The following is a 115,343-nucleotide window of genomic DNA, read 5'->3' on the forward strand; positions in this document are numbered from 1 at the left end:
GACCGCCTGTTCAAAGAACTGCTGGAAACATTTGGCCGGCTTTTTCGAAACTTACCTGAAGCTGGACGGGCGGGAAGAAGAAGCGTTTTACCGGGAACTGGGCAGAATAGATAAAGAGGAGGCCGATGCAATCGTGCAGATTACCACGAGCTGGCATGAGAAAGGCCGGATGGAAGGCTGGAAGAAAGGCCGGGTGGAAGGTGAGGCCATCGGTGAAGTGAAGGCCAAGCAGGAGATCATTTGCAAGTTCCTGGCGGCCAGGTTCGGGCTGGATGCCGCTGCAGTCAAGGAAAAAGTACGGCACTTGACTGACGTGAAGCTGCTGGATAAGGTACTGGCGGAACTGTTCACCGCGAATTCTTTAGAAGAGGCGCAGAAAATAATGAAAGGGGCAGGCTTGAAATTGTGAGTTTTTTCATTTTCCTGGGATGCATCCAGTTCAGATTTGGGAGAGATAAGTAATGGGAAATTTAATTACACTGGATACTAATGCTGTCACCCGTCACGTATCAAATGTTTTGAAAAATTTTCCCGAGATTGCCGGTGCCTACCTTTTTGGCTCCGCCCTGGGAAAATGCAGGCCGGACAGTGACATTGACATCGGGCTGGTGCCTGAGAATATCCGGCTCACCGGCAAAAAAGCGGCATAACTGGAATGCGATAAAAACTTAAATCCGGCACCCTGGTTCAGAAATGAATTTTTAATGTATAATAAAGTTTGTAATCCTTTTGATTCCTTAAAGATCCCCTTGGGGTGGATTAAATGGACCACTTGAATATAGATATGCTGCAGCAAAAGGCAGCAGACATTGCCCGCGCCAGGAAAATGCTTGACAAATACGGGGCCATTCCCCGGCATGAATTCTTAAAAGATGAAACAATCATTTCAGCCGCCAAGTACCAGCTCATTGTGGCCGCCGAAGCTGCCCAGAGTATATGCAATCACCTGGCGGCCCGGGTGGCCAAAAGGGCCCCGGCAAGCTACAGCGACTGTTACCTGATTTTGCGTGACGAAGGCTTAATCAGCGAGCATTTAGCAACCAGGCTGGCGGAGATGGCAAAATTCCGCAATCTTTTGGTTCACAGATACGGGATAATTGATAATAATAAAGTTTATGACATCATTACTGCCGGTAATTTAAATGACTTGACAGACTTTCTTGCGGAAGTCGGAAAACTGGCAGGAGGAAAATTATAAATGAAAAGGCCGGACATCAGGCAGTTGAAGGATAAAGTTGCCCGGCATCTTCAAAAGCGCAGGGAAATTATTTTTGCTTACCTCCACGGGTCGGTGCTGGAACACAAAAATTACAATGATATTGATATAGCAGCTTATATAAGAGACGGTGTGATTACTTCGCATAAAGACGTAATGGATTACGAAATACCTGCTTCAATCCAACTGGAACGTGAACTGGGTAAGCCAGTTGATTTTCATCTTCTCAACTTTGTTTCCGCGGCCTTTGCTTACCACGCCACTGCCGGGATACTGCTTTTTTGCCGGGATGACCGGTGCAGGTACGATTTTCTGGAACGGACATGGCGGGAATATTTTGATTACCAGCCGTTTGTAAGAACTTTTATAAAAGATTTAACCGCACAGTTTTAGCGGAATTCCGGAACCTGTTAAAGCCACCTCAGGGAGATGAAGTGCATGTTCATCGGCAGTATTCAAAAATTTGCGCCGCATTTTTACGCCGGGCATTATTCGTATTGGCGGAACCTGCCGGCTTATTTTTCGGCAGCCGACTCCTTGCTGCCGGGAATTTTGTTAAACGGGCCCTGCGTAAAAATTGCCCCCGGCAGCAAAAAGGAAGTAGGCATGTTTTTGTACCGGCATAATTTGGAAGAAATAAAGTCCGGTTACGGCAGCAGCGGTGAAGTGAAGGGGAAATTAAAGCCGGTAAAAACGACCAAACTGCCGGTCGTACAGGAGTGCAAAACCTGCCGGGCCCGCAAGTACCGGGACGGCTCCGCGGACCCCGGGGTATCCTTTAAGGTGCCCGCCCACATACCGCCGGAGCAGTCCTTTGCTGCCATAACCGCCCATGAGCAGGAACACCTTTCCCGGGAAAAGGCAAAAGCCCGGCTCGAGGGCCGGGAGGTAGTAACCCAGTATATCAGTTACCAGTTCGCCAGGTGTCCCGAGTGCGGCAGGACTTATGTGGCGGGAGGCGAGGCGGTGACCGTAACCGCCCCTGCCCGAAGAACCGAACCCTGCACGGGATTGTTTTTTGACGTTACGGTGGGTGCTTTGTGGAAGGGTGCAGCCAACCTGGTGGATTTCTACGTTTAACGCTCTTTTTCAACTCCATCCACCGGTGCCGGACCCTTTCACGCCCTTATTTCCTGGCGCATGAAAACAATGTAGGCCACCGCAAAGCATATCATTGTAGCCGCAACCAATCCCACAATATGAGGCCAGACCAATAGAAGGCTTTGCCCCACAGAAAGCGGGCCCTCGATGGCACCGATGGCCTGCTGTAATAAGATGGGCCCCAGGGTACGTACGGAAGGGTTTAAAAGGGTTGCCGTGGCCTCATCATAAAGGATTGTGGGTGACAGCCGGCTCAGCCCCTGTTCCAGTTTCTCATGGGCCAATTGCTGCTGTGCCGTCGACTCACCTGTTACCGGGTAAACCGCGTCAGCAGCCATGCCGGCCAAGAGGGAGGCGAAAATTGCAAAAAACAGCCATACGGCAATACCTGCCAGGGCTGAAGTGGATGTCTGCCGGAACAGCAGCGAAAAAAGCATGGAAAGGGCCAGCCAAAAAGCTACATAGACCACGCTGATCAATAAATAACTTCCTATCCGCAATATTTCTCCCCAAGTGGGCGGCACGCCGGTCAATATCAAGCCCATGCCTGCCACTATCAGCCCCAGGCTGAAAATCATCATTGCCAGTACAATAATCCCGGCCAAAAATTTGCCGTTTATCAAGGCGTCGCGGTAAATGGGCTGGGATAACACTCTGCTGAGGGTGCGCCGGTTTTTTTCGCCGTTTATGGCGTCAAACCCCATAGCCAGCCCCACCAGCGGGCCTAAAAAGGACAGAAAAGAAGTAAAGGGGGGCATGGTGGAACCGGAAGCGGTAAACAGCCGCAAAAACACAAATTCAGTTTCACCTTCTCCCACCGCCGCCCTGATATTGCTGGCGGCAACATAAGTGGCGGCCAGCCCGGTAACGGCCACCAGCAAAAAAAGTATAAGAAAGCGATTGCCCCCCAGGTGGTCGGCCGCTTCCTTGCGCACCACCGCCGAAATTCCCCTGTTGGCCTGAATTACAGATTTAACCGGCGCCCCCCCTGCAGGCGGCAGGTATTTTTTCCAAAACGAGAGGTCAGGTACTTGAACCCGCATTTTCATAGTTCCCCTCCTGTTGGAAATAACGGCGGTAGATATCATCCAGGGAGAAACCTTTGAGCCGTAAGTGTTGTATTACGTATCCTTTAGCAAATAGACTTTTTGCCAGGTTATGGCGTATATCCCCGGTACAGTGAAGCAATAAAAGTTCTTCCTGCCTGCTGACTGACTTTACGCCCTCAAACTGCTGGCAAAACTGTACCAGAGCTTCATCAAAAGGAGTGGCGGCCAGTTCCACTACTACTGTATCGCCCGTCAACTGGGCTTCCAGGTCCTGGATTGTGCCGCAGGCAATTAAGCTGCCGTCAACCAAGATGCCCACCCGATCGCAAATCCGCTGCACCTGGTGCAGCAGGTGGGAAGAAAGTAAAATTGTGCGCCCGTCCTTTCGCGCCAGCTCCACTATCAAATTCAGCAAGCGATCCGTTCCATCGGGGTCAAGCCCGAGGGTGGGCTCATCAAGAATCAGCAGTTGCGGGTCCTTTACCAGCAAGTCGGCTATACCCAGCCTTCGGCGCATACCGTGGGAATATTCCCCTACTTTTCTGTTTCCTTTTTCCGCCAGGCCCACCCGCTCCAGGGCTGCTTCTATTCTTTTCCGCGCCTGCTCGCCCGTTATGCCGTTAAGCGCAGCTGTATAGCTTAAATTTTCCCAGCCCGTGAGCTCGTTATAGAAGCCCACATTGTCCGGCAAATAGCCGGTAATGGATTTTACGGCCAGCGGGTTTTTGGTAGCATCGCAGCCGTTAACAATTGCCCGGCCTTCCGTGGGTTCGCTCAGCCCCAGGAGCATCAAGATAATGGTCGTCTTGCCTGCCCCGTTGGGGCCCAACAGCCCGAATATGGTTCCCGGCATTACGTGCAAATTGAGCTTATTCACGGCAGTTATATTGCCGTAGCGCTTGGTGAGGTTTATGGTTTTAATAATTGGCTCTTCCCCCGCAGCCATGCTTATCTCCTCCCGTAAACACGAAAGGCCCTGTATACCCCGGCTATTACCAGCAAAACGATAAGCAGGCCCAGTACGCCCCACAAAGTGGAAGTCTTAACGGTAACCCTCAGGTCAGCCTCATCACGGGTTTCTCTGGTGTCGGCACTGAGAGAAACAACATAGTCCCCGGCAATGGCCTTGCCGCTGGCTTTAATGACGGCGGAAATCTGCCGTGTTTCTCCCGGCTTCAACACATCTACGGTTTCGGGGTCAAATTTTACCGACCAGTCCCGGGGTGCCTGCGCGGAAAAGCTGATGTCGTGCAGTTCCGTGCTGCCGGTATTGCGGACTTCCATGGTAATTTCCTTTTCTTTGCCCGCCACTATGTCTGCACTCAGCCTGCCTGAAGGAGTGGTAAATTCCAGTTCGTACGAGCCGGTGATAATTACATTCAGGTCGGTACTGATCTTTTCGCTGCCGCTTACTGCTTGTACAGGTATGGTGTATTTGCCGGCCTTCACCCGGGCCGGGGGAACTATCATAACATTGAGGCCTTCGGTCTGGCCTGCCTTAACGGTCAAGCTGGCAATTTGCTGGTCCTTATATGCCGGGGTGAATGATACCTGCCAACCTTCAGGCACCTTTGCGCTGAGGCTGTACGAGCGGTCTTTGGAACTGTTATTGGATAAATCCAGCCTGAAGTTGTATGTAGCATCACCGGGCCCCTTGAGCTCTGAATACTGGGTCACCAGTTCGTCTTGTCCTATATTTTCCTTAGTTATGGCAATATCGAGGCGCAAATTATCCCAGCCGTCCCTTACACCGGCAGCCTCGACTATAATGCCGTAGCTGCCGGGGGAGGCATTATCCGGCACTTTAACATGCAATGTCGCACCCGCCGCAGAGTTGCGGCCTACATAAACCTGGTGAATTATTTTACCGTTGCCCTTAAGGACTGTTTTCCATCCCTTCGGCTTTTGCTTCACGCTCAATTTAACGGCCTGTGAAGCCAGCCCGTTATTTTTAATTTGCAAGTCGAAGGTAAGATCTTCTCCCGGTGTAATCGTAATTCCGGGATAATCCGTCGACAGTTCCAAACCTGTGCGGGCCTGGGCAGAAAAGGGGTTCACCATTAGACCCAATATTACTAAAATTGTTAAGAAAAAGACTGCTGCTTTGCTGTTTTTTTTCTGCATCAATACCACCTCCACAGGTTTTTTATATGAAAGCCTTGCGCCACCTGCTGCTCCGCAGGCGGCATGGAGGTTATTGATGTATTCCACAAAATTATGTTATCTTTAAAAGTTAGACAAGTCAAGCAAGTACCCGGGCTGCCTGGCCCTTAAAAACCTTCTTAAAAAAGTTCCCCTTCAAGTACTAAATATTTAGATGTTTTGTGCCGAATAAGTTATTAGCAGACGGCGCTAGGGAGGGTTATTATGTTCTCCAATCTACGTATCGGCGGTTTGGCCTCCGGGATGGATATAGATTCCATTGTGGAAGAGTTAATGAAGGCGCACCGGGCACCGGTGCAGAAGCTGGAACAGGAAAAACAGATCCTGGAGTGGAAACAGGAAGATTACCGGGAGATAAATACCAGGTTGCGCAGCTTCCGGGATATTGTTTTTGATATGAAGCTGCAGTCCACTTATTTGGCCAAGAAAGCATCCTCTTCCGATGAAAGCGTGCTTACGGCCACGGCAAACCCCAGTGCCGCACCGGGAACTTATATCGTAAACATAAGCCAGCTGGCAGCAGGTGTTTTCAAGGGCAGCCAGTCTGGATTAGCCGACGAAAAGAATGAGGATGGCAGCACGAAAACCCTGGCAGAGCAGTTTGGCCTCAGCGGAACCATAAGCTTTGAACTGCAGGGAAGCAAAGGCAGTCAAGTCTTTGAGTTCGATACGGGCTCGGATACCATTTACACAGTAGTTTCCGAGATAAATAGTGCCGACCTCGGCATTAAAGCAAGTTACGACTCCACTTTAAACAGGTTTTTCCTCACCACCGAATCAACTGGAAAATACGAATTTATTAACGTAATCAGTGATAGTAGCGGATTTTTATCAGATGCTACCGGTTCAGACGGCAGTAACGTCTTAGGTTTATTACTTAAAACCAGCGGTTTTAAAATCGATGAACCCGAAACCGATCCTAATTATGCGAATCTTCCTGCCAATCAAAAGGGCCAGGACGCCAGCTTCACCTTCGGGGACACCGTCCTCACCAGTTCCACCAACAATGTGACTGTCAATGGCATATCGCTGGAATTAAAAGACGACACGGGTACCGACGTCAACATCACCATCACCAGCGACACCGACGCCGTCTTCAATTCCATTGTTAATTTCATAAACGAATACAATAATGTCATCGAGGCCATCAGCGATAAACTGCACGAGCCGCGCTACCGGGACTACATGCCCCTCACCGACGAGCAGAGGGAAAAGCTTACCGACGACCAGATTGACAGGTGGATTGAAAAGGCCCGCAGCGGCCTTTTGCGCAACGACCCCATTTTATACAGCATATTTTCTAAAATGCGCTTTACCATGTCGGCAGTGGTTCCAACCAGCAACCCTGACTACGACCGCCTGGCCGACATAGGCATCACCACCACGGCGGATTATACGTCCGGCAAGCTGGTGGTAGATGAAGAAAAGCTGCGCGACGCCATTGAAAAAGACCCCCAGGCTGTAATGGAACTGTTCACCCACGATTCTGAAGACTACAGCGAAATGGGCATTGCCAGGAGGCTTTATGAAGATGTAAACAATGCCATGCAAAGGATTTCCGAAAAGGCCGGCAGTGACAACAACTACAGCCTGGTGGACAACAGCTTCATCGGCAAGGAAATCGAACGCATACAAGAAGAGATAGAGCGCAGGGAAGAACGCCTGGAACAGCTGGAAGACCGCTATTGGCGGCAGTTTATCGCCATGGAAAAGGCCATTCAGCAGATGAACCAGCAGAGCCTGTGGCTGGCCCAGCAGCTGGGCCTGGGCATGGGCTAGAAAGGAGTATAAAATTAATGAACGCCAACCCTTACCAGCAATACCGGGAAAACGCCATCAAGAGCGCATCGCCGGGAGAATTGACCCTTGCCCTTTATAACGGAATCGTAAAGTTTATCAGGCAGGGAATGATGGCCATTGACGATAAAAACATTGAAGGGGCCAGTAATGCCATCATAAGGGCACAGGATATCATTTCTTACCTTATGGATACATTAAACCGCGACTATGAAATTGCCAATAATCTTATGAGCCTTTATGATTATATGAAACGCCGGCTGGTGGAAGCAAATATCAAAAAGGATAAAGTCATCCTGGAGGAAGTGCTGGGAATGGTAGAAGAATTGCGGGACGCCTGGGGACAGGCCGTAAAACAGACTGGTGGAAGAAAATAAGGGATAAATGCGATGGCGGACAGGGATAATATATTGCAAAATTTATTTGAGTTAATGGAAGAAAAAAAGGCGCTGGCCCTGCAAATTTTGGATTTAACCCGCAAGCAGGCTGAAGCGCTTAAAACAAGGGACACCACAGGCGAAAAATTTATACAATACCTGCAGGATTTGCTGGATGAGAGACAAAAATACATTGACATGATAGACCAAATCGACCGGAAAATACCTTTTTTAAAAGAAAAGCTCGACAAGACGGGCGGCAGGCGGGAACTCTATGCCGTCATGGAGGATATGATAAGCGATATCACGGAAATTTTGGAAGAAGCGCGTAAGATTAATGATGACAACCGGGCCAGGTTTAAAGAGTTCATGTCCCGGCTGCTCGACCGCATGAAATCTTTACAGGCCGGGAAACTTTCAGTCAAAACATATACAAAATCACCCCGGCAGGTACAGGGATTTTTTGTGGATAAGAAAAAATAAGTTGAGCATTTTAAAGAAGGTGAAAGAGTGAAAATCCAGGGCACAGCCCCCTCCGGTGTTACTCAATTTCGGAAATCTCCCGATAGTCCTCAATTAAGACAGAATTTCCGGAAAAAAATAGAAGCATTTAATAATCCGGAAACCAGTCAAAGGGAAAAACCTTCCGAGCAGCAGCTACAACAAGCAATAGAGCAGTTAAATAAAACCATGATGACCTATAATACGGAACTCCGGTTTAAGCTGCACAAAGAAAGCGGCGAAATGCAGATTTCGGTAATAAATTCAGAAACCAAAGAGGTAATCCGGAAAATCCCCCCGGACAAGATATTACAGATTGTGGCCCATATCAAGGAAATGCTGGGAATAATTGTGGATGAGCTGATTTAGCCTGAGAAACGCCCGCAATTAAAGCGGGTTTTTGTTTTTTTAGGTCAAATTGATAACATTTAATAAATTATCAATTGACTTTTCCTGGGCAGTAAACTATATAATATTCTATGGTATACAACGACATATTTAGGCAAAATTACCGAAAGGTAATGGCGCAAAGCTAGAGGGTCTAAGGGCTCTTGAGCCTATGACAGCCAGCTGCCCTGCAAAAGCAGGTTACACAAAATCCTCTGGCCTTTTCCGGAGGATTTTTTAATATAATAAATATCTTGCAGGATGTTCAAACATTTTGTTGAAGTAAAGAAAAATAATGCCTTTATCACCAGTAGTAAACCATTTAAGTTAAAAGTTATTTCCAAAGGTGATTGGTCATGTTTTTCAATAACAACAAAATTAACCTGGCTTTAATTAAACAACTGGATGCGGCAAATTTACGCCAAAAGGTAATTGCAGATAACATAGCCAACATAAATACCCCCAATTTTAAAAAATCAAAGGTAAGGTTTGAGGGAGAATTAAAAAAAGCCTTAAGCAAAAAACAGCCGCGACTCTTAACCAGCCACCCCCGGCACATTTCCAACATACCAACTCTGTCCCAACTGGAGCCTCAAGTGGTTAAAATGGAAAATACCACCATGAGGGCAAATGGTAATAACGTGGATCTGGACGAAGAAATGATTAACCTGGCCAGAAATACCCTTGTTTACCGTACCGCAGCGCAAATTTTCAATATGCGCAAGTCTATAATAAGTGAAGTAATCCGGGGAGGGAGGTAATAATTTTGCTCGATGCCTTTGACATCAGCGGTTCCGGAATGACGGCAAACCGGTTGTGGCTGGATACAATAGCCAACAATATTGCCAATATGAACAGCACCGGACGCCCCGAAGACAGGAAAAATCCCCCTTACAGGCGGCAAGTCCCGGTGTTTTCCCAGGTTTTAAAAAGGGAATTAAAGCACAGCCCGGCCGGTACCGGTTACCGGCCGGGAGGGGTTACAGTAATTAAAATTCTCGAAGATCAAAATGAGCCCAGGCTGGTGTATAACCCCTCTCACCCGCACGCCAACCAGGCGGGTTACGTGGCCTACCCCAATATTAATATAACCAATGAAATAGCCAATATGATGGCTGCCACCAGGGCATATGAAGCTAACGTCACCGCTTTGCAGGCAGCCAAAGACGTGGCGCTGGCGGCACTGGAGATAAGCCGGGGCTAAAATAACTTACCCTACCCGGGAAAGGAGAGTAAAGGTTGAATATAAATGCGATTCTTCCGCAACCTGTAACGCTAGCGGAAAAACAATCCGCTGCCTCTTCCAAGAAGAAAGAATCTTTTGCCCAGATGCTCAACCAGTCGCTGCAAAACCTGAACAAGTCCCAAAAAGAAGCGGAAGGGGCAATCAAACAATTCCTTACTGGAGATATTCAAGACCTGCACCGGGTTATTATTACCCTGGAAGAAGCAAAGCTGAGCATGCAACTTGCCGTTCAGGTGCGCAATAAATTGCTGGAAGCATACCAGGAAATGATGCGCATGCAGATATAATATACCCGCCAAACATCTAGGAGTGGTCCAATGAATCCCAATAACCTGCTTGCCAGGTTGCGGGAATGGTGGCAAGCTCAGGATACCAAGCGCAAAATTGCATTCGTTGTCGCCGGCGCGGCAATTCTTATTACATTGACCTTTCTCGGCCAAATTTTGCTGCGTCCCGCTTACGCACCTCTTTTTACCCAACTGGACCCGGCAGAAGCAGGCTCCATAGTGGAGGAACTGGAATCAATGAATGTTCCCTACCGCCTTACCAACGGCGGTAAAACCATAGAAGTTCCGGAAAACCAGGTCTATCAAACCCGTATCAAACTTGCCAGTTCCGGCGCCCTGCCGGGAGGGGACAAGGGATTTGAACTGTTTGACGAGCAAAAATTCGGCATAACCGAATTTGAACAACATGTAGGGTACCAGCGGGCATTACAGGAAGAACTCCGGCGCACCATTGTTCAGCTGGACGAGGTGGAACAGGCACGGGTACACCTGGTACTTCCCGAAAGAAGCCTTTTTGCGGAAGAAGAAACCAAACCTTCGGCATCCATAGTCCTCAGGCTGAAGAGCGCCGCCCGCCTGCAGCCGGAGCAGGTACAGGGGATAATAAACCTGGTTACGGGTGCGGTGGAAGGTTTGCAGCCGGAAAATGTACATATTATAGATACAAAAGGCAACATATTAAACGATAATTTAGCGCGTGAAAATGAGGGAATAACCACCCGGCAATCGGCCACCTGGCAGCAGTTAAAAAGGGATTTTGAAAAACAATTGGAAACCCGTATCCAGCAGATGTTGTCCCGCATCTTCGGGCCGGGGGCCGCGGTGGCCATGGTCACGGCGGAGCTGGATTTCGACCAAAAGAAATCCACCAGTACCATCTACGGGCCCGGGCAGGTAATAAGCCGGCAAACGGTAACGGAAGAGGGCACCAGCAGCGGCGCCCGCGGGTTCGGCGGTACCGACGGTGAATTTAGTACTTTTCCCGGAATAACAGAAGATAACCGGGAAAATTTAAACCGGGAAGAGCAAATTACCAATTACCAGACGGACGTTTACCAGGAAACTTTGATCAAAAGTCCGGGAGAGGTAAAGCGCCTTTCCGTGGCCGTGGTGGTGGATCAGAAGGTACTGGAGGACGCCGACGGAACCCCCCCCAGCACCGGCCAGCTTAACCAAATTCAGAGGCTTATCGCCTCCGCAGTTGGCTATGACCCCACCAGGGGAGATCAGATCACCGTTTCCAGTATGCCCTTTGATACCAGCTTGCAGGAAGTATTCCAGGAAAAAACACCGGCAGCACAAAAATGGGCTGTTCCCCGGCTTAACCCGTGGCTGGCCGGGGGTATCGCCGCGGGCACATTGTTGCTCCTGTTAATATTATTCCTGCTGGTGCGCAGGCTAAGGAAGCGCAAGATTCGCCCCCCTGAAGCAGCGGAAGAAGCCCCTCCTCCACCACCTCCGCCGGAACCCGAACCCATTATTCCTCCCAAGCCTGATCAGAGACAGAAAATAAGGGATCTGGCCAGGGAAAAGCCGGAGGAAGTGGCAGAAATACTTAAACTATGGCTCAAAGAGTAGGTGATTACTTGTGTGTGCCGCTCCCCAGCTCACCGGGCTGCAAAAAACAGCAATCCTGCTTATCGCCCTCGGTTCGGATATCTCTGCAAAAATTCTTAAACAGAACTTTCATGACGAGGATATTGAAAAGATCAGCCAGCAAATTTCCATGATGGACCGTGTTCCCAAAGAAGTGCAGAGAGCCGTTATTGATGAATTTGTCCAGCTTGTCCAGGCCCGGGAATACGTGGCCACCGGCGGGCTGAAATATGCCAGGGAGATGCTGGAAAAGGCCCTGGGAAAGGACAAGGCCACGCGAATTCTGGAAAAGGTTGCACTAACCATCAAAAAGAGGCCTTTCAGCAATTTACGTAAAACCGATCCCAAGCACTTGATCAATTTCATAAAGGATGAACACCCGCAGACCATCGCCCTTATTCTGACCTACCTGCACCCGGAGCAGGCGGCCATGGTACTTTCATCCCTCCCACCGGAAACTCAAGGCGACATAGCCAGGCGCATAGCCCTGCTGGACAGGGTATCGCCGGAAATAATCAAAAACGTAGAGGAAGTACTGGAACGAAAACTGTCGGTGGTTTCCTACCACGATGAGACCGCAGGGGGCTTGAAACCCCTGGTTGAAATATTGAACAGGGTGGACCGGTCAACGGAAAAAACTATACTGGAAGAATTGGAAGTTAAGGACCCCGACCTGGCTGAAAATGTCCGCAATAATCTTTTCGTATTCGAAGATATTGTAAAATTACCCGACACTTCCATCCAGAGGGTGCTCAGGGAAGTGGATTCCAAGGATCTGGCCAGGGCCTTAAAGGGCTCCAACGAGGAAGTGGCGGAGTTAATTTACAAAAATATGTCCAAGAGGGCCGCGGATATGTTGCGTGATGAGATTAAATACATGGGCCCGGTAAGGCTCCGGGACGTGGAAGAGTCCCAGCAGCGCATCGTCCAGATAATCCGTCAACTGGATGAAAGCGGGGAAATTATTATCGCCCGGGGTGGGGAAGATGCCATTCTCACCTAAAATTATAAGGAGCATCCCTCCAAACGGGGAAAGTAAACATCAAGTGACCCTGCAGCTGCGCCATGATTTCCCCGAGCCGCGGGAACCTCAAGAAAAAGTGGATCACTCCGAAATCGGCCGGCAAATTATTGCCGGGGCCAGAGCCGAAGCAGAGCAGATTCTGGCGCGGGCCCAAAGGGAAGCCGAAGAAAAGGCCAAGCAGCTGGCGGAAAAAGCCAGGGAAGAAGGCTACAAGCAAGGATACCAGGAAGGAATAGAACAAGCCCGGGCCGAAGCCGAAGAAATCCGCAGCCGGGCCCGGCAGGTTTTAAAACAAGCCGAAGAACAAAGGAACAAAACCCTCGGATCCCTGGAAAGGGAAATTATAGGCCTGAGCGTGGACATCGCCGAAAAAATTTTAGCCCGGCAGCTCTCCTTAGACCCCGAGACGGTACTGGCCATAGCCCGGGAAGCCCTGCAGCTGGTTAAAGACAGAGAATATATAACCATCTTTTTTAACCCCGCCGACCGGGAAACCTTTGAAAAAAACACTGAAGAATTAAAAAGGTTATTGCCTGCCCACGCTTCCCTGAACTTATTAAGTGATGATTCAATTACCCCGGGAGGCTGCATTGTAGAATCAGAACACGGAAAGGTAGAGGCCACCCTGGAGGCCCGCTGGGAAGCCATACTGGAAAGCCTGGGAGTGGAACGAAAAAACGAATGACAGGCAGCATAGACCTTACCCCCTGGCGGGAGAAGGTAAAAAACAGCCGGGTCCTCCGAACTGTAGGCAGGGTAACCCGGGTGATAGGCCTCACTGTTGAAGTGCGGGGCATAAGTGCCCGGGTGGGCGAAGTTTGCAATATAGTGGTTCCCGGACGCCGGCATCCTGTACAGGCAGAAGTTGTGGGCTTTAAGGAAAACAAAACCATTATGATGCCCCTGGACAACCTGCAAGGTATTTATCCCGACTGCCCGGTCATTCCCACAGGAAATTCCCTTAAAGTACAGGTGGGAGACCACCTTTTGGGACAAATCCTGGACGGGCTGGGAAGTCCCATTTCCGGGGCCGACAAGACGGAGGTTTTCCCCGGGACTCCTTTCCCGGTGGATAATTCACCGCCCAACCCCCTGGAACGGAAGCCCATTACCGGGATCTTCTCCACCGGCATCCGGGCCATTGATGCCCTCCTTACCTGCGGCAGGGGACAGAGGGTGGGCATTTTTGCCGGAAGCGGGGTGGGTAAAAGTACCTTGTTGGGCATGATTTCCCGCTACGGCGAGGCAGATGTTAACGTCATCGGCCTGATAGGGGAAAGGGGCCGGGAGGTCCTGGATTTCATTGAAAACGACCTGGGGGAGTCCGGCCTGGCCAAATCCGTCGTAGTGTCCGCCACCTCTGACCAGCCCGCGCTGGTACGCCTTAAGGGGGCCTTTGTGGCCACCGCCATAGCGGAATACTTCCGCGACCGGGGCAAAAATGTATTGCTGCTCATGGATTCCATCACCCGCTTTGCCATGGCCCAGCGGGAAGTGGGACTGGCCGTGGGAGAACCGCCTGCCACCAAGGGCTATACCCCTTCGGTATTTGCCCTGCTGCCGCGCCTGCTTGAACGCTCGGGCACTTCCTCCAGGGGAACCATCACCGCCTTTTACACCGTACTGGTGGACGGGGACGACATGAGCGAGCCAGTAGCCGACGCGGTCCGGGGAATACTGGACGGACACATAATACTTTCCCGGGAACTGGCGTCCCAGAATCATTACCCCGCCATAGATGTATTAAACAGTGTAAGCCGTCTTATGCCCGACATTACACCGGAAGAGCACCGTCTCCAGGCAGGTAAAATAAGGGAACTGCTGGCCAATTACAAACAAGCGGAAGACCTCATAAATATAGGTGCCTATGTATCCGGCTCAAACCCCAAGGTAGATGAAGCCATAAAATACCGCGATGCAATTATGGAATTTTTAAAGCAAGACCTCAACGAAAGTTCCGATTATGACGATACCTTGCAACGCTTGTTTAATCTCGTTCCGAAAGGAGACAGTAAATGACAGGGTTTAACTTCCGCCTGGAACCGGTTCTCAAACAGCGCGAGAAAAGGGAACAGGAAGCAGCGCAGGCCCGGGCGAGGGCACATAAGGAATATCTCAACCAGCTGGAAAAACTGGAAATAATCCGGCAAAACCTGGAGGAAGCAATGGAAACCAGTACTATCACGGACTCCTTTGACGCGGTAAATGCCTTTATATATCGTGAATATTTAAAAGCAAAAGCCGCGCAGCAGGAGCAAAAAGTCAGCAAAGCTTCCCAAAATCTTGAAAAGTACCGCCGAGAAGCCGTTGAGGCCCACAAGCAAAAACTTATTTTGGAGAAACTAAAACAAAATGAGTATGCCAAATACATGCAAAAACTAAATAAGATAGAACAAAAAATAAATGATGAACTGGCAACTCAGTTAAGTATACGCCACCGGGATAAAACATTATGGTAATCAAAGGAGGTGACTGGGAATAAACACTCCACCCGTAACCCAATTACCAAAAAGCGAACAGCCAGAACAAAAGCCTGGCGGTAAAACCGCCGGAGATAAAAATTTTGCCGTACTTCTGGAACTATTGGGACAAGCTAAAAGAAAAATTTTTCAGCAAAAGAGTAATAGCCCGGCAGGAGATGATGTAACAGTTATTTCTCTTATTAGCGGCATGTTAAGTTCCCGGGAATCTCCCGTAATAGAACAATTAGTTGATATCTTTACAAACCCAGAAGAAACAGATTTCAAGCAACTGGCCCAGAATCCCGGGCTGAAGCCAAAAAACGCATACCAGCTCTTATTAAATTATTCGAACCAAACCGAAAAAACTTGGGGGTTACCACAGGTAAATCTAGAAAACATTTTGCGGGCTGCAAACACCAAGGGAGAACAAACTTTCATACAAGCAAGCAATATCCCGCCCGGCCAAACCTGGACCGGCAAGCCTGCCCAAAATTCCAAAGCAATGCCTTCAACCCCCGGTAACCAACAATCAGCTTGGCAGCCAATCACAAAATTATTAGACCAGGGCCCCAGTTATAAACCGGTCTCACCTGGCCTTGAAATACAGGTCGCAAGTCTTAAAAATGAGCAAAATGCTACACAGCCAGCTGGCAATTTAATCAATTACAGCTACCCAGCCAGGCCTGAAAGTTTCAAGCATTTTCAACAACGACAAGTAACCGTTAATCTATTTACTCAAATGCAGGGGTATAAATTACCGGCTCAAAATAATGAAAAATCGTTGCAAACGCAAACCACAGCCAGGGAAATTAAAAGCGGGCAAGATAACCTTTTATATCAACAAAATCAACAACTACCAGCCAAAACTATTACCCCAACCATACAGCTCGAAGGAAATCCAAACACTAGCATGCCGCAACCGGCACAGTTAGCCGCCCGCATAGCCCCGGTCATTCAACAAGCTGTATCCAATAACCAGGGAACCACTTCCCTGCGGATAAAACTCAAGCCCGAACACCTGGGAGAGATTACCATACGCCTGGTATATAACCAGGGCAACCTGCAAGCCCACTTCATTGCCGCCAGTGCCCATACTAAGGAATTACTGGATCAATCTATGGGACAACTAAAGGAAAACCTGGCCCAGTTAAATATTAACCTCAATGATATATCAACTTCATCGGATAACGGCGGCAGCAACAGCTGGGCCCAAAATGGCCAATTTGGACAAGGCCAATTCCGGCAAGGTCAATTTAATGCCATAAATAATAAAGAACCATCGATCTCAATACCGGATGAACCGGTTATAGAAGAAACGCTGACGGGGCCAATAAGCATTGCAGGAACAATAAACATAAATCACCTGGTTTAACCAGGGGAGGTCAAAAATATGCAGGTAACTCCAAGTTCTGACCTTATCTATACTGAAAACCGGCAAGCAACACAGCCCAAGCAAGAACTGGATAAGGACGCTTTCTTAAAAATACTGGTCAACCAGCTGCACTATCAGAATCCTTTGAATCCCCAGGACTCCGACTCCTTCATTACCCAAATGGTGCAGCTTACTACAATGGAACAAATAACAAAACTCGCAACAAGCATGGAAAGGCTTTTAGAAGCCCAGGAATTTAACCGAGCAATCAGCCTCATCGGCCATGAAGTTGACGTGCTGGGTGAAAATGAGGAAGTAATGCAGGGAACTGTCGATAAAGTGATAATGGATGGCGGGGAACCTCTTTTGGTAGTAAACGGCACCAGCTATGAATTGAGCCGGCTGGTTAGTATAACCAAACCCGTTTCGGAAGAACCCGAACAAATACCCGGTGAAGAACCCGGGCAAGAACCTGAGGTTAAATAATTAATTTGTATTGGAGGGAAGAAAATGTTACGTTCCCTTTATTCAGGAGCATCGGGAATGCGCAGCCACCAGACCCGGCTGGATGTTATAGGAAACAACATCGCTAATGTTAATACCACTGGTTTTAAATCGGGAAGGACCGAATTTAAAGATGCATTGAGCCAGACATTACAAGGCGGAACAAGTACAACTGATCATAAACACGATACCAACCCTGTACAGGTTGGAACTGGCGTAAATTTGGCCACTATTTTTAATGATTTCAGGCAAGGTGCATTGCGTATGACGGATAGGATTCTTGACGTTGCAATTGAGGGAAACGGGTTTTTCGTCGTGCAAGATTCTTCCGGAAATATATACTATACCAGGGATGGCAACTTCTTTTTAACCTATGATGATAATAGTAAAACGAGTTATTTGGTTACCAGTGCTGGACACCAAGTGTTGGATACCCAAGGTAGTCCAATAACACTTAGCAATGCTCCGGTAAAATCTATTAGTATTGGAAAAGATGGAAGTATTTCTTATATAGATAAAGACGGAAACCCTCAATCTACTACTAACCCTATAGGGCTGGCTGTTTTCGGCAACCCCGAAAGCCTTAAAAAAGCCGGCGGAAACCTATATGTTGAAGGAGCTAATACCCAAAGGCTAAATAGTACAGGCAATTATACTCAGCCAGGACAGGGTACCGCCGGCACCCTCGTCTCCGGTTACCTGGAAATGTCTAACGTGGACCTAACCAAGGAATTTACCGACATGATTATCACCCAGAGAGGTTTTCAGGCCAACGCCCGGACAATTACTGTATCAGATACCATTTTGGAAGAACTCATTAACCTCAAAAGGTAATATCACTAACTAACCAACAGGTGAAGCAATATGCCCAGAAAAGATAAAAGTAGTGCCCAAAACGCCAGCCCCGAAAAACCCCAAAAACAGCCCGGCTTCCTCCAGCTGGTCCTGGCCGGCCTCCTGGTTTTCCTGCTGGGGGCCGGGCTGGTCATAGGCTATTTTAACGTGGTGGGATTCCCCGGGGCGGAACAGGCTCAAAAGTCCAAAAAAGAAGAAAAGAAAAAAGAGGAACCCACCGCCACCATGGACCTGGGGAGCATAATAGTTAACCTGGCCGACCCGGGGGGAGCCCGTTTCTTAAAAGTGGGCGTGGTCCTGGAGTACCCGGAAGATGAAAAATTCGCCGAGGAGCTGGCAAAAAAAGAACCCGAAATCACCGACCTGATTATAAAAATATTACGCAGCAAGACAGTGGACGAAATACGGCCGCTTGATAAAATTGGCCCGCTCAAAAACGAAATTATTAACGCCGTAAATAAAATACTGGTGGGAGGCAAGGTGAAACGGGTGTTTTTTACGGAGTTTATAATCAGCTGAGTTAGGGGGAGGCGGCAGCACGATGAACGAACAGGAAATCAAGGAATTTTTGGAGGGCACCGGCAAAAACAAACAGGTAATAAAAAAGGTTAACTTTCCCCAACTGAAACCGGCAGCAGGTTCCAGCCGGATGAAAGTAGGCATAAATTACCTGGACGACATCCCCATTATTGTCACCGCCGAGCTGGGCTCCACCTGGATTAAAGTAGGTGAGCTTTTGGGCCTGGAAGAAGGATCGGTGCTGGAACTGGACCGGCCGGCAGGGGAAATGGTGGATATATACCTGAACCAGCAGCGTTTCGGCCAGGGGGAAGTTATAATTATAGGAAACAACTTCGGCCTGCGCGTGCACACCCTTTACGAACCCGAGCCCGCGGCAGGAGAAAAGCTGGATGGATGATGAAATGCTCCGGGCCCTTGCCCGGCTTGCCGTATCCCTGCCCCTGGTTGCCGTTCTGGCCTATTTTGCCATAAAGTACGGGCTGGGACAGCGTACCGCTGGGATATGTAAGCGAAGGTACATGAGGGTGATTGAACAAGTGCCGCTGGGCCCCAGGGTTTTATTAAGCCTTGTCCAGGTGGGGGACAAGTATTACCTTCTGGCCCACCAGGACGGTTCTACGGTCTTGCTGGCGGTAATGGACGAAATGCCGGCGGAAATTATGTTCGAAGGCCACGGTACATCGCCCGGCAACATCCTGTCCTTAATTTCGGGAAAATGGCTGCAGCGGGAGAACAAGGGCCATGAAAAATAGCCGCATGCTACTGCTGACTCTTTTAGTTTTTGTCATAATTCTTGTTATTTCCCACCCGGCAGCGGCTCAACCCCTGCCGGGCATAGATTTGCAGGTGCGGCCCACGGACGACCCGGAGCAGGTGGTGGACAGCGTCAAACTGCTGGTACTGCTAACCCTGCTTTCCCTGGTGCCGGCTTTTCTTCTTACCATGACCAGCTTTACCCGCATTATAATAGTACTTTCCCTTTTACGTTCGGCGCTGGGAATAAACCAGACACCGCCCAACCAGGTACTGATCGGGCTGGCCCTTTTTCTAACCATATTTATTATGTCACCGGTATACAGCCAGATTAACCAGCAGGCCATACAGCCTTACCTGGCCAATGAACTCACCCAGGAGGAAGCCTGGGACCGGGCAGCCGCCCCGGTCCGGGATTTTATGCTCAAACAGACCAGGGAAAAGGATTTAAAGCTGTTTATCGACTTGTCGGACGCGCCGCGTCCCCAAAATAAAGAGGACGTCCCGCTGTCCGTACTCGTACCGGCCTTTGTCATCAGCGAGCTGAAAACGGCTTTTCAAATGGGCTTTTTGATTTACGTTCCCTTTTTGGTCATCGATATGGTCGTGGCCAGTACCTTGATGTCCATGGGCATGTTTATGCTTCCCCCGGTGATTATATCTCTTCCCTTTAAATTGCTGCTCTTCGTAATGGTGGACGGGTGGCACCTGGTTGTAAAATCGCTGGTGGAAAGCTTCGGCTAGTTAATTAACCCTTTCCTGAGAGGGGCGGGTACATGACCGATACTTTTATTATCGGAGTAGTACGGGAAGCGTTACTCACCGTTTGTATACTGGCACTCCCTCCCCTGGGCATGGCCCTGCTGGTGGGCATAATCGTAGGAATACTGCAGGCCACCACCCAGATTCAGGAACAGTCCCTGGCTTTTGTCCCTAAAATTATAGCCGTATTGGTTACCCTGGCCGTAACCGCCCCCTGGATTATCCGGGTAATGACGGGCTTTACAACCAGGATCTTCGGCAAACTCCCGGACGTGCTGGGCTGAGGTGTAAAAATGCTTCCCGGTTTCGACACGCTGGTACTATTTTTACTTGTCCTGGCCAGGATTTCGGCATTCCTGGTGGCTGCCCCCTTCTTTTCCCTGCAAAATTTTCCTGTCATGCTCAAGGCTGCGCTTGCCCTGGGTATGGCGGCCCTTCTGGTGCCAGCGGTACCGTCACCGGAGGGAAATTTTGCCGGGGCACTGGATTTCAGCCTGGCTTTGGCCAGGGAAGTGGGAGTGGGCCTGGCCCTGGGTTATATCTGCACACTGCTCTTCAGTGCCCTGTCCGTTGGCGGGCAATTAATTGATATTAAGATAGGCTTTTTCATGAGCCAGATATTCGACCCCATGGAGGGAGGACAGTCCACAATTATTTCCCGGTTTTTATTCCTGCTGGGGATGGCTTTTCTCCTGTCCGTAAACGCACATCACGACATAATAACCATACTGGCCAAAAGCTTTGAGGTCGTACCGCCGCTGGGGGCGGCGGTTTCGGGGAAATTTGCCCTGGTGTTGATAAGGGCCTTTGCAGATATGATGGTCCTGGCTGTTAAAATAACGGCCCCCATAATGGCCGTGGCGCTGGTAGTGGACGTTTCCCTGGGGCTGGTAGGACGGACTGCCCCCCAGCTAAACATTTTCATTCTCGGCTTTCCCATTAAAATAATGGCAGGCATTATCACACTGAGTCTTCTGGTTCCCGTACTGGGTTCAGTATTTAACCATATATTCCAATTAATGGAACGGGATATGTTACTTCTTTTGAGGGAATTTTCCCACTGAGACATTATCTTTAATTAAGTAGGACTTAACTTGGAAAATTTCCCCCAAAATTTGAAAGGGTTAACCTGATGGCGGACAGAAATCCAGCCCAGGAAAAAACCGAGCCACCAACGCCGCGTAAGCTGCAGGAAGCCCGGAAGAAAGGACAGGTGGCTAAAAGCCGGGACCTTACTGCAGCCCTGCTTCTCTTGGCCATGATTGTCCTGGCCTACGCCTGGATAGACCAATCCACACAGGCTTTCCAGGCCTATTTGGCCGAATATTTCAGAACAAGCCTGCACTACAGGCTGCCCGAAGAACATCTTATCCGCGTCCTCTGGGACTTCGGCCTGGAGCTGGCGTTAATAACGGCACCGGTATTTATCGTAGCCATCCTTGCCGCGCTGCTGGCCAACCTTATCCAGGTAGGCTTTCTCTTCGCCCCGGAGGTAATCAAGCCCAGGGCGGAACGGATTAACCCTATCCAGGGATTTAAGCGCATCTTTAGCTTGCGCAGCCTGGTGGAACTTTTAAAAAGTATTTTAAAAATCGTGATAACGGCAGCCGTGGTCTACCTGGTAATGCGGTCCAGAATACACGAATTGTTACTCATAGTTTTCAAGCATCCACCGCGGATTTTCGAAGTCATTGCGGACATCCTCCTGGCCGCGGCCACCGCAGGAGGTATCGCCTTTTTTGTTTTATCTGTATTCGATCTTATGTTCCAGAGATATGAGCATTTCAAGAACTTAAGAATGACCAGGCAAGAGGTTAAAGAAGAAATGAAACATACCGAGGGAGATCCCCACCTGAAGTCCTGGCTGCGGCGCCGGCAGAGGGAAATCGCCCTGAACCAGATCCGCCGAGAGGTCCCGGCGGCCACGGTGGTGGTGACCAACCCGGAGCATTACGCGGTGGCCCTGCGCTACGATGAAGAGGAAATGCAGGCTCCTACCGTTACCGCCAAAGGGGCCGGGTACCTGGCCCAAAAAATAATGGAAATTGCCGCTAAACATAACGTGCCCGTACTTCGCAGGCCGGAAGTGGCCCGGGCCCTTTACTTCCAGGTGGAACCGGGCCAGGAAATCCCGCCGGAACTTTACCAGGCTGTGGCCGAAATAATCGCCACCGTATACCGGCTGGATAAAAAGCTGCACACTAACTAACAGATGCGGAGGTCTTCAATTATGTCCCCGCCCCAGGGAAACAACGTGCTCAACCTGACCAAACAAAATATGGACCTGCTCATCGCGGGCCTGGTATTGGGCATCGTCCTTATGATAGTGGTTCCCCTGTCCCCCGGAATGCTGGACTTTCTGCTGACCATTAACATTACCGTCGCCCTGGTAATCATCCTCATCACCATGTTTACCACCCAGCCCCTGCAGTTTTCGGTATTCCCGTCCCTTTTGCTGGTTACCACCCTGTACCGGCTGGCCCTTAACATCTCTTCCACCCGCCTCATACTGGGTGACGCCCGGGCCGGAAAAATAATTGACGCCTTCGGGCACTTCGTGGTGGGCGGGAATTACATTGTGGGGCTGATAGTCTTTATCATCATTACAGTTATCCAGTTCGTGGTCATCGTCAGCGGTGCCGGAAGAGTGGCCGAGGTGGCGGCCAGGTTCACCCTGGACGCCATGCCCGGCAAACAAATGAGCATTGACGCCGAATTTAACGCCGGCCTGATCAGCGAGGTGGAAGCCCGGGAAAGGAGGCGCATCCTCCAGAGAGAAGCAGACTTCTTCGGGGCCATGGACGGCGCCAGCAAATTTGTAAAAGGAGACGCCATCGCTGGAATTGTAATTATTTTAATTAATATTGTGGGCGGCATAACCATAGGCACCCTCCAAATGGGCATGTCTGTTACGGAAGCCTTACATACATATACCCTGCTGACCATTGGGGACGGCCTGGTTTCCCAAATACCGGCGCTGCTAATATCCACGGCGGCAGGCATTCTGGTTACCCGGGCCACGTCGGATTCTAATTTCGGCCAGGAAGTTACCGCCCAGTTTACCAACTTTCCCAAAATACTGTTCCCGGTTTCCGGCGTAGTGTTTGTTATCGGACTGCTCCCCCAAATGCCTCACCTCATATTTATTACCCTGTCCGGGCTGCTGGTCTTTGCCGCCCGCAGCCTTACAAGGGAAAAAAAGAAACAGGAATTAAGGCAGCAGGAAATGGAAGCTCTAGAGCAGTCGCAAAGAAGGCGGGAACCGGAAGATATATCCTCTTACTTCCAGGTTGACCCCCTGCAGATAGAAATAGGTTACAATCTCATTCCCCTTACTGATGAAAGCCAGGGGGGAGACCTTTTGCAGCGCCTGGCCTCGGTGCGCAGGCAGTGTGCTGCGGAAATGGGCATATACGTGCGTCCCATTCGCATATGCGATAATCTCCAGTTAAATCCCAACAGTTATGTTTTTAAACTCCGGGGAGAGGAAATGGCCTCCGGGGAATTAATGCCGGGCCACTTCCTGGCCATGGATCCCACGGGACAGGAAACGGAGATTAAGGGCATTCCCACCACGGAACCAACATTCGGCCTCCCCGCCTGGTGGGTAACCGCCGCCGACCGGGATGAAATTGAAATGCGCGGCCTCACGGTGGTGGACTGTTCCACCGTACTGGTGACCCACCTTACCGAATTTATCAAGCAGCACGCCGATGAATTGCTGGGCCGGCAAGAAGTTAAAGAATTGGTGGACGTGGTTAAAGAAAATAACCCTGCCCTGGTGGATGAACTTCTTCCGGATACCCTTACGCTGGGGGATATTCAAAAAGTATTGCAAAACCTTCTTAAAGAACGGGTGCCAATCAGAGACCTGGTGGTTATTCTGGAAGCCATGGCCGACGGGGTGAGACTGAACCGGGATATTGACTTTCTCACCGACTACGTGCGCCAGGCCATGGCCCGAACAATTTGCCGGCAGTATATTACGGAAAATAACATCCTCCCGGCAATCACCCTGCACCCCCGGCTGGAAAACACTATTACTGAATCTATCCAGCAGACTCAAATGGGCAGCTACCCGGTTCTGGAACCGAAACTGGCCAGGCGGATTATGGAAAACCTGCAGCAAACAGTAGAAAAGTTATCTGCCCAGGGAACAAGCCCGGTAGTGATATGCTCGCCCCAGGTGCGGCTACCGTTCAAGCGCCTGACCCAGAGATACATTCCGCAGCTGGCGGTTCTATCCCTTAATGAAATTATTCCGGGAGTGGAAATTCAGGTCATGGGAACGGTGAGTACGGATGAAAATTAAAAGATATACCGTGTCCAGTATGCAAGAGGCAATGAACGTAATTAAAAAAGACATGGGGCCCAATGCTGTAATAATCGGTTCCGAAAAAGCACCAAGGAAAAGTATTTGGGATTTTCTGGGCCCCAGGCAGCTGATAGTTACGGCAGCGGTGGAAGAACAGCAGGAAGAAACAATACCCCAAAAACCGGAGGTGAAAGAAATAGATATCACCGGCAGTAACAAAAGACTTCCCGCTGCAGCCGCGGTTTTACGCACCCAGCCGCCGCTAAATTCTTCCGGCGGATTAGACATAAGCCGTCCCCGGCCCGGGAAGGAACCTGTAATTCCTAAGAATGTGTTGCCCGCCAAGCTGCCGGAACCCTTACTGGATTTCGGAGAAAAGGAAAAAGACGACTGGTTTAAAATGCTGGTACATAAAATGGCGGACCAAGGGGAGGTTGGAGAAATGGACAGTACGACCTCAAAGTGGCGACAAATACTCCGGGAAATGGAAATTCACGATAAAATTGCGGAGATCCTTCTGTCGGACTTGAAAGAAACTTCCGAGGTTGATTCTACTAATACAGAGGAATTTTTTAAAGTTTCGTTGAAGAATAAAATAGTAGCGCTGGTAGACCGTGCCTATAAAAACAGCGCCAGCAGCAGAATAATGACCTTTGTGGGCCCCACGGGGGTGGGCAAAACCACCACCCTGGTAAAGATAGCCACAAGATACCAGGTATTTCACCATAAAAGCATTGCCCTCATTGCCTTATACAACCACCGTTTCGGCGCCCTGGAAGAATTAAATTATTACGCCGAAATCATAGGGGCCCCCGTAGAAATTGTAATGACCCCGGGAGAACTGGATAAGGCGGTGCAAAAGCACCAGGACAAAGACTATATTTTTATTGATACGGAAGGACGCCCCTCCAAAAACACCGGCCAGATTCTGGAACTCAAAACCTTTTTAGACGCCATAGGCGATAAGCAGGACGTTTTGCTGGTTTTAAGCGCTACCACCAAAAACCGGGATATTATGCGGATAGCCAGGGATTTTAGCAGGGCAGGGTTTTCCAAAATGGTTTTTACTAAGCTGGACGAAACCGATACCCTTGGTTCCATGTTAAATGTAATTTGCGAAATGGGAACCCCCGTGAGCTACGTTACCAACGGGCAGAACATCCCCGATGATATTGAGGCGGTTAATCCCAAAAGGCTTGCCAATTTAATTCTTGAGGGGTTTGATCGCGGTGAAGCGATTCCGCTTTAAAAGGAACCCCCATATAATAAAGCAAAGCGAGAATATCTCCCAAAACCACGTATCTCCTGTTATAAAGCCCTGCATTATGGCCATAACCAGCGGGAAGGGAGGGGTTGGCAAGACCAGCCTGACGGTCAACTTGGCCATTTCCCTGTCCCAGGCAGGTAAAAGGGTGGTAATTTTTGATGCTGACCTGGGGCTGGCCAATGCAGAGGTTCTGATGGGAATAAACCCTCCCCTTAGTCTTTACGACTGCTTAAAGGGGCGGGCCCAGATCCGGGATATAATCATTCCGGGACCCGCCGGGGTAAAACTGATTTCGGGCGGCTCGGGGTTTATGGAACTGGCTAATTTAAGTGACGAACATTTACAAAATTTAATAAATTCCCTACAGGTTTTGGATAATGAAGCCGATTTTATAATAGTGGATACGGCGGCTGGCATTTCCAAAAACGTGCTGGCCTTTACAGCTGCCGTGGAAGAGCTGGTCCTGGTCATAACCCCCGAACCCACGTCAATGACCGATGCTTATAGCCTTACCAAAATTGTTTCCAAGTACCACCTGCACAGCAGGGTTCACATCGTTGTTAACAGGGTTTCGGGGCAAAGAGAAGCAGCGGAAGTTTTACATAAATTTAAAAATGTTTGCACGCGTTTTTTAAGCATATCAATTAATTACCTGGGATACATACTGGAAGACCGTTCTGTTCCCGAAGCCGTAAAAGCCCAGGAACCACTGTTTTTATACAAGGCCTCTACACCAGCCGCAAAATGTATTTTAAAAATCAGTGACAATATCAGGAGGAGTTTTAAAGAAGACGATGAACCCCGGTTGGGAATAAAGGAATTCGCCAATAAGCTTGTCCGGCTTTTTAGGAGGTAATGATTTTGCCGGAACGGTTAAACCTTACCATGAATCAAAAACTGTCCATATCCAAAGACGGCGTGGATTGGCATACAACATCGGTACAGGAATACGGGGAAGACAGGTTTTCCATCGCCATACCTTATCAAAAATCTCAGCCCCTAATTCTTCACCGGGGAGAAAACGTCACCGTCAGGTTTGTCGGGGAAAATGCCAGCTACCAGTTTAAAGCCCGGGTTATGGGCCGAACCGAAGATCGGATTCCCCTTTACGTTTTGGCCATGCCGGAAAAAGTTGACCGAATTCAACAGCGTAAGTTTGTCAGAATACCCATTTCCATACCGGTAAAATACGCCGTAGAGCCGGGTGGTAACGAAAAGCCGGAGTATAAAGAAGCCTTTACCGTTAACCTCAGCGCCGGCGGCATGAAGCTGGCCTTAAAAGAACCCCTCAGGGAGAGGATAACGCTACTCCTCCGCTTTCAGTTAAAAATCAAGGAACAATTACTTACTTTTGAACTTAAGGGGGAAATAGTGCGCCTGGAAGTTATAGAATTACAAGACAAACGCCGTGTTTATCACGCGGGCATTGAATTTTTAGATATCACTCGAAACACTCAGGATAAAATTATGAGATTCATATTCGCCAGGATGGGCAGGCAAAATCAACTGCGTTAATTTGGGTGTGGCGCGATGTCAAAGGCGGATTTGTGGCAAAAATACATCCGGTCGCGGGACGAAAACACCAGGCAAGAGCTGGTTTTGGCTTACCTTGACCTGGTCAAGCAACTTTCCGGCAGGCTGGGCGTAAGACTGCCCGGCTGTATGAACCGGGAAGACTTAGAAAGCTGCGGCATCCTGGGTCTGCTGGAAGCCATTGACAAATTTGACCCCGGCATGGGAATTAGTTTCGAAACCTTTGCCTACCAGCGCATACGGGGGGCAATGTATGACGAAATCAGAAAAGCCAACTGGATTCCCCGCACCACCTGGCAAAAACTCAACAACCTGTATCAGAAGCGGGAGAAAATGGAGAAAACACTGGGGCGGAGTGTATCCGATCAGGAATTGGCCGAAGAAATGGGCACCACCGTCCAGGAAATACATAAGCTGAACAGTCACTTATCCAGATTAACCTCCCTCTCTCTGGACGATACACCGGAAGAACAAGGAGACGACACCGTGCGTTTCGCAGACATGATTCCCGACCCTTCTTCTCCCGACCCGCTGCAGGTGGTTTGCGATAACAGCGATAAAGAAACCCTGACCAGGGCAATAAAACTTTTGGGCGAAAGGGACCGGCTGGTTCTAGCCCTTTATTACCAGGAGAAACTTACCCTCAAGGAAATTGGACAGGTTCTGGAAGTAAGCGAGTCGAGGGTATGCCAGCTGCACCGCAGGGCCATTGCCAGGCTTAGAAAAAAACTGGCCGAATTGTCTGGAGAATGAATTGGTACCGAAGGAGCGTGAAAGTTTTGAATCGAGGATTTTACACAGCAATAGCGGGACTGAATACCCAGCTGGCCAGGATGGAGGTAGTTTCCAATAATCTGGCCAATGCGGAAACTGCCGGGTTTAAGAGGGAAACCGCAATTATTTCCCCCTTCCAGGAAATGATGTTGGTTAACTCAAACTCAAAGGAAAACTACACCGGACCGCCCTTTTCACTGGAAATAGGGACTATCAACCAGGGTTCCCTGGTAAGGGAAGTGGTTACCGACTTCAGGCCGGGGGTATTGGTAAAAACAGGTAAAGCGGGGGATTTGGCCGTTACGGGGGAAGGCTTTTTCTGCCTGGAAGATGAAGGGGGAAACCGCTACTATACCAGAAACGGAAGATTCCACGTGGATGTCCAGGGGTATATCGTACACACCAGCGGGCTGCGCCTGCTGGGAGAAGGGGGGCCCCTTAAAGTTTCCGGGGGAGAATTCACTGTTTCCGGCGGCGGTAAAGTTTTCTCGGGAAACAGTGAAATTGGCCGGATCCTGATCTGCCGCTTCGATGACCCGTCTGTCCTGCAAAAAAGCGGCAACAACCTGTACAGCGCCCCGGCCGGTGAGAGGGTGATTGCCGTTGAAAGGCCCGAAGTTCGCCAGGGATACATTGAAACCTCCAACACTGACCCGGTAAAGGAAATGGTAACGGCCATGGAGGTTCTCCGGGCGTATCAAGCCGGGCAAAAATTAGCGCAGGCCCACGACCGGCTCCTCAATCTGGCTATCGGAGAAGTAGGAAAATTGAAATAACATCTATGTTGAGGTGACTCTATGCAGAGAATTTTATGGAACGGTGTTAGCGGGATTTCATCGCAAATGCTGCGCCTTGACACCGTGGCCAATAATTTGGCCAATATTAATACAAGCGCCTTTAAAGCCCAGTATACTGCCTTTTCCGACCTGGTATACCAGGAACTGTCTGCATCGGGAAAACCGGTTAATAATAGGGCAAATGGTATCTATTCCGGAAGCGGCTCCCGGGTGGCCGAAATTCCCAGGGATTTCTCCCCGGGGGTAATGGTGAAATCCGATAACCCCTATAGTATAGCTATTGCGGGCAAAGGATTTTTCCGCGTCCAAAACGAGGAGGGGGACGAATTTTATACCCGGGACGGTAATTTTCACAGAAATGCCGCGGGATACCTGGTTAATGCCTCGGGCAAATTTTTGCCCGGCATCAAAATTGACGAAGATGCCGTTAAGGTGTTAATTCATCCTGACGGAACTGTGGAGTCCCTGGATAGTTCCGGAAATGCCGCCCATGCGGGTCAGGTTAACTTATATCTTTTCAGTAATCCCCAGGGACTGAAAGCCGTCGGCGAAAATCTTTTTACAGCCACGCCGCAAAGCGGCACCCCTCAAAAGTATGTTCCCGGGGAAAACGGCACGGGACGACTGAAACAGGGTTTCGTAGAGATGTCCAACACTGATGTGACCATGGAAATGGTTAAGCTCATTAATACCCAAAGAATAATCCAATTAAATGCTCAATCAGTGAAAATTGCCGACCAGCTGTGGGACATGGCCAATAATATTCGAAGATAAATGAGGAGTCACAATGGAACAAACAGATGCAAAAGAAATACGAGTAGGTATTGCCGACTTAAGGGTAGTTAAAAAACCGGTCCGCTTGATTACGCTGGGTCTCGGTTCCTGCGTAGGCGTCGGTATTTACGATCCTTCTACCCATATAGCCGGGCTGCTTCACTTAATGCTTCCCGACAGTACAAAATTCAGCCGCGTTACCAGCGAGGCAAAATTTGCCGACCTGGGCATACCTTTACTGGTAAAACAAATGAAAAAAATGGGGGCCAGGCCCCAAAAAATGATTGCCAAACTGGTGGGCGGGGCCCAAATGTTCAGCGGTATGGATGAAAAGCTGACATTCAATATTGGAGAGCGAAATGTGGAAAAAGCGAGGGAAGTTTTAAAGCAAATCGGTATAAGGATTGTGGCCGAAGATGTGGGGGGCAATAAAGGAAGGACCATGATTTTGGACGCCAGTGACGGAAAAGTATATATAAGAACCCTGGGAAGGGAACAAAAGGTGATTTAACAAATGACCTTTGAAGAATTCAAACGCCGGGCCCGTACGACATTTCGAATCGACCTGGAAAGTTACAAGGAAAATCAGCTGCGCAGGAGAATCAACAGTTTTATGCAAAAATATAAGTCCCCCAATTATGACGATTTTTTTAACTTGCTTAAAGCCCGGCGCGTCGTTTATGAAGCCTTTCTGAACTATTTGACCATTAATGTATCCGAGTTCTTCCGTGACCCCAAAAAATTTGAAGAATTGGAGAGGGAACACCTGCCGGCTCTTCTAAGAAACAAAAAAACTTTAAAGATTTGGAGTGCCGCCTGCTCAAACGGCGCCGAACCTTATTCCGTGGCCATAATCCTGGACGAAAAGACCCCCGGGGTGAGACACCGTATTTTGGCTACCGACGTGGACAAGAATATTCTGGCCCGGGCGGCCTTGGGAAAGTATGGGGCCGATGCAGTTAAAAATGTCAGCCCGGATAGATTGGCCCGGTATTTCACCAAAGAGGACAACGGTTATAAAATATCAGATGTACTGAAAAAGAAAGTTACTTTTAAACACCACGATCTTCTGCAGGATAGATACGACACCGGCTTTGATCTCATCCTTTGCCGTAACGTAACCATTTATTTTACCCGCGAGGCCCAGGAGCGGGTAAACTCTCAATTTGCCAAGTCTCTCAATGAAGGAGGCATATTATTTATCGGGGGAAGCGAGATGATATTCAATTACCAGGAACTGGGGTTTGAAAAGATATCCCATTGTTTTTACCGAAAAAAGACAAATAAAACGAAGGGAGCTGGCCATGTCAAAGTTTAAGGAAATTTCACCGGTACATCTGGATGCCCTAAAGGAAATAAGCAATATTGGTATGGGTAACGCCTTAACCTCACTGTCCCAGCTGGTTAACCAGAAGATTAACATGACTGTTCCCCGGGCAGGGTTTTACTCTCTGGAAGAAGTAATTTCCCTGATAGGGGGAGAGGAAAAACTGGTCTCCTGCGTCAGCCTGCGCGTTTTTGGGGATGTGCAGGGAATCATGATGTTTATTTTTGACGAGCCGAGCACTTATTTATTGGTAGATTTTTTAATGGGCCTGCCGGAAGGTTCCACCAGGGAATTAGATGAAATGAGTGAATCGGCAGTTAAGGAAGTGGGCAATGTATTGACCGGTTCCTTCTCTAACGCCATAGGTATGATGTCCCAGCTTAAAATGGTAACTACGGTCCCCGTTTTCGCCTTTGACATGCTGGGAGCCATATTAACTTCTTTAATAATTGCCAGCAACAGAGTGGAAGATAAGGTGCTGGTAATAGAAACCGAGCTGACTCTGGCAAATCAAAAAGCCAAAGGGCACTTTTTCTTTTTAGCCGAGCCCGACGATATTGGCAAGCTCCTGAGTGCCCTGGGCCTGTCCCTATAATCAGCCGAGCTAAGGAGGAAAAAATCATGAGCGCCAAGATACTCATCGTGGATGATGCAGCTTTTATGCGTATGATGATAAAAAACATTATTACCAAAGCAGGTTACGAAGTAGTAGGGGAGGCTGAAAACGGCAAACAGGCGGTACAACTTTATTTTGAACTTAAGCCCGATTTGGTAACCATGGATATTACCATGCCGGAAATGGATGGAATAGAGGCCGTTAAAGCCATCATGAAAAAGGCGCCCAATGCAAAAATAATTATGTGCAGCGCCATGGGACAACAGTCAATGGTAATGGAGGCTATTCAAGCAGGGGCGAAGGATTTCATCGTTAAACCTTTTCAGCCGGACAGGATAATGCAAGCCATAGAAAGAGTATTAAACAGGTAACAGCAATATTTTGATCTGGGAGGCGTTATTTTGCAAGAAATCCTATCCCAGCAAGAAATAGACTCTTTACTGGAAGCATTGAATGCAGGTACTCTCAACCTGGAAGAAACAAAAAAGACAGAAGCGGAAACCAGCGTAAAGAGCTATGATTTTCGCCGTCCCAGTAAATTTTCCAAGGAACATTTACGCACGCTGGAAATGCTGCACCAGCATTTCGCCCGGCTGCTGTCAAGCTTTCTTTCCGGGTACCTCGGTGCCGATATCAATATTGAGGTAGCATCAGTGGGGCAGATAATTTACGATGAATTTATACGCTCCCTGCCCAGTCCCACTGTTCTTACTGTCTTTTCCGCCACCCCTTTACCCGGCTCGGCACTGATGGAGACAAATATTCAATTTGTCCTGCCGGTGATTGACCTGCTTTTCGGAGGTTCGGGGACTTCCCTGGAAAAAGAGCGTGAACTCACGGACATAGAACTGGCGGTAATACGGAAACTGAACACAAAAATATTGGAAAACTTGGCCTCCACCTGGAAGGAAATATATGAAATTACCCCAGAAATACAGCACATTGAAACTACCCCCCGCATGCAACAGCTTTATTCAGCCAATGAAGTGGTGGCTTTAATTACCTTTACTGCAACCATCAATAATGAAAACCGGGGCTTAATAAACATCTGCTTGCCCTTCATGGTGCTGGAGCCGGTAATGTCCCTGCTGTCCATGCGGCAGCAGTTACAGGTGCGGCAAGACCGGGGCCCCGCGGAAAAAGACCTGCAGTTAATTAAATACTGGCTGGGCAAATCGGAAGTAGAACTGGAAGTTGACCTGGGCGGCACCGACATAACCGTGGAAGAATTCTTGCAGCTTCAAGAAGGAGATATTCTTGTACTGGAGCGAAAGATAAATCAGGACCTGGTCCTTAAAATTGAAGGGGTGCCCAAATTCGGAGTCCAGGCCGGCGCGCTGGACAATCAAAGGGCTGTTCAAGTGGTTTCCTTAAAAGAAGGAGAGAATAAAAATGCCTGATGATAAAATGCTTAGCCAGGAGGAAATCGATGCACTCCTCGGGCAACAATTGAATAAAGAAGAACCCGAAAAAGAAGAACGAGATTCGGAAGCCCTCGCTGCAGGGAACAATGAAGAAGTTGAGCCCCCGGAAAACGGTACAGGCGAGGCCTCCCAGCCGGTTGCGGAATCCGAAGTGCAGGAGGTAGAATCCCGGTACCTTTCGGAAGAAGAAAAAGATGCTTTAGGGGAAATCGGCAATATATCCATGGGGTCTGCCTCCACCACTTTATCGGAACTACTGCGGCAGCGAGTCACCATCACCAGTCCCAAGGTCCGCATTCTGACCCAGGAGGAATTGTTTAAAACTTTCCAGGTTCCCTACCTGATCATTCAGGTGGAATTTAAACAAGGCCTGGCAGGATTTAACATACTAGTGATACAACTGCGGGACGCCATGGTGATGGCCGACCTCATGATGGGCGGTGACGGTACTGCACTGGCGGAAGAAATTTCTGAAATGGAAATCAGTGCCGCCTCGGAGGCCATGAACCAAATGATTGGCACCGCCTCCACCTCCCTGTCCACCTTATTTAACCGGACTATAAATATTTCACCTCCCAAAACAGAAATATTGGAGACCCCGGACCGCGAAAGATTCCGCCTGCCTGTTGAGGACCCCATTGTGGTAGTATCCTTCAGAATGACCATTGGTGAACTACTGGACACGGAAATAATGCAAATTTTAAGTACGGAAACTGCCAAAGAAGTAGCCTCACTGTTATGGCAGGGAATCTACGAAACGGGAGAAAAAAGTCCCGCCGTGGAACAGGCCCGGGCAATTCCGGATTCAGCAGAAGAAACACCCTCGGCCGAACAATCTCCCGACCAGGTATCGCCAGCCCAACAACCGGAACCTGAAATATCGTTTGCTGATTCCGCTGAGCAGTATCCTGAACTGGACATAGACCGGAAACGACTGGCCATGCTCATGGACATTCCCCTGCGGGTAACGGCAGTTCTGGGCCGGGCCAAAAAACCCATAAAAGAAGTACTGGGCTATACTCCCGGCGCCATCCTGGAGCTTTCCGCACAAGTTGATGACCCGGTGGAAATATTGGTAAACGGCGTGCTGGTGGCCCGGGGAGAAGTGGTGGTGGTAAACGAAAATTTCGGGGTTAGAATTACCGACATCATAACCCCCGCTGAAAGAATGGAAAAAATTATTGAATAATGTTAAAACCGCCCCCAATTAACGGAGCGGTTTTAATATCTTATAATTCCTTTATTACCAGGCCGGTAATCAACTTCGGATAAAAATAAGTGGATTTCTGGGGCATTTTTTCTCCCCTGCCGGCCACCTGGATTACCTCTTCTATCAGAGTGGGATTCGTGAAAATACCCAGCTGATAATTCCCGGCATCAACCTCGCGGAAGACTTCAGCCCCGTCCCTGGTATACTTCAAATAATTACCCGACGCCCTTTCCTCCGCGCCGATCCCCAAACACCTTTCCAGTATCAAGTTCTGGAGAACCGAAACATCCAGTCTGTTCCACCATCGGGAACGGGTTTCAGGCATTAAGGATTTTAAAATATTTTCATCCTTAAGGGTAAGCAAATATAAGCGCTTTTCTCCGCCATACAAGGCGAAAACATGGCCGTGCTCCCCGGGGTCTCTACTCCCCAGGCCGGCCCGGTCCCTGAGTAACTCTTCTACCCTACCGGGATTACCGTAATACCGGGCGGGAGCCATTTCCTCTACATGAAAGTCCCTCTTTACCCTGGACAGGAATTCACCAAAATTCATTACACACTTAACCAGCCTGTGAGTAGGCAGGATTACCAACCCGGGGTCGAAGAGGTTTACCAGGGCCATCATTGTATAGTCATAAGATACTTCCCCTTCCGGAGCCACCGGCTCCATTTCCCGCCTTTCATCCCGGTAGGTCATGGCCGTTTCGTAACGATGGTGCCCGTCAGCTATAAATATCCGGTGCCCGGCCATTTCTTCCTGTATCCGGGAAATAACATTCTGATCTGAAACAATCCACATGCGGTGGATTTGGGCATCCTGATCCCGGAACTCCACATCCGGCCTGCACCCCGCCACCGCCGATTCCAGAATACCGTCCACTTTTCTTTCCCTGTCTGCGTAAAGGCCAAATATGGGACTAAAGTTGGCCCGGCAGGCCCGCATCAACTCCAGGCGGTCGGCCTTATGCTTGGGCATGGTTTCTTCATGGGGAATTATTACCCCTTTTTCGTAGGGCTCAAGCTTTACCCCGCAAATAAATCCGGACCGTACCCTTTTAGCCCCGTTAACTTTAAATTCTTGCTGGTAAAGATACAGGGAAGGTTTTTCATCTTTAACCAATATTCCCTGTTCACGCCACCTGCGAAAGTATTCGGCCGCCCGGGTATAACAATTATCGGATTCATTATCGGTATCATATTTTTTCCCGTATTCCAGGCGAATTATATTATAAGGACTGCGTTGATAAAAAGCCTCCTGGCTTCTCTCGTCAATAACATCATAAGGAGGTGTCACCAGCTCAGCCAATCTGCCGGCCTTTTCCTGATCGAATCGTATCCCTCGGAATGGAACTATTTTAGCCACGCTACGTCTCCCCCACCTTATTTCTTCTTGGTCCAACGACCTGAACCCCTTTTCCTATATTTTTACATTACTCGCTGAAAGGCTTTTTACCTCACTCAAAACAAAAAGTAAAGCGCCTAAAACAAGTTAATTTTATCATATCTTTATCTTATAAAACAGATTTACCGCCTTAAAAAATGGCACGAGCATATTTACGCAATTTTTAAAGTATAAATTTATAACGGATTTTTATAAGGGGTGAAGGGGTTGGCAAAAACTCGCTGGGTAATATTCAACCGAAAAACTGCTCTGTTAATTGCCGGGGCTGTCATTATATTAGGCTTGTTATCCTTTAAGACCGTACAATACTGGCAGCAAACCAGAATAAATCCAGAAGAGTTATTATCCACCGCCCTCCACAATACCATGAACGCCAGAAGCTTTTGCTTCAAGGTCCATACGGAACTGGGCAGGGAAGACACAGCCTCAACGGTAACAGGAAGGCGGGTGGCCCCGGACCGCGTTCATATTAAAGGAAATTTACAGAATACCCAGTTTGAGCTGGTGCATATAGGTAATAAAACTTATTTTAAAGAATCCCTAACCGGCAGGTGGTTCACTTTGACGGGGAATAGAATGGTGGACTCCGAACTATTCGTGGAACTCAATCCCCTGGGGAATTTTAACTTTAAGGATATCCCGGAAATCAACTACCGGGGAATGGAAAAAGTAGGACAAGAAAAATTGGCTCTGGTGGAGATGCGCCCCAATGTCAATAACCAATTTCTTCAAATGCGCTATAATGACTTTTTTTACAGGGTATGGATTAATCCTGAAACCAAACTGATTCGCAAGGCCATAGTGGAAGCAACAGGCATTAACGGAAAAAATGATAAAATGAAAATAGGTATTGAGCTATGGGACTATAACAAGCAAATGAAAATATCTCCTCCTGAAGAAGAAGACTCGTCCCCCTCTAATTGACATGGTGGAGCCTCTCTGTTATAATAACCCGGATTTTATAAGACTTCACCGGAGGCGATTGTTTTGCGTTCCCATGCAGAGAGAATTTTGCTTACCGAGGAAGAGATAAAAACCAGGGTAGAGGAACTGGGACAGGCCATTTCCCGGGACTATGAAAATAAGGACTTGCTTATGGTCGGCATTTTAAAGGGGGCTTTCATTTTTATGGCCGACCTGGTACGTTCCGTTACCATTCCTGTTGAACTGGATTTCATGGCGGTTTCCAGCTACGGAAGTTCCACCAAGTCCTCAGGGGTAGTACGGATCCTAAAGGATCTGGATAAAAATATAGAAGGGCGCCACGTTTTACTGGTGGAAGACATAGTAGATACCGGGCTGACCTTTAAATACCTGCTGGAAAACCTGCAGACCCGCGGCCCGGCAAGTCTTAAAACTTGCGCCCTGCTGGACAAGCCCGACCGCCGCCAGGTTGAAATTACCGTAGATTACAACGGCTTTACCATTCCTGATGAATTTGTCGTAGGTTACGGCCTGGATTATAATGAAAAATATCGCAACTTAAAAGATATATTGGTACTTAGCCCTGATGTTTACAAAAAGTAACAGGAGGAAGAGCCATGACTGTTCCCGAGCAGGAACTGGTAATAGTGCTGGATTTCGGCGGACAGTACAGTCATCTTATTGCCCGCCGCATAAGGGAATGTAATGTCTTCTGCGAAATGATCCCTTATAATACTCCGCTGACCGAAATAAGGAATAAACAGCCGCGGGGCATTATTTTTTCCGGGGGCCCTGCCAGTGTCTACCAGCCCGGCGCCCCTACTGTAGATCCGGCCATTTATGATATGGGAATTCCCATACTGGGTATATGCTACGGTATGCAGCTTATGAACCACCAATTAAAGGGAGTAACTTCCCCATCGGCCCGCAGGGAATATGGCAAAACCCGCCTGCAGGTTTTAAGCCGGGAAGGACTTTTGTGCTGCATGGAAGAAATTGAACAGTGCTGGATGAGCCACGGGGATAGAGTGGACGAGCCCCCGCCGGGGTTTGAAGTAATCGCCCGGACAGAACAGGCCCCGGTTGCGGCCATGACAAATCCTGAAAAGAAACTTTACGCGGTTCAGTTTCACCCGGAAGTGGTCCATACGCCCAAGGGAATGGATATTTTGAAGTATTTCCTCTTTAACATATGCGGGTGCAGCGGCACATGGACCATGGGCTCTTTTATTGACCATGCCGTAAGGGAAATAAAGGATCAGGTGGGCCAAGGAAAGGCCATTTGCGCCTTGAGCGGCGGTGTGGATTCTTCAGTGGCCGCGGCCCTGGTGCACAAGGCCATAGGGGACCAGTTAACCTGTATTTTTGTAGATCACGGGCTGCTGCGCAAGGGTGAAAAGGAACAGGTAATAAAGACATTCCGCGATGTCTTTAAGATTAATTTAATTGACGTAAACGCCCAGGAACGGTTTCTGAGTAAACTGGCCGGGATAACCGACCCGGAACAAAAGCGAAAAATCATTGGCAACGAATTTATACGGGTATTTGAAGAAGAAGCCAAAAAACTGGGCCAGATTGACTTCCTCGTCCAGGGAACCCTGTACCCCGATGTGGTGGAAAGCGGCACCGCCACGGCAGCGGTTATCAAGTCCCACCATAACGTCGGCGGCCTTCCGGAAGATATGAAACTTAAACTGGTGGAACCCCTGCGCTGGCTTTTTAAGGATGAAGTGCGCAAGGTGGGAAAAGAACTGGGACTGCCGGATGAAATAATATGGCGCCAGCCCTTCCCCGGCCCCGGGCTGGCCATAAGGATACTGGGAGAAGTTACCCGGGAGAAACTGGATATACTTAGGGAAGCAGACGCCATCGTAACGGAGGAAATAAAAAAAGCCGGGCTGTACCGGAAAATTTGGCAGTCATTTGCAATTCTCCCTAATTTAAAAAGCGTCGGTGTAATGGGAGATGAAAGAACTTATGCCTATACCATAGCCATAAGGGCTGTTGAAAGCAGGGACGGTATGACCGCCGATTGGGTACGACTGCCTTACGAAGTACTGGAATCCCTCTCCAACCGGATTGTCAACGAGATAAAAGAAGTGAACCGCGTTGTATACGACATAACTTCCAAGCCGCCGTCCACAATAGAATGGGAGTAGGTTGATACAGCTTAAAATTTTAAGGATAAATTACTTGATACCACCAACAACAGGGCAGGAACAGGTTGACAGGACTTACCGGCCTTTGCTAATATGTAAGCGGAGTCACAAAAAATAAAAAATGTAATGTGACCTGAGAGAAAGTGTACCTAGGGTTCCACGCCCTTGCGGGCGGTTCGGTCCAAGCGGTACAGGCCGTGCCCCGGCGGGCACGTGCTACACCGGTCGGGATAAAAGCCCAGGCGGGGAGGTTTCACTCACCAGATGACCTCCTGCCTGGGTTTTACATTTAGTCCTGAATTTTTACATAATGCTATGGTCAGAAGGAGGTTGAACATGGAAACGCCACTGGTTGGAATAGTAATGGGAAGTGATAGCGACCTTTCCGTAATGGTCGGAGCAGCGGCAATACTCGAAGAGTTCAGCATTCCCTGCGAAATAAAAATATTATCCGCCCACCGATCCCCGGATAAAACTGCCGCATATGCCCGCAGCGCCGCTGACCGCGGGCTGGCGGTTATCATTGCGGGGGCCGGACAGGCAGCTCATTTAGCGGGAGTTATCGCTGCCCATACCCCCTTGCCGGTAATAGGCGTTCCCATTGGCTCGGGAGCCATGGAAGGTATTGACTCCCTTTACTCCACGGTTCAAATGCCGCCGGGGATACCCGTGGCCACGGTGGGTATAAACGGCGCCAAAAATGCCGGAATTCTGGCCGCCCAAATTATTGGAGCCACAACCCCCTCCATCCGGCAAAAAATTCTGGCTTATAAAGAAAAACTGGCAAGCCAGGTAGAGGAGAAAAACGCCCGCCTGCAGGCACTGGGAGTTAAGGGGTACCTTGGAGAAAAAGCCAACGGGAGTGGTAAATCTTGATTGAGCGTTATACCCTGCCGGAAATGAAAGAAATCTGGTCCCAGGAAAATAAATTTCGGAAGTGGCTGGAAGTGGAAATCTATGCCTGCGAAGCACTGGCCGAAATGGGCATCATTCCTGAAGAAGCCTTAAAAGAAATTAAAGAGAAGGCTGATTTTGACGTTAAGCGCATTGATGAAATAGAGGCAGTTACAAACCACGACGTGATTGCCTTTTTAACCTGTGTGGGTGAATACGTGGGCGAAGCTTCCAAATACATACACCTGGGACTTACCTCCTCGGACGTGGTGGATACGGCCATGGCCGCCCTGATGAAACAGGCAGCTGAACAGATTTTGGCCCGCTTGCAAAAACTGCACGGGTTACTTTTGGAAAAGGCCAAGGAATACAAGAACACGGTTATGATCGGCCGGACCCACGGCATTCACGCGGAACCCATGACCTTCGGCCTGAAAATGCTTCTCTGGGCGGCTGAAACCGAACGTAATATCCGGCGGCTGGAGCAAGCTATTGATATCATTAGCGTGGGGAAAATTTCGGGAGCCGTGGGAACTTATGCCAACATCGATCCCAAGGTTGAGGCCCACGTGTGCAGGCGGATGGGATTGCGCCCCTCCCGTATCTCCACCCAGGTTCTGCAGAGGGACCGTCATGCCGAATACATGTGCACCCTGGCCATTATAGGGAGCTCTCTTGATAAATTTGCCACTGAGATACGCAACCTGCAGCGCACCGACATCAGGGAAGCGGAAGAATATTTCGCTAAAGGGCAAAAAGGGTCCTCAGCCATGCCCCACAAGCGAAACCCCATCACCGCCGAGCGGATCAGCGGTCTTGCCCGGGTGCTCCGCGGCAATGCCCTGGCAGCCATGGAAAACGTAGCCCTCTGGCACGAAAGGGATATTTCCCACTCTTCGGTGGAAAGGGTAATTATCCCCGACAGCACCATAACCCTGGATTACATGTTATATAAATTTACTCAAATTGTAGAAAATCTACTGGTTTACCCCGAAAAAATGAAGCACAACATGGAGCGGACCAACGGGCTCATTTACTCCCAGCGGGTGCTGTTGGCCCTTGTGGACAAGGGGCTAAGCCGGGAAAAGGCATACGAACTAGTGCAGAGGAATGCCATGGAGTGCTGGAGAACGGGAGAACAGTTTCGCAGTCTCCTGGAAAAGGATCCCGATGTGGCAAGCTTGCTATCCGGGGAGGAATTGGACGAGCTCTTCAGCTATGAATATCACCTTCGCAATGTAGACCAAATCTATGCCCGTTTCGGGCTATAAGGAGGAGCGTGCGGTGGAAAAGAAAGAACTCATATATGAAGGCAAAGCAAAGCGCGTGTATAAAACCGGAGACCCGAAAACCGTATGGGTGGAGTTCAAAGATGATGCTACGGCCTTTGACGGCCTGAAAAAAGGAACCATTGCGGGAAAAGGGATCTTGAACAATCAAATTTCCACCTATTTCTTTAAATTGCTGGAAAGGGAAGGCATACCCACCCATTTTATAGAATATATAAGCCCCAATGAAATGCTGGTAAAATTCCTGGAGATTATCCCGGTGGAAGTGGTTGTTCGCAATGTAGCGGCCGGCAGCCTGGCCAAGCGCCTGGGCATGGAAGAAGGAACTCCCCTGTCCCAGCCGGTGGTGGAGTACTACTATAAGAGCGACGAATTGGGAGACCCGTTGATTAATGATGACCACATCCGCGTGGCGGGCCTGGCCGCTCCGGAAGAGATGCAATACATTAAAAGCACGGCCTTAAAGGTTAATGAGATATTGAAAAAACACCTGGAAACAAAAAACCTGGATCTGGTTGATTTTAAGCTGGAATTTGGCAGGTATGAAGGAAAAATTCTCCTGGGTGATGAAATTTCGCCCGATACCTGCCGCTTCTGGGATAAAACCACGAAGGAAAGATTGGATAAGGATAGATTCCGCCGCGACCTGGGCAATGTGGAAGAAGCCTACAGGGAAATCAGGCGCAGGCTGACGGGGGAATAGGTGCAGGGAACATGATTACCCGGAAGTTTCAAGGGGGGGGAGGGAGTTGGCATGACGGTGGGCCAACACGGCGGAAAACATAAACCCGGCAAGCCGGTGGAGAAATGCGGAGTTTTCGGAATATATGCCCCGGGCCAGGATGTCGCCCGCCTTACCTATTACGGCCTTTATGCCCTCCAGCACCGCGGCCAGGAAAGTGCGGGCATAGCGGTAAGCGACGGAAAGCGGGTACAACTTTACAAGGGCATGGGACTGGTTCCCGAAGTTTTTACTGAGGGCACCCTGCACAACTTGCGTGGAGACCTGGCCATAGGCCACGTGCGTTATTCCACCACGGGCTCCAGCCATCCCGTAAACGCCCAGCCCCTGGTTTTTCGCTATGTGGGCGGCCAGCTGGGCCTGGCCCATAACGGTAACCTGACCAATGTCACGGACCTGCGCTCCCAGCTTTTATCCACGGGCTCTGTATTTCAATCATCCACGGACAGCGAAGTAATAGTTAACCTGATAGCTCGCTACAGCCAGAGCCCGCTGGAAGAGGCGCTGACAAAGTGCATGATCGATATCAAGGGTGCCTATTCCCTGGTCCTTCTTACCGAGGATAAGCTTATTGCCGTTAGGGATCCCCATGGCTTCAGGCCGCTGTGCATCGGCTCCCTGAACGGGGGTTACGTGGTGGCGTCCGAGTCATGCGCCCTGGATTCAGTGGGGGCGAAATTTTTGAGGGATATTGAGCCGGGGGAAATAGTGGTAATAAACGGCCAGGGACTGCAATCCCTGCGCGCGCTTCCGGCCAGGCGCAAGGCTCACTGCATATTTGAATACATTTACTTTGCCAGGCCGGACAGCACAATAGACGGCTTTAACGTAAACCGGGTGCGCAGAAAAATGGGACACCAATTGGCGGCAGAATACCCCGTGGACGCCGACCTTGTAATTCCGGTTCCTGACTCCGGCACCGCCTCGGCCCGGGGATATGCCGAGGCAACCGGCATACCCTTTGAAGAAGGACTGATGAAAAACAGGTACATAGGGCGAACCTTTATCCAGCCGACCCAGGATATGCGGGACCTGGGCGTAAGGCTGAAATTAAATCCGGTGCGGGAAGTACTGGCGGGAAAAAGAGTGGTAATGGTGGATGATTCCATAGTGCGGGGTACCACCAGCGGCAAGCTGGTAAGCATGCTCCGGGAATGTGGCGTTAAGGAAGTGCATATGTGTCTGAGCTCACCGCCGATTATCCATTCTTGCTATTACGGCATCGACACTTCCGATGAAAAGGAATTGATTGCCGCCAATTTGCCGTTGGAAGAAATTCGCAAATCCATTGGCGCCGATGCGCTCCATTATTTAAGTCTGGAAGGTTTGTTAAGCATTTTCGGCGATTACCGGGACAATTTCTGCACCGCTTGCTTCAGCGGAAAATACCCGGTAAAAGTGGCAAAACCCCAGGAAGCCGGCAAGTACAGCCTGGAGTGATAAAATACTTTGACCGGGTTAACGGATTTACAGAACAGATAATTGTTTGGACATTTTGATATATTAGAAAAACATGGGAGGAATTGTATGCGAGAAGACAAAAGCCCCCTTACTTATGCAGATGCGGGGGTAGACATAGAGGCTGGAAACCGGGCGGTATCATTAATCCGCCAAGCGGTTAAAAGTACCTTCCGGCCGGAAGTGCTCACGGATATCGGCGGTTTTGGCGGCCTTTTCTCCCTGAATACTTCCCGCTACCGTCAGCCCGTACTGGTTTCGGGCACTGACGGGGTAGGTACAAAATTAAAAGTAGCCATATTAATGAATAAACATGATACCATTGGCATTGACGCCGTGGCCATGTGCGCCAACGATATACTGACGCAAGGGGCGGAACCCTTGTTCTTCTTGGATTACCTGGCAGTTGGCAAATTAGTACCGGAAAAAGTGGCATCCATCGTTTCCGGTGTGGCTGAAGGCTGCCGCCTGGCCGGGTGCGCCCTTATCGGCGGCGAAACTGCCGAAATGCCCGGGCTTTACGGTGAAGAGGAATATGACCTTGCCGGCTTTATCGTCGGTATAGTGGACAAAAATAATATTATAGACGGCAAAACAATCCAGCCCGGGGACATATTGATCGGCCTCCCTTCTTCCGGCCTGCACAGCAACGGGTATTCCCTTGCCCGCAAAGCCCTCTTTGAACGGGCGGGGTATACCGTTGATACCTACCTTGAGGAACTGGGCAGGACCGCGGGGGAGGAACTCCTGGAACCCACCCGCATATACGTGCAAACAATTCTCCCCTTGTTGAAACAATTTGAAATTAAAGGACTGGCCCATATAACCGGCGGCGGAATAGTGGATAACGTCCCCCGCATGCTCCCGGACGGCCTGGGTGCAGAAATACAAAAAAACAGCTGGAACATTCACCCCATATTCGAGCTGATCAAGGAAATTGCAGCCGCCGGGGATGCGGAAATGCTGCGTACTTTTAACATGGGCATCGGCATGGTCATGGCCGTATCTCCGCTTGACGCGGACGGGATAATCAAATGGTTGGCCGAAAAAGGCGAAAAAGCCTTCTGTATTGGCAGGGTTATTCAGGGAAGCGGAGTAACTTTTACAGAGTAAGGAAGGGGGGAGATTATGTCCGATCATCGCATAGGCGTACTGGCCTCCGGCCGGGGCTCCAACCTGCAGGCCATCATAGACGCCTGCGCCAGCGGCACCATCCCCGGCCAAGTGGCCGTGGTGCTCAGCGACAATCCCAATGCCTATGCCCTGCAAAGGGCCGCCAGTGCAAATATACCGGCCTTTTGCATTAATCCGGCCAACTTTAAAACCAAGGAAGAATACGAAAAGGCCCTGGTAGATAAACTTAAGGAATACCGTGTAAGGGTTGTCTGCCTGGCAGGATATATGCGCCTGGTAGGCGAGATAATGTTAAGGGAATTCGAAGACAGAATTCTCAACATTCACCCGGCACTGCTTCCGGCTTTTCCGGGACTGCACGCCCAGGAACAGGCGTGGAATTACGGGGTCAGATACAGCGGGTGCACCGTTCACTTCGTTGATTCCGGTATGGATACCGGCCCCATTATTTTGCAGGCAGTCGTTCCGGTAAAACAGGATGATACCCCTGATACCCTGGCGGGCCGCATTTTGGAGCAGGAACACAAGATTTACCCGGAAGCCATAAAACTTTTCCTGGAAGGAAGGCTCAAAATAGAGGGAAGAAAAGTAAGGATTTTGTAACCACGGTTTTTCAGCGGGAGGAGGTTTTTTAAAAAATGAGCGTAAAGCGAGCCCTTATTAGCGTCTCCGATAAAACCGGCGTTGTAGAATTCGCCCGGGGTCTTGTGGAATTGGGGACCGAGATTGTATCAACCGGGGGAACCGCCAGGACCCTGAAAGAAGCCGGTATTCCCGTTACATACGTTTCAGATGTTACAGGTTTCCCGGAAATATTGGAAGGACGGGTAAAAACCCTGCACCCGGCAATTCACGGCGGAATACTGGCGCGCCGCGTCCCCGAGCACCTGAACCAGATCGAACAACATGGAATCAAACCTATAGACCTGGTAGCCGTAAATCTTTACCCCTTTAAGGAGACAGTGGCCAGGCCCGGTGTCACTTTGGATGAAGCCATTGAGAACATAGATATTGGCGGGCCGACTCTGGTGCGGGCGGCAGCCAAAAACCACCAGGACGTAATTATAGTAGTCAATCCCCGGCGGTACCCCGAAATCCTGGAAGCCCTCAAAGCTGGAAAAGTCACCGCCGGGCTGCGGCGGGAACTGGCCCTGGAGGCTTTTACCCACACTGCTTCCTACGATACGGCCATCAGCAATTACTTTAGAAGCCTTTCGGATTCCGGTAACCTGTTCCCCGAAACCTGGCAGTTAAGCGTGAAAAGGAAACAACTTTTGCGTTACGGAGAAAATCCCCACCAGCGGGCCGCTTTTTACCGGGATGATTCGGTACAGGGGCCTTGCGTGGCCAATGCAAAGCAATTACATGGAAAGGAATTGTCCTATAACAATATTCTTGATTTAAATTCCGCCCTGGAGCTGGTAAGGGAATTTAGTGATCCGGCCTGCGTAATTATTAAACACAACAACCCGTGCGGAGCAGCCTGCGCGGACAGTATTTTACAGGCCTACCGGCTGGCTTACGAAACAGACCCTGTTTCCGCCTTTGGGGGAATAGTGGCTTTCAACCGCCCGGTGGACAGGGCCACAGCCGGGGAAATGGCAAAAATATTTTTAGAAGCAGTTATTGCCCCGGAATACGAGCCCCAGGCTTTGGAAGTACTGAAAACAAAGGAAAACCTGCGGTTACTGGAAACAGGGACCCTGGACGGGCCGTCCACCGACCGGCTGGACATCCGCAAGGTTAACGGCGGGCTGCTTGTACAGGAAACCGATGAAAAGGTTGTCGACCCGGAAAAATTACGGGTAGTAACGGAAAAGAAGCCTTCCGATAAACTGATGAAAGACATCATCTTTGCCATGACTGTCGTCAAGCACGTGAAATCCAATGCCATAGTGGTGGCCAAGGACCAGCAGATTCTCGGTGTGGGTGCCGGACAGATGAACCGTGTGGGCTCGGCCCGCATTGCCCTGGAACAGGCCGGGGGAAAGGCCAAAGGCGCCATACTGGCCTCGGATGCATTCTTCCCCTTCCGTGATACCGTGGACCAGGCGGCCCGGGCGGGGATAAGCGTAATTGTTCAGCCCGGCGGTTCTTTGCGCGATGAAGAATCAATAAAGGCCGCCAATGAACATGGCATCATCATGGTATTTACAGGCATGCGCCACTTTAAACACTAAGGTTCGGGAGGTATCACTTATTAATGAAGGTTTTAGTTATCGGCGGGGGCGGCAGGGAACACGCCCTGGTATGGAAACTAGCCCAAAGCCCCAGGGTGAATAAAATAATTTGTGCTCCGGGGAATGCCGGTATTGCCGAACTGGCCACCTGCGTGAATGTTTCCGGGAAAGATATTCCCGGCCTGGTCAACCTGGCTAAAAATGAAGGAGTGGACATAACCGTAGTTGGCCCTGAAGCCCCCCTGGCAGCTGGAATTGTGGATGCCTTTCAGGCCGCCGGCCTGAGGATTTTCGGGCCGACACAAAAGGCAGCGGCCCTGGAAAGCAGCAAGGTTTTCGCCAAAGAGCTGATGCATAAATATAATATACCCACGGCTAAATATAAAGTTTTTGCCAGCGCGGAATCCGCTTCCCGGTATATTAAAGAAACGGGAACGCCCTGTGTATTAAAGGCGGACGGCTTGGCGGCAGGTAAGGGGGTAATCGTAGCCCGCGATGAAGAAACCGCCCTTTCCGCGGTACAATCCATAATGGTGGAGCGCGTTTTTGGAGATGCCGGAAGCCGGTTAATCGTGGAAGAGTGCCTGGTGGGGGAGGAAGCCAGTGTCCTGGCCTTTACCGACGGGAAAACGGTACTCCCCATGCTGCCCGCCCAGGATCATAAGCAAGTTTATGACGGCGACCGGGGCCCGAATACCGGAGGTATGGGAGCATACTGCCCGGCCCCTGTTTGCCCTCCTGAACTACAAAATCAAATTTTAAAGGAAATTCTCATACCGGCTGTAAAAGGCATGGAGGCAGAGGGTCGGCCATATAAAGGAGTGCTGTATGCCGGCTTGATGATTACAGGTGATGGGCCCAAAGTACTGGAATTTAACGTTCGCTTCGGAGATCCGGAAGCCCAGCCGTTAATTATGATGCTGAAAACGGACTTGATGGACGTTATAGAAGCGGTACTGGATGAAAAACTTGATACGGTGGAATTAAAATGGAGAGACGGGGCTGCCGTTTGCGTGGTAATGGCCTCCGGCGGGTATCCCGGCAGCTACGCCAAAGGATTTCCCATCTACGGTCTTAAAAGTGTACCCGAAGGGGTCGAGGTATTCCATGCAGGTACTGCCGAAAAGGACGGAAAGATAGTCACGGCAGGGGGCAGGGTGCTGGGCGTCACCGCGGTAGAAAAAGACATATCCTCGGCCATAGAACTGGCTTATAAGGGAGTGGAGGCAATATCATTCAGGGATGTTCACTACCGTAAAGATATTGGTAAAAAAGCGTTATCACAGGGTGCATAATACTGCACCCCCTTATTTTATCTGTAACACTTTAAATCTTTGCCATGTTAAAAGGAATATGCGACAGGTTTGTCGAAAAAGGATTCTTGCAAATAAAAAATGTTCCAAATGATACCGGGAGGTAAGGTGTTTTGGCTTACACTGGTAAGTTACGCGATCCTCTACTGGACCAGCTTTTTAAAGCCGTTCTATCCCTGGAAAATATAGATGAATGTTACCAATTCTTCGAAGATGTCTGTACCGTAGCGGAACTGAAATCTTTGGCCCAGCGCCTGGAAGTGGCCAGAATGCTTGAGGCCAATAAAACTTACGGGGAAATAGCAGCACGTACAGGGGCCAGCACCGCCACCATCAGCAGGGTTAAACGGGCTTTAAACTATGGTGCCGACGGCTATAAAATTGTACTTTCCCGGATAGGTACCGGAGATTAATTTCCTTATCTCTAAATATTCGCTATCCTAAATATTATTGACAATTATACTCCTCTCATTTTATCATGTTATTATGTTATCGTTTTAACTAATTAAAGGGAAGGGGTTAGTTTCATTGCTGGAAATATTGCACCCCACACATCCGGCACTGAAAAACATCATAAACAGAAAGGAAGAAAACCGGGAACAGGCTGCAAAGGCCGTAGCACAAATAATAGAAGAGATTAAGCAAGCAGGTGATACGGCTCTTTGCAGATATACTGCTGAATTTGACGGAGCCCAAATAACTCGTGAGCAATTAAAGGTATCTCCGGAAGAAATTGAGGCCGCCTACCGTATGGTGGATGACGAATTTCTGTCCGCCCTTTCACTGGCCGCAGAGAACATAACAAAATATCACCGCAGGCAGCTTCGAACCTCCTGGTTCGAGCCCGAGCCCGACGGAACCGTTTTGGGACAACTTTTACGGCCTTTGGAAAGGGTCGGCATATACGTACCGGGCGGTACGGCCACCTATCCTTCCTCGGTACTTATGAATGCCATCCCCGCCAAGGTGGCAGGGGTAAAGGAAATTGTCATGGTAACCCCGCCCGGTGTCCGGGGTGAAATTCCACCCCATACCCTCGTTGCCGCCGCAGAGGCAGGTGTAACTGAAATTTACCGGGCAGGCGGCGCTCAGGCCATAGCAGCCTTGGCCCTGGGCACTGAAACCATCAAAAAGGTGGACAAAATAACCGGCCCCGGAAATATTTATGTTACCCTGGCCAAACAGCAGGTTTACGGCCTGGTGGATATAGATATGCTGGCAGGCCCCAGCGAAATACTGGTGGTGGCCGACGGGCAGGCCGACCCCCGCTATGCGGCTGCCGACATGCTTTCCCAGGCCGAGCATGACGTAATGTCTTCCGCCATTTTGGTAACCGACCACCGGCCGCTGGCGGAGGCGGTACGCCAGGAGCTTTTCAGGCAAATAAATGAATTACCCCGGCGAGAAGTGGCCAGGAAATCGCTGGCCAACCACGGGGCAATTATAGTTACCGAAAATCTGGAGGAAGCCGTGGCCCTGGCCAATCGCTTTGCCCCGGAGCACCTGGAATTGATGGTGGCCGAACCATATCAACTATTGGGAAAAATAACCCACGCTGGGGCTGTTTTCCTGGGAGAATATTCCCCCGAGCCGGTGGGCGACTATTTGGCGGGGCCCAACCACATTTTACCCACCGGGGGTACGGCACGATTCTTTTCACCCTTGAACGTAGACTCTTTTATGAAAAAAACCAGTGTAATCTCCTTCTCCCGGAAGGCTCTGGAAAAAGCGGGCCCTTCCATCATTAAACTGGCCAGGGTGGAGGGTCTTGATGCCCACGCCAGAGCCGTTGAAATAAGGTTACCTGCTAAACTGGGGGGTGCTTTAAGTGAATAAATTCAATGCCGCGGAACTCGTCCGGGCGGACCTGAAATCCCTGAAACCCTATGAGGCGGTGGTACATCCGGGAGTTATCCGGCTGGATGCCAATGAAAGCCCCTTTGATTTTCCCCCGGAGATAAAGGATTACATCCAGCGAAACCTGCACCCCCAGGCATTTAACCGTTACCCCGACCCGCTGGCGGAAGACCTGCTGGCGGCCCTGGCAGGTTATACGGGGGCCCCGAAGAATTGCATACTGGCAGGGAACGGCTCCGATGAATTGATACTGAACCTGGCCTTGACCTTTGCCACAGGGGGAAAAGTTCTTATCGCCACGCCTACCTTTTCCATGTATGAGGTACACAGCCGGGTGGCAGGGGCAGAACCGGTCTCAATACCCCGGAAAAGGGATTTTTCCATTGATCTGGACGAAATTATAAAGCAGGAAAACAGCACCGATACCAGGCTTATTTTTATATGCTCGCCCAATAATCCCACTGCCAATGAAACGACATGGGAGGAACTGGAGACATTATTGCAAAATACCAGATCCCTGGTGGTAGTGGATGAGGCCTACGTGGAGTTCGGCGGGAAAAGCTGCCTGCCGCTTATGGAAAAATACCCGAACCTGGCGGTGTTGCGCAGTTTTTCCAAGTCCTTCGGGCTGGCCGGGCTCAGGGTCGGCTATATAATTGCCCACCCCGGTGTTATAAAAGAAATAAAAAGAATAAAACAGCCCTTTAATCTTAACAGCTATTCCCAAAGGGCGGCCCTGGCCGTACTGGAACACCTCCCCCTTTTTCAAGAAAGGATTGCCGCTATCATTGAAAAGCGCGACAACCTGTGGAATCAAATGAGCCGGATCAAAGGTATAGACGTTTTGCCAACCGTAACCAATTTTATTACTTTTAAAACTCACCGGCCGGCGGAAGAAGTATATAAAGAATTATTAGATAAAGGAATTCTTATTCGCAACGTCAGTAGTCCCGAACTTGGAAACTGCCTGCGGGTATCGGTGGGCACCGACGAGGAAAATAATGCTTTTCTTAAAAGCCTGGCAGAGGTCATGGGCCAAGATTGGGGTGTAACTTGTGAGTCAAAAGCGCAGGGTTGAAATAAGTCGCAAAACCACGGAAACGGAAATAACATTGAAGCTGGACCTGGACGGCACAGGTGAATATAAGGTGGATTCGGGGATTCCTTTCCTCGATCACATGCTTTGCCTGTGGTCTAAACACGGTAATTTCAATCTGGAACTTTTCGCCCGTGGTGACGTACATATAGATTACCATCATACAGTTGAAGATATAGGTATCTGCCTGGGGAAAGCCATAGATACCTGCCTGGGAGATAAACGGGGAATAACCCGCTACGGCCACGCCATAACTCCCATGGACGAAGCATTAATTCTGATTTCCATTGATATCAGTGGAAGAGGTTTTTTGGCTTTCAATGTCGAATTTCCATCCCCTAAGGTAGGTAATTTTGATACGGAACTGGTGGAAGAATTTCTCCGGGCCCTGGCAACAAACGCAAAAATAACCCTCCACGTACAAAAACTTGCGGGCAGGAATTGTCATCATATCATCGAAGCAATATTCAAGGGACTGGGAAGGGCATTAAGACAATCAACCGGCCTCGACCGGCCAGACAACTTGCCTACTACAAAGGGAGTTTTGTAAAAAATAGAGCAGGTGAGTTATACCCAGAGCGGAGGGTATAACCCGCCGGAACAAAGGAAAGTAGGTTGTAAACCTTGATTGCCATCATTGACTACGGAATGGGCAACCTTCGCAGCGTAAAAAAGGGATTTGAGAAATGCGGTTACCCGGCCATCACAACCCAAAATCCGGCTGAGGCCAGGGAAGCTGCAGGCCTGGTGGTTCCCGGCGTTGGTGCCTTCGGGGACGCCATGCAAAACCTGCGGGCCTCGGGAATGGACGAAGTTATTCTGGAAGCTGCAAAAACAAATAAGCCGCTGCTTGGAATTTGCCTGGGTTATCAACTTCTCTTCGAGGCCAGTGAAGAATGGGGATTTACCGAAGGTCTGGGTATTTTCCCGGGAAAGGTTCGCCGCCTTCCTCCGGGATTAAAAATACCACACATGGGATGGAACCAGGTGGAAATTGTACAGCCGTGCGCCCTTTTTAAAGACATTCCCGACAATTCTGCATTTTATTTTGTACATTCGTATTATGTTGAGCCGGAACGCAATGATATAATTATCGCCCGGACGGAATATGGCATTAAATTTGCTTCGGTGGCTGGAAGGAATAATGTTTTCGGAATTCAATTTCACCCGGAAAAAAGCAGTGTCTTAGGGCTGCGCATTTTGCAAAACTTTGGGAGGTTGGTTACAAAATGTTAATTATCCCGGCAATAGACCTGCGGGCTGGGAAATGCGTGCGCTTGGTGGAAGGAAGACTGGATATGGAAACCGTTTATTCCGATGAGCCCGCTGCGGTAGCCAGGGTATGGGAGAAAATGGGTGCGGGTTACCTGCACGTAGTTGACCTGGATGGAGCTTTTACCGGTACACCCAAAAACCTTGACGTAATCACTGATATCATCAATTCAGTTAAAATTCCGGTACAAGTGGGCGGAGGCGTACGGGACCTTAATACCGTTGACAAACTGCTGGAAATGGGTGTCTCCCGGGTCATTCTCGGAACAGTGGCGATCATAAATCCCGACCTGGTTGAAGAATGTTGCAACAAATACGGCGAGCGCATTGTTCTGGGCATTGATGCCAGAAACGGCAAGGTTGCCATTGAAGGATGGGGCCTTACTGCCGAAAAGCAAGCGGTGGAACTGGCGTTAGAAATGCAGGAAAAGGGAGTGAAAAGAATTATATTTACCGATATATGGCGGGATGGAACCCTGAAAGGTCCCAATTTACAAGCCATAAAAGATATGGCAAACTCCACAAATTTAAAAATTATCGCCTCAGGAGGAATATCCACCATTGAAGATATCAGCGCCCTTAAGGAGATGGAGCCACTCGGCGTAGAAGGGGTTATCATAGGTAAGGCGCTTTACGCAGGAACGGTAAACCTTCAGGAAGCACTGGCCGTTGCCCGCGGCGAGAAGGCCTGCATATGTTAATGAAGCGTATCATTCCCTGCCTGGATGTTACCGGGGGCAGGGTGGTAAAAGGTACTAATTTTGTCAACCTGCGGGATGCCGGAGATCCGGTAGAATTGGCCGCCCTGTACGACCGGGAAGGTGCCGATGAACTGGTATTCTTAGATATCACGGCATCCCACGAGAAGCGCAAAACAACCCTGGAAATGGTTTACCGTACTGCGGCGGAAGTTTTTATTCCTTATACCGTTGGCGGTGGAATCAGTACTCTAGAAGATATAAGGGCCATTCTCAATGCCGGTGCGGACAAGGTTTCCATTAACACCGCAGCCGTAAAAAATCCCGAAATCATTCGGGATGCGTCAGCCCGGTTCGGCAGCCAGTGCGTTGTTGTGGCCATCGATGCCCGGCAGGTTGGTGAAGAAAAATGGGAAGTTTATATTCACGGGGGCAGAACGCCCACCGGCATTGACGCCATAGAATGGGCCCGCAGGGCGGAAGAACTAGGGGCCGGTGAAATACTCCTTACCAGCATGGACCGGGACGGAACCAAGGACGGGTTTGATATTCCCCTCACCAGAAATGTTGCCCGGGCAGTAAACATTCCCGTAATCGCGTCGGGGGGAGTAGGCAACCTGGAACATATAAAGGAAGGGCTAACCGTTGGGGAAGCCAGCGCAGCCCTGGCGGCTTCCATTTTTCACTTCAGGGAATATTCAATAGAAGAAACCAAGCGGTACTTACATTCACAGGGAATACCGGTGAGATTGCCGGCTAAAGAATAACATATTCGGCAAACGAGGTGTAAAAAACATGCCGTTCGATGTGGACAAGCTTAAGTACAATGAAGCCGGATTGATCCCGGCAATTATTCAGGATGTAAATACCAAAGAAGTATTGATGCTGGCCTACATGAATAAAGAAGCGGTAGTCAAAACACTGGAAACCGGAGAAACCTGGTTCTGGAGCAGGAGCAGGCAAAAGTTCTGGCATAAAGGTGAATCATCCGGAAATATTCAAAAGGTACGGGAAATAACCTGCGATTGCGATGCCGATACTCTCCTGGTACAGGTAGAACAAAAGGGTGCTGCCTGTCATGAAGGATACTACAGCTGCTTCCATAATAAAATAGAATCTGATGGTACAATTTCCATAAAAGGCGAGAGGATTTTTGACCCGGAAGAAGTTTACGGTAAAAAAAAGTAAGCTGGGCAGCCGATGAAGATAATACAAATATTATAGCCGAATTATATAGATTAATTATGGAAAGAAAGCTGCATCTGCCCGATGGTTCTTATACCACATATCTATTTAAGAACGGTTTGGATAAGATATTAAAAAAGGTCGGCGAAGAAGCCACTGAAGTTGTACTGGCCGCAAAAAACAGCGACCGGGAGAATTTAATTCATGAATGTGCCGATTTAACCTATCACTTGCTGGTACTATTAGCCGAGCTGGGAGTAAGCCCCGAAGAGGTAAGTGCTGAACTGAGGAAGAGAAGAAAATAGCCGGGCGCAGGGTCCCGGCTGTTTTTCTTTGCCTGTCCCCTGTAAATTTATTATGATATAATTTTTTCGTCAAAAGGCATCATGGGAGGACTGTTAGTGGATATTTTAGCAGGTTTAAATAAAAACCAGTCTGAAGCAGTACGCCATGTCGACGGGCCTCTTCTGGTTCTCGCCGGGGCGGGTTCCGGCAAAACCAGGGTACTGACAACCCGCATTGCTTATTTAATACAACATAAAAATATTTCCCCCCGCAACATACTGGCCATTACCTTTACCAATAAAGCGGCAGGTGAAATGAAAGAAAGAATAGGGAATATGATCCCCCGGGAAATATCGGAGCTATGGGTGTCAACCTTCCACGCCGCATGCCTGCGCATATTGAGGCGCCAGGCCAGCTTTATGGGGTATACCAATAATTTCGTCATTTATGATGATTCCGACCAACAAACAATCATTAAAGAATGCTTAAAAGAGTTGAATCTGGATGAAAAAAAATTCCCGCCCCGGGCCATATCCGCCGGTATTTCGGCGGCCAAGAATAACCTTAAAACAGCCGCTGAATTCAGGGCCGTTGCCAATGACTTTTTCAAACAAACCGTAGCCGGTGTATATGAGCTTTATGAAAAGAAACTGAAGCAAAACAACGCCCTGGATTTTGATGACTTAATCATGGTTACTATACGGCTGTTTAAATCCAATGAAGCAGTTTTAAACTACTACCAGGAAAAATTCCGCTATATACTGGTAGATGAATACCAGGATACAAACCACGCCCAGTACGTACTGGTGAGCCTTTTAGCCCAAAAGTACCGGAATTTATGCGTGGTGGGCGACCCGGACCAGAGCATCTACCGCTTCCGGGGAGCCAACATGCATAACATATTAAACTTCGAAAAGGATTATCCCGAAGCCCGGGTAATTTTACTGGAACAAAACTACCGCTCCACCCGTACCATTTTGGATAGCGCCAACCAGGTTATCAAAAACAACAAAGTCAGGAAAGAAAAAAACCTTTGGACCAACGGGCCCAAAGGTGAGCCAATCGTAGTATTTACCGGGTACGATGAACACGCTGAAGCCGCCTTTGTGGTGGACAGGATTTTCCGCCTAAAAAATAAGGGATATGCTTACAACGACCTGGCAATACTTTATCGTACCCACGCCCAGTCCAGGATTTTGGAAGAAAAGCTGCTGGCAGCCGGAATTCCCTATACCATGGTGGGAGGTCTCAAATTTTACGAGCGTAAAGAAATAAAGGATTTACTGGCCTACCTCAGGCTAATAGCAAACCCGGCTGACAGGGTGAGCCTGGCCAGGATAATTAATGTTCCCAAAAGGGGTATCGGCAGCGCTTCCCTGGAAAAAATATTAACCTATGCCGGTGAGCGGGGAAATAACCTGGCTAAAGTTCTCGAAAATGCCGGAGAAATTAAAGGACTAACTCCTAAAGCCCGCTCGGCAGTCATTAACCTGGGTGAAGTTTTATCCCTACTCAGGAACAAACTGGATAAAATGACCATTGCGGAACTGGTGGAAGAAACCCTAAGGCGAACAGGTTACCGGCAAGCCCTCGAAAACGAAAATACAGTGGAATCCCGTACCCGCCTCGAAAACCTGCAAGAATTTATTTCCGTAGCCCGGGAATTCGACCGGAAGCAACCGGAGGGAAACCTTGAAGAATTTCTCTCAGAGCTGGCTCTGGTAACCGATATTGATCAATACGACGCTGATTCTGACAAAGTGACCATGATGACACTGCACAGCGCAAAGGGACTGGAATTTCCCATAGTATTTTTGGTGGGCATGGAGGAGGGCGTTTTCCCCCACTCCCGCAGCCTGTACGAACCCGGGGAAATGGAAGAAGAAAGACGCCTTTGCTACGTAGGGATAACCAGGGCCAGGGAACGGCTTTACCTTACCCACTGCCAGCAACGAACTCTATATGGCAACACTAAAAAGAACAAAGCATCAAGGTTTTTGGACGAAATTCCCATGAAGTATTTAACCACCAGGGATCCTTTGGATGATATGCCGGGGAACGAGACGGTCAACCCAGAAACGAATTTCCAAGAGAGTCTTTCTGCATCCCTATCCTTCACACCGGGCGAACGAGTTTACCACCGCAAGTGGGGTAACGGGGTGGTTAAGGATGTGAGGGGTGCGGGAGATAATTTGGAAGTTAAAGTTGACTTCCCCGGCCTGGGCGTCAAAACCCTTTTAGCTCGCTACGCCCCCCTGAAAAAACAACCTTAATCAAAGACTCGAAAACAATGATCAAAATCCAGCCACCAGCGACCAACAACTAACCACTAATTTTGGAGGTGCGTCTTATGGCCGCCGTCCCGGAAAATATCCGCTCCCGGGCGGAAGAATTGCGCAGGGAAATAAACCACCACAATTACCTTTATCACGTACTGGACAAGCCCCAAATCACCGATGCCCAATTCGACGCCCTAATGAAAGAACTGATTGAACTGGAGCAGAAATATCCCGAGTTGGTTACCCCCGATTCCCCTACCCAAAGGGTGGGAGGCAAACCCAGGGAAAGCTTTAAAACAGTTACCCACCGGGTACCCATGCTCAGTTTGGGAAACGCCCTTAAGGAGCAGGAACTGCGGGATTTTGACCGGAGGGTCAAATCAGCCCTTTCTACCGAAAGGGTGGAATACGTTACAGAACTCAAAATTGACGGCCTGGCCGTGTCACTTTTTTACGAAAATGGGCTCCTTGTGCAGGGAGCTACCCGGGGCGACGGAGAAACAGGCGAGGATATAACCGCAAATTTAAAAACCATTCCCAGTATCCCCCTGCGCTTGAAAGATAATATAACCCTGGAAGCCAGGGGCGAGGTTTACATGCCCAAAAGTGCCTTTGCGGAATTAAATAAAGTGCGGGAAGAGGCCGAAAAACCCCTTTTCGCCAATCCCCGCAACGCCGCTGCCGGGTCACTGCGCCAGCTGGACCCCGCAGTAACGGCTTCAAGACATTTAAGCATATTCATATATGGCGTTGGATACACCGAAACCGAAGAATTTGAAAATCACTACCAGTTATTAAATTTCCTGGCGGAGCAGGGCTTTCGCGTAAACCCTCATTATCAGCTGTGCGCTAATATTGATGAGGTTATTAGTTATTGTCAAATCTGGAAGGAAAGGCGTTTTGACCTTGAATACACCATCGACGGCATGGTAATAAAGGTAAATAATCTTGACCAGCAAAGGGCACTGGGAGCCACTTTAAAAAGCCCGCGCTGGGCCATAGCATTTAAGTTTCCGCCGGAAGAGGCAATCACTAAAATAAAAGACATAATTTTAAGGGTGGGGCGGACTGGAGTTTTAACCCCCACGGCAATTTTGGAACCCGTCAGGCTGGCGGGCACCACCGTCAGCAGGGCCACGTTACACAATGAGGATTTTATAAAAGAAAAGGATATCCGCATTGGTGACAGCGTAGTTGTTCACAAAGCCGGGGATATTATTCCCGAAGTGGTGGAGGTAAAAAAGGAAAAGCGTACCGGCAATGAAAAGCCCTTTAAAATGCCCGCCAAGTGCCCTGAATGCGGTGCCGATGTAATCCGCCAGGAAGGAGAGGCCGCCACCCGCTGTACCGGCGCCGCATGCCCGGCCCGGGTCAGAGAAGGGCTTATCCATTTCGCATCCCGGGGAGCCATGGATATAGCGGGCCTGGGCCCAGCCATTATTAACCAGCTTGTGGATGCAGGACTTATAAAAGATTCTGCCGATCTTTACCACCTGCGCAAAGAAGATCTGCTACAGCTGGAAAGAATGGGTCAAAAATCAGCACAAAACCTGCTGGATGCCATTGACAAATCCCGTCAAAATCCCCTCTACCGGCTGATTTTCGGATTGGGCATCCGCCACGTGGGGGAAAGGGCGGCTAAGCTCCTCGCTGAAAGGTTTGACTCCATGGATAACCTGATGCAGGCATCGAAGGATGAGCTAATGGAAATACCGGAAATAGGACCCGCCGTAGCCGAAAGCGTTACCACCTTCTTTGCCCAGGAACAAAACCAAAAATTAATCAGGAAATTGCAGCAGGCCGGGGTAAACATGCGGTCAGCGCGGCTTGATAAATCCAACCGCCCTCTGGAAGGCAAAACCTTTGTCCTCACTGGTACCCTTCAAGGTTACACCCGTAAAGAAGCAAAAGAAAAAATCGAATCCCTGGGAGGTAAGGTATCCTCCAGCGTCAGCAAAAAAACCAATTACGTGGTGGCGGGGGCCAACCCGGGGAGCAAATACGAAAAGGCACAAAAACTTGGCGTTACCATACTGGACGAAGAAGAATTTAATTCCCTTGTGGAAAATAGGGGATAGCTTGCACCGGTAATTCCCCCGCGTTATAATGTTGTCAGTTTTTGATACATAAAGGAAGGTGTTAGTATGATTACAAAGGCCGACGTGGAACACGTTTCCTTACTGGCCCGGCTGGAACTAACCGAATCGGAAAAAGAACTCTATACCAAACAACTGAGCGATATTTTAAAATATGCCCAAAAACTTAATGAGCTGGATACCGAGGGTGTTCCGCCCACTGCTCACGTCCTACCCCTGAAAAATGTATTTCGGGAGGACAAGCCAGGGAAGCATCTGGAAGTAGAAAAAGCGCTGGCCAACGCACCGGACCGGGAAGATAATTTCTTCCGGGTACCTAAGATTGTATAAGTGAAGGGGGGCTGGATTTGTTTGGAATTATTCCGCTTAACCGCACACCGCTTGCATGAAATGCTTGTAAACAAGGAAGTTAGCTCTGAAGAGATTACCCGGGCCGTACTAAACCGCATAGAAGCGTTGGATGAAACCATACGGGCCTATGTTACGGTGACAAAGGAAAAGGCCCTGGAAACGGCCCGCAAAGTCGACCGCAAGATAAAAGAAGGAAAAAAAATTCACCCTCTGGCGGGTATCCCCATTGCAATAAAGGACAATATCTGTACTGAAGGAATACGCACAACCTGTTCATCCAAAGTTCTTTATAATTATATACCGCCATACAACGCCACGGTTGTAGAACACCTGGCGGAAGTGGATGCAGTAATGGTAGGAAAAACCAACATGGATGAATTCGCCATGGGGTCTTCCTGTGAAAACTCGGGGTTCTTCCCTACTTGCAACCCCTGGTCAATGGACCGGGTACCCGGCGGCTCCAGCGGTGGTTCGGCTGCTGCAGTTGCTGCCGATGAAACCATATTAGCCCTGGGGTCTGATACCGGAGGTTCCATCCGTCTCCCGGCGGCCTTCTGTGGTGTAGTGGGAATGAAACCTACTTACGGCGCGGTTTCCCGCTACGGCTTGGTGGCCTTCGCCTCATCCCTGGACCAAATCGGTCCTTTTGGAAAAGATGTAAGGGATTGTGCCCTGTTAATGAATGTAATTTGCAGACACGACCCCATGGATTCCACTTCCGTAAAGTTTGAAGTACCCGATTATACAACTTACCTGATAAATGACGTGAAAGGACTGAAAATAGGCATACCCAGGGAATACATGGGGGAAGGCATTGAGCCGGGAATTAAAAAGGCCATCGAAGAAGCGGCGGAAAAACTGGCCTCCCTGGGGGCTGAAGTGGAAGAGACCAGCCTGCCCCACAGTGAATACGCCCTTCCCGCCTATTATATAATCGCCCCGGCGGAAGCCAGTTCAAACCTTGCCCGCTATGACGGAGTCCGCTATGGCTACCGGGCGGAAGGGGCGGAAGACGTAGTAGACATGTTTAAAAAGACCCGGAGCGAAGGGTTCGGGCCAGAAGTAAAAAGAAGGATAATGCTGGGAACATATGCCCTTTCTGCCGGTTATTACGACGCTTATTACAATAAGGCATTAAAGGTGCGGACCCTGATTAAAAGGGATTTTGACGCTGCCTTTGAAAAATACGATGTCTTGATGTCACCTACCAACCCGGTACTGCCTTTCAAGCGGGGAGAAAAACTGGATGACCCGCTGCAAATGTACATGGTTGATATATGCACCCAGTCGGTGAACCTGGCAGGAATACCGGCCATCTCGGTACCGGCGGGCCTGGTGGACGGGCTGCCGGTTGGCCTGCAGTTTATGGGCAAGCCTTTTGATGAAGGAACTCTCTTGCGCGTGGCCTATACCTTTGAGCAAAACACCGAACACCATAAAAAAAAGCCGAACCTGTAAAGGGGGGAAAAGATTGGCCCGGTATGAATCCGTTATCGGACTGGAAGTACACGTAGAATTAAAAACCAATACCAAAATCTTTTGCGGTTGTAGCACTGAATTCGGAGCCGAACCCAATCACCACGTGTGCCCTGTATGCCTGGGGTTACCCGGAGTCCTACCGGTTTTAAATAAAAAGGCGGTGGAATTCGGTATTCTGGCGGGGCTGGCTTTGAACTGTGAAATAGCCGAATTCTCAAAGTTCGACCGGAAAAATTATTTCTACCCGGATCTTCCCAAGGCTTACCAAATATCTCAATATGACCTTCCACTGGCTCAAAACGGATACCTGGAAATAGATACGGAGGAAGGGACCAAACGTATTGGCATCACCCGGATACACCTGGAGGAAGATGCGGGGAAACTGGTCCACCAGGGTTCCATTTCCACCACACCTTACTCCCTGGTGGATTATAACCGGACCGGTGTACCGCTAATAGAAATAGTATCTGAACCTGACATGCGTTCTCCGGAAGAAGCCAGGGCCTACCTGGAAAAACTCAAAGCCATAATTCAATATACTGAAGTTAGCGATTGTAAAATGCAGGAAGGATCGTTGAGATGTGACGCCAATGTATCGGTAAGGCCCGCTGGCTCAAAAAAATTCGGAACAAAAACAGAAATAAAGAATTTGAATTCCTTTAAGGCTGTGCAACGGGCTTTGGCCTATGAAGTGGCAAGGCAAATTGAAGTATTGGAGGAAGGCGGGCGTATTGTACAGGAAACCAGAACATGGGACGAAGATAAGGGCATAACCCGGCCCCTTCGGAGTAAAGAAGAAGCCCATGATTACAGGTACTTCCCGGAACCCGACCTGGTTCCCGTGGTCATATCAAGGGAATGGGTGGATTCCATAAAAAAACGCCTACCGGAACTGCCCGATGAAAAAAAGAAACGTTATATTGAAAAGTACGGCCTACCGGAATACGATGCCATGGTAATAACGGCCTCGAAAGAGATGGCCACCTACTTTGAAGAATGTATTACCCTGTACCCTAATGCCAAAACAGTAAGCAACTGGATAATGGGTGAGTTGTCCCGCCTGTTGAATGCCAACAATATGGAGATAACCCAGTGCCGTATAAAGCCCGGCCAGCTCGTTGAAATGTTAAAGTTATTGGATAAGGAAACAATTAGCGGTAAGATAGCCAAAACGGTATTCGAAGAAATGTTTGAAACAGGTAAAGACCCGGGTACCATTGTGGAAGAAAAAGGGCTGGTTCAAATTTCCGATGAAGGAGCCATCGAAGCCATCGTTAAGGAAGTTATTGCCAACAATCCCAAGTCAGTACAAGATTACAAAGGCGGTAAGAAAAAGGCCATGGGCTTTTTAGTAGGCCAGGTAATGAAAGCAACCAAGGGCAAGGCCAACCCGCAGTTGGTAAATAAGATTTTACAAGAGAAGTTAGATAATATGTAGTTGTTAAAAATATAGAAAAGCAGGGTGTAGTCACCCTGCTTTTCTATTAAGCTTTCCCCGAACAAGCTTGATCCACCGATACCGAAATCGGCCTGGGAGGCTTGGTAACAAATGTAAGTACTGCAGCTATCAGGAGCAAAATACCGGAAATAATATAACTAGCACCGTATCCGCCGGTAAGGTCAGCCGCACGGCCGCCGATAATGGGCCCGATTAAAGCTGCCGAACCCCAAGCGGTAAAGACAATTCCGTAGTTCAAACCGGCATTCTTAAGTCCGAAGAAGTCGAAGGTAGCTGATGGGAAGAGGGAAAGCAGCGAACCATAAGCTAACCCCGTGAGAATAGAGCCCATCAGCAACAAGGCAGGACTGCTGTAGGTGATAAACAGGAACATATTTGCAGCCTGCAGCAGAAATACCAGGCGCATGGTATTGGTCCGCCCAAGGCTGTCAGACAAGTAACCGGCCAGAATCCTGCCCCCGGCATTGGCTATGGCCAAAACCGCCACCAGAATAAATCCCCAATTTATGTCCCCTTGAATCTGGGATATCTTGGCCAGGTGCCCGATGATTAAGAGACCGGCGGATGCGGCAAAACAATACATCAGCCAGAGCAGATAAAATTGCGGTGTAGAAAGCATTTCTTTAGCGGTGTAATCTCTTCCTGAACTTGCAGTGGCGGCGGCAGCGGTCTTGCGCTTAGGAGCGGGATCCCCGTGGGGCACGTAACCTGGCGGGGGAAAGGATAATAATTGGGCCAAAATTAAGATAATTGCCAAAAACAAAATGCCTTCAATAATAAATGCCTTTCGAATGCCAAATTCGTTAAGAAAATAATTGGTCATGGGAGCAATGTATACCGAAGCTAAACCGAATCCGGCGACCACCAGGCCTGCAATTTGCCCTTTTCTATGCGGGTGAAACCATTTCACCGCCGCCGGAGTGGGAGCAGCATACCCGAATCCCATGCCGGCACCAAGTAAGAAGCCAAATCCAATAGTAGTAAGGGCCACCGACGTGGACAATCCCGCCATTATCATCCCGGCACCGGCCAGTATTCCACCAACGGAAGCAACAACCCTGGGACCGGATTTATCAACCCAGCGCCCGGCAGGTATCATACACAGGGCAAAAATTAAACAAGCCAGGGTATACGGGAACGCCGATTGGGTTTTAGTCCACCCCAATTGGTCAACTAAAGCTTTAGCGAAAACACTCCAGGTATACAAAACCCCCAGTGCAAGGTTAATACCCGTACCGGCAAAAGTAACTGTCCAGGCTTTCGTGGGATTAGGTTGTAATGGATTCATAAGTAACACCTCCAAAATAGAAATATCTTTGTCTGAATTTTCTGATAATTATTTACATACACATCCCTCCTTCTTTAAATTTAGCGCATCACCCCTTGTGTTATTTATTTTAATGTATTTAATACGATAAGAATAATGTTTTTCCGCTAATGACCTAAAATTGACATTTAACTGTTACCCAGCCTATTAAACGACTTTTTCATTTTAATGATTAAGTCCGGCAACCGTTTACCCCTATATTTCAACCATCTTATTAATTTGTATATTGTATTCAACCAATAAAGTCTTTTCATAACCAATTTTTTATGATATTATAGATTTCAAGTTTTTGTGTCCTTTTTGGTGGATGTGTCCCAATTTCCAGCCTTAGCGATGAAAGGATGATGTGCATTATATGGTTGAAAACTTAACTGATAAGAAAATAACTATTGTAGATACTACTCTCCGGGATGGGGAACAGACGGCGGGGGTAGTTTTTGCGAACAGGGAAAAAGTAAGGATTGCCAAATTATTGGACGAAATGGGAGTCCACCAGCTGGAAGTAGGTATCCCCATTATGGGTGGGGATGAAGAAGATGCTATTAAAAAAATATGTCAAGCCGGGCTTAAAGCCAGTATAATGGGCTGGAACCGGCCTGTAATCAAAGATATTGAAGCCTCCCTCCGGTGTGGAGTTGACTCTGTGGCTATATCCATTTCTACCTCGGACATTCATATTAAGCATAAGCTTCGCACCTCCAGGGAATGGGTTCTGGAAAATATGGTCAAGGCTGTGGAATTCGCCAGCAAAGAAGGAATGTATATTTCTGTAAACGCCGAGGATGCTTCCCGCAGTGACATGGACTTCCTAATTAAATTCGCCAAGGCCGCAAAGGAAGCAGGAGCAAACAGGCTACGTTATTGCGATACGGTGGGGATTCTCACACCGCATTTAACCTATACAAACATTAGGAGAATTTTAGAAGAGGTTGACATTGATATTGAAATGCACACTCACAATGATTTCGGCATGGCTACAGCCAATGCTTTAGAAGGCATTCGGGCCGGCGCTACCTACGTGGGAGTTACGGTTATAGGACTTGGAGAGCGTGCCGGTAACGCCGCGCTGGAAGAAGTGGTTATGGCTTTGAAACACCTTTATAAGATAGACCTCGGCATTAAAACGGAAATGTTCCGTGAAGTGGCCGAATACGTCTCCCGGGCTTCAGGTCGCGAGTTGCCGGCCTGGAAAGCTATTGTCGGTTCCAATATGTTTGCCCATGAATCGGGAATTCATGCTGACGGTGCTTTAAAGAATCCTAAAACTTACGAGCCTTTCCTACCCGAAGAGGTCGGCCTGGAAAGGCAGATTGTGGTAGGTAAACATTCAGGCACTGCCGCCTTGAAAGCCAAGTATGCAGAATACGGTATACGCCTTACGGAACACCAGGCGGAAGAGCTGTTACCCGTAATTCGTTCTTACACTGTATCCCTGAAGCGGCCGTTATTTGACAAAGAGCTCGTGTATATTTTTGAAGATTACTACGGTGGAAAGAGGGGTTAAGTTGGGCCAAACAATAATTGAAAAAATACTCTCAGAACACAGTGGACAAAAAGTATATGCCAATGATATCGTAGTGGCCCGGGTTGATTTTATCATGGGCCAGGACGGCACTTCCCCACTGGCCATCAAAGCCTTTGAGGATATGGGCGGTTCGAAAGTTTTTGATCCTGAAAAAATTGCTCTGGTAATTGACCACAGTGCCCCCAGTCCCAACGACGGGGTTTCGGCATTACATAAACTAATGAGGGAATTTGCCCGGTCCCAGGGTGTACACCTGTATGATATAGGGGACGGTGTGTGCCACCAAGTTGTACCCGAAAGCGGGAAAGTGGGCCCGGGTTCCCTGGTTATAGGTGCAGACTCTCATACCTGTACCTACGGCGCCCTTAATGCATTCTCCACCGGGGTGGGTTCAACTGACCTGGCAGGCGGGTTAATTTCCGGTAAAATGTGGTTTAAGGTTCCCGAAACCATAAAATTCATATGTAAGGGGAAACTCCCCCAAGGAGTATTCTCAAAGGATTTAATTCTCTACCTGATTGGTGACGTTACGGCTGACGGAGCTACTTATAAAGCTGTCGAGTTTACCGGTGAAGCCATCAGCTCCCTTTCCATGGACGGTAGATTTACCATATCCAATATGGCCATTGAAATGGGCGCCAAAGCAGGAATTATGGAAGCAGATGAGACAACCTTTAAATGGTTAAGCCAGTTTACGGATAAAAAATTTAAACCTGTACAGCCGGACCCCGATGCTCAATATGCTGAAGTAAAAAAATACGACGTATCAAATCTGGAACCTCAAGTTGCCAAGCCACATACGGTGGATAATGTAAGCCCTGTTTCCGAAGTGGCAGGCACACCTATACAACAGGCGGTACTGGGTACCTGTACAAATGGAAGGCTGGAAGACCTTCGCATTGCCGCCTCCATAGTTAAAGGTCGAAAAGTAAATCCGGACGTGCGTTTCATCGTTGCACCGGCATCCAGACGTATTTATTTAGAGGCCATGCAAGATGGTACCTTGCAAACCCTTGTGGAAGCAGGTGCTGCAGTGGTCACCCCGGGATGCGGCCCATGCGTGGGAACCCACAACGGTATACCGTCGGACGGTGAAAATGTAATTTCCACTGCCAACCGCAATTTCAAAGGCCGGATGGGCAACAGCAATGCCTTTATTTACCTGGGGTCTCCTGCCACTGTAGCAGCATCTGCGCTGACGGGTGAAATCACCGATCCCAGAGAATTTATAAAGTAAAAGTAGGTGTAAGGAATGAAATTTCAAGGTAAAGCACACAAGTTTGGAAATGATGTCAATACGGATTACATTATATCGGGTAAATATAAATTTAAAACATTGGATATGAAAGAGCTGGCCAAACATGTAATGGAAGATCTGGATCCGGATTTTTATAATAAAATATCTGCAGGAGATTTTATCGTTGCGGGCAGCAATTTCGGCTGCGGTTCCTCCCGGGAACAGGCACCCCTGGCAATTAAATATGCGAATATAAGTGTAGTAATTGCCAAATCTTTTGCCCGTATATTCTACCGCAATGCAATTAACACCGGCCTGCCGGTGGTAGAATGCGATACCGACGGCATTGAGACCGGAGACGAGCTGGAAGTCGACCTGGCAGGCGGAATCGTAATTAATAAAACAAAAGGAGAAACCATAAAAGCCAGGCCATTACCGCCGGTAATGATAAAAATTTTGAATGATGGTGGACTGGCCTCGCATTTTAGAAAATACGGCGGGTTTAACCTTTAGAAGGAGGATTAACTGTGGCGCATAAAGTAACCCTCATACCGGGGGATGGCATTGGGCCGGAGATATCTGATGCCGCCCGGCGGGTTATCGATGCAACCGGCGTGGCAATAGATTGGGAAGTTGTTGAGGCCGGGGAAGCGGTCATAGAAAAGTTCGGAACCCCCCTTCCCGAGCATGTACTGGAATCCATTAAGCGCAACGGGACTGCCCTCAAGGGGCCCCTGACCACTCCGGTAGGTAAGGGCTTTCGCAGTGTTAACGTCACCCTTCGCCAGAAACTAAATCTTTACGCCAACGTTCGCCCCGCGCGCAGCCTGCAGGGAATCCCCAGCAGGTACAGTAATGTAGACCTTGTGGTGGTGAGGGAAAACACTGAAGACTTATATGCAGGAATAGAGCATAGTGTGGGCAAGGATGCCGCTGAAAGCATAAAAATTATTACCCGGGAGGCATCCGAAAGGATTTGCAGGTTCGCCTTTGAATTAGCCCGAAAAGAGGGCAGGAAAAAAGTTACCGCCGTTCACAAAGCAAACATAATGAAACTGACTGACGGTTTATTCCTTTCCTGCGCCCGCCGGGTGGCAGAAGAATATCCTGATATCGAATTTGAAGACATGATAGTAGATGCAATGTGTATGAAACTGGTGCAATCCCCTGAAAACTACGATGTACTGGTAATGCCGAATCTTTATGGAGACATTGTAAGTGATTTATGTGCAGGTCTCGTAGGAGGGCTAGGTGTTGCGCCCGGGGCTAATATAGGTACTGACGCAGCTGTTTTTGAACCGGTCCACGGCAGTGCTCCCAAGCATGCCGGCAAAAACCGGGTAAATCCGCTGGCCATTCTGCTTAGCGGTGTAATGATGCTTCAGCACCTGGGAGAAAACCAGGCAGCTGACAGAATCATGCAGGCGGTAAAGGCGGTGCTTGAAGAAAAGCAAAAAGTTACTTATGACCTTGGAGGAAATGCCAGCACCAGTGAAATGGCCGACGCCATCATTGAAAAACTATAGTTATTAAAAAATTTTTTTCAAGCCGGTTTCTAAAAAGAAACCGGCTTTTTTTATGAATAAAAGTCAATAAAAGTTAAAATAATATGTTTGCAACCTTAACTGGAAAATAAAACAGGGAGGTGATTGATTATGGCCCAGATATCTAAATACGGATCGGGAGAGGCGCGCTTAGAGGGCATGCATAAAGATCTATACCCGGGAGGCGTTGTGGTAGACCCATTACCGATTACCAGCGGAGAAGTAATCACCATCCTTTACAACGGCATATTGGCTACCAGTGGGGCCCAGGAAATATATTTACATGCCGGTTATGGCGACTCCAATAACTGGCATGACATAATAGATACCAAAATGTCCCGCACAGGGTGGGGATTTGTAAAAACGATAGAAGTTAAGGATTATAATCAATTTAATTTCTGCTTCCGGGATAACGCTTATAACTGGGATAATAATAATGGACACAATTGGAGTTTCCAAATTCACAATGGATAACACTAAAATAACAATCCCTACCGGGAGTCCGGTAGGGATTATTAACTTCTTCAAACTAACCCGTTATTCATTAACATCCGGTAAGGAGGCCTGGAAATGCGTGTATTGATGCTTTCCTGGGAATATCCCCCCAAAAGCGTGGGAGGGCTAGCACAACACGTTCACGACCTTACCCAGGCATTAGCCGAATTAAAGGTAGAAGTTCACGTGCTGACCTGCGGCACAGCCGGAGCCCCGGAATATGAAAAAACAAAAGGGGTACATATACACCGGGTAAATCCTTATAACATATCTTCCCCGGATTTTGTTACGTGGGTAGCTCAATTTAACGTAGCCATGCTGGAAAAAGCAATTCCCCTGATAAGGGATATCCAGTTTGACCTCCTGCACGCCCATGACTGGCTGGTAACTTACACAGCCAGGGCCTTAAAACATTCTTGCAACCTCCCCCTTATTTGTACCATCCACGCCACTGAATGGGGCCGTAACTACGGGCTCCATAATGATACCCAACGTCATATAAGTGACGTAGAATGGTGGTTGGCTTACGAGTCCTGGCGGGTAATATGTTGTAGCCATTATATGGAAAGGGAATTAATACATATATTTCAAATTCCCCGGGATAAACTGAGGGTAATCCCAAACGGTGTTAATACTGAAAATTTCAAGGTAAAGCAACATAGAACATCCAGAAATAACTTTGCCGCACCGAACGAAAAAATTGTCTTTTACGTGGGCAGACTGGTAAGAGAAAAAGGTGTACAAGTCCTGCTGGATGCCGCCCCAAAAGTCCTTTCAAGACAGCCTAATACAAAATTTATTATTGCCGGTAAAGGACCACATATGGAAGCCCTTCGCCACCAAGTTGCCCGGCTGAACATAGCAAACCGGGTCTACTTTACCGGCTATATAGATGACAATATAAGAAACAGCCTGTATAGCTGGTCCGATGTGGCAGTTTTTCCAAGCCTGTATGAGCCCTTTGGAATTGTAGCATTAGAGGCAATGGCGGCCCGTACGCCGGTAATTGTATCTGATACCGGCGGTCTAAGTGAAATTGTCGTACACGGTGTAGACGGCCTTAAATTTTATCCCGGCAACCCCAATTCACTGGCCGATATGATTTTAAAAATATTTTATGAGCCAGGCCTGGCACAAAAACTTAAAGAGCGAGCTTACCAAAAGGTAGAGCAACATTTCAATTGGTACCACATAGCCGAGGCTACCCTAAATGTTTATAGAGAAGTTTATAACGCCCACCGCAGCCTGACCTTTACCCCCACCTGGCCGACCTGGCTATCTAACCGCTTTTCTAAATTTATAAGCAAGTATCATTAAGCTAGGAGGGAGTTATTATTATGAAAGCAATTATAATGGCCGGCGGAGAAGGCTCTCGTCTTCGTCCCTTAACCTGCGGCAGACCCAAGCCCATGGTTCCGATAATGAATAAGCCCATTATGTCTCATATAGTGAATTTATTAAAAAAGCACGGCCTGCGGGACATAGGTGTCACATTGCAATATATGCCGGAAGCAATTCGCGATTATTTCGGAAAGGGAGCCGAATACGGGGTTAATTTTAAGTATTTTATTGAAGATGTTCCCTTAGGTACTGCCGGGAGCGTAAAAAATGCAGAGAATTTTCTGGATGAGACATTTATAGTTATCAGCGGAGATGCATTAACAGACCTGGACCTTACCCGGGCCGTTGAGTTCCATAAACAAAAAGGGGCAATTGCCACCTTAGTACTAACACGTGTAAACTCTCCTCTTGAATATGGTGTTGTAATAACCGACAATGACGGCCGGGTGCGCCGGTTCCTGGAAAAACCAAGCTGGGGGGAAGTGTTCAGCGATACCGTAAATACCGGAATTTACGTACTGGAACCGGAAGTTCTAAACTTTTTTGAAGCAGGAAAAAAATTTGACTTCAGTAAAGACCTTTTCCCCTTGTTACTGAAAGAAGGACAGCCCTTATACGGGGTAATCCTTCCTGGTTATTGGTGCGACATCGGCAATCTACAACAATATATACAAGCACATAACGATATCCTGAGCGGCAAGGTTAAAGTGGCGATACCAGGCCGTGAAGTGTCTCCCGGCATCTGGGTGGGAGAAAATGCAGAAATACATCCTTCCGCAAAAGTAAAGTCCCCTGCTTTAATCGGAGAAGGAACACGGGTAGACCAGGAAGCGTCTATAGAACCCTTTAGTGTTATAGGAAATAATTGTGCAATCGGCCAAAATTCTTCAATTAAGCGAAGTGTACTTTGGAACAATGTAAACGTCGGTGTCAGTGTATCCTTAAGGGGCACTGTAATCGGCAACCGGGTTCAAATACAGGCAAACGCAGGAATTTACGAAGGGGCAGTTATTGGAAGCGACTGCCACATTAAAGAAAGGAGCCTGGTAAAACCCAATGTAAAGCTTTGGCCGCAAAAAACAGTGGAGGCGGGCTCTATTGTTCAAAACAGCATAATTTGGGGTACCCGGCATACAAAAAGGCTTTTTGGGTTGGAGGGGGTTTCCGGCCTGGTAAATGTGGACTTAACCCCCGAATTTGCCGTAAAACTCGCGGCAGCCTACGCCTCCACCTTGGGCAGCGGGGCTAAAATCGCAATCAGCAGCGACCCTTATAGGGCCTCCAAGTTGTTCAGAGAAGCGGTATCTTGCGGATTACAATCTGCCGGAGCGGAAGTTTATGATTTGGGTACGGGAATTACCCCTATGCACCGCTTCGCTATTAGAAAATTTAATTATTCCGGGGGCATCCACATTAAGATATCGCCAAGACAACCCGAAGCCATAAACATAATTTTAACCAACGAAAAGGGAAGTAACCTGCCGCGGAATAAAGAACGTAAAATAGAGAACGTTATGGCCAGGGAAGATTTTCAGCGCGTTGAACCAAGCCGGGTGCTTCCCAGCCACTTCGTTTCCAACGTTCCTGAAACTTATTTGGAATCAATAATAGAAAGGTTAAATAAAGAAATTATCCGTAATTCCCGGTACAGGGTGGTTATGGCCTATGATCAATTTAGTTTGGGCCGCTTTATAAAACCCCTGTGTAATGAACTCAATATTAAAGTGGAACACTTTGATTTTGGCAGCCATGGGCAACCCCGAAGCTGGCAGGATTATCAAAAACATCTAGACCAATTTACTGATACAGTAGTAAAAAAATCAGCATCCCTGGGAATCATTATGGACCCCAATGCCGACAGGCTTATCCTTGTGGATGACAAAGGAAAAATTATTAAAGATGATTTATTGACCGCCCTCATTGCGTTGATTGTTCTTAAATCCCAAGGCGGAACAGTAATTGTACCTGTAACGGCACCCAAAGCAATAGAATCCCTGGCCCGGAAATATTCCGGAAAAGTAGTTCGTACTAAGACGGCGGTACAGGATTTCCTGGAACAACTCATCTTGGAGGAAGAAAAAAATAACCAAAAGAAAAATACATTCTCTCAATTTCTTATGAATTTTGATGGTCTTTTTACCTATTGTACTTTGTTAGAGTTTATGGCCAGGGAAAATATTTCTTTATCAGCACTTATAGAAGAAATACCCGCTTTCTTTATGGACAAGAGAGATATTTCCGTTCCCTGGGAGGATAAAGGAAAAGTCATTCGCCGCTTAATAGAAGAAAGACCTTCTGAGGAACTGGAATTACTTGACGGGGTAAAAGTATTTCACCCGAATGGCTGGACATTGGTATTACCTGATCCTGAAGAACCGATATGCCGTGTATTTAGCGAAGGCATTACCATGGAAGTTGCTGAATCCCTGTCGGATTTCTACATTGATAAAATTATAAACATAATCGGTGCGGAAGAAGAGGCCGGATAATATTTGAATAAAATAAAGTGGGAAACCGTATAAGTAAAGGTTTCCCACTTTTCGTTTGAATCTTTAGTTGCGAGTCGCACTTGCGCCGGAGCCACTTTGAGATACCGGCTTGGGTTTAATCAAAGGGGATCCCATAGGAATAATGGTACGCTCGAATACCGTATTCAGTACCACGGCAGCAGCGGTATAAAGGCCGAATATTCCAGCAATCAGCAGGGCGGGGCCGGAAATTGCATGCCAGGAATGGGGTAGTATTTCGAGATCCATTAATGCAACCACGGGAACAGCCACATCAAGGGCCAGAACTACTCCCAGCAAGCTTAAAGGTGCTTTAAAGTAACCGGGTGTCCAAGTAAGCAAGGCAATTGCCAGGGCTAGCCAGGCCCAGCCGTCAATCCGGGCGTCAATTTGCCAGCCGTTTACAGCCGCAAAGAATTTAAATATTAGTTCCATTCCTGTCACCAGCATGAAAAAAGCCGAGAAAAAGGTAAAAATGTTTCCTCCGAGGACATTACCATGCTGTAGTTCCATCACGCCAACAATTACCTGCACAACAAATCCACCGAGTAGCCATAAGCCCAAAAGAGGAATACAGGAACCTTCTACCTGCCCGGTATGCACTGCAAAAAATGTGAAGCAAGCCATAGCAAGAGCTACCAAACCCGCTGGCCCCGGATTTGCCGGTCCGTGTCCGTGTGACATATCTTTTCTTATCCTCCTTTTATAAAATATTGTTTAAAATTTTTTAGAAATTTAAAAATTAACCACCTCCTTGTATGATTTGACCAACAGGCAAATTCCCAGTTGGTCATTAAAAACAGTTGCAAAAATTGTGACTTTTTTTAAAATAAAATCGTTAATTGATTATTTTTATACATTAATGGTCTTTATCAAAACCTAAATGGTAAATCAATAAATAAAAAAATTGTTCATTCAAGTATACAATTATTTTTAAAAACAGCTCTATGCCCATAAATAAAAAAGAACCCCATGTATATTGGAGTTCTTTAAAGTGTAAACTATCGTTACCTATTGGCAACATTACTGTTACAATCACTGGCATATAACCGGTAATCAATATCGGGAAATATATTATTTCTCCATTCTAACTCCGATATCCACTGTTCTTCCAGCCGGTTATGTTTTATTTGTTCATAAAGCCCCAAAACATTTAATAAATGCCTTTTGGTTCTTTTTACTGCATAATCCACCATGGTATCGGTACTCATTATAAAAGCCCAATCACTGCTTTGAGCCAACAACAGTTCTCTGGCCGCTTGTTTCAATGCTCTTAACATCAGACCTTCAGCCCGGGGATAATTATTTGCTAATTCAGTCATCCTGTCCGCCGCCATATGTAAATGGCGATAAATCCAATCATTAGCTTGACAAAGCCATACCTCATTATATCCCTTGTTACCCCAAGTTGATGCACAAGGCCGGGCAACCTGATTACAGGGAAACATTCGTAAATAATCGCTGGGAGTAATTAGCTCCAATGTATTTTGTTCATAATGTATTTTTCTTATAAGGTATTCAAGAAATATCGGCCCTTCAAACCACCAGTGTCCGAACAGTTCGGCATCGTAAGGGGCAACTATAAGAGGTGGCCGGTCCATTAAAGTTGATAAATAGGCCACCTGGTGCTCCCGGTTAAACATAAAATTTCCTGCATGTTCAATAGCCTTTTCCCTGGCTTTATGGGGAACATAAGGCTGTTTGTCCTCGGTACGTCCTGTAATCCGGTGGTATTTAAAGCCCGTATGAACGCGAATACCGCTTGGATGAATATAAGGCTTTATATATTCATAATCAAGGTCGTAACCAATATCCCTATAAAATTCGCGATAATTGAAATCCCCCGGATAACCTTCATCAGCGCTCCAAACCTGCTTTGAGGATTCAATATCCCTTCCAAAGGCAGCCACGCCGGTGGGACAATAAATAGGAGCAAATAATCCAAAACGAGGACGGTGGGAAGCGTAAAGAATACCGTGTGAATCAGTAAAAAAGAACCTAAGCCCGAATTCTTTTAATATTTCATCTATACCCGGTGTATAACCACATTCAGGCAGCCATATTCCCTTGGGGGACTGGCCGAAATGACGGGTGTGTAAATCTACGGCCACTCCAATCTGGGCTCTTACGGCATTACGATTTATCATCATAAGGGGCAAAAAACCATGGGTGGCGGCACAGGTAATTATCTCCAACCGGCCTTGTTCCGCTAAATTTTTAAAGGCACGCACCAAATTTCGCCCGTACTGTTCACAAAATACATACCTAGCCCGGTAAAATGTTTCCCGGTACATCAAAGCAGTTTCGTGAAAGGGTGTATTCCTGGTCCTGTAAACTTCCTTTTCAGCCAGCTCGATTAGTTTATTAAGATGTTTTACATAGCGTTCTTGCAGGAGACTGTCAGTAAGCATTGAAACCAGCGGAGGAGATAAGGAAACGGTTAATCTAAAGGGAACGCCCTCTTCAACCAGCCTGTTAAAAGATTCTATTAAAGGTATATAAGTTTCCGTAATGGCCTCAAACAACCATCTTTCTTCCAAACAGTTTTCATCTTCCGGGTGCCGTACATAGGGTAAATGAGCATGTAATACCAAAGCTAAATAACCTTTGGCCACAAAATATCGCTCCTTAAATTAAAAAAATATTATTTCTCTGATTGTATCGCTCCGGGAGAACTTACCCCTGGAGAACTTATGCCCAGGGGGAGTAAACCTTCCCTACGTCCCATTCTTTCCAGCATTAAGGGAGAACTCATCCCGTAGGGAACCTTATTTAAAGCATTATAAATTTCTTCAATCCACATCCATTCTTCATCCAAGCACTCCGAAAGGGATTCTCTGGGAGTGGTAACTGTATTCGACCGCAAGAGAGTAACAAACCTGCCATCAGGAAAAATCCTGCCCAAATCAACGCAAAAGGTGCTATTTGGCTTCCCTACATTAATATACCAATTATCATTCTCTTCCCCTATACCTATATCGGTATAGCTAACGGCATTAGAGCCATTAAATTCCTCTCCGGCAACTTCATACACCCGCAAAACAGGACGCGAAGAATTCCAGGCTCCCACCCCAAAATTGGAATCAAATTCCTCCTGCTTAGTTGCTGAAATCTCCCAGTAAGCATAAAGCCAGTGAGGATCTCGAACCATTAAAATTAAGCGGTCTATTCCATATGCCTTAGGCAACTCCATTTCGGAAAGAGGTACAGGTACAGGTTCAGGCTTAGGCTCCGTCTCCAAGGCTTGAACGGCTAATTCTTCCGCCGCTTCTTCATTAAAATCTAACCGAGGCTCCTCACCTTTTTTTGCCCAGCGATGCCGCATCGACCATAAAAAAACGGCCAGGAGCAAAAAGAAAAGAATAACCCCGAGGACCAAGGTTAATATACCATTCATGCAGCGCCCTCCTTCAGTCTTGTAATTCTAGCCATAATTTAACTAATATATATAACATTATGGAGGAAAATTAAGGTCTTAAAATGTTACTTGCCGGGAATAATTTTGTTATTACCATGGCTTCTTTTATTATTGCCCGGCACCAAAAGGTTTATAATTAAAAAATTTAGTGAATTTGAAAGGGATTATCCCATTACATATAGCTTCCAAAAACCGCAAATAAGCATAAATAATAATTTTCCCAAATAAATCGTGCATAATTTTTATGCTAAAATTAAAATATAAAAACTTTCTGCCAGTAATTAAAATAGTTAAATAACAGGGGGAACTATTGATGAATATCTCCGAATTGCTAAATAAAACCCGTACCATTGCAGTAGTTGGGCTATCAGATAAACCGGACAGGGATAGTTATAAAGTGGCGCAATACATGCAGCGGCAGGGTTATAAAATAATTCCCGTTAACCCGAAAGTAAAAAACATTTTAGGTGAAAAATCATATCCTGACCTTAAATCGATTCCTGAGCCAGTAGATATTGTTAATATTTTTCGGCGCAGTGAATATGTTCCTCCCATAGTGGAAGAAGCTCTGGATATCTCTCCTTTGGCTATCTGGATGCAGTTAGGGATTGTTAATGAAGAAGCAGCAAAAAAGGCTGAAAAAAAGGGGATACCGGTTATTATGAATAAGTGTATTATGGTGGAACACCAAAGGCTCAAGGGATAAGCCATGGACCAAAAACTCCGGGACAAAGGGAAAAAAATAATTGACCTGCTGGCCCGTACTTACCCTGAAAATGTTAATACTCAACTTAACTTTAATTCACCCTTTGAATTGTTGGTGGCTACCATTTTATCGGCTCAGTGTACCGATAAGCAAGTAAATAAAATAACCCGCTCGTTATTTAAAAAATATAATAAACCCGAACACTTTGCCTACCTGTCTCCCGAAGAGCTGGAGCCGCTGATCAAAGGATGCGGCCTTTATAAAAATAAAAGTCGTAATATAATAAAAACCAGTCAAATACTGGTTGAAAGATATAATTCCCAAGTACCGAAAAGTTTTAAGGAATTAAGCAAGCTGCCTGGAGTGGGAAGAAAAACCGCAAATGTGATATTGAACGTGGCTTTTGGACTCCCGACAATGCCGGTGGATACCCATATTTTTCGCGTTTCCAAACGCCTGGGATTGGCCACTGGAAATACCCCGGAAAAGGTGGAAAAAGAATTAATGGAATTAATACCACCCCAACAAAGAGGGGAATTTCACCACCGGTTAATAACACACGGTAGAAAAGTTTGCCGGGCACGCAATCCCCTTTGTGGAAAATGCAAGTTTAGAAAGTTTTGTGTTTCAACCGCCGGCAACATTCAAAATCAAAGGGAGCCGCTTTGAAACGGCTCCCTTTTGGGAGGGTTGTCCTTGCATATTGTCCTTGTTGAGCCAGAAATTCCGGGCAATACAGGTAACATATCACGGACTTGCGCTGTAACCGGTACTGAACTTCACCTGGTAAAACCACTGGGCTTTTCCGTTGACGATAAATACTTAAAAAGAGCTGGCCTCGATTATTGGAACCTCTTAACCATTCATTACCATGATAACTTCCAAGAAGTACTTGACAAATATCCAAATCACCGTTTTTTCTATGCAACAACCAAAGCATCACGCCCGTACACCGCCGTTAAATACCGGAAGGATGATTTTTTGGTTTTTGGAAAGGAAACCGAAGGCCTACCGGAGTGGATTATATCGGCTTATCGGGATAAATGTATCCGTATTCCTATGCTCAATGATGTTAGGTCTTTAAACCTTTCCAACGCCGTGGCCATAATACTTTACGAAGCCCTTAGACAACAAGGATTCCCGGGATTAAGGTAATATTTGAATAAACGGATTGCCTGTGATACCATAAAGTATGGCTTGACAGAAAAATAATCTGTTAAAGGTAGGTTGTAGTTATGGAGCTTACCATTAACCAATTAAAAGAATATCTGGAAAAAGAAAGGTACGTGGCGGAAAAAGAAATAGTAACTACTATTTACCTGGCGCTAAAATTACAAAAGCCCCTTCTTGTGGAAGGAGCACCGGGAGTTGGAAAAACAGAAATCGCAAAGGTCTTAAGCAGGATAATGAATACAGAATTAATTCGTTTACAATGCTATGAAGGTTTAGATGAAAATAAAGCTCTATATGAATGGAATTATCAAAAACAATTATTGAAAATACAAATAATGAAGGATTCTACAACCGGTGAAGAAATTGAAAAGAACCTCTTCGGGGAAGAATACTTATTAACCCGCCCCCTCTTAAAGGCCATCCGTTCAAAGAAAAAGCCGGTTTTATTGATTGATGAAGTAGATAAGGTGGAATCGGAATTTGAAGCGTTTTTATTTGAAGTATTGTCTGAATTTCAGGTATCTATTCCCGAACTGGGCACCATAACCTGTACCCACATTCCGGTAGTAGTTTTGACCAGTAACGGGGAAAGGGAGCTTTCTGACGGCCTTAAAAGGCGCTGCATATATTTGTATATCGATTACCCATCCATAGAAAAGGAAATGCACATATTACAAATAAAAGTACCACAAGCAGGAGAAGTTCTCCGCAAGCAAATTGTAAAGGTTGTTAATTTTATTCGCCAAAATCTTCATTTACGAAAAAAACCCTCTATATCAGAAACCATCGATTGGGCCCGGGCACTAACCACCTTAAATTATGAAACTTTAACCGAAGAAAATATAAACCAAACATTAAATTTACTGATTAAAAACCACGATGACCAAGAATTATTGCGCCGGGAGCACGGAATAAATAAACTTGTTAAAAAGGCTAATGAAGAAATCAAGTTGAAAGGCGAATTGAAACCGATGGGACAAATACCCTGTGTCGAGTAAAAAGGATTTTTGTAAAAAGGAGCGAATAAGTAATATAGTATTATCAGAAATTTTAAACAAATTTAAAAATTAAGCAGGGGAAGGGGGTGTTTGTTCTGTGCCCCAAGGCGATAATACAGTTAAAACACCCATGGTCTCAAATAACAGCTTTTCAATTTTTGACTCCATACACAATATGGTCATTGCCATAGACCACCGGGGAAGGATAACCATCTTTAACCCGGCCTGTGAACGGGCTTTTAAAATACCGGCAAAAAAAGCTCTCGGGCGGTTCATTACGGAAGTAGTACCTTATACAGGCTTGCTCAAAGTTTTAAAGACGGGCAAATCCCACATTGGTCGCAAGTTTGTATTGGGTAATAGCCTTTACGTGGCAAATCGCACCCCCATTATCAAAGAAGGAGCAATTATAGGTGCCATCGGGGTAGTCCAAGAAGTAAACGAAATTCAACAACTGGCTGAAGAAAGGGATTACTACAAACAAATTGCCAAAGCTTGTGAAACCATTATGAAGGAAAGCGTAGAAGGGTACTTGGCAATTAATCATGAAGGCTATATCCTTTTTATGAATGAAACTATGGCACAATTACTGGAAGTTAACGCCGAAGGGGCCGTAGGCCGTCACGTAACAGAATTGATACCTGAAACGGAGCTCCACCTGATGCCCCTTACCGGAATTCAAATTCACGAGTCGATTAAACTCCGCGGCAGAAAGGCCACCCTATCACGGTACCCTATAAAGCAAGAGGGGAAAATTACCGGCGTAATTATCCGCGTAAACCTTGACAATCCCAGCAAGACCGTTTATACCAAAAATACGGACTATTATATAGTTTCAAAAAAGAACAATCAAAGTAATTGCCAATATACCCTGAATGACCTTATAACCCGTAACCGGGAAATGAATAAATTGAAAAAAATAATTCGTAAGGTAGCCCGGGGGCCCTCTACAGTCTTAATTACGGGGGAAAGCGGCACCGGAAAAGAATTAGTTGCCCATGCACTACATGCCGAATCACCACGGAAAAACGGCCCGTTTATCAAAGTAAACTGTGCTGCCGTACCGGAAAATCTCTTAGAATCAGAACTATTTGGATACCGGGAAGGAGCCTTTACCGGGGCGAGAAAGGGAGGGCAAATAGGTAAATTTGAATTGGCCCACGGAGGGACCATACTACTGGATGAAATAGGAGACATGCCCTTACCAATGCAAGCAAAATTGCTCCGCGTAATACAGGAAAAAGAAGTAGTACGCCTCGGTGATACTAAAACACACCCAGTAGACGTAAGGATAATTGCATCCACCAATCAGAATATTCGGGAAATGGCGAAAAAGGGAAAATTCCGGCAAGACCTTTATTACAGGCTAAACGTTATCAACTTACACTTACCCCCGCTTCGGGAAAGGTTAGATGATTTACCTCTATTAGTTAACTATTTCCTGAATAAGTTTAATCAACAATTTAATATTCAAGTTAAAGATTTATCTGAAGAAGTATGGAATTTATTTAAAAACTATAATTGGCCGGGTAATATAAGAGAACTGGAAAATATGATTGAAAGAGCATTTAACTTAGTAGAAGGTCAATATATTGAAATCGAACATCTCCCCAGTTACATGCAAGAAATTAAAACTGAAAATAAAATTAGCACGAAACCTAATACTTTACCAGCACTTATTGAAAAAGTTGAAAAAGAAGCCCTCGTACGAGCATTAAAAAACAATAACGGGAACAAGGCCAAGGCTGCACAAGAGTTAGGCATTTCCAGGGCCTGGCTATATAAAAGAATAAAACATTACAATATCAAGCTGCCTTGAAAAATCCTTGCTAACAAAATCTCTTTACGATAAAATCCCCCTTGTAAAAACGGATCAGGGGGGTTTTTCATATTTTAAAGTAGAAGAAATATTACCGACATTGCTGGCTGGTGGTGAAAGCATTGGACATCACAACCACGGAAATTATTTTTCCCCTGCCGGGAAAGGATATCAAATTGAATGTGGTAAAAGACGTGGAATCGCTTATAACAGACCCGGAAGATGAAAATAAAGTACCCTGTTGGGCTGAGATATGGCCGGCAGCCCGGGGACTTGCCCTTTGGGTTTGGTGCAACCTCTCCTTTGATGGTGAAGATATGCTGGAACTGGGAACGGGACTTGGCTTGCCCGGGATAATATGTGCACTAAAGGGAGCAAAGGTAACTTTTTCAGACTTTAACCAATCAGCGTTAGAGCTGGCAATGAAAAATGCCAGGATTAACGGAGTTTCTAACATTGACAGTTTTTTGGGTGATTGGCGTCGATTTAACTTAAAGCGCCGCTTTCAATGGATTCTATGCTCCGATGTAACATATAATCCAAAGCTGAATGTCTACCTATTGGATATAATAAAGAAAAATCTGGCACCCGGTGGAAGTTTACTAGTATCTCATCCAGGGCGCAAGGCATCCTTCGAATTTATGCAAAATTTGCTAAAAGTCTCTCATTGGGAGCGATTCGATACCCAGATTTCCATAACTGTAGATGACCCCATTTTACCTCACTATAACATACATATACATTATTGGAAGCAAAGAATTTATAATAATGGCCCCTACTTTCCCGGGGCGCTTGAAACCGGAGGTGAATAGGAATGTTCGTCCACCTGCACGTTCATACCGAATATAGCCTTTTGGACGGTGCCGCCCGCATTAAAGACAGCGTACAAAAAGCGGCGGACCTGGGTATGCCCGCCCTTGCCATTACCGACCACGGAGCTATGTTCGGCGTAATAGACTTCTATAAAGCCTGTGAAAAAGTAAAAATAAAGCCTATTCTAGGATGCGAAGTTTATGTAGCTCCCCGTACAATTGCCGATCGCACCCCCAAGGTGGATGACAACCTGCACCACCTGGTTCTCCTTGCTGAAAGTAATGAGGGTTACAAAAATTTACTGCAATTGGTTTCCACCGCCTTTATAGAAGGCTTTTATTATAAGCCCCGGGTGGATAAGCAGTTACTAAACAAGTATAGTAAGGGTTTAATTGCCTTGAGTGGCTGTATTGCCGGTGAAGTTGCCAGTCAATGCCTAAAAGGTGATATGAAAGCTGCAAAAAAATCAGCCCTGGAATACCGGGATATTTTTGGGCCGGATAATTTCTTTTTAGAATTACAAGACCATGGCTTCGACGAACAGCGAACAGCGAATAAAGGATTGTTGGAAATTCATAAGGATACGGGCATTCCGCTGGTAGTGACCAATGATGTACATTATACCGAGCGGGAACACTGGGAAATTCAAGACGTATTGCTTTGCATTCAGACGGGAAAAACCGTTGATGACCCGGACCGAATGAAATTTAAGTCCCAAGAACTATACCTTAAAAGCGAAAGTGAAATGGCCCTGCTCTTTGGAGAACTCAGGGACGCCATGAATAATACTGTGGCCATTGCAGAAAGATGTAATGTCAAATTGAAATTTGGTACATTACACCTACCCGATTTTACGGTACCGGAAGGACATACCGTAGACAGCTATCTGGAAGAACTATGCCTTAAAGGGGTAAAATGGCGCTACGGCGAAATGAGCGATACTATCAAAAAAAGATTGGAATTCGAGCTTTCAGTAATTCGTCAAATGGGTTATTCTGAATACTTTTTGATAGTTTGGGACTTTATTCACTTTGCCCGTAAAAATAAAATACCCGTAGGTCCCGGGCGCGGTTCAGCTGCAGGCAGCCTGGTAGCTTATGTTTTAGGAATAACAAATATTGATCCGCTGCGCTACGGGCTATTGTTTGAGCGCTTTCTTAACCCGGAACGGGTGTCCATGCCGGATATAGATATAGATTTTTGCTTTGAGCGGCGGGGAGAAGTTATCAATTATGTTACTCAAAAATACGGTGCCGATAGGGTTGCTCAAATAGCGACTTTCGGGACTATGGCAGCAAGGGCGGCTATACGGGATGTCGGAAGAGCCCTAGGTATGGCCTACGGAGAAGTAGATAAAGTGGCCAAACTTGTTCCTCCGGAGCTAAACATAACTATTAAAAAAGCCTTGGAAGAATCGCAGGAATTAAAAGAATTATATAATAAAGACAAGCAAGTTAAAAAATTAATTGATACCGCCAGCCTCCTTGAGGGAATGCCGCGACATGCCTCTACTCACGCCGCAGGAATAGTTATTACCAAAGAACCGTTAACTAATTATGTTCCGCTGTATAAGAGTGCCGATGGCCCCCTTACCACTCAGTTTGCCAAGGACCAGGTTGAAGAACTGGGGCTCTTGAAAATGGATATGCTGGGCCTACGTACCCTGACCGTTATAGCAGACACCCTGCGGCTTATAAAGGAAAGTACAGGAGAAGACATAAATATTGAAAAAATACCTTTAGATGATCCCAAAACCTATGAACTTTTATGTCGGGGTGAAGGAGTCGGGGTATTCCAGCTGGAAAGCAGCGGTATGCGCAACCTCCTGAGGGAATTAAAGCCGGAAGTATTTGAGGACCTGATAGCCCTGGTGGCCCTTTATCGCCCCGGTCCTTTGGGAAGCGGAATGGTTGAAGATTTTATCAAGAGCAAACACGGGTTAAAGAAAGTAAAGTACCTGCATCCCATGCTGCAGCCCATACTCAAAGATACTTACGGAGTCATCCTTTACCAGGAGCAAGTAATGCGCATTGCCAGCGACATGGCCGGATTTACCCTGGGCGAAGCGGACCTCCTGCGCCGAGCTATGGGTAAGAAAAAACCGGAAATAATTATTAATTTGAGGTCACAATTTATTAACGGTGCTTCCCAATATGGAGTAGATGAATCTACTGCAGGACAAATTTTTGACCTGATGGAATATTTTGCAGGGTATGGCTTTAACAAGAGCCACAGTGCTGCTTATGCCATGGTTGCCTATCAAACGGCCTATCTGAAGGCCAATTATCCCGTGGCCTACATGGCGGCACTGTTAAATTCGGTTAAGGACAATACCGATAAGGTGGCAGTTTATATTGAAGAGTGTAAGAGATTAAAAATAAAGGTTCTTCCCCCGGATGTTAATGAAAGTCAGGAAAATTTTAGCATTTCAGGCAATAATAATATCCGCTTCGGGCTGGCTGCTATAAAAAATGTCGGCCTAACAGCTGTTAAAAGTATTATCCAGGAACGCAGGAAAAACGGGCCTTATAAAAGCTATGCAGATTTTTGCCGGCGCCAGGATACCAAATTCATCAACAAACGATTGCTGGAAAGCCTAATTAAAAGCGGTGCTTTCGATTCCCTTGGACATTACCGGTCCCAATTACTGTCTACCGTAGAAACAGGATTAAGCTTGGCCCACCAGACTAATAAAGATAAATCCACAGGGCAACTCTCCCTTCTTGATTTTTGGGAAGGAGCAGCAGAAACCACAACGGTTATAGATTTTCCTGACATAGATGAATTCCCGCGGTCTGAATTGTTGGCCCAGGAAAAAGAAGCTCTCGGACTATATATCAGCGGCCATCCCCTGGAAGAATACCGGGCTGCAATAGAACAACATGCTACCCATACCGTTAACGAGCTTAAAGAATTGCCAGAAGGTTCTCAAGTCACCATAGGAGGTATGTTAAATACAGTTAAGCGAATTTCAACCAAAAACGGTGACCCCATGGCTTTTGTCAACCTGGAAGACCTTACAGGTTCTGTGGAAGTCGTGGTATTCCCTCGGGTCTTCCAAAAGTTTTATCAACTTCTTCATCCTGACCGGGTAATTTTGCTGCAAGGCAGGACAGCTATAAACGGCGATAGCTTTAAAATTTTGGCTGACTCCTTGCAAGAAATATCTAAACAAATCAGTGGTGAGTTATACTTGAAAATTGAAAATACTGATAGAAATTTTTTAAAGCAGATTCAAAGAATTCTTAAGAATTTTCCCGGTCCGACGCCGGTCTATCTCTATTTCCCCAAGGAAAAGAAAATGGCAAGGGCAAACCGTGATTTTTGGGTTGACCTGTCGATGCCGGTGGTAGAAGAGTTACAACAGATCCTAGGTGCCTCTCGGGTTAAAGTTAAAGAAGTAAATAATTAAGTTAAAATGTTCAACTAATAACATCCTCAAGTAATATAAGGGAAAAGGTTCTCTCTTTGGAATAACTTGTTATCATCCCTTCCTTATGTTATTATGATTCAAAATAAAATATCGGTGGGGTGTTTAAATTGGTCAACGAAGTATCTGCTGACTACATTGTAGTTAAGGCATTGGAAAACGGAGTAACCATTATCGGGTTGACTCGGGGGAAAGATACCAAATTCCACCATACAGAAAAATTGGACCGCGGCGAAATAATGATTGCCCAGTTCACCGAACATACATCGGCGATAAAAATAAGGGGACATGCTGAAGTACTGACCAAACACGGCAAAATACGTTCTGATGATTTATAAAACCAAGATAATACTTCAGGATAAATGCCAGCGGATAATACCGGGCCAATTCCTTTCACAGACTCCAGGGGGTTGTTAAGCTTGGCCATATCCCGGGCAATCACCTTGTCCAGCTTGCGGCAGGTCTGCTCAAAAAACCGAATGTTATTCATGCTGGTCTCCAGTATCAGGTTCACCGAATCCGCAAGCTTGGGCTGCATCCGGTAAGATTCCCGGGAAATGCACTTCAACTCCCTGGCCAGCTTTTCCGGCTCGGCAAAATGGTTGCTTTATCCACCAGAAACTGAACCAATTCCTCCAAAGGGGTGTCAATGATCTCCTCGGGGCTGTAGAACACGGTAATCAGCGAGCGGCTGGTGGCCCCGAAGACGTTGATGAATACATCACCATAATTGCTGAACTTCAAAAACAACATGGTTAAAAAATAGCTTTTTTCCCGTATCAAGAAACCCACCAAGTGGAACCTGTAACGGATTAGCCGTTGCAGCGGAAGATACATCTCATTAACCTCGTAAGGCTTTGGTAACCTCCCGAATCTAAGATTATCAGCAATGACAAAGGCGGTCCTGCATCCGCTCGGCACTCGCGATAAGAACTGACATGGAGCGGGAGACAAACCTGAACCTGCCGCCATCCAGGTCAACTGCCATTCCAAACAGGCCAGGTGTAAGAGCTCTTTAATGCAGGCAGAGAAGAAACAGACTCTGCAAGCAGTCAATACTGTACAGGCTTCACGAATTTACCAACTTACCCAAGGATTATTATAGGTACCACGACCAGGTTATGGTAATTCCCTAATACTCGACAACACCACTCCCCAGGGCTTAAACAGCCTCATCAGGACCAGAACTGCGATTATGGCGAACATGCTGGGTGTCAGAATCAAACCCTGCCGGCGAAAGAAAAACGAACTTTCTGAGTATTAGGGTTTGGTTGTCACCATTACCCTGCAAGGAAGATACAGCATTCACCTTACTGGCTGTACCAGTGAGGTGCGTCTGCTTGTGGGGAAAGGTGCTTTCAAAGATCAATTATGTAAGGAGGTTTTTTTGTGTGGACAGTGATATATATAGCACCAAATAAGAAAGAAGCTGAACGCATTCAAAAAGTACTATCCGCTGAAGGCTTGCTGGTTAAACTTCGCTCCTTAGGCTCAGACCAACAAAAGAATAGTAGATCAGTAGAAATCCTGGTACCGGAATCAGAGGCAAGTGAAGCACTGGAAATCATTAATTTCGGTCAATGACAAATATTGACCCCCCGTATATTTGGCACCAGTGAGAAACAACTTAATATTATATGGAATTAAAGTCTCTAGGGGGGACAAATTTGCAAAGAATTGCTGTTTTAACAAGTGGCGGAGATTCGCCGGGTATGAATGCCGCAATTAGAGCAGTGGTACGCAAGTCAATCTATCACGGCAGAGAAGTTATTGGCATCAGGCGGGGTTTTGCCGGATTTATAGAAGCGGATATGGAACCCATGAACCTGGGTTCAGTTGCTGATATTATCCACAGGGGAGGAACTATTCTTCGTACGGCCCGCTCAGAGGAATTCAAAACTTCAGAGGGAAGAAAAAAGGCCTGGGAAAACGTCGAACGCTTTGGAATCCAGGGTCTTATAGTAATTGGGGGGGACGGCTCTTTTGCAGGTGCCAATATTTTCCATCAAGAATACGGCCTGCCGATAGTGGGTATCCCCGGGACCATCGATAACGATATTCCAGGTACTGACTTTTCCATAGGTTTTGATACGGCAGTAAATACAGTTATCGAAGCAATAAATAAAATTAGGGATACTGCAACCTCCCACGAACGAACTTTTATTGTGGAAGTAATGGGGCATAATTCAGGAGCCATAGCCCTTACCGCCGGGCTGGCAGGTGGGGCCGAATCAATTTTAATACCAGAGAAACCATATAATATAGAAGAAGTTTGCGAAAAGTTAAACCGTGGCTACCGGCGGGGAAAGTTACATAGCATCATAATTGTAGCTGAAGGAGCAGCCAGCGGGTTCGAAATAGGGAAGGAAATTAAAAAACGAACCGGGTTGGATACAAAGGTTACCGTTCTAGGCCACTTACAAAGGGGAGGCACCCCCACCGCTTTCGACAGAAATCTCGCCAGCATAATGGGAGCAAAAGCCGTTGACCTGCTCATTAAAGGAGAAACAAAAAAAATGGTAGGCATGGTAGCAGGAAGAATAGTTTCGATGGATCTGGAGGAAGCCTTTATACAAAAAAAACAGGTAGATCTTGAAATGCACCGCTTAGCCGCTATTTTATCCATTTAAGGGGGAGTTATATCTTGCGCCGCACTAAAATAGTTTGTACCATTGGACCGGCCAGCGAAAGTGTAGAAATACTCAAAGAAATGATTAAGGCGGGTCTTAACGTAGCCAGGCTTAATTTTTCCCACGGCACTCACGAAGAACACGAACGACGTATCAAAGCCATTAGGCAGGCAGCGGCTGAAGTGGGCAAAACCGTGGCCATTTTAATGGATACTAAAGGACCGGAAATCCGCCTGGGTATCCTGGAAAAAGAACCTATTTACTTAGAGTCCGGTGACAGAATAATTCTAACTACTGAAGAAATCAAAGGCAATAAAGAAAGAATTAGCGTAACCTATAAGCAACTACCCCAAGATGTAAGGGAAGGAAATACTATTTTACTGGCTGACGGCCTCATATCCTTAAAAGTTTTACAGGTAGCAGGTACTGAAATAAATTGTGAAGTAGAAAACGGGGGTGAATTAAGAAGTCGCAAAGGAGTTAATGTACCCGGGGTACCGGTAAACCTGCCGGCAATAACGGAACAGGACATCAAGGACATTAAGTTCGGTATAGCCCATAACCTTGATTTTATAGCTGCCTCCTTCGTACGCAAGCCCGATGATATTATTGCTATTAGGAAATTATTGGAGGAAGAAGGGGCAGATCTAGATATAATTGCTAAAATAGAAAACCAGGAAGCTGTGGATAAACTGGAAGAAATCATAAAAGTAGCCGACGGAATAATGGTAGCCCGGGGTGACCTGGGTGTTGAAATTCCTGCAGAGGAAGTACCACTTATTCAAAAAATTATCATAGATAAATGTAACCGGGTAGGAAAACCGGTAATTACTGCAACGCAAATGCTGGAATCAATGATAGATAACCCCAGGCCCACGCGGGCGGAGGCCAGTGATGTGGCTAACGCTATTTTGGATGGTACCGATGCCGTTATGCTTTCCGGTGAAACCGCTGTCGGCAAATACCCGGTGGAAGCCGTGGCCACCATGGCCCGCATAGCCGTTACCGCCGAATCGGCCATTAATTATGAAGAAATTCTGGTTCGCAAAGGGAGAAATCTATCCCGCACTGTAACCGATGCCATAAGTTATGCCACGTGTGCCACTGCCCAAGACCTGGAAGCGGCAGCTATAATTAGTTCTACGGAATCGGGATATACTCCCAAAATGGTAAGCAAATATAAACCTAAAGCTCCCATAATCGCTGTAACCCCGCATGCCAAGGTGTTACGAAAATTAAGTTTGACCTGGGGGGTACAACCCCTTTTGGTGGGCCATACGAAAGATACCGACAGTATGATCTCCTCCGCGGTGGAAGTTTCCCTGGAGGCCGGCCTGATCAGTGCCGGTGACCTGGTTGTTATAACTGCCGGTGTACCGGTTGGAGTACACGGAACCACCAATTTGCTTAAGGTGCATACGGTAGGAGATATATTGGTCCGTGGTACAGGTATAGGCACCCGGGCCGTAACCGGCACGGTGCGCATCGCCCGAACAATAAAAGAAGCAAAGGAAAAAGTAAAAGAAGGAGATATTCTGGTCACCGTGGCCACAGATCGTGATTTTATTCCGGTTATTGAAAAAATAGCGGCCATCATTACCGAAGCAGGAGGACTAACATCCCACGCGGCCATTGTAGGCCTGGAATATGGAATCCCGGTGGTGGTAGGAGTAGAGGGAGCAACCGGAATATTATCTGATGGCCAAGTAATCACCGTTGACGGTCAAAGAGGTTTAATTTATAAGGGACCGGCAAAGGTGCTTTAATTACTTTTTAACACGTCATTTTATCCTTCTCTGGGTATGCCATTTCCGGAGGAGGATAATTTTTTATGACGGGGAAGGAGAGTTTTAAAATGATTAAATTGGAAGAAAATATAAAAGCCACTGATTTTATCTTAAAGTTGCAGGATATAAAATATATAAAATCTGTAATCACCACATTACAACAAAAGTTCACCCGACATAATTTATCCGAAATAAGAATTTTGATCGAGATTAATAACGCCGATAATAAAAATAAGCAAATGGTTAAATTCCTAATAGCGGAAACCCGCAGACTCCTGGCCACCACCAAGTGTTTAAAAACTGTCATTTTTATAACCACGGACCATAACTTTAGACAATTACTTAATAAAATAATCAAGAGGCATATTATTGTATGCCTGGGCGATAGCATAACCTACGGATATCCCTGGGGGCCTGAACATTCCTGGGTCAACCTGGCAGCTCAAATTACAGGTAAAACATTAGTTAACCGGGGGATAAACGGAGATTCTACTGAAAACATGCTTCATCGTTTTCCAAGAGACGTAATCCCTTATGAACCGGCTTATGTGCATATATTGGGTGGAACCAACGATGCATGGCTGGAGCAAACAGCGGATTCAGTTTTAAAAAACATTAAAACCATGACCGGTATGGCATTAAAGGAAGGAATATGTCCCATCCTTGGCCTACCTACTCCACTTAACCCACAAGGAACCAATTTTTTTGGTGACCTGGCAGTGATGAAGGAACTCCTTGATGAATATCGGGTAAAAATATTGAATTTTGCCCGCAAGCACAATTTTCCAACTATTAATTATTATCATGTATTATGTCAGCCAGGAGGTGAGTCGGCTAATCCTTCTTTATTTTTTGATCAGGGACATCCCAATAAATTAGGATATTCAATCATGGCTAAAAATGCCAGCAAACTCTTACATAAATTAAAGTAATGTAAAAAATAAAAAAATAGAAACATCGCTTTTTAAAAGGTTAATTACAAATTTAGTTAAAAACCTGCAGGAAATTTTTCCAGTTTGTCGAAAGTTATTATAAAAAAGCGTAAGTAAGGGAAGAGAATGAGGAGATAATAATAATGCGCAAAATCTCCATAGATTTGGTTCGCCCGGGAATGAAAGTAGGGCGCTCTATATATAACTCGAACGGACAAATTCTTTTGCAAGCAGGAGTAATTTTAACCCAGCGATATATCCAGAGACTTAAGTTATTGGGTATACCAGCGGTATACATTGACGATGGCTGGTTACCTGACATCCAGGTGAATGATGTAATATCCGAAGAAATAAGAATAGAAGTTACAAGGAAGGTACGGGATTTTTTCTCCAATAAAAGTGAATGTTGCTCTACGATACCGCGAAATATTGTGGGAATAAAGGATATCGGCAATACCGTTAATGAAATTATCGATCAATTACTTTATTCCTCCGATATTGTTGTCAACTTAACAGATATAAGGTCCCTAGACGAGTATACATTTGGTCACTCAGTTAATGTCTGTGTACTGGCGCTAATTACTGGAATCCACCTTGGTTATAGTAAAGCAAAGTTATTTCACTTGGGCATGGGGGCCTTACTTCACGATATAGGTAAAATAAAAGTTCCCAAACATATTTTAAATAAACCGGGAAAGTTGACAGACGAAGAATTTAATGAAATAAAAAAACATTCCATATACGGGTATGAAATATTGCATAAAAACCCCAATGTAAGTCGATTATCGGCTCTTGTAGCGCATCAACACCATGAACGATATAACGGACAAGGCTATCCTAATGGTCTTAAAAAAGATGATATACATGAATTCGCTAAAATTACCGGCATGGTGGATATGTATGATGCTCTTACGGCCGACCGGGTTTACAGGCGGGCATACAGCCCCCATGAAGCTTACGAAATGCTCTCCGCCTCCGGAGACCAGTTTTTTGATTTATACTTGATCAAGGCGTTTCTTCATCACATTGCTGCCTACCCCGCAGGCACTTTGGTTAAATTAAACAGCGGGGAAATTGCCATCGTAGTCGACAACATACCCGGCTACACGAAGCAACCAAAGGTTCGCATTCTCTTTTCAGAAGATGGACACCCGCTAACCGAACCCAAAGAATTATGGCTTGCTGAAGATTATAGAATCTTTATAACTAAAGTAATTAATGATGAACCTACATTAAACGTTTTAAAAAAGAGTTTATCTAAACGGTAAAATCTTAATTTTCTCTTTAAAAAAAGAGTGCCTTGTTCCAAACAAGGCACTCTTTTTTTAAAGAGGCTTTATTTCAATATCTCCACTGGCAGATAATTTATCTCCCTTAATGGCCAGCGCTCCCCTTACTCCAGGAACCTTCATTGCAAAATCAACGGCTCTCTGCACGTCTTGGGGCTTCTTCACCAAGTTACCGGCAGCCGTTGCCACTGCATCCGCCAGGGGAACCGAGGGGGCAAGGACAACCATGGCATCTGCCTTACCCATACTTATAGAATGGCCTATTACACCGGAAGAAGTACATATACCCAGTGGAGTTTGATAGGGTTTAATTTTTAAGGCAATTCGATTACTAAAGGGTGAATTTGCTGCAAATATTCCTATAATTCTTTCCTGTGAGCTGCGCAAATAAATATCTCCGCCGTTCTCCACGATAACTTCACTGGAATAAAGGGCGACAAAGCGCCCTACCAACTCTGAAAAGGTCCCGGCCACGGCGGCCATGGGGCCAACGCCGGCTTTTGCCGCCTCCCGGGCCATTGTTATTGCAATTTCTGGGGCTGAAGGTATGGGGGTATAAGGAGACATGGCCCGGAAAAATTGAGGATCTTTCTCTAGATAGCCTTCCAATTGGCTCCTGGCAGTTAATACCTTTTCCCGAACCTTTTGGACCAGTTCAGCAGTTAATTTCTCCTTAGATACCCCAATATCTAAATCGGTTTCCCGCACTATAACCTGGAAAAACGCCAAGCCCTTTTGGCGATTTAATAAGCGATAGGTACGCTCTTCAAACTTAATCAATTAAAAATGTACCTCCATAGCTTTTACTGGACATACTTTTGTACATAGGTGACAAACAACACACTGGTCGCTATTAAAGTGTACCTCCATGGAAGGCCGCTCCAGGTAAAGGGCCCCGGAGGGGCATATTGCAGTGCAAGCCCCACAGCTGGTACACTTCTCTTCATTGCGGGTGATATTCTCGGTTAGGGTATGTACACGAACACCCTGTTGCCGCAAATATTCCATGCCTTCATCATATCTTTCTCCCGTTACTTCCATAATAAGTGTTCCTTCTTTTTGTGGGTTGACGTTAGCCTTTAGTATATTTATAACCAGATTATAATCACTTACCAAACGGTAAATAATTGGCTTATCCGCAATTGTGGCATCAAAGCGCAATACGATCCTTTTCGGGGACATCCCGGATCACTCCCGTATAATAATATCAAATGCCGCTGTTAACCTTTTAAAGGTTTACCTTTTAGGCCTGCTTCGGCAGAAGGTAATAGCTGCACCGGCTCTCCCAGCAGAAATTTGCCGCTTCTGATCCATTCTTTAAGTTCCGCGGCAATTCCCCTGGCCTTGGGATAACTGGAGAGCGGGGCGGTGGGGACTTCCTTGCCGTTGACCGTTATTTTACCCGACTTCAGCTCCGCATAGCTAACCAATCCCAAGGGCTCGGTTTTCCCACTTGGATACCCTTCACCGTAATCTATGACCGGTGCGTACAGGTCTTCATCCTTTAAGGCCGCATAATAACATATCTTCTCATTTAAAATGGGAATTGGAACGCCGATTCCTACGTTCAAAGTAGCCCCGTAACCCAAGAAGCTTGCTCCCACCAGCCACTGGGGTTTCATTTGCTTGAGATCGCCCAGTACCGCCAGTGTACCCCCGGCAGGTCCCTGCTTTTCTCCATCGGGCCCGGCTTTTAAAAAGGTGGGGAAATGCTGGGTACCGTTCCACACTACATATCCCACTCCGCCACCCAGAAAAATACGCGTGCCCACACCAATGGTGGAAAAGTTTGGATCCTTAAGCAACGGGCTGAGCTGCCCGGAAGTGGAATAGTGGGCATTACCCAAATTGGGCTTTAACATCCCCATGTAGGTATATATGGTCCGGGAGCTCAAGTTTACCGCGCAATTATAACTTTGATAGGCATTGCGGGGGTTAAACATAATAGCCTCATTGATATCGTCCAGGGTAATGGTGGTTTCTATCTCCCGGCGGGGATAACAATCGGTACCATAAGCCGTTGCCCTTAATTTTATAGGTTTCCTGGCTACCAGGTCATGAATCACATGACCGCCACCGTATTTGAACTCACCGGGGTGATTGCTGTTCAGGGGATCGTCATCAGGTACTGCGGTTGCCCCCAGGTAGGCATCCACGGCAGCAACGCCGCCATATGCCGGTACATCATTCAACCAAACCTTGTGCATTTTCATTTTTGGCGTAGTGTGACCGAAATTTAAAAATACTCCGGAGGAGCACATGGGGGCAAATGTTCCGGTGGTCACTACATCAACTTCCTGGGCTGCTCTGGAAACACCTTTTTCTTCCACAATGGAAATTAATTCTTCAGCGGTAACTACCACTGCCTTGCCCTCTTTGATTTTAGCGTTAATTTCCTCGTAACTTCTTTCTACTGCCATGAACACACCTCCATTAAGTGCTCTGCTCCGAGTATATAAAGGCCCCTTCCGAACACTGAAGAGGCCTTTATAAAAAAATAGCACCTCTTATCTGTCAGAAGAGCTCGCTCTCCTGCAGGAATTGGCACCATACCCGGCAAAATACCGGGCTGGTTGCCGGGTTTCATTGGGCCAGTCCCTCCACCTCTCCGGATAAGAGCACTAATAACTATAATTTAATTACTTTATTCAGTCTATCAACTGCTTATAAAACTGTCAATAAAATTTTTAGTAATTTACTCATATTGGATTCGCTAAACACTTTGAAGCAATGTAAAAGAAAATACCGAGCACAAAACCCAGCAATGTATTTCCCAAGCATGTCCAATATGTCAGGTTTTAACTTTGATGTCCCTTTTCCCAATAAGTATCTTTAATTTCATAAGGGGTACACCCCTTATATAATTGCCTTATCAATAGGGTATAACTGGAATTTAATAGAGACGCATATAGAAGCAAAGCTATATGTTTAGGATTAAACTTTACACTTTTAGTTTTATAAGTTGCAAATTAATAGCATTTTTCCCAGCGGTTTATATTTAAGTTCCCACCCGGTAACCGAAAAAGTTTTTAAAAAATTCTCTTTCTCAAAAGCCTTGCCATTCTTTTCCCGATCTTGGTAAACTAATGTCGAAGGTGATTTAATAGATTTTAAAATTCTCAGTCTTCTAACTTTTAAGAAAAAAGCCGCTATGTTATCATTGATAAAAGTAATCATATAGGGAGGGTTTATATTAATGAAAATTATTGCTATCAACGGGAGTCACCGAAAGGGTAAAAATACGGCTACTCTTCTCCGGGCGGTGATTGATGAAGCCAGTATCCACGGTGCGTCAACAGAATTACTGGAGCTAACCGATTATAATATTAAGTATTGTCTTTCTTGTAATAAGTGTCTGAGGCAGGCCCGGTGCTCCATTACTGATGATGACATGGCAATTATTGCAGAAAAATTATTGGCTGCTGATGGTATCGTGTTAGGTTCACCGGTGTACTGGGGCAATGTGAGTGCATTGATGAAAAATTTTATGGATCGTACCCGCTGGATGCACATGGTTAAAAACATGCTGGCCGGAAAAGTGGGGGCAGCCGTGACTAATGCGGGTTTACGTAACGGCGGACAGGATTTGGTACTGAGCATCATGGAAAATTATCTTACGGCCCAGGGGTTACATGTAGTGGATGCCCGGGATCAAGACAATCCCTTGGTATTTGTCGGGGTAGCCGGCTCTCTGCAGGCGGATTTTAAAAACGGTAAAAATATATGGCGTAAAAGCGTACAGGAAGACGAAACGGCCATGCTGGCTTGTAAGAAATTGGGAGAGAATATGGTTAAATTAATTAAAAAACTTAAATCCGCGGGTTAATTCATTTTAATTAAAACTTTCCACCTCTAGCTCCGGGCTGCCATTTTTCAGACAATGTTCAAATATTGGAAAAGATTACCAGTATAACTCATTATGCCCAAGGGTTAATTACAAATACTTTTGAGCAATACCGGGCGGGGATAAAAGCAGCTTGAATTTATCCACTTAATCTATTCCCTATTGGGTTATCTGAGTAACAAATTGTTCTGTTAATCGGCTTATAGCTTTCTTTTCAATTCTGCTTACATACGAGCGGGAAATGCCCAACTTTTTTGCGATATCCTTTTGTGTTTTCTTAATACCGTCTTTTAGCCCGAATCGCATCACCAGAACTTTTCTTTCCTGTGGGCTAAGCTTTTTTAAGTGTTTCCAAAGCTGTTCTTGATCAAGGCGGCTTGCCACTTTATCCGTCACCAGTTCTGAATCTGTACCTAATATATCAATAAATTGAATTTCATTTCCTTCTTTATCAACTCCAATGGAATCAAAGAGAGACAGTTCAGCTTTATTTTTTTTCTTGGAGCGGAGGTGCATTAATATTTCATTCTCAATACACCGGGAGGCATATGTGGCCAGCCTTGTGGACTTGTCGGAATTGTAAGTATTGATTGCCTTGATTAGCCCTATGGTACCTATAGAAACCAAATCGTCAAATTCCTCTCCCGCGCCTTCAAACTTTTTAATAATATGTACAACTAAACGCAAATTTCTTTCAATTAGAATTTTACGGGCCCTTTCATCACCTTGCATAAGCAACTTAACATATTTGGCTTCCTCTTCTTCCGACAGCGGCTTGGGAAAACTATTATTAGCGATGTAAGACAATAGCAACATAATACCGTGAATAACTGATACAATGGTTACAGTCCACAGACCAGGCAAATCATATTCCCCCTTTAATCAAACAATGGATTATATATTTTATGGCCCCAAAACTCCAAAGGTGTACGTCCAAAATAAAAAATTTTACCGTTCTGTTTAAATATATCCCTTTAGAAGGGATTACTACTTCTCAAAAATACACTTTTGTCGTACAACGTACCTATTACCCCCCCCAATGTGGAAAAAGCTCTCGTGAAATAAAAAACCCCCTTATTTTAGGGGAAGGTCGTTGGAGAACATAAACGAAGGTTATTGTTATCAACAGGAGTCACCGAAAGGGTAAAAAACGGCCATCTTCCTCCAGCATGTACTAAAAAATTCTATCCCTCCGTTCTTTAAGTACATCAATAAACATTCTGGCCAGCACAGGATCAAATTGTTTGCCCATATTTTTCTCCAGTTCCAGTATTGCTTCCTCAACGGTAAGGCTCTTCTTGTAAGGTCTTTCCGATATCATGGCATCAAAACTGTCGGCTATGGCAATGATGCGTGCACACAAAGGGATCTCCTCCCCGGCCAGGCCGTGCGGGTACCCCTTGCCGTCGTACCTTTCATGGTGGTGCAGGATGCAGGATATAATCTTTTTAAACTGCGGGAAGGATTTGAGCATTTGCACCCCCAAAACAGGATGCTGCTTGATTATTTGCCACTCCTCGTCACTCAATTGCCCGGCTTTTGTAAGTATCTGTTTGGGAATTTCCAGCTTACCGATATCGTGGGAAAAGGCAGCTATTTTTATTTCCTTTACTTGCTCCGGTGGAAGCCGCAACTTACCGGCGATAATGGCGGCATACTCCGCCACCTTTTCCGAATGGGCGTAAGTATACCGGTCCTTTGCATCAACCACGGTTAAAAGGGTGTTTAAAAACGTCTTCAATTCGGTTTCAGAATTACCCAATTCCTTTTGAAATTCCCTTATCACTGAAAAATACAGCTGCACCTGGTTTTTGGAATTGCGCTTGGCGTGATACATGGCCTCATCGGCCATCTTGATAAGGTCGTGTGCATTGGCACCGTGATACGGGAACACGGCAATGCCAATGCTGACAGTCAAGCGACCCCCGGGCAAATCTTCTCTGCGGGGAAAGGGGTATTCCGCGATTTGGCGGCGCAATCTCTCCCCGATGCCCTCGGCCGCCTCCGGGCCGGTGTCCGGGAGAATTATACCAAATTCATCTCCACCGTACCTGCCGGCTATATCACCGGAACGGATACTGTTAAGCAGCACCCGGGCAAATTCTTTCAACAATTCATCACCGGCAGGATGCCCGAACCTGTCGTTATAGTATTTGAAATTATCTATGTCCAGGAGGATGAAGGCCAGGGGCTTGTTTTGCTCGCTTCTCTTTTTGAGTTCCCTTTTTAGGGCTTTGTGCAGGTACCCGTGGTTGTACAATTTTGTCAGCCCGTCCCGCATCGTCAGCTCGTAAAGCCTTTGTTCCATTGCCTTGCGCGTAGTAATATCCCTGACAATTAACAATATACCGACCGGCTCCCTGCCGCCGAGAGGTAGACAATCCACGTTTAAAACCATTTCCCACCCGTCAGAAGTGGTGTGTAAAACCTCCTGGTTACACCTGCCCCTGCCGCCAGCAAGTACTTCTTCGAAAAAGGGGCAAGTAAAATTTACCGTCGTTTCCGTTCTTTTGCCGGTAAAAACATCTTCAAAATGCCGACCCAGTACTTTTCCCCGGTCAATTTCAAAGATTTCCTCGGCGACCCTGTTAAAGGAGGTAATTTTGCCGTGCCCGTCCGTGGTAACCACGGCGTTCCTGGTGGTTGCAACAATATCCCGGTGCAAAAAGTGCTCACTGGCAAATTTGCGCAGGGTAAACAAACTTGCCGATATGCCGGTAACAAGCCCCAGCACAGTAAAGATAACGCCCAGCCGGAAAACATTTCTGCTGCTTTGTACGGTATCCCCGGCTATAGCGAAGGTGTCTTTCAGGCGCATATCCTGGATGACTGCCGCCGATTCCAGCAGTTCCTCGCTCAACCAGGCCAGGTTATCGGTTAAATGTGCCGGCAAGACCTGCTTGCTTTGCACCCGGGGAATGATTTTTTGTTCACAAAACTCGTTGTACCTGTCATTTAAATCCCTGATTCTCACAGCCAGCGGTTTTCTGGATTCCCTGACAATCTCAATGAGCCGGCCTTCCAATTGCCGGTTGGTTCGGGCCAGCTGCCTGAACTGTTCCAGGTACCTGGGATTTCCGGAGATGATATAACTGTCCATCAAGCGAAACTGCTGCAGAATGTTCTCTTTAATTTGCTCGATATGGGAAACTTTGTCAACTTGCCTTGAAAGCAGGACTATCTTGCCGTTGAGCTGCCACAGCCACCAAATAATGAACCCGACCATACTCAGGGTGCCGGCAAAGATAACCAGGAAGGTGAATAATAATTTTTTATCGTTATACATGGGTAAATGTCACCTCAGAGAAAATAACTGGAAATGAGCATTCACCAACTGGCACACTGTTTTAACTTCCTTATTTATGATTAACTTAATAATACCTCCTCGATGCAGTTCTGGTACCTCCGCCACTCCACCCACTCTCATTATCATGCCTTTATTCTCTCCTCCGCGTCTGTTCCACCCTTTTTTCATCCGGTATCATCTACTTTGAAACTCTGAACTGTGCCGCCATTTTCTGCAGTTCGTCAGCCATTTGAGTTAGGGATTCCGTTGATGACGCGATCTCTTCTATAGCAGCGGTGGATTCTTCGGTGATGCTGGCAACGTTCTGCGCAGCGGAAGACACTTGTTCGGTGCCGGAAGCAATTTCGTCAACCTGTTTGGCTAAGCTCCCAATCTTGTTAATAATTTCGACAAATGATTGTCCTATGTCATTAACAATACTGACGCCTTCCCCTACTTCTTTGGCACTATGACTCATGGCTTCCGATGCTTGTCTGGATTCAATCTGAACGTTTCTTATTAATTCCTGGATTTCCTGGGCTGCCTGCGCTGACTGTTCAGCCAGCTTGCGTACTTCCTCGGCTACTACAGCAAAACCGCGGCCCTGCTCACCGGCATGGGCAGCTTCAATAGCAGCGTTTAGAGCTAATAGGTTAGTCTGGTCTGCAATATTGGTGATGGTCTCAACAATAATACCAATCTTTTCAGACGCGTTCGTAAGATTGTTGATGGCCTGGCCGACGTTATCAGTGGCATTGTTGATGCTCTTCATTTGTTCAATTACTTTTTCAATATCTTTGCGTCCTTTTTCGGCCTCGTTTGTGGTTGCTTTTGCAGCTTCCCGTATTGTCTGAGCGTTTTGTGCAGCCTGTTCCACAGTGGTAGCAACTTCATTCATCGAGGACGATATTTCACTGGCTCCAGTGGATGTTTCTTCTGCATTGGCGGAAAGCTGCTGTGCTAATGAGGCCAGATTAGTAGATCTTTCTTGAAGACCAAGTGCGATACTCCTTAAATTATCTATGCATAGATTCAGATTGTTCCGCACATGATTAAAATCTTTACTGTATTCCCCGGTCAATTTTTGGGAAACGTCACCTTCGGAAATTCTGGTAAGATAATCACTTACCTTATATAAAGGTTTAGTAATGGTGCCTGCAATCAACCAGCCAAGGCCAACAGCTAAAAGTACACCGAAAATAATTGCTGCCATTATGAACATCCGTGAGACACCTGCCACTGAATCTGCTGATTTCATAGCCTCTTCCATTTGATCTTTTGCTCGGTTATTAATCTTGGCAACCGTCTCTTCGAGGTTCTTGCTCACGGCACTAAGCTGGTCCCGGGCCAATAACCTGAGGTTATTGTCGCTCAGTGCTTTTCCTTCATCAAGTTCCCCGGCAACTACCCGGTCTAATAACTGTTTTTTATGGTTAATTAATTTTTCGGCGTGGGCTTTGTAGATATCAAAACTCACTAGAACTTCTTTGGTATAGGCCTCAATTTTACCTCCCTTGCGGCAGGCCCTGATTCCCATCTTCTCGTTACCCTCTAAAAGGGCATGACAAATCTCTTCAAATTCAGCAGATTTTTCTTTATATGCATCTTTGTATTTCTTAAAGTTTTCCAGATTAGTCCTTACCAGGGACATTTCCAGCAAGTTAACCCTCATAGCTTTTTCCAGTTCCTTCAGGCGCAGTCCTGCTTCAACCTGGGGCACCCTATCATAGAGGATTTTTTTTGCTTCCGAATTTACGTTCATGAGACTTATCCAACCTGCTATGCCTACCGCTACCACTATCAGGGCAACGAGCAAAAAGCCTCCGACCAGGATGCTTTTTACACTTAAGTTTTTCAACATAACAATTTTACCTCCTTATACTTTGGCAACCAGAACCCACAACATTCAGTTTCCAGATAATTTCATTAAAGTTAATTCAGTCACATTTTGTTATATTATGTTCTTTTATAATACTGGACATAATGTCCCAAGTCAAACATAAAATTGCCCATTTTGTCCAAATTACGTCATAATTTGGACAATTATAATACACTAAAAGAGTAATCTCAGAAACAATTAGGAGCCAAAATATTAAATAACAGAATAACAGAAATAATTTATAAAATGAGATCCAAGACTAAATAAACCAGCCCAAATTCCAAATCATGGAGCCCAAAACTTTGGGGTGATTAAAAAAGTCAAATCCGATAATTAAACATTGATGATTATTACGTTGATATACTTAAATAATGCTTTTAATATATAATACTGTCACCTATTTACGACTCTATATCTTTCGGTGGTAAAAAATAAATGCCTTCGAAGGAAGGCTTGACAGTCTATACTTAGGAATTTCCGAGAAACTACGGGAGGTGCATTCAATGTTAACTATAGGACAACGGTTTAGATCATTACGTGAAAAACATGCCCTTTCTAGAAGTGAAGTTGCCAAACGGTTAGGATTAACCTATTGGGCCATTGCCAAATATGAAACTGGCAAAAGGTTTCCCGATCACGAGACCTTAAGCAAATTGGCCGATTTCTTCGGTGTAAGCATAGACTACTTTTATGACAGAGAAAAGTTTGTAAATTCTGAAAATAACATTTGTCCCACGAATTCTTTAGAAGACTTACCGCCCCAAGCTCGCAAATGTCTGGATGAATTTACAGAGTTTCTCTTAAAAAAATATCAAAAATAACCTTGCAGGGAACTTTTTTGTCCAAATTGTCCAATGATAACTTTCCGTTTGGAGGATATTTTGGCATGATACCATGATTTTATAGAGATGAATATACGAGGGGGCCAAAGAAGCAGAAAATTACAATATATCTTTTTATAAAGGATTACTACTTCTCAAAAATATACTTTTTATCGTATAATGTACTTATCACCTCTCCAATGGAAAAGAAAAGCTCCCATGAAACAAGGAAACCCCTTATTAGGGGAAGACCGTTAGGAGTGACAAAATGTCTCTGGAGCTTTTTGGATGTAAAAACATCCGGGAAAAAGTAAGCTTAGAAAAAAAATGGATGAAAAATGGATTTTCCGATTGCCCGATAAAATACGACCCCGAAGCAAAATGGAGAGATAATGCAATAATTTGCCGGCTATCTCTCCTCAAAGCATATTGTGACAAATTCGGCATTTACCAGATATTAAACAAAGAATTTAATGATGCACTGGCTGCAGAAATTAAGAAATTAGGATTAAATCCTATACTTGAAGTAGGTGCCGGTAGCGGTGACCTGGCCCGGGTATTGCGGCGCCGGGGGATTAAATTACATGCTGTCGATACATTCGACGAGCCTCTTCCTGAAAGGGCTCTTAATTTACCGGATTTACCGGAAAAAATGGATTATAAGGTGGCAATTGATAACTATAAGCCAGAACTAATAATATGCAGCTGGATGCCTTCAGGTGAAGATTGGACCCCTGCTTTTAGAGCCAGCAAATCAGTTAAAGCATATATTTTAATAGGAGAAGTTGACGGTAACTGCGGAACCTGTGAAACATTCGGTGAATTTCCGGGCTGGTACAACTACGTTCTTAAAGAACCCAATAAGTGGTCAATGTGTCGCACAGACAACGGACTGGACTTTGACAAGCCGGAAATTTGGTGGAGACATTCCCAAGTTTTGATTTACAGACGGGAAGAGTAATACTTCGCGCTCTCCCTTGACATTTGTTTTAATGATGTGTATAATAAACTATGCAATTGCATAGTGCATCTGTGTCGGGGCGTAGCTCAGTTTGGCTAGAGCGCTACCTTGGGGTGGTAGAGGTCGCACGTTCAAGTCGTGTCGCTCCGACCAAAAGTTAAAACCCGCAAGGCTTTTTAGAATTCAAGGTCTTGCGGGTTTGTTTTTCTAACCCTAGCGCTTAAAATACCAAACAACTTTTTCTTCCTCCGTGTTCATGACCAGGTAATACCCTTCTACATTCTTATTTACCTTAAATACCAAATAACTTTCCGACATGCCTTGGGGAATTTCTGTCTCCTTTAAATGGACAGCCCGGGCCAAATATTTCTTATCCACATCAAGAGGCTTATAGCGTACCCCTTTACTATCTATGACTTCAAAAATACTATTATTTATTATTAAATGATCTTCAGCAAAGACGGATATTATAAAGAAAACCTTTCCCGTTTCAGCTATTGCATGATTATTCTTCCCTATATCCAATTCCCTGGTGAATATGTTCCGTTTACGCAAACCCGCCTGGATTTTAAAATCTCCTACCCGTACAACATCTCCGGATATGTTATATTCTTCGGGTAAAGGAACGCTATGGGAAGGGGTTTCCTGTATTCCCATGGCCATAAACCAATAAACTATAAAAAATATGCCGGGACCAATAAAAAGCATCAGTATCCATTTTCGAGCAGCCCGGTCCTTTAACTTCTTTTCCAAATCCTTTACCATATGTTTTCCCCCATTAAAATAAACAATAACCGCTAAAATCCTTTTATGTAAAACCATCATGTTAAAATTTAAATAACAAGCATAATTTAACCGGCGCAATGCCAAACTATAGTTGTTCTAGCTTGAAAATTTAGGCCGGAGGTGTATTTTATGCATATGGAAGTAGACCAAGATCTTTGCATCAGCTGCGGTGCCTGTGTGGACACCTGTCCTGAAGTTTTTGATTGGAACGATGATGAAAAAGCTCATGCCATTGTGGATGAAGTCCCTTCTGAAGTTGAAGATCAGGCCATAGAAGCTATGGAAAGTTGTCCTACCAATGCCATATCCCAACACTGAAGAAATAAGGAAACGTAATCGAAGAAAAGTTTTAAGGCACGGTAACTTGAACCGTGTCTTTTTTATCTTTATACTTAGATATCATAGTGACATCCTCCCCCGAATAAATTCGGGGGCATCCCGGCGCGGGATGGCCCAGCACTCAATTTATTGAGTGCTGGATTGGAGAGGCAGTAGTTGATGCAGCGCATCCACCTTTTATTTTGAGAGCTACTGCCTGCATTCAGCATCTCCTCCGGTTTGCTCAAATTATAACAAAACTGGAGGAGAAAGTTAAACCGCTATTCATCCCCCGGTTAAAACCGGGGACATTCTGGCGGAGTTTTAGTAAACTTTTTAAAGACGTTTTTTGGGGGAAACGCCAATGAAAAAATTATGGTGTACTTTCCTTTCCGTATTAATGCTATCAACTTTCATGATCCCGCCAGGGACCGCTGAAGCATCCCTGGTACCGGAGCCGGTGGCGCCTTCAGAGGGAATATATGCCCCGGTTCCGCTCCAACACCAGCCCTCCGGCGGCAAAGTAATAATGATTTTAGTGGATAGGACAAGTATCGACGACTGGGTGGAGATGAATGCACCCAACCTGCATTCACTGGCCGCCAAATACGCGGTAGGTCTTATGAACGACAAAACCGGCGGGAGGGATACCCCTGAAGATACGTGCTTGACTATAGGCTCTGGGATACCGTTACGTGCACCAGGAACCGCAGCCTCTGCCTTTCCGGCGGATGAGGAACTACAGACGGGTACGGCATGGGAGGTTTATAAACAAAGAACCGGGAACGTACCGCCCCCAAGTTCAATTATTCAAACTAGTATAGCTAAAATATATCGCCTAAACGAAAATTCCCCTTATACTTTGGGCCCCGGCACTTTGGGTAAAATGTTAAGAGAAGCGGGCATTAAAACCGCTGTTTTAGGAAATTCTGACGGAATATTAGGACTGCGGCGCCAGGCCGTATTCATAGCAATGGACGACGTGGGCATCGTAGACACCGGCGCCATTGGCGGCAACACCTTATTAACTGATCCCGATTTTCCCGGAGGAACTAGAACTAACTATCAATTTTTACTTAAAAAATTTATATCATTATCCCCAAGTGTCCGGTTTGTTGTTATTGACCTGGGCGACTTTTCTCGTATCGAAGATGCCAGAAACAACCTCTTCGAATCAGTTATTTCCGACCTTCGGAAAAAATCCGTGGAAAGAATGGATAAATTTTTAGGCCAAATTTTACAACATGTCGACCTAAATCGCGACCTGCTAATTATCGTTTCTCCAACACCAGGCGGGAATACAGTCAAAGGCGAAAACTTATTAACACCGGTACTCATAGCCGGCAACGGAGTACACAAAGGCCTAATATATTCACCAACCACGAAACGCCCCGGCATCATACGAAATACGGACCTGTTGCCAACAATATTACAATTTTTGAATATCAACATCCCTCCCGGTATTACAGGACAGACCATACAAATTATGCCCGGGGAATATACACTCTCTTCCCTTGCCCGCCTACAAAAGCAACTGGCCTTGATTTTTCACTGGCGCCGACCCATTTTGCAAAATTATGTATTAATCCAATTGCTATTGCTAGGAGTTTCCCTTTTATTCATTTTTTGGAAAAAGCCTTTAGCGCTAAATATATTAAAACCCGTTCTTCTGGCCGTAATGTCCGTCCCCGTTGCTTTATTGATCTTACCCCTGTTGCCCAGGCCTACCCCCGCAGCCCTGCTGGCAGAATTGCTGGCCCTGGTGATGATACTTACCTTACTATCCATGGGGGCTGGACGGTTTGGTAGTTTTGCACCTTTTATGTTTATAAGCGGCCTGACAAGCATGCTAATTCTCATCGACCTTTTAATGGGAGCTCCCTTGCAAAAGACTTCTTTACTAGGGTACGATCCCATCATGGGCGCCAGGTTCTACGGTCTGGGCAATGAATATATGGGTGTTTTGTTAGGTTCAACATTAATCGCGGCAACATCCCTGCTAACTCAATTTAACAGGTATAAGCGTCCGCTGTTGATGATCATATTCTTTTATTTCCTTTTTGCCGTTTATATAACAGGCGCACCTAACCTGGGAACCAATGTGGGAGGCACCATATCTTCCGTGGGGACCTTCCTGGTTACCGCTCTGCTTCTTACAGGAGTAAAGATTGACCGCAAGGTAATTAGCTTGGTTTGCCTCGGAGTAGTTACAGTGGTAATTGTTTTTATCCTTTACGATATAAGCAGGCCTGCAGCCCAACAATCCCACATAGGCCGCACCGCTTCCCTTATCCTTTCCGGCGGGTTTTCCGAAGTTACAAATATTATTTCCAGAAAGATAGCCATGAACATCAAACTAATTCGCTATACCATTTGGAGTCGCATTTTCCTGGCCAGCCTGGGATGTCTTGCCATTCTTTTTTACCGGCCCAGTGGAATTATGCAATTAATTCAAAAAAAGTACCCCCTTCTTTATAAAGGTTTCGCAGGAGTAATTATAGGTAGCATACTGGCACTGATTTTTAACGACTCCGGAGTGGTTGCCGCGGCAACAGCCATGATTTTCGGCGTCCACCCCATGATTTATCTAATTTTGCAAGAAATTTCCTAAAAAGGAATGGTTAATATGCTTATAGGAAGATTTAGTTTTCAAGGTAGGGAATTCTACGGAGAATTAAATTACTCAAAAGATGAGGTCTGTGAATTAAGAGATTTAAAAGATCTCAACAGTAAGACGGGAAAAACTTACTCACTGAAAGAAATACGGATACTTCCCCCGTGCCGGCCAACAAAAATTGTCTGCGTGGGACTAAATTACCGGGATCACGCAGAGGAATTTAATTTGCCGGTTCCTGATGAGCCCGTATTATTTTTAAAACCGCCTACAACAATTACCGCCCACAAAAGCCCGGTAATATACCCGGCCATGAGCAAGCAAGTGGATTACGAGGCCGAATTGGCGGTGGTTATCGATAAGGTCGCCTCCCGTATCCCTGTTAAAAAAGCACGAGAATATATCTTAGGATTTACCTGTGCCAATGATATCACCGCAAGGGACTTGCAACGAAAGGACGGGCAGTGGACAAGGGCAAAATCCTTCGACACCTTTTTACCTTTGGGACCGTATATTAGTACTGAAATAGACCCTGCTAATGTTAACATAGCTCTTTACTTAAACGGGGAAAGGCGCCAGTATTCCAACACCCAAAACCTGATATTTAGCATTGATGAACTAGTAAGTTTTATATCCAACATTATGACCCTTCTGCCGGGTGATGTAATCTTAACAGGCACACCCTCAGGGGTTGGGCCCCTGAATGTTGGAGATACCGTACGAGTTTCCATTGAAGGCATTGGAGATTTAGAAAATCATATAATTTGATGATTTAATGAGGTTTTTTAAACATTTTAGAGATAAAAAAAAGATATTTTGATTTAACGAACGCTATCATAAATGTTTAGTTGACAATCTTTGATATTGTGTTAAAATTGACTTTGATTGGAATCAAGACAATCCTTTAAACAGGAGAGTCTATTTCATAAAATCCAAAAAGGGGGAGATAGCTAAAATGAAACACCTAGGCCGCCATATTTTAGCTGAAATTTATGGATGTGATTTTGAGACACTAAACAACATCCAAAAGGTAGAACGCATTATGATAAATGCAGCCTTGGAAGCAGGTGCCGAAGTTAGAGAATATGTATTCCATAAATTCAGCCCGCAAGGAATTAGCGGTGTGGTGGTTATCTCCGAATCCCACTTGGCTATTCATACATGGCCAGAATTGGGTTATGCCGCAGTGGATGTTTTTACCTGCGGTGATAAAATAGATCCCTGGGATGCATGTAATTATCTCACGGAGCATTTTGAAGCCAAGCAAGTTTCTGCAAGGGAAGCTAAAAGAGGAATTTTGCCTGATATTAAGCAGGAATCTGTGGTAAATCTTTAGGAGGGAGATATTTATTTTTATTGAGGTAGGTAAAGGTTAGCAATGGCCTTGCAATTAGCCAAAGCAATTGCAAGGCCATTGCTTTTTTAGTATAAAATTTTAAATTGCACCCCTAGAAGGAAATCCTTTTAAAATCCCGAATAATATGTAAAGTTAAGACACGAGGGGGCAGTAAAAGCAATGTCAATATTTGACCCGATTAAGAAAGACTTGGAAGCAGTAAATGCAAAGCTACACAAGGAGTATTTTATAAAGGCCGGGCATTTAAGTTCCTTTGCCCACCTGGATTTTACTCCCTTAAACACGGTAATACGCCCCGGAGTGGTAATTTTATCGGGCAGGCTCTTTGGCCACATAAATGCCCAAGTCATTGCACTGGCTGTAGTGGTACAATTTATTTATATGGCTTCTTCAATCCACTTTAAAATAAATGAAGATAATCATCATGGAAAACCTCCTGTGGATCCTAAAGACGGAAGTCAATTTCCCGTATTGGTAGGGGATTACTTGTACAGTAAATTCTTCAATTCCCTTTGTGATGCCCACATAGTTAAATATCTTAAGCCATTATCTCAAGTGATATGTTCCATACACGAAGGAGGTATTCTAAGACAAAAAACACAACAGCAGGACCTAAATAAACCTTCTATTCAGCGCAAAATCGCCTATAGAGAAACTGCAACCCTTTTTGAAACCGGATGCCGGCTTGTTGCCAACCTTGTCGGTGCAGCTACCAAAGAGCAAGATACTATCGCTAAGTTTGGCAGGGAACTAGGTACAGCCTACGGACTAATGGAAAATAAAGCCGGCTTTGAGTACATTGATCCCCACTTGCAAGAAGCATACTACTTCTTAAATAAGCTACCGCAAAATAAATACCGGTCTATCTTACAAGAGCTCTTAAATCGGCTTCAACAAAACAAGCTGGATTTTGCATAAGGGACCGTAAGCAGAAACGGAAAGGGGCAATAATAATTATGGAAATACCTTCTCAATATAAAAACAAAGAAGAATACGTCCATGCCATTTTTTCTTCTATTGCCCACCGGTACGATCTGCTTAATACTACATTGAGCTTTAACCGTGACAAGTATTGGCGGCGTTTTGCAGTGTCCCAAACGGGCCTTAAAAAAAATGGTTCGGCCCTTGATGTATGTTGCGGAACGGGTATGCTGACACTGGAACTGGCTAAAGCGGCCGGCCCCCAGGGTAAGGTGGTCGGCCTGGATTTTTGTGAGAATATGTTGTCAAAAGCTAAAGAAAACTTAAGTAAAACACCCCTTGGGAGTTCAATTAAACTGATCCACGGTAATGCCATAAACTTACCCTTTGAAGATAACACCTTTGATTGCGCCACCATAGGCTTTGCCTTGCGTAACGTTCCTGATGTAAAGAAAACCATTTATGAAATGAAAAGGGTGGTAAAGCCAGGTGGAAAGGTTGTATCCCTTGAACTTTTCAAACCTAATACACCTATTTTAAAGCAGATTTACTATCTGTATTTTAACCACCTGGTACCGATTTTAGGAAAACTGGGAGTAGGAAGGAGCGGGCCTTATAACTACCTTCCCAATTCTGTATGGACTTTTTCACACCAGGAAGAAATAAAGGACTTATTTTCTCAGCTCGGACTGTTAAATACCACTTATTATGAACTTACCGGCGGAATTGCTGTAGTACACGTAGGAACAAAACCGAAAAATTAACACAAAGGGAAAGAGGGTACTTCCATTGGCATATCATGACTTGCGTGAATTTATTAGGGCACTGGAAAAGAAAAATCTATTAAAACGAATTAAAGTGGAAGTAGATCCAAAGTTTGAAATAACAGAAATCACTGACAGGGTTTGTAAATCCGGAGGTCCGGCCTTGCTGTTTGAAAAGGTTAAGGGCTATGACATGCCGGTGCTGACAAATGCTTTTGGTTCTTTGGAAAGAATGGCCATGGCTTTAAACACAAAGAACTTGGATGAAATTGGCAAAGAACTGTTGAGTTATATACAACCTCCGGAATTACCCACCTCTTTTATGGATAAATTGAAAGTGCTCCCCAAATTGGCCCAAATATCATCCTTTTTGCCCAAAACCGTAAAGTCCGGTCCGTGTAAAGAAGTAATAATCAAAGATAATCCCTCGCTAAAAAAAATCCCTGTATTGACTTGCTGGCCAAAGGATGGAGGGCCCTTTATAACTTTACCCATGGTATTTACCAAGGACCCGGAAACGGGCCGGCGCAACGTGGGAATGTACCGCATGCAGGTCTTTGACGAGCGTACCACGGGAATGCACTGGCACATACACAAAGGCGCAGCCGAACATTATCGAAAGAAAAAAGGGAGAATGCCGGTTGCCATAGCCCTGGGCGGTGACCCGGCCAGTATTTATGCCGCAACTGCACCCCTTCCCCCTGGAATTGACGAAATGCTATTTGCTGGCTTCTTGCGTAAAGAGCCGGTGGAAATGGTACCTTGTGAGACGGTAGACCTGGAAGTTCCGGCCCGGTCCGAGATTGTGCTGGAAGGATATGTCGATCCTGCAGAGACACGTCCTGAGGGACCCTTTGGCGACCATACCGGGTATTATTCACTGGTTGACGAATATCCTGTTTTCCATTTAACATGTATTACTCACCGGAAAGATCCCATTTACCCGGCCACCATAGTGGGACGTCCCCCCATGGAAGATGCTTATATGGGCAAAGCCACAGAGCGTATATTTCTGCCGCTTATACAATTGCAACTTCCGGAAATACAGGACATTAATATGCCTCCGGAAGGTGTGTTTCACAATTGTGTCATAGTTTCCATTAAAAAAACTTACCCCGGCCAGGCCCAAAAAGTAATGTGCGCTCTCTGGGGAATGGGCTTAATGATGCTGGCCAAGTTAATCATAGTGGTTGACCATGATGTTGACGTACAAAACCTTTCCGAAGTTATGTGGCGGGTTTTTAACAATATCGATCCCAAACGGGATATTACCATAATTAACGGCCCCTTGGATGCCCTTGATCATTCATCACCCCTGCCCCATTACGGCAGCAAAATGGGCATTGACGCCACCAGGAAATGGGCTCAAGAAGGACATCCGAGGGAGTGGCCGGAGGATATAACTATGTCCAAAGAAATTAAAGACTTGGTAGACAGAAAGTGGGGTAAATATGGTATTTAAAAAAATTAAAATATTTCTGAAAATGATTAAATTTGAACATACCATTTTTGCCCTCCCTTTCGCCTATGTGGGTGCCCTTTTAGTGGAAAAGAAAGTTCCATTGGCCCACGACATTATATGGATTACCCTGGCCATGGTAGGCGCTCGTACCGCCGCCATGACCTTAAATCGGGTAATTGACCGGCACATTGATGCAAAAAATCCGCGCACCCAGGGACGGGCCATCCCCAAGGGGCTAATTTCGGTAACGGAAGCATGGTTATATATCATTTTATCCTTCGGCTTGCTGATGATTTCAGCTTACCAATTAAGTACCCTTACCATTAAGCTCTTTCCCATAGCAGTCGCAGTCTTAGTAATTTACTCCTATACCAAGCGATTTACCTGGACTTGTCACCTTTTTTTAGGTGCGGCCCTGGGACTGGCTCCCCTAGGTGCCTGGATAGCTATAGCCAATTCCTTTCACCCGGCCCCGGTATTGCTGGGTATTGGTGTAGCCTTTTGGGTAGCCGGGTTTGATATCATTTATGCCTGTGACGATTATGAATTCGACCGCAGGGAAGGGCTTTACTCCATTCCTGCCAAATTTGGGATTGCCCGGGCCCTTACCATTTCTACCATATTCCACATAATTGCTCCACTTATGTTCCTGCTGACGGGACTAATATTACACCTTGGGGCCTTTTACATGACAGGAATTATTTTAGCAGTAGGGCTCCTGTTTTACCAACACCGCTTAATATCACCTGAAGATATGAGCCGGGCGGGTGTGGCGTTTTTTAACCTGAACGGAACTTTAAGCGTGGTAGTATTTTTATTTACGCTGCTGGAAGTACTATGAAAGCTGTAATGCCGTCCCAGGCGGCAGGGCACCTGTTTTAAATTTATGTATTAAGGGGAGACCGCTGTGAATAAACTGTTTGCCTCGGAAGAATTGAAGGACATTATTTATAAGGTGGAAAACGGCGAAAGACTTAGCCGGGAAGACGGGGTAAGATTGTTCAAATCCGGAGACCTTTTAACCATTGGATACCTGGCCAACCTGGTCAGGGAACGAAAAAACGGAAATAAAACATATTTTATAGTTAACAGGCACATTAATCATACAAATATATGCATCAATCAATGCCGCTTTTGTGCCTTTGGCAGGGACAAGACAGCTGCCGGCGCTTACACCTTGAGTTTGGACGAAATAGAGAAAAAAGCCAGGGAATCGGCAGGAGAAGGCATCTCCGAAATACACATAGTGGGAGGATTGAATCCTGAACTGACCCTTGACTATTACGTAGAAATGCTGCAGCGGGTTCGTAAAGTACTACCGGAGGTAATTATCCAGTCCTTTACGGCAGTGGAAGTTGAATACCTTGCCAACTTGCATAACATGTCAATTAAAGAAGTACTGATAACCTTAAAGAAAGCGGGCCTTGACTCTTTGCCCGGCGGGGGAGCTGAAATATTTGCCCCCCACGTAAGGGAAAAAGTTTGCCCCAACAAAATAAGCGGGGAAAAATGGCTGGAAGTTCACCGCTGTGCCCATGAAATTGGCATGAGAACCAATGCCACCATGCTATACGGCCACATAGAAACAATCGAAGATAGAATTGACCACCTTATTCAATTAAGGCACTTACAAGACCAAACAAAAGGATTTTTGGCCTTCATTCCCTTGGCCTTTCATCCTAAAAATACCGCCATGGAATCCATGGGACTTTCAACAACTACAGGTTACGATGACCTGAAAGTTCTTGCCATTTCCCGCCTCATGCTGGATAATTTTGACCATATCAAAGCTTTTTGGATAATGATTGGCCCTAAATTAGCTCAAGTTTCTTTATCCTTTGGTGTAGATGACCTGGACGGAACGGTAGTGGAAGAAAAAATTGCCCATGATGCAGGAGCACAGACCGGTCAATACTTGCCGAAGTCCCAATTGATAAATATGATTAAGTCTGCCGGGCGTGAGCCGGTGCAAAGGGATACCCTTTATAATGTTGTTGAGGAGGGGTTTTAAATGCCCCAGCTTAAAATCGGCCAAGTTGATTACATTAATTGCCTCCCGGTTTATCATGCACTGGAAGAAAATCTTTTACCTTTGGAATATGACCTGGTTAAGGGGCCGCCCACTCAATTAAATGACATGTTCTTAAATGACCGGCTGGCCGTTACCCCCATTTCTTCAATCGAATATGCGCGGAATAGTGACAGCTGTATTATTCTCCCGGGAATGTCCATAAGCGCCGACGGGAGGGTGGCAAGTATATTATTATTTAGCAAAGTACCGGTAACGGAACTGGAAGGGAAAAAGGTATGTCTAACCTCATCATCGGCCACGTCGGTCGCCCTGCTGAAAATCCTTTTTGAACATTATTTCCACGTGGATGCCATATATGAAACGACACCTCCCGACCTCAAATTGATGCTGAAAAAAGGAGACGGGGCACTGCTTATAGGTGATGACGCCATGCTCGCCCACCAAATGGTAAAAGAAACGGGGTGGGAGATACATGTCACCGATCTTGGTGAAGCATGGAAAAACTTTACCGGACTAAAAATGGTTTACGCCCTTTGGGCTGTTAAACAATCCCTGGCCGAAACCCATCCTGAACAAGTTAACCAACTGGTAGAAATATTGCATAGATCCAGAGAAATAGGTCTCAAAGATATACCCGCACTGATTAAAAAGGCCCATTACAGGACCAAACTTCCCATACCGGTACTGGAAGATTACTTTAACACAATTCACCACGAGTTGGGAAAAGATGAAAGAAAGGCTTTGCTGACATTTTTCGACTATGCTTATAAAAGCGGCTTAATTAAAGAACGGACACGGTTAAGAATTTGGGGTGAAGATACTTGATAAACCTCCAGGACATTTTGGAAAAGGCAGTGGACGGGAAAAGATTAACCTTTGAGGAAGGTACTTACCTTTTAAAATACGGTGATTTGATTACCCTCGGCCGGGCCGCCGACTTAGTAAAAAAAAAAGTACATGCCAATACAAAAATAGTTACCTTTGTTATAGACCGTAATATTAATTATACCAATATTTGTTCCTGCGGGTGCAAATTTTGTGCTTTTTTCCGGTCTCCCAATGACCCTGACGCATACATCTTAAGCAGAGAAGAGCTATTTCAAAAGATTGATGAAACGGTGCAGGCCGGGGGGACGGAATTATTAATACAAGGGGGTCTGCACCCTGAGCTGGGTATTGAATATTACGAAAATCTACTCCGGGATATCAAAGGACGCTACCAGATACACATCCATTCCTTTTCACCTCCGGAAATAATCCACATGGCGAAAATTTCAGGTATTAGTATAAAAGAAGCCCTTTCTCGTCTTAAAGACGCGGGCCTGGACTCCCTGCCCGGGGGAGGGGCCGAAATACTGGTTGACCGCGTGCGGAAGAAAATAAGTCCCAATAAAATTTCCTGGTCTCAGTGGATGCAGGTTATGGAAATCGCCCACCGCCTGGGATTGAAGACTACCGCTACAATGATGTTTGGTCATGTGGAGTATCCGGAAGAGAGGATATTACACATGATCCGGGTACGGGAACAGCAAAACCGCACCGGTGGATTCACTGCCTTCATACCATGGACCTTCCAGCCTAAAAATACCCGCTTGGGCGGCGATACTGCCACCGGAGTAGATTATTTAAAAACCCTGGCCGTTTCCAGGCTGGTGATTGACAATATACCCAACATACAGGCATCCTGGGTAACCCAAGGTACAAAAATAGCCCAAGTGTCCCTTTTTTTCGGGGCCAACGATTTTGGCAGCACTATGCTGGAAGAAAACGTTGTACGTGCTGCCGGAGTGACTTACAGGGTATCTTTAAATGAAATTATTCACTGTATTAGGAAAGCAGGTTTTATCCCCGCGCAGCGAACTACGGATTATAAAATTTTAAAAATCTTCGACAAGTAGCTTTAATATAATTATTCGATGTTTCCACAGGGGAAAGTTATTAAACCCGGTACTTTTAAAATGCCGGGTTTTTTAATCTCCTTATAAATACTTAAGAAAAACGGAGATAAATGGAAGATTCCCTTGCTTTTAAGTTATTCCTGCCATATAATTTTGGGCAAAATGGTCACTGTGGAGGCAAGCTATGGCAAATTCAAAACCAGTTAATTATCTCAGGCAATTACCCGCGGTGAACGAAATTATGCGGAGCCTCGAACTACAAAAAATTCTGGAACAAAATCCACGGAATTTGGTTGTTAATACAATAAGACAAGTACTTGAAAAAAATCGGCGCAATATTTTGGCGGGACAAGAAAAACCGTCATCTCAAAAAGAACTAAAAGAAAAAATTATCGCCGAAGTTTTAGTGCAAGTAGAAAAACATAATATCCCCGGGCTGCGCCGGGTAATTAATGCCACGGGGGTTGTTATACATACCAATTTGGGGCGGGCCCTTTTAAGTAAAAGCGCCCTGCAGGCAGTGGGAATGGTTGCATCAGGTTATAGTAATTTGGAACTGAACTTGGATACAGGTAAGCGGGGCTCCCGTTACGAGCCCCTGGAAGATTTGCTGGTGGAACTCACCGGGGCCGAGGCAGCGCTGGTAGTCAACAATAATGCCTCGGCAGTTCTCCTGGCCCTCGGAACTTTAGCTTGCAATAAGGAAGTAATTGTTTCCCGGGGACAGCTGGTTGAGATAGGCGGCTCTTTCCGAATTCCTGATGTGATGGCCCAGAGCGGAGCCAGGCTGGTTGAAGTTGGAACAACCAATAAAACATACCCGGATGACTACCGCCGGGCCGTTAATGAAAACACCGCCCTGTTATTGAACGTACATACCAGCAACTACCGTATTGTAGGATTCACCCGGGAAACGAGCGTTAAAGAACTGGTAGAAGTGGGTAAGGAAAAAGGAATTCCCGTAATGTCGGACCTGGGCAGCGGGTCACTGGTGGACCTCCGGGACTTGGGACTTCCCTACGAGCCTACTGTAAAGGAAACAGTTGCCGCCGGCACAGATATAGTAACTTTTTCAGGAGATAAACTTTTAGGTGGGCCACAGGCAGGTATCATTGTGGGAAAGCGGAATTTCATCGAAAAGATGAGGAAAAACCCTTTGACCAGGGCCATACGCATAGATAAATTTACGGTGGCCGCCCTGGAAGCAACCCTGAGAGAATATCGAGACCCGTCAAGTGCACTGGCCAATATTCCCACCCTGAGAATGCTGGCAGCCACTTTAAAAGATTTGTACCCCAGGGCAAAAAAATTGTTGGATATGCTCAACGAACTGTCCCTGCCCCATGTGGAATTTAACCTTGTGGAAACGGTCTCGAGGGTGGGGGGCGGGGCCCTGCCCACGGCTGAACTGCCATCCTATACAGTGGAAATTATACCTAAAAATATGGAAGTATCCGAACTGGCTTCCCGGTTACGGAAAGGCAATCCCGCAGTTATAGGACGCATCCAGGACGACAGGCTCCTCCTGGATATACGCACGGTACAAGAAAATGAAGATGAACAACTGTTTAAAGCAATAGCTAAAATTCTACGGGATGCCGGGTAAACTCACTGCTTTAAGAAACCGGAAGAAGGTGGCTATGTTGAGGCATTTTATTATCGGAACAGCCGGTCACGTGGACCATGGTAAAACAGTCCTGGTAGAAAGGCTGACAGGCATCAATACAGACAGGTTAAAAGAAGAAAAGGACAGGGGAATTTCTATAGAGCTCGGATTTGCTTCCCTCACCTTGAATAACGGGCAGACGGCCAGCATAATTGACGTTCCCGGCCACGAGCGCTTTATAAAAAACATGCTGGCCGGGG

Annotated in this window: 117 protein-coding genes, 1 tRNA gene and 2 riboswitches (1 of these 120 only partly in view); of the genes, 102 read left to right on the top strand and 16 right to left on the bottom strand. The window is 46.5% G+C overall.

Going from position 1 to position 115,343, the window contains the following annotated elements:
* Positions 1 to 31: 31 nt before the first annotated feature.
* The 5 genes from ACX4JR_RS08710 to ACX4JR_RS08730 all read left to right on the top strand — a co-directional run bounded on the left by ACX4JR_RS08710 (position 32) and on the right by ACX4JR_RS08730 (position 2,296).
* The gene (locus ACX4JR_RS08710) at positions 32 to 409 is read left to right on the top strand and encodes a hypothetical protein (RefSeq protein WP_476057690.1); all 378 of its coding nucleotides are present in this window, start codon (positions 32 to 34) and stop codon (positions 407 to 409) included.
* 52 nt (positions 410 to 461) lie between these two features.
* A complete protein-coding gene (locus tag ACX4JR_RS08715; RefSeq protein WP_476057691.1) occupies positions 462 to 650 on the top strand; it encodes a nucleotidyltransferase domain-containing protein in 189 nt (62 codons plus the stop codon).
* A 113-nt stretch (positions 651 to 763) separates the two neighbouring features.
* Positions 764 to 1,198 carry a type VII toxin-antitoxin system HepT family RNase toxin gene (gene hepT, locus ACX4JR_RS08720; RefSeq protein ID WP_476057692.1) on the top strand — a complete coding sequence of 145 codons (435 nt, stop codon included), beginning with the start codon at positions 764 to 766 and terminating at the stop codon, positions 1,196 to 1,198.
* Positions 1,199 to 1,609: a nucleotidyltransferase domain-containing protein gene (locus tag ACX4JR_RS08725; RefSeq protein WP_476057693.1), complete on the top strand. Its 411-nt coding sequence runs from the start codon at positions 1,199 to 1,201 to the stop codon at positions 1,607 to 1,609. It begins immediately after the preceding gene.
* Positions 1,610 to 1,654: 45 nt separating this feature from the next.
* The gene (locus tag ACX4JR_RS08730) at positions 1,655 to 2,296 is read left to right on the top strand and encodes a hypothetical protein (protein ID WP_476057694.1); all 642 of its coding nucleotides are present in this window, start codon (positions 1,655 to 1,657) and stop codon (positions 2,294 to 2,296) included.
* 38 nt (positions 2,297 to 2,334) lie between these two features.
* Here ACX4JR_RS08730 and ACX4JR_RS08735 read toward each other — a convergent pair whose 3' ends face one another.
* Genes ACX4JR_RS08735 through ACX4JR_RS08745 form a run of 3 tightly spaced genes read right to left on the bottom strand, consistent with a single transcriptional unit; the run spans position 2,335 to position 5,490 of the window.
* A complete protein-coding gene (locus ACX4JR_RS08735; RefSeq protein WP_476057695.1) occupies positions 2,335 to 3,366 on the bottom strand; it encodes an ABC transporter permease in 1,032 nt (343 codons plus the stop codon).
* The gene (locus tag ACX4JR_RS08740) at positions 3,341 to 4,312 is read right to left on the bottom strand and encodes an ABC transporter ATP-binding protein (protein WP_476057696.1); all 972 of its coding nucleotides are present in this window, start codon (positions 4,310 to 4,312) and stop codon (positions 3,341 to 3,343) included. Before ACX4JR_RS08740 ends, ACX4JR_RS08735 begins: the two co-directional genes overlap by 26 nt.
* A 2-nt stretch (positions 4,313 to 4,314) precedes the next feature.
* Entirely contained in the window at positions 4,315 to 5,490 is a 1,176-nt protein-coding gene (locus tag ACX4JR_RS08745) for a COG1470 family protein (RefSeq protein WP_476057697.1), read from the bottom strand.
* Between the two features lie 243 nt (positions 5,491 to 5,733).
* Between ACX4JR_RS08745 and ACX4JR_RS08750 the strand changes: the two genes are divergently transcribed.
* From ACX4JR_RS08750 to fliY, 35 genes are all read left to right on the top strand, one after another.
* Complete coding sequence (locus ACX4JR_RS08750) at positions 5,734 to 7,308, top strand: flagellar hook-associated protein 2 (RefSeq protein WP_476057698.1); 1,575 nt, start codon at positions 5,734 to 5,736, stop codon at positions 7,306 to 7,308.
* Between the two features lie 17 nt (positions 7,309 to 7,325).
* A complete protein-coding gene (gene fliS / locus ACX4JR_RS08755) occupies positions 7,326 to 7,703 on the top strand; it encodes a flagellar export chaperone FliS (protein ID WP_476057699.1) in 378 nt (125 codons plus the stop codon).
* A gap of 12 nt (positions 7,704 to 7,715) precedes the next feature.
* Positions 7,716 to 8,186, top strand: coding sequence for a flagellar export chaperone FlgN (gene flgN, locus ACX4JR_RS08760; protein ID WP_476057700.1), 471 nt, complete (start codon positions 7,716 to 7,718; stop codon positions 8,184 to 8,186).
* Between the two features lie 27 nt (positions 8,187 to 8,213).
* A complete protein-coding gene (locus ACX4JR_RS08765; RefSeq protein ID WP_476057701.1) occupies positions 8,214 to 8,573 on the top strand; it encodes a flagellar protein FlaG in 360 nt (119 codons plus the stop codon).
* A 122-nt stretch (positions 8,574 to 8,695) separates the two neighbouring features.
* Positions 8,696 to 8,782: riboswitch (cyclic di-GMP riboswitch) on the top strand.
* Positions 8,783 to 8,947: 165 nt separating this feature from the next.
* Positions 8,948 to 9,352 carry a flagellar basal body rod protein FlgB gene (flgB, locus tag ACX4JR_RS08770; protein ID WP_476057702.1) on the top strand — a complete coding sequence of 135 codons (405 nt, stop codon included), beginning with the start codon at positions 8,948 to 8,950 and terminating at the stop codon, positions 9,350 to 9,352.
* Positions 9,352 to 9,795 carry a flagellar basal body rod protein FlgC gene (flgC, locus tag ACX4JR_RS08775; RefSeq protein ID WP_476060520.1) on the top strand — a complete coding sequence of 148 codons (444 nt, stop codon included), beginning with the start codon at positions 9,352 to 9,354 and terminating at the stop codon, positions 9,793 to 9,795. Before flgB ends, flgC begins: the two co-directional genes overlap by 1 nt.
* Before the next feature lie 35 nt (positions 9,796 to 9,830).
* Positions 9,831 to 10,124 carry a flagellar hook-basal body complex protein FliE gene (gene fliE, locus ACX4JR_RS08780; RefSeq protein WP_476057703.1) on the top strand — a complete coding sequence of 98 codons (294 nt, stop codon included), beginning with the start codon at positions 9,831 to 9,833 and terminating at the stop codon, positions 10,122 to 10,124.
* Positions 10,125 to 10,154: 30 nt separating this feature from the next.
* Positions 10,155 to 11,702: a flagellar basal-body MS-ring/collar protein FliF gene (gene fliF / locus ACX4JR_RS08785; RefSeq protein ID WP_476057704.1), complete on the top strand. Its 1,548-nt coding sequence runs from the start codon at positions 10,155 to 10,157 to the stop codon at positions 11,700 to 11,702.
* A 10-nt stretch (positions 11,703 to 11,712) separates the two neighbouring features.
* A complete protein-coding gene (fliG, locus tag ACX4JR_RS08790; RefSeq protein WP_476057705.1) occupies positions 11,713 to 12,723 on the top strand; it encodes a flagellar motor switch protein FliG in 1,011 nt (336 codons plus the stop codon).
* Positions 12,707 to 13,429, top strand: a complete 723-nt coding sequence (locus ACX4JR_RS08795; RefSeq protein ID WP_476057706.1) for a FliH/SctL family protein — start codon at positions 12,707 to 12,709, stop codon at positions 13,427 to 13,429. The genes fliG and ACX4JR_RS08795 overlap by 17 nt, the downstream gene beginning before the upstream one ends.
* Positions 13,426 to 14,763 (top strand): flagellar protein export ATPase FliI, encoded by a 1,338-nt coding sequence (gene fliI, locus ACX4JR_RS08800; RefSeq protein ID WP_476057707.1) that lies wholly within the window; start codon positions 13,426 to 13,428, stop codon positions 14,761 to 14,763. The genes ACX4JR_RS08795 and fliI overlap by 4 nt, the downstream gene beginning before the upstream one ends.
* Entirely contained in the window at positions 14,760 to 15,203 is a 444-nt protein-coding gene (locus tag ACX4JR_RS08805) for a flagellar export protein FliJ (protein WP_476057708.1), read from the top strand. The genes fliI and ACX4JR_RS08805 overlap by 4 nt, the downstream gene beginning before the upstream one ends.
* A gap of 784 nt (positions 15,204 to 15,987) precedes the next feature.
* On the top strand, positions 15,988 to 16,578 hold the full coding sequence (locus tag ACX4JR_RS08810; RefSeq protein WP_476057709.1) for a flagellar hook-length control protein FliK: 591 nt from the start codon (positions 15,988 to 15,990) through the stop codon (positions 16,576 to 16,578).
* A gap of 18 nt (positions 16,579 to 16,596) precedes the next feature.
* Positions 16,597 to 17,064 (top strand): flagellar hook capping FlgD N-terminal domain-containing protein, encoded by a 468-nt coding sequence (locus tag ACX4JR_RS08815; protein ID WP_476057710.1) that lies wholly within the window; start codon positions 16,597 to 16,599, stop codon positions 17,062 to 17,064.
* A gap of 24 nt (positions 17,065 to 17,088) precedes the next feature.
* Positions 17,089 to 17,916 (top strand): flagellar hook-basal body complex protein, encoded by an 828-nt coding sequence (locus tag ACX4JR_RS08820; RefSeq protein WP_476057711.1) that lies wholly within the window; start codon positions 17,089 to 17,091, stop codon positions 17,914 to 17,916.
* A gap of 30 nt (positions 17,917 to 17,946) precedes the next feature.
* The gene (locus ACX4JR_RS08825) at positions 17,947 to 18,456 is read left to right on the top strand and encodes a flagellar basal body-associated FliL family protein (protein ID WP_476057712.1); all 510 of its coding nucleotides are present in this window, start codon (positions 17,947 to 17,949) and stop codon (positions 18,454 to 18,456) included.
* Positions 18,457 to 18,478: 22 nt separating this feature from the next.
* A complete protein-coding gene (locus ACX4JR_RS08830) occupies positions 18,479 to 18,856 on the top strand; it encodes a FliM/FliN family flagellar motor switch protein (protein WP_476057713.1) in 378 nt (125 codons plus the stop codon).
* Positions 18,849 to 19,211, top strand: coding sequence for a flagellar biosynthetic protein FliO (locus tag ACX4JR_RS08835; protein ID WP_476057714.1), 363 nt, complete (start codon positions 18,849 to 18,851; stop codon positions 19,209 to 19,211). Before ACX4JR_RS08830 ends, ACX4JR_RS08835 begins: the two co-directional genes overlap by 8 nt.
* Complete coding sequence (fliP, locus tag ACX4JR_RS08840; RefSeq protein ID WP_476057715.1) at positions 19,201 to 19,956, top strand: flagellar type III secretion system pore protein FliP; 756 nt, start codon at positions 19,201 to 19,203, stop codon at positions 19,954 to 19,956. Before ACX4JR_RS08835 ends, fliP begins: the two co-directional genes overlap by 11 nt.
* A 32-nt stretch (positions 19,957 to 19,988) precedes the next feature.
* A complete protein-coding gene (gene fliQ / locus ACX4JR_RS08845; RefSeq protein WP_476057716.1) occupies positions 19,989 to 20,258 on the top strand; it encodes a flagellar biosynthesis protein FliQ in 270 nt (89 codons plus the stop codon).
* A 9-nt stretch (positions 20,259 to 20,267) separates the two neighbouring features.
* Positions 20,268 to 21,038 (top strand): flagellar biosynthetic protein FliR, encoded by a 771-nt coding sequence (gene fliR, locus ACX4JR_RS08850; RefSeq protein ID WP_476057717.1) that lies wholly within the window; start codon positions 20,268 to 20,270, stop codon positions 21,036 to 21,038.
* 68 nt (positions 21,039 to 21,106) lie between these two features.
* Positions 21,107 to 22,183, top strand: coding sequence for a flagellar biosynthesis protein FlhB (gene flhB / locus ACX4JR_RS08855; protein ID WP_476057718.1), 1,077 nt, complete (start codon positions 21,107 to 21,109; stop codon positions 22,181 to 22,183).
* A 21-nt stretch (positions 22,184 to 22,204) separates the two neighbouring features.
* On the top strand, positions 22,205 to 24,286 hold the full coding sequence (flhA, locus tag ACX4JR_RS08860) for a flagellar biosynthesis protein FlhA (protein ID WP_476057719.1): 2,082 nt from the start codon (positions 22,205 to 22,207) through the stop codon (positions 24,284 to 24,286).
* Positions 24,276 to 25,538: a flagellar biosynthesis protein FlhF gene (gene flhF, locus ACX4JR_RS08865; RefSeq protein WP_476057720.1), complete on the top strand. Its 1,263-nt coding sequence runs from the start codon at positions 24,276 to 24,278 to the stop codon at positions 25,536 to 25,538. Before flhA ends, flhF begins: the two co-directional genes overlap by 11 nt.
* Positions 25,519 to 26,412 (top strand): MinD/ParA family protein, encoded by an 894-nt coding sequence (locus ACX4JR_RS08870; protein WP_476057721.1) that lies wholly within the window; start codon positions 25,519 to 25,521, stop codon positions 26,410 to 26,412. The genes flhF and ACX4JR_RS08870 overlap by 20 nt, the downstream gene beginning before the upstream one ends.
* Before the next feature lie 5 nt (positions 26,413 to 26,417).
* A complete protein-coding gene (locus ACX4JR_RS08875; RefSeq protein WP_476057722.1) occupies positions 26,418 to 27,071 on the top strand; it encodes a flagellar brake protein in 654 nt (217 codons plus the stop codon).
* Positions 27,072 to 27,086: 15 nt separating this feature from the next.
* Complete coding sequence (locus ACX4JR_RS08880; RefSeq protein WP_476057723.1) at positions 27,087 to 27,842, top strand: sigma-70 family RNA polymerase sigma factor; 756 nt, start codon at positions 27,087 to 27,089, stop codon at positions 27,840 to 27,842.
* Between the two features lie 26 nt (positions 27,843 to 27,868).
* Positions 27,869 to 28,639 (top strand): flagellar hook-basal body protein, encoded by a 771-nt coding sequence (locus ACX4JR_RS08885; protein WP_476057724.1) that lies wholly within the window; start codon positions 27,869 to 27,871, stop codon positions 28,637 to 28,639.
* Between the two features lie 21 nt (positions 28,640 to 28,660).
* Positions 28,661 to 29,434 (top strand): flagellar hook-basal body protein, encoded by a 774-nt coding sequence (locus ACX4JR_RS08890; protein WP_476057725.1) that lies wholly within the window; start codon positions 28,661 to 28,663, stop codon positions 29,432 to 29,434.
* A gap of 13 nt (positions 29,435 to 29,447) precedes the next feature.
* Positions 29,448 to 29,945, top strand: coding sequence for a chemotaxis protein CheD (locus ACX4JR_RS08895; protein ID WP_476057726.1), 498 nt, complete (start codon positions 29,448 to 29,450; stop codon positions 29,943 to 29,945).
* Positions 29,946 to 29,948: 3 nt separating this feature from the next.
* Positions 29,949 to 30,752 carry a CheR family methyltransferase gene (locus tag ACX4JR_RS08900; protein WP_476057727.1) on the top strand — a complete coding sequence of 268 codons (804 nt, stop codon included), beginning with the start codon at positions 29,949 to 29,951 and terminating at the stop codon, positions 30,750 to 30,752.
* Positions 30,739 to 31,356 (top strand): chemotaxis protein CheC, encoded by a 618-nt coding sequence (locus tag ACX4JR_RS08905; RefSeq protein ID WP_476057728.1) that lies wholly within the window; start codon positions 30,739 to 30,741, stop codon positions 31,354 to 31,356. Before ACX4JR_RS08900 ends, ACX4JR_RS08905 begins: the two co-directional genes overlap by 14 nt.
* 26 nt (positions 31,357 to 31,382) lie before the next feature.
* Positions 31,383 to 31,748 carry a response regulator gene (locus ACX4JR_RS08910; RefSeq protein ID WP_476057729.1) on the top strand — a complete coding sequence of 122 codons (366 nt, stop codon included), beginning with the start codon at positions 31,383 to 31,385 and terminating at the stop codon, positions 31,746 to 31,748.
* Between the two features lie 30 nt (positions 31,749 to 31,778).
* Positions 31,779 to 32,777: a flagellar motor switch protein FliM gene (gene fliM, locus ACX4JR_RS08915; protein ID WP_476057730.1), complete on the top strand. Its 999-nt coding sequence runs from the start codon at positions 31,779 to 31,781 to the stop codon at positions 32,775 to 32,777.
* On the top strand, positions 32,770 to 33,990 hold the full coding sequence (fliY, locus tag ACX4JR_RS08920; RefSeq protein WP_476057731.1) for a flagellar motor switch phosphatase FliY: 1,221 nt from the start codon (positions 32,770 to 32,772) through the stop codon (positions 33,988 to 33,990). The genes fliM and fliY overlap by 8 nt, the downstream gene beginning before the upstream one ends.
* Positions 33,991 to 34,030: 40 nt before the next feature.
* On the opposite strand, the gene ACX4JR_RS08925 is transcribed toward fliY, so the two are convergent.
* Complete coding sequence (locus ACX4JR_RS08925; RefSeq protein WP_476057732.1) at positions 34,031 to 35,374, bottom strand: DUF1015 domain-containing protein; 1,344 nt, start codon at positions 35,372 to 35,374, stop codon at positions 34,031 to 34,033.
* 246 nt (positions 35,375 to 35,620) lie between these two features.
* On the opposite strand from ACX4JR_RS08925, the gene ACX4JR_RS08930 reads away from it, so the two are divergent.
* The 25 genes from ACX4JR_RS08930 to gatB all read left to right on the top strand — a co-directional run bounded on the left by ACX4JR_RS08930 (position 35,621) and on the right by gatB (position 61,542).
* Positions 35,621 to 36,337, top strand: a complete 717-nt coding sequence (locus tag ACX4JR_RS08930) for a hypothetical protein (RefSeq protein WP_476057733.1) — start codon at positions 35,621 to 35,623, stop codon at positions 36,335 to 36,337.
* Between the two features lie 63 nt (positions 36,338 to 36,400).
* Positions 36,401 to 36,940 carry a hypoxanthine phosphoribosyltransferase gene (gene hpt, locus ACX4JR_RS08935; protein ID WP_476057734.1) on the top strand — a complete coding sequence of 180 codons (540 nt, stop codon included), beginning with the start codon at positions 36,401 to 36,403 and terminating at the stop codon, positions 36,938 to 36,940.
* A gap of 14 nt (positions 36,941 to 36,954) precedes the next feature.
* Positions 36,955 to 38,496, top strand: a complete 1,542-nt coding sequence (guaA, locus tag ACX4JR_RS08940; protein ID WP_476057735.1) for a glutamine-hydrolyzing GMP synthase — start codon at positions 36,955 to 36,957, stop codon at positions 38,494 to 38,496.
* Positions 38,497 to 38,832: 336 nt separating this feature from the next.
* Positions 38,833 to 39,372, top strand: a complete 540-nt coding sequence (gene purE / locus ACX4JR_RS08945; RefSeq protein ID WP_476057736.1) for a 5-(carboxyamino)imidazole ribonucleotide mutase — start codon at positions 38,833 to 38,835, stop codon at positions 39,370 to 39,372.
* Positions 39,369 to 40,661: an adenylosuccinate lyase gene (gene purB, locus ACX4JR_RS08950; RefSeq protein WP_476057737.1), complete on the top strand. Its 1,293-nt coding sequence runs from the start codon at positions 39,369 to 39,371 to the stop codon at positions 40,659 to 40,661. Before purE ends, purB begins: the two co-directional genes overlap by 4 nt.
* Before the next feature lie 13 nt (positions 40,662 to 40,674).
* Positions 40,675 to 41,382 carry a phosphoribosylaminoimidazolesuccinocarboxamide synthase gene (gene purC, locus ACX4JR_RS08955; protein ID WP_476057738.1) on the top strand — a complete coding sequence of 236 codons (708 nt, stop codon included), beginning with the start codon at positions 40,675 to 40,677 and terminating at the stop codon, positions 41,380 to 41,382.
* A 51-nt stretch (positions 41,383 to 41,433) separates the two neighbouring features.
* A complete protein-coding gene (gene purF, locus ACX4JR_RS08960; protein WP_476057739.1) occupies positions 41,434 to 42,861 on the top strand; it encodes an amidophosphoribosyltransferase in 1,428 nt (475 codons plus the stop codon).
* Positions 42,862 to 42,948: 87 nt separating this feature from the next.
* Complete coding sequence (purM, locus tag ACX4JR_RS08965; RefSeq protein ID WP_476057740.1) at positions 42,949 to 43,992, top strand: phosphoribosylformylglycinamidine cyclo-ligase; 1,044 nt, start codon at positions 42,949 to 42,951, stop codon at positions 43,990 to 43,992.
* Positions 43,993 to 44,007: 15 nt separating this feature from the next.
* On the top strand, positions 44,008 to 44,616 hold the full coding sequence (gene purN / locus ACX4JR_RS08970; protein WP_476057741.1) for a phosphoribosylglycinamide formyltransferase: 609 nt from the start codon (positions 44,008 to 44,010) through the stop codon (positions 44,614 to 44,616).
* A 35-nt stretch (positions 44,617 to 44,651) separates the two neighbouring features.
* A complete protein-coding gene (purH, locus tag ACX4JR_RS08975) occupies positions 44,652 to 46,193 on the top strand; it encodes a bifunctional phosphoribosylaminoimidazolecarboxamide formyltransferase/IMP cyclohydrolase (RefSeq protein ID WP_476057742.1) in 1,542 nt (513 codons plus the stop codon).
* A 23-nt stretch (positions 46,194 to 46,216) separates the two neighbouring features.
* Complete coding sequence (purD, locus tag ACX4JR_RS08980) at positions 46,217 to 47,488, top strand: phosphoribosylamine--glycine ligase (RefSeq protein ID WP_476057743.1); 1,272 nt, start codon at positions 46,217 to 46,219, stop codon at positions 47,486 to 47,488.
* A gap of 131 nt (positions 47,489 to 47,619) precedes the next feature.
* Complete coding sequence (locus tag ACX4JR_RS08985) at positions 47,620 to 47,919, top strand: YerC/YecD family TrpR-related protein (protein ID WP_476057744.1); 300 nt, start codon at positions 47,620 to 47,622, stop codon at positions 47,917 to 47,919.
* A gap of 115 nt (positions 47,920 to 48,034) precedes the next feature.
* Positions 48,035 to 49,342 carry a histidinol dehydrogenase gene (gene hisD / locus ACX4JR_RS08990; RefSeq protein WP_476057745.1) on the top strand — a complete coding sequence of 436 codons (1,308 nt, stop codon included), beginning with the start codon at positions 48,035 to 48,037 and terminating at the stop codon, positions 49,340 to 49,342.
* Positions 49,335 to 50,441 (top strand): histidinol-phosphate transaminase, encoded by a 1,107-nt coding sequence (hisC, locus tag ACX4JR_RS08995; protein ID WP_476057746.1) that lies wholly within the window; start codon positions 49,335 to 49,337, stop codon positions 50,439 to 50,441. The genes hisD and hisC overlap by 8 nt, the downstream gene beginning before the upstream one ends.
* Positions 50,419 to 51,009, top strand: a complete 591-nt coding sequence (gene hisB, locus ACX4JR_RS09000; protein WP_476057747.1) for an imidazoleglycerol-phosphate dehydratase HisB — start codon at positions 50,419 to 50,421, stop codon at positions 51,007 to 51,009. Before hisC ends, hisB begins: the two co-directional genes overlap by 23 nt.
* A 74-nt stretch (positions 51,010 to 51,083) precedes the next feature.
* Entirely contained in the window at positions 51,084 to 51,695 is a 612-nt protein-coding gene (gene hisH, locus ACX4JR_RS09005) for an imidazole glycerol phosphate synthase subunit HisH (RefSeq protein ID WP_476057748.1), read from the top strand.
* Positions 51,689 to 52,432 carry a 1-(5-phosphoribosyl)-5-[(5-phosphoribosylamino)methylideneamino]imidazole-4-carboxamide isomerase gene (gene hisA / locus ACX4JR_RS09010; protein ID WP_476057749.1) on the top strand — a complete coding sequence of 248 codons (744 nt, stop codon included), beginning with the start codon at positions 51,689 to 51,691 and terminating at the stop codon, positions 52,430 to 52,432. Before hisH ends, hisA begins: the two co-directional genes overlap by 7 nt.
* Entirely contained in the window at positions 52,426 to 53,196 is a 771-nt protein-coding gene (hisF, locus tag ACX4JR_RS09015; protein WP_476057750.1) for an imidazole glycerol phosphate synthase subunit HisF, read from the top strand. The genes hisA and hisF overlap by 7 nt, the downstream gene beginning before the upstream one ends.
* A 28-nt stretch (positions 53,197 to 53,224) precedes the next feature.
* Complete coding sequence (gene hisI / locus ACX4JR_RS09020) at positions 53,225 to 53,617, top strand: phosphoribosyl-AMP cyclohydrolase (RefSeq protein WP_476057751.1); 393 nt, start codon at positions 53,225 to 53,227, stop codon at positions 53,615 to 53,617.
* A gap of 56 nt (positions 53,618 to 53,673) precedes the next feature.
* Complete coding sequence (gene hisE, locus ACX4JR_RS09025; protein WP_476057752.1) at positions 53,674 to 53,919, top strand: phosphoribosyl-ATP diphosphatase; 246 nt, start codon at positions 53,674 to 53,676, stop codon at positions 53,917 to 53,919.
* Between the two features lie 96 nt (positions 53,920 to 54,015).
* Entirely contained in the window at positions 54,016 to 56,172 is a 2,157-nt protein-coding gene (gene pcrA / locus ACX4JR_RS09030) for a DNA helicase PcrA (RefSeq protein ID WP_476057753.1), read from the top strand.
* A gap of 77 nt (positions 56,173 to 56,249) precedes the next feature.
* The gene (gene ligA, locus ACX4JR_RS09035; protein WP_476057754.1) at positions 56,250 to 58,256 is read left to right on the top strand and encodes an NAD-dependent DNA ligase LigA; all 2,007 of its coding nucleotides are present in this window, start codon (positions 56,250 to 56,252) and stop codon (positions 58,254 to 58,256) included.
* Positions 58,257 to 58,322: 66 nt separating this feature from the next.
* Positions 58,323 to 58,604 carry an Asp-tRNA(Asn)/Glu-tRNA(Gln) amidotransferase subunit GatC gene (gene gatC / locus ACX4JR_RS09040; RefSeq protein WP_476057755.1) on the top strand — a complete coding sequence of 94 codons (282 nt, stop codon included), beginning with the start codon at positions 58,323 to 58,325 and terminating at the stop codon, positions 58,602 to 58,604.
* Positions 58,605 to 58,625: 21 nt separating this feature from the next.
* Positions 58,626 to 60,083, top strand: a complete 1,458-nt coding sequence (gene gatA / locus ACX4JR_RS09045; RefSeq protein ID WP_476057756.1) for an Asp-tRNA(Asn)/Glu-tRNA(Gln) amidotransferase subunit GatA — start codon at positions 58,626 to 58,628, stop codon at positions 60,081 to 60,083.
* Between the two features lie 13 nt (positions 60,084 to 60,096).
* Positions 60,097 to 61,542: an Asp-tRNA(Asn)/Glu-tRNA(Gln) amidotransferase subunit GatB gene (gene gatB / locus ACX4JR_RS09050; RefSeq protein WP_476057757.1), complete on the top strand. Its 1,446-nt coding sequence runs from the start codon at positions 60,097 to 60,099 to the stop codon at positions 61,540 to 61,542.
* A gap of 46 nt (positions 61,543 to 61,588) precedes the next feature.
* Here the strand turns inward: gatB and ACX4JR_RS09055 are convergent, their stop codons facing one another.
* Positions 61,589 to 62,851, bottom strand: coding sequence for an L-lactate MFS transporter (locus ACX4JR_RS09055; RefSeq protein WP_476057758.1), 1,263 nt, complete (start codon positions 62,849 to 62,851; stop codon positions 61,589 to 61,591).
* Between the two features lie 394 nt (positions 62,852 to 63,245).
* Here ACX4JR_RS09055 and nifV point away from each other — a divergent pair, with 394 nt between their 5' ends.
* The 7 genes from nifV (at position 63,246) to ACX4JR_RS09090 (ending at position 71,521) form a co-directional block, all read left to right on the top strand.
* Positions 63,246 to 64,394: a homocitrate synthase gene (gene nifV / locus ACX4JR_RS09060; protein ID WP_476057759.1), complete on the top strand. Its 1,149-nt coding sequence runs from the start codon at positions 63,246 to 63,248 to the stop codon at positions 64,392 to 64,394.
* 1 nt (position 64,395) lies between these two features.
* Entirely contained in the window at positions 64,396 to 65,652 is a 1,257-nt protein-coding gene (locus tag ACX4JR_RS09065; protein WP_476057760.1) for a 3-isopropylmalate dehydratase large subunit, read from the top strand.
* 15 nt (positions 65,653 to 65,667) lie between these two features.
* Complete coding sequence (locus tag ACX4JR_RS09070; RefSeq protein ID WP_476057761.1) at positions 65,668 to 66,165, top strand: 3-isopropylmalate dehydratase small subunit; 498 nt, start codon at positions 65,668 to 65,670, stop codon at positions 66,163 to 66,165.
* A 14-nt stretch (positions 66,166 to 66,179) separates the two neighbouring features.
* The gene (locus ACX4JR_RS09075; RefSeq protein WP_476057762.1) at positions 66,180 to 67,178 is read left to right on the top strand and encodes an isocitrate dehydrogenase (NAD(+)); all 999 of its coding nucleotides are present in this window, start codon (positions 66,180 to 66,182) and stop codon (positions 67,176 to 67,178) included.
* A gap of 129 nt (positions 67,179 to 67,307) precedes the next feature.
* Positions 67,308 to 67,670, top strand: a complete 363-nt coding sequence (locus tag ACX4JR_RS09080) for a carbohydrate-binding protein (RefSeq protein WP_476057763.1) — start codon at positions 67,308 to 67,310, stop codon at positions 67,668 to 67,670.
* A gap of 96 nt (positions 67,671 to 67,766) precedes the next feature.
* Entirely contained in the window at positions 67,767 to 69,008 is a 1,242-nt protein-coding gene (locus ACX4JR_RS09085; RefSeq protein WP_476057764.1) for a glycosyltransferase family 4 protein, read from the top strand.
* A gap of 20 nt (positions 69,009 to 69,028) precedes the next feature.
* A complete protein-coding gene (locus ACX4JR_RS09090; protein WP_476057765.1) occupies positions 69,029 to 71,521 on the top strand; it encodes a sugar phosphate nucleotidyltransferase in 2,493 nt (830 codons plus the stop codon).
* A 63-nt stretch (positions 71,522 to 71,584) separates the two neighbouring features.
* Here ACX4JR_RS09090 and ACX4JR_RS09095 read toward each other — a convergent pair whose 3' ends face one another.
* The 3 genes from ACX4JR_RS09095 to ACX4JR_RS09105 form a co-directional block, all read right to left on the bottom strand.
* A complete protein-coding gene (locus ACX4JR_RS09095) occupies positions 71,585 to 72,223 on the bottom strand; it encodes an acetate uptake transporter family protein (RefSeq protein ID WP_476057766.1) in 639 nt (212 codons plus the stop codon).
* Between the two features lie 323 nt (positions 72,224 to 72,546).
* On the bottom strand, positions 72,547 to 74,154 hold the full coding sequence (locus ACX4JR_RS09100; RefSeq protein ID WP_476057767.1) for a glycoside hydrolase family 57 protein: 1,608 nt from the start codon (positions 74,152 to 74,154) through the stop codon (positions 72,547 to 72,549).
* A 29-nt stretch (positions 74,155 to 74,183) separates the two neighbouring features.
* Positions 74,184 to 74,936: a DUF4912 domain-containing protein gene (locus ACX4JR_RS09105; RefSeq protein WP_476057768.1), complete on the bottom strand. Its 753-nt coding sequence runs from the start codon at positions 74,934 to 74,936 to the stop codon at positions 74,184 to 74,186.
* Between the two features lie 334 nt (positions 74,937 to 75,270).
* Between ACX4JR_RS09105 and ACX4JR_RS09110 the strand changes: the two genes are divergently transcribed.
* From ACX4JR_RS09110 to mtrB, 8 genes are all read left to right on the top strand, one after another.
* Complete coding sequence (locus ACX4JR_RS09110) at positions 75,271 to 75,663, top strand: CoA-binding protein (RefSeq protein WP_476057769.1); 393 nt, start codon at positions 75,271 to 75,273, stop codon at positions 75,661 to 75,663.
* Positions 75,664 to 75,666: 3 nt separating this feature from the next.
* Positions 75,667 to 76,332 (top strand): endonuclease III, encoded by a 666-nt coding sequence (nth, locus tag ACX4JR_RS09115; RefSeq protein WP_476057770.1) that lies wholly within the window; start codon positions 75,667 to 75,669, stop codon positions 76,330 to 76,332.
* Positions 76,333 to 76,359: 27 nt separating this feature from the next.
* Positions 76,360 to 76,818, top strand: coding sequence for a tRNA (uridine(34)/cytosine(34)/5-carboxymethylaminomethyluridine(34)-2'-O)-methyltransferase TrmL (gene trmL / locus ACX4JR_RS09120; RefSeq protein WP_476057771.1), 459 nt, complete (start codon positions 76,360 to 76,362; stop codon positions 76,816 to 76,818).
* Between the two features lie 80 nt (positions 76,819 to 76,898).
* Positions 76,899 to 77,834, top strand: a complete 936-nt coding sequence (locus ACX4JR_RS09125; protein WP_476057772.1) for an AAA family ATPase — start codon at positions 76,899 to 76,901, stop codon at positions 77,832 to 77,834.
* A 97-nt stretch (positions 77,835 to 77,931) separates the two neighbouring features.
* Positions 77,932 to 79,653: a sigma 54-interacting transcriptional regulator gene (locus tag ACX4JR_RS09130; RefSeq protein ID WP_476057773.1), complete on the top strand. Its 1,722-nt coding sequence runs from the start codon at positions 77,932 to 77,934 to the stop codon at positions 79,651 to 79,653.
* A 122-nt stretch (positions 79,654 to 79,775) separates the two neighbouring features.
* Positions 79,776 to 80,465: a class I SAM-dependent methyltransferase gene (locus ACX4JR_RS09135; protein ID WP_476057774.1), complete on the top strand. Its 690-nt coding sequence runs from the start codon at positions 79,776 to 79,778 to the stop codon at positions 80,463 to 80,465.
* A 2-nt stretch (positions 80,466 to 80,467) separates the two neighbouring features.
* Positions 80,468 to 83,878, top strand: a complete 3,411-nt coding sequence (locus tag ACX4JR_RS09140; protein WP_476057775.1) for a DNA polymerase III subunit alpha — start codon at positions 80,468 to 80,470, stop codon at positions 83,876 to 83,878.
* 128 nt (positions 83,879 to 84,006) lie between these two features.
* Positions 84,007 to 84,234, top strand: coding sequence for a trp RNA-binding attenuation protein MtrB (mtrB, locus tag ACX4JR_RS09145; RefSeq protein WP_476057776.1), 228 nt, complete (start codon positions 84,007 to 84,009; stop codon positions 84,232 to 84,234).
* Positions 84,235 to 84,460: 226 nt separating this feature from the next.
* Here the strand turns inward: mtrB and ACX4JR_RS09150 are convergent, their stop codons facing one another.
* The gene (locus ACX4JR_RS09150) at positions 84,461 to 84,649 is read right to left on the bottom strand and encodes a hypothetical protein (RefSeq protein WP_476057777.1); all 189 of its coding nucleotides are present in this window, start codon (positions 84,647 to 84,649) and stop codon (positions 84,461 to 84,463) included.
* Between the two features lie 636 nt (positions 84,650 to 85,285).
* Between ACX4JR_RS09150 and ACX4JR_RS09155 the strand changes: the two genes are divergently transcribed.
* The 5 genes from ACX4JR_RS09155 to ACX4JR_RS09175 all read left to right on the top strand — a co-directional run bounded on the left by ACX4JR_RS09155 (position 85,286) and on the right by ACX4JR_RS09175 (position 90,513).
* The gene (locus ACX4JR_RS09155) at positions 85,286 to 85,480 is read left to right on the top strand and encodes a glutamate decarboxylase (protein ID WP_476057778.1); all 195 of its coding nucleotides are present in this window, start codon (positions 85,286 to 85,288) and stop codon (positions 85,478 to 85,480) included.
* An 83-nt stretch (positions 85,481 to 85,563) separates the two neighbouring features.
* Entirely contained in the window at positions 85,564 to 86,526 is a 963-nt protein-coding gene (pfkA, locus tag ACX4JR_RS09160; RefSeq protein ID WP_476057779.1) for a 6-phosphofructokinase, read from the top strand.
* Positions 86,527 to 86,540: 14 nt separating this feature from the next.
* A complete protein-coding gene (gene pyk, locus ACX4JR_RS09165; RefSeq protein ID WP_476057780.1) occupies positions 86,541 to 88,292 on the top strand; it encodes a pyruvate kinase in 1,752 nt (583 codons plus the stop codon).
* A gap of 89 nt (positions 88,293 to 88,381) precedes the next feature.
* Positions 88,382 to 89,245 (top strand): SGNH/GDSL hydrolase family protein, encoded by an 864-nt coding sequence (locus ACX4JR_RS09170; protein ID WP_476057781.1) that lies wholly within the window; start codon positions 88,382 to 88,384, stop codon positions 89,243 to 89,245.
* A gap of 143 nt (positions 89,246 to 89,388) precedes the next feature.
* On the top strand, positions 89,389 to 90,513 hold the full coding sequence (locus ACX4JR_RS09175) for an HD-GYP domain-containing protein (protein ID WP_476057782.1): 1,125 nt from the start codon (positions 89,389 to 89,391) through the stop codon (positions 90,511 to 90,513).
* A 57-nt stretch (positions 90,514 to 90,570) separates the two neighbouring features.
* On the opposite strand, the gene ACX4JR_RS09180 is transcribed toward ACX4JR_RS09175, so the two are convergent.
* From ACX4JR_RS09180 to ACX4JR_RS09190, 3 genes are read right to left on the bottom strand one after another with little or no spacing between them, the layout of a single operon-like run.
* Positions 90,571 to 91,314 carry a UPF0280 family protein gene (locus tag ACX4JR_RS09180; RefSeq protein ID WP_476057783.1) on the bottom strand — a complete coding sequence of 248 codons (744 nt, stop codon included), beginning with the start codon at positions 91,312 to 91,314 and terminating at the stop codon, positions 90,571 to 90,573.
* Positions 91,315 to 91,716: an NIL domain-containing protein gene (locus tag ACX4JR_RS09185; RefSeq protein ID WP_476057784.1), complete on the bottom strand. Its 402-nt coding sequence runs from the start codon at positions 91,714 to 91,716 to the stop codon at positions 91,315 to 91,317.
* Positions 91,717 to 91,754: 38 nt separating this feature from the next.
* A complete protein-coding gene (locus ACX4JR_RS09190; protein WP_476057785.1) occupies positions 91,755 to 92,954 on the bottom strand; it encodes a homocysteine biosynthesis protein in 1,200 nt (399 codons plus the stop codon).
* An 84-nt stretch (positions 92,955 to 93,038) separates the two neighbouring features.
* Positions 93,039 to 93,153, bottom strand: a riboswitch (SAM riboswitch).
* A gap of 577 nt (positions 93,154 to 93,730) precedes the next feature.
* Here ACX4JR_RS09190 and ACX4JR_RS09195 point away from each other — a divergent pair.
* Positions 93,731 to 94,360: a flavodoxin family protein gene (locus ACX4JR_RS09195; protein WP_476057786.1), complete on the top strand. Its 630-nt coding sequence runs from the start codon at positions 93,731 to 93,733 to the stop codon at positions 94,358 to 94,360.
* Positions 94,361 to 94,537: 177 nt separating this feature from the next.
* Here the strand turns inward: ACX4JR_RS09195 and sigK are convergent, their stop codons facing one another.
* The 3 genes from sigK to ACX4JR_RS09210 form a co-directional block, all read right to left on the bottom strand.
* Complete coding sequence (sigK, locus tag ACX4JR_RS09200) at positions 94,538 to 95,242, bottom strand: RNA polymerase sporulation sigma factor SigK (RefSeq protein ID WP_476057787.1); 705 nt, start codon at positions 95,240 to 95,242, stop codon at positions 94,538 to 94,540.
* 310 nt (positions 95,243 to 95,552) lie between these two features.
* Positions 95,553 to 97,664 carry a diguanylate cyclase gene (locus tag ACX4JR_RS09205; RefSeq protein ID WP_476057788.1) on the bottom strand — a complete coding sequence of 704 codons (2,112 nt, stop codon included), beginning with the start codon at positions 97,662 to 97,664 and terminating at the stop codon, positions 95,553 to 95,555.
* 199 nt (positions 97,665 to 97,863) lie between these two features.
* On the bottom strand, positions 97,864 to 99,525 hold the full coding sequence (locus ACX4JR_RS09210; protein ID WP_476057789.1) for a HAMP domain-containing methyl-accepting chemotaxis protein: 1,662 nt from the start codon (positions 99,523 to 99,525) through the stop codon (positions 97,864 to 97,866).
* A 521-nt stretch (positions 99,526 to 100,046) separates the two neighbouring features.
* On the opposite strand from ACX4JR_RS09210, the gene ACX4JR_RS09215 reads away from it, so the two are divergent.
* The 3 genes from ACX4JR_RS09215 (at position 100,047) to ACX4JR_RS09225 (ending at position 101,478) form a co-directional block, all read left to right on the top strand.
* The gene (locus tag ACX4JR_RS09215) at positions 100,047 to 100,364 is read left to right on the top strand and encodes a helix-turn-helix domain-containing protein (protein ID WP_476057790.1); all 318 of its coding nucleotides are present in this window, start codon (positions 100,047 to 100,049) and stop codon (positions 100,362 to 100,364) included.
* 268 nt (positions 100,365 to 100,632) lie between these two features.
* Positions 100,633 to 101,325, top strand: a complete 693-nt coding sequence (locus ACX4JR_RS09220; protein WP_476057791.1) for a class I SAM-dependent methyltransferase — start codon at positions 100,633 to 100,635, stop codon at positions 101,323 to 101,325.
* Between the two features lie 75 nt (positions 101,326 to 101,400).
* Positions 101,401 to 101,478: transfer RNA gene (locus tag ACX4JR_RS09225), tRNA-Pro, on the top strand.
* Between the two features lie 60 nt (positions 101,479 to 101,538).
* Here ACX4JR_RS09225 and ACX4JR_RS09230 read toward each other — a convergent pair.
* On the bottom strand, positions 101,539 to 102,090 hold the full coding sequence (locus ACX4JR_RS09230) for a hypothetical protein (RefSeq protein WP_476057792.1): 552 nt from the start codon (positions 102,088 to 102,090) through the stop codon (positions 101,539 to 101,541).
* A 150-nt stretch (positions 102,091 to 102,240) separates the two neighbouring features.
* Here ACX4JR_RS09230 and ACX4JR_RS09235 point away from each other — a divergent pair, with 150 nt between their 5' ends.
* The 13 genes from ACX4JR_RS09235 to selB form a co-directional block, all read left to right on the top strand.
* Positions 102,241 to 102,429: a ferredoxin gene (locus ACX4JR_RS09235; protein ID WP_476057793.1), complete on the top strand. Its 189-nt coding sequence runs from the start codon at positions 102,241 to 102,243 to the stop codon at positions 102,427 to 102,429.
* A 364-nt stretch (positions 102,430 to 102,793) separates the two neighbouring features.
* The gene (locus ACX4JR_RS09240; RefSeq protein WP_476057794.1) at positions 102,794 to 105,040 is read left to right on the top strand and encodes a hypothetical protein; all 2,247 of its coding nucleotides are present in this window, start codon (positions 102,794 to 102,796) and stop codon (positions 105,038 to 105,040) included.
* 15 nt (positions 105,041 to 105,055) lie between these two features.
* Positions 105,056 to 105,811 (top strand): fumarylacetoacetate hydrolase family protein, encoded by a 756-nt coding sequence (locus ACX4JR_RS09245; protein ID WP_476057795.1) that lies wholly within the window; start codon positions 105,056 to 105,058, stop codon positions 105,809 to 105,811.
* 187 nt (positions 105,812 to 105,998) lie between these two features.
* The gene (speD, locus tag ACX4JR_RS09250; protein ID WP_476057796.1) at positions 105,999 to 106,379 is read left to right on the top strand and encodes an adenosylmethionine decarboxylase; all 381 of its coding nucleotides are present in this window, start codon (positions 105,999 to 106,001) and stop codon (positions 106,377 to 106,379) included.
* A 180-nt stretch (positions 106,380 to 106,559) separates the two neighbouring features.
* The gene (locus ACX4JR_RS09255; protein ID WP_476057797.1) at positions 106,560 to 107,318 is read left to right on the top strand and encodes a polyprenyl synthetase family protein; all 759 of its coding nucleotides are present in this window, start codon (positions 106,560 to 106,562) and stop codon (positions 107,316 to 107,318) included.
* A gap of 38 nt (positions 107,319 to 107,356) precedes the next feature.
* A complete protein-coding gene (locus ACX4JR_RS09260; RefSeq protein WP_476057798.1) occupies positions 107,357 to 108,085 on the top strand; it encodes a demethylmenaquinone methyltransferase in 729 nt (242 codons plus the stop codon).
* Between the two features lie 25 nt (positions 108,086 to 108,110).
* Positions 108,111 to 109,547 carry a menaquinone biosynthesis decarboxylase gene (locus ACX4JR_RS09265; RefSeq protein WP_476057799.1) on the top strand — a complete coding sequence of 479 codons (1,437 nt, stop codon included), beginning with the start codon at positions 108,111 to 108,113 and terminating at the stop codon, positions 109,545 to 109,547.
* The gene (locus ACX4JR_RS09270) at positions 109,537 to 110,388 is read left to right on the top strand and encodes a UbiA-like polyprenyltransferase (protein WP_476057800.1); all 852 of its coding nucleotides are present in this window, start codon (positions 109,537 to 109,539) and stop codon (positions 110,386 to 110,388) included. Before ACX4JR_RS09265 ends, ACX4JR_RS09270 begins: the two co-directional genes overlap by 11 nt.
* A gap of 66 nt (positions 110,389 to 110,454) precedes the next feature.
* Complete coding sequence (mqnE, locus tag ACX4JR_RS09275; protein ID WP_476057801.1) at positions 110,455 to 111,558, top strand: aminofutalosine synthase MqnE; 1,104 nt, start codon at positions 110,455 to 110,457, stop codon at positions 111,556 to 111,558.
* Positions 111,559 to 112,404 carry a menaquinone biosynthetic enzyme MqnA/MqnD family protein gene (locus ACX4JR_RS09280; protein WP_476057802.1) on the top strand — a complete coding sequence of 282 codons (846 nt, stop codon included), beginning with the start codon at positions 111,559 to 111,561 and terminating at the stop codon, positions 112,402 to 112,404. It begins immediately after the preceding gene.
* A complete protein-coding gene (gene mqnC / locus ACX4JR_RS09285; protein ID WP_476057803.1) occupies positions 112,401 to 113,477 on the top strand; it encodes a cyclic dehypoxanthinyl futalosine synthase in 1,077 nt (358 codons plus the stop codon). Before ACX4JR_RS09280 ends, mqnC begins: the two co-directional genes overlap by 4 nt.
* A gap of 184 nt (positions 113,478 to 113,661) precedes the next feature.
* The gene (selA, locus tag ACX4JR_RS09290; RefSeq protein ID WP_476057804.1) at positions 113,662 to 115,083 is read left to right on the top strand and encodes an L-seryl-tRNA(Sec) selenium transferase; all 1,422 of its coding nucleotides are present in this window, start codon (positions 113,662 to 113,664) and stop codon (positions 115,081 to 115,083) included.
* Positions 115,073 to 115,343 carry the 5' end (the start) of a selenocysteine-specific translation elongation factor gene (gene selB, locus ACX4JR_RS09295; RefSeq protein WP_476057805.1) on the top strand. Its footprint extends 1,691 nt past the window's final position, so 271 of the gene's 1,962 nt are visible here — the first part of the coding sequence; the start codon lies at positions 115,073 to 115,075; its stop codon lies beyond the right edge, outside the window. Before selA ends, selB begins: the two co-directional genes overlap by 11 nt.

This window comes from Desulfofundulus sp. JL263-se, assembly GCF_056316025.1.

What these genes read in the sequence shown, in the direction of transcription:
- ACX4JR_RS08715 (WP_476057691.1), top strand. Translation starts at nt 462, where the DNA reads ATGGGAAATTTAATTACACTGGATACTAATGCTGTCACCCGTCACGTA.
- hepT (WP_476057692.1), top strand. Translation starts at nt 764, where the DNA reads ATGGACCACTTGAATATAGATATGCTGCAGCAAAAGGCAGCAGACATT.
- ACX4JR_RS08725 (WP_476057693.1), top strand. Translation starts at nt 1,199, where the DNA reads ATGAAAAGGCCGGACATCAGGCAGTTGAAGGATAAAGTTGCCCGGCAT.
- ACX4JR_RS08730 (WP_476057694.1), top strand. Translation starts at nt 1,655, where the DNA reads ATGTTCATCGGCAGTATTCAAAAATTTGCGCCGCATTTTTACGCCGGG.
- ACX4JR_RS08735 (WP_476057695.1), bottom strand. Translation starts at nt 3,366, where the DNA reads ATGAAAATGCGGGTTCAAGTACCTGACCTCTCGTTTTGGAAAAAATAC.
- ACX4JR_RS08740 (WP_476057696.1), bottom strand. Translation starts at nt 4,312, where the DNA reads ATGGCTGCGGGGGAAGAGCCAATTATTAAAACCATAAACCTCACCAAG.
- ACX4JR_RS08745 (WP_476057697.1), bottom strand. Translation starts at nt 5,490, where the DNA reads ATGCAGAAAAAAAACAGCAAAGCAGCAGTCTTTTTCTTAACAATTTTA.
- ACX4JR_RS08750 (WP_476057698.1), top strand. Translation starts at nt 5,734, where the DNA reads ATGTTCTCCAATCTACGTATCGGCGGTTTGGCCTCCGGGATGGATATA.
- fliS (WP_476057699.1), top strand. Translation starts at nt 7,326, where the DNA reads ATGAACGCCAACCCTTACCAGCAATACCGGGAAAACGCCATCAAGAGC.
- flgN (WP_476057700.1), top strand. Translation starts at nt 7,716, where the DNA reads ATGGCGGACAGGGATAATATATTGCAAAATTTATTTGAGTTAATGGAA.
- flgB (WP_476057702.1), top strand. Translation starts at nt 8,948, where the DNA reads ATGTTTTTCAATAACAACAAAATTAACCTGGCTTTAATTAAACAACTG.
- fliF (WP_476057704.1), top strand. Translation starts at nt 10,155, where the DNA reads ATGAATCCCAATAACCTGCTTGCCAGGTTGCGGGAATGGTGGCAAGCT.
- ACX4JR_RS08795 (WP_476057706.1), top strand. Translation starts at nt 12,707, where the DNA reads ATGCCATTCTCACCTAAAATTATAAGGAGCATCCCTCCAAACGGGGAA.
- fliI (WP_476057707.1), top strand. Translation starts at nt 13,426, where the DNA reads ATGACAGGCAGCATAGACCTTACCCCCTGGCGGGAGAAGGTAAAAAAC.
- ACX4JR_RS08805 (WP_476057708.1), top strand. Translation starts at nt 14,760, where the DNA reads ATGACAGGGTTTAACTTCCGCCTGGAACCGGTTCTCAAACAGCGCGAG.
- ACX4JR_RS08815 (WP_476057710.1), top strand. Translation starts at nt 16,597, where the DNA reads ATGCAGGTAACTCCAAGTTCTGACCTTATCTATACTGAAAACCGGCAA.
- ACX4JR_RS08820 (WP_476057711.1), top strand. Translation starts at nt 17,089, where the DNA reads ATGTTACGTTCCCTTTATTCAGGAGCATCGGGAATGCGCAGCCACCAG.
- ACX4JR_RS08825 (WP_476057712.1), top strand. Translation starts at nt 17,947, where the DNA reads ATGCCCAGAAAAGATAAAAGTAGTGCCCAAAACGCCAGCCCCGAAAAA.
- ACX4JR_RS08830 (WP_476057713.1), top strand. Translation starts at nt 18,479, where the DNA reads ATGAACGAACAGGAAATCAAGGAATTTTTGGAGGGCACCGGCAAAAAC.
- ACX4JR_RS08835 (WP_476057714.1), top strand. Translation starts at nt 18,849, where the DNA reads ATGGATGATGAAATGCTCCGGGCCCTTGCCCGGCTTGCCGTATCCCTG.
- fliP (WP_476057715.1), top strand. Translation starts at nt 19,201, where the DNA reads ATGAAAAATAGCCGCATGCTACTGCTGACTCTTTTAGTTTTTGTCATA.
- fliQ (WP_476057716.1), top strand. Translation starts at nt 19,989, where the DNA reads ATGACCGATACTTTTATTATCGGAGTAGTACGGGAAGCGTTACTCACC.
- fliR (WP_476057717.1), top strand. Translation starts at nt 20,268, where the DNA reads ATGCTTCCCGGTTTCGACACGCTGGTACTATTTTTACTTGTCCTGGCC.
- flhB (WP_476057718.1), top strand. Translation starts at nt 21,107, where the DNA reads ATGGCGGACAGAAATCCAGCCCAGGAAAAAACCGAGCCACCAACGCCG.
- flhA (WP_476057719.1), top strand. Translation starts at nt 22,205, where the DNA reads ATGTCCCCGCCCCAGGGAAACAACGTGCTCAACCTGACCAAACAAAAT.
- flhF (WP_476057720.1), top strand. Translation starts at nt 24,276, where the DNA reads ATGAAAATTAAAAGATATACCGTGTCCAGTATGCAAGAGGCAATGAAC.
- ACX4JR_RS08880 (WP_476057723.1), top strand. Translation starts at nt 27,087, where the DNA reads ATGTCAAAGGCGGATTTGTGGCAAAAATACATCCGGTCGCGGGACGAA.
- ACX4JR_RS08890 (WP_476057725.1), top strand. Translation starts at nt 28,661, where the DNA reads ATGCAGAGAATTTTATGGAACGGTGTTAGCGGGATTTCATCGCAAATG.
- ACX4JR_RS08895 (WP_476057726.1), top strand. Translation starts at nt 29,448, where the DNA reads ATGGAACAAACAGATGCAAAAGAAATACGAGTAGGTATTGCCGACTTA.
- ACX4JR_RS08900 (WP_476057727.1), top strand. Translation starts at nt 29,949, where the DNA reads ATGACCTTTGAAGAATTCAAACGCCGGGCCCGTACGACATTTCGAATC.
- ACX4JR_RS08905 (WP_476057728.1), top strand. Translation starts at nt 30,739, where the DNA reads ATGTCAAAGTTTAAGGAAATTTCACCGGTACATCTGGATGCCCTAAAG.
- ACX4JR_RS08910 (WP_476057729.1), top strand. Translation starts at nt 31,383, where the DNA reads ATGAGCGCCAAGATACTCATCGTGGATGATGCAGCTTTTATGCGTATG.
- fliY (WP_476057731.1), top strand. Translation starts at nt 32,770, where the DNA reads ATGCCTGATGATAAAATGCTTAGCCAGGAGGAAATCGATGCACTCCTC.
- guaA (WP_476057735.1), top strand. Translation starts at nt 36,955, where the DNA reads ATGACTGTTCCCGAGCAGGAACTGGTAATAGTGCTGGATTTCGGCGGA.
- purE (WP_476057736.1), top strand. Translation starts at nt 38,833, where the DNA reads ATGGAAACGCCACTGGTTGGAATAGTAATGGGAAGTGATAGCGACCTT.
- purF (WP_476057739.1), top strand. Translation starts at nt 41,434, where the DNA reads ATGACGGTGGGCCAACACGGCGGAAAACATAAACCCGGCAAGCCGGTG.
- purM (WP_476057740.1), top strand. Translation starts at nt 42,949, where the DNA reads ATGCGAGAAGACAAAAGCCCCCTTACTTATGCAGATGCGGGGGTAGAC.
- purN (WP_476057741.1), top strand. Translation starts at nt 44,008, where the DNA reads ATGTCCGATCATCGCATAGGCGTACTGGCCTCCGGCCGGGGCTCCAAC.
- purH (WP_476057742.1), top strand. Translation starts at nt 44,652, where the DNA reads ATGAGCGTAAAGCGAGCCCTTATTAGCGTCTCCGATAAAACCGGCGTT.
- purD (WP_476057743.1), top strand. Translation starts at nt 46,217, where the DNA reads ATGAAGGTTTTAGTTATCGGCGGGGGCGGCAGGGAACACGCCCTGGTA.
- hisA (WP_476057749.1), top strand. Translation starts at nt 51,689, where the DNA reads ATGTTAATTATCCCGGCAATAGACCTGCGGGCTGGGAAATGCGTGCGC.
- hisF (WP_476057750.1), top strand. Translation starts at nt 52,426, where the DNA reads ATGTTAATGAAGCGTATCATTCCCTGCCTGGATGTTACCGGGGGCAGG.
- hisI (WP_476057751.1), top strand. Translation starts at nt 53,225, where the DNA reads ATGCCGTTCGATGTGGACAAGCTTAAGTACAATGAAGCCGGATTGATC.
- hisE (WP_476057752.1), top strand. Translation starts at nt 53,674, where the DNA reads ATGGAAAGAAAGCTGCATCTGCCCGATGGTTCTTATACCACATATCTA.
- ligA (WP_476057754.1), top strand. Translation starts at nt 56,250, where the DNA reads ATGGCCGCCGTCCCGGAAAATATCCGCTCCCGGGCGGAAGAATTGCGC.
- gatC (WP_476057755.1), top strand. Translation starts at nt 58,323, where the DNA reads ATGATTACAAAGGCCGACGTGGAACACGTTTCCTTACTGGCCCGGCTG.
- ACX4JR_RS09055 (WP_476057758.1), bottom strand. Translation starts at nt 62,851, where the DNA reads ATGAATCCATTACAACCTAATCCCACGAAAGCCTGGACAGTTACTTTT.
- nifV (WP_476057759.1), top strand. Translation starts at nt 63,246, where the DNA reads ATGGTTGAAAACTTAACTGATAAGAAAATAACTATTGTAGATACTACT.
- ACX4JR_RS09070 (WP_476057761.1), top strand. Translation starts at nt 65,668, where the DNA reads ATGAAATTTCAAGGTAAAGCACACAAGTTTGGAAATGATGTCAATACG.
- ACX4JR_RS09080 (WP_476057763.1), top strand. Translation starts at nt 67,308, where the DNA reads ATGGCCCAGATATCTAAATACGGATCGGGAGAGGCGCGCTTAGAGGGC.
- ACX4JR_RS09085 (WP_476057764.1), top strand. Translation starts at nt 67,767, where the DNA reads ATGCGTGTATTGATGCTTTCCTGGGAATATCCCCCCAAAAGCGTGGGA.
- ACX4JR_RS09090 (WP_476057765.1), top strand. Translation starts at nt 69,029, where the DNA reads ATGAAAGCAATTATAATGGCCGGCGGAGAAGGCTCTCGTCTTCGTCCC.
- ACX4JR_RS09095 (WP_476057766.1), bottom strand. Translation starts at nt 72,223, where the DNA reads ATGTCACACGGACACGGACCGGCAAATCCGGGGCCAGCGGGTTTGGTA.
- ACX4JR_RS09105 (WP_476057768.1), bottom strand. Translation starts at nt 74,936, where the DNA reads ATGAATGGTATATTAACCTTGGTCCTCGGGGTTATTCTTTTCTTTTTG.
- ACX4JR_RS09110 (WP_476057769.1), top strand. Translation starts at nt 75,271, where the DNA reads ATGAATATCTCCGAATTGCTAAATAAAACCCGTACCATTGCAGTAGTT.
- nth (WP_476057770.1), top strand. Translation starts at nt 75,667, where the DNA reads ATGGACCAAAAACTCCGGGACAAAGGGAAAAAAATAATTGACCTGCTG.
- ACX4JR_RS09125 (WP_476057772.1), top strand. Translation starts at nt 76,899, where the DNA reads ATGGAGCTTACCATTAACCAATTAAAAGAATATCTGGAAAAAGAAAGG.
- ACX4JR_RS09140 (WP_476057775.1), top strand. Translation starts at nt 80,468, where the DNA reads ATGTTCGTCCACCTGCACGTTCATACCGAATATAGCCTTTTGGACGGT.
- ACX4JR_RS09150 (WP_476057777.1), bottom strand. Translation starts at nt 84,649, where the DNA reads ATGTTGTTTTTGAAGTTCAGCAATTATGGTGATGTATTCATCAACGTC.
- ACX4JR_RS09170 (WP_476057781.1), top strand. Translation starts at nt 88,382, where the DNA reads ATGATTAAATTGGAAGAAAATATAAAAGCCACTGATTTTATCTTAAAG.
- ACX4JR_RS09175 (WP_476057782.1), top strand. Translation starts at nt 89,389, where the DNA reads ATGCGCAAAATCTCCATAGATTTGGTTCGCCCGGGAATGAAAGTAGGG.
- ACX4JR_RS09185 (WP_476057784.1), bottom strand. Translation starts at nt 91,716, where the DNA reads ATGTCCCCGAAAAGGATCGTATTGCGCTTTGATGCCACAATTGCGGAT.
- ACX4JR_RS09190 (WP_476057785.1), bottom strand. Translation starts at nt 92,954, where the DNA reads ATGGCAGTAGAAAGAAGTTACGAGGAAATTAACGCTAAAATCAAAGAG.
- ACX4JR_RS09195 (WP_476057786.1), top strand. Translation starts at nt 93,731, where the DNA reads ATGAAAATTATTGCTATCAACGGGAGTCACCGAAAGGGTAAAAATACG.
- ACX4JR_RS09205 (WP_476057788.1), bottom strand. Translation starts at nt 97,664, where the DNA reads ATGTATAACGATAAAAAATTATTATTCACCTTCCTGGTTATCTTTGCC.
- ACX4JR_RS09210 (WP_476057789.1), bottom strand. Translation starts at nt 99,525, where the DNA reads ATGTTGAAAAACTTAAGTGTAAAAAGCATCCTGGTCGGAGGCTTTTTG.
- ACX4JR_RS09215 (WP_476057790.1), top strand. Translation starts at nt 100,047, where the DNA reads ATGTTAACTATAGGACAACGGTTTAGATCATTACGTGAAAAACATGCC.
- ACX4JR_RS09220 (WP_476057791.1), top strand. Translation starts at nt 100,633, where the DNA reads ATGTCTCTGGAGCTTTTTGGATGTAAAAACATCCGGGAAAAAGTAAGC.
- ACX4JR_RS09230 (WP_476057792.1), bottom strand. Translation starts at nt 102,090, where the DNA reads ATGGTAAAGGATTTGGAAAAGAAGTTAAAGGACCGGGCTGCTCGAAAA.
- ACX4JR_RS09235 (WP_476057793.1), top strand. Translation starts at nt 102,241, where the DNA reads ATGCATATGGAAGTAGACCAAGATCTTTGCATCAGCTGCGGTGCCTGT.
- ACX4JR_RS09240 (WP_476057794.1), top strand. Translation starts at nt 102,794, where the DNA reads ATGAAAAAATTATGGTGTACTTTCCTTTCCGTATTAATGCTATCAACT.
- ACX4JR_RS09245 (WP_476057795.1), top strand. Translation starts at nt 105,056, where the DNA reads ATGCTTATAGGAAGATTTAGTTTTCAAGGTAGGGAATTCTACGGAGAA.
- speD (WP_476057796.1), top strand. Translation starts at nt 105,999, where the DNA reads ATGAAACACCTAGGCCGCCATATTTTAGCTGAAATTTATGGATGTGAT.
- ACX4JR_RS09255 (WP_476057797.1), top strand. Translation starts at nt 106,560, where the DNA reads ATGTCAATATTTGACCCGATTAAGAAAGACTTGGAAGCAGTAAATGCA.
- ACX4JR_RS09260 (WP_476057798.1), top strand. Translation starts at nt 107,357, where the DNA reads ATGGAAATACCTTCTCAATATAAAAACAAAGAAGAATACGTCCATGCC.
- ACX4JR_RS09270 (WP_476057800.1), top strand. Translation starts at nt 109,537, where the DNA reads ATGGTATTTAAAAAAATTAAAATATTTCTGAAAATGATTAAATTTGAA.
- ACX4JR_RS09280 (WP_476057802.1), top strand. Translation starts at nt 111,559, where the DNA reads ATGCCCCAGCTTAAAATCGGCCAAGTTGATTACATTAATTGCCTCCCG.
- selA (WP_476057804.1), top strand. Translation starts at nt 113,662, where the DNA reads ATGGCAAATTCAAAACCAGTTAATTATCTCAGGCAATTACCCGCGGTG.